The 113,870-nt window shown below is 70.0% G+C and carries 107 protein-coding genes and 1 pseudogene (2 of these 108 only partly in view); 36 read left to right on the top strand and 72 right to left on the bottom strand.

The genetic code is table 11. The features are described from left to right. The 3 genes from QMO76_RS02525 to QMO76_RS02515 form a co-directional block, all read left to right on the top strand. Positions 1-423: the 3' portion of a monooxygenase family protein gene (locus QMO76_RS02525; RefSeq protein ID WP_306359487.1), read on the top strand. 78 nt of this gene lie to the left of the window's left edge; the window shows 423 of its 501 coding nt (coding positions 79-501); the start codon falls outside the window, past its left edge; it ends in the stop codon at positions 421-423. A 187-nt stretch (positions 424-610) separates the two neighbouring features. After that, positions 611-1,330 (top strand): low molecular weight phosphatase family protein, encoded by a 720-nt coding sequence (locus QMO76_RS02520; protein ID WP_306359486.1) that lies wholly within the window; start codon positions 611-613, stop codon positions 1,328-1,330. Positions 1,331-1,491: 161 nt separating this feature from the next. Then, complete coding sequence (locus QMO76_RS02515) at positions 1,492-1,854, top strand: hypothetical protein (protein WP_306359485.1); 363 nt, start codon at positions 1,492-1,494, stop codon at positions 1,852-1,854. Between the two features lie 113 nt (positions 1,855-1,967). On the opposite strand, the gene QMO76_RS02510 is transcribed toward QMO76_RS02515, so the two are convergent. From QMO76_RS02510 to QMO76_RS02460, 11 genes are all read right to left on the bottom strand, one after another. Continuing rightward, entirely contained in the window at positions 1,968-2,879 is a 912-nt protein-coding gene (locus tag QMO76_RS02510; RefSeq protein WP_306359484.1) for an acyl-CoA thioesterase II, read from the bottom strand. Position 2,880: 1 nt separating this feature from the next. Further along, a complete protein-coding gene (gene pyk / locus QMO76_RS02505) occupies positions 2,881-4,305 on the bottom strand; it encodes a pyruvate kinase (RefSeq protein WP_306359483.1) in 1,425 nt (474 codons plus the stop codon). A gap of 120 nt (positions 4,306-4,425) precedes the next feature. Beyond that, a complete protein-coding gene (locus tag QMO76_RS02500; protein ID WP_306359482.1) occupies positions 4,426-5,094 on the bottom strand; it encodes an amino acid ABC transporter permease in 669 nt (222 codons plus the stop codon). A gap of 28 nt (positions 5,095-5,122) precedes the next feature. Continuing rightward, positions 5,123-5,878 carry a transporter substrate-binding domain-containing protein gene (locus QMO76_RS02495; RefSeq protein WP_306359481.1) on the bottom strand — a complete coding sequence of 252 codons (756 nt, stop codon included), beginning with the start codon at positions 5,876-5,878 and terminating at the stop codon, positions 5,123-5,125. A gap of 206 nt (positions 5,879-6,084) precedes the next feature. Continuing rightward, on the bottom strand, positions 6,085-6,573 hold the full coding sequence (locus tag QMO76_RS02490; RefSeq protein ID WP_306358274.1) for an NINE protein: 489 nt from the start codon (positions 6,571-6,573) through the stop codon (positions 6,085-6,087). 38 nt (positions 6,574-6,611) lie between these two features. After that, positions 6,612-7,952: a prolipoprotein diacylglyceryl transferase gene (lgt, locus tag QMO76_RS02485; protein WP_306358275.1), complete on the bottom strand. Its 1,341-nt coding sequence runs from the start codon at positions 7,950-7,952 to the stop codon at positions 6,612-6,614. A 261-nt stretch (positions 7,953-8,213) separates the two neighbouring features. Continuing rightward, complete coding sequence (gene trpA / locus QMO76_RS02480; protein WP_306359480.1) at positions 8,214-9,014, bottom strand: tryptophan synthase subunit alpha; 801 nt, start codon at positions 9,012-9,014, stop codon at positions 8,214-8,216. After that, on the bottom strand, positions 9,011-10,276 hold the full coding sequence (gene trpB / locus QMO76_RS02475; RefSeq protein ID WP_306359479.1) for a tryptophan synthase subunit beta: 1,266 nt from the start codon (positions 10,274-10,276) through the stop codon (positions 9,011-9,013). Before trpB ends, trpA begins: the two co-directional genes overlap by 4 nt. Positions 10,277-10,284: 8 nt before the next feature. Beyond that, complete coding sequence (gene trpC, locus QMO76_RS02470; RefSeq protein WP_029929096.1) at positions 10,285-11,103, bottom strand: indole-3-glycerol phosphate synthase TrpC; 819 nt, start codon at positions 11,101-11,103, stop codon at positions 10,285-10,287. Between the two features lie 149 nt (positions 11,104-11,252). Continuing rightward, positions 11,253-12,548, bottom strand: coding sequence for a TIGR02234 family membrane protein (locus QMO76_RS02465; protein WP_306359478.1), 1,296 nt, complete (start codon positions 12,546-12,548; stop codon positions 11,253-11,255). After that, complete coding sequence (locus QMO76_RS02460; RefSeq protein WP_306359477.1) at positions 12,545-14,095, bottom strand: anthranilate synthase component I; 1,551 nt, start codon at positions 14,093-14,095, stop codon at positions 12,545-12,547. The genes QMO76_RS02465 and QMO76_RS02460 overlap by 4 nt, the downstream gene beginning before the upstream one ends. A 141-nt stretch (positions 14,096-14,236) precedes the next feature. Between QMO76_RS02460 and QMO76_RS02455 the strand changes: the two genes are divergently transcribed. Then, positions 14,237-14,542 (top strand): hypothetical protein, encoded by a 306-nt coding sequence (locus QMO76_RS02455; RefSeq protein WP_306359476.1) that lies wholly within the window; start codon positions 14,237-14,239, stop codon positions 14,540-14,542. Positions 14,543-14,721: 179 nt separating this feature from the next. Next, a complete protein-coding gene (locus QMO76_RS02450; protein WP_306359475.1) occupies positions 14,722-15,183 on the top strand; it encodes a peroxiredoxin in 462 nt (153 codons plus the stop codon). Between the two features lie 618 nt (positions 15,184-15,801). On the opposite strand, the gene QMO76_RS02445 is transcribed toward QMO76_RS02450, so the two are convergent. Beyond that, the gene (locus tag QMO76_RS02445; RefSeq protein WP_306359474.1) at positions 15,802-16,833 is read right to left on the bottom strand and encodes an NAD-dependent epimerase/dehydratase family protein; all 1,032 of its coding nucleotides are present in this window, start codon (positions 16,831-16,833) and stop codon (positions 15,802-15,804) included. 87 nt (positions 16,834-16,920) lie between these two features. Here QMO76_RS02445 and QMO76_RS02440 point away from each other — a divergent pair, with 87 nt between their 5' ends. The 3 genes from QMO76_RS02440 to QMO76_RS02430 all read left to right on the top strand — a co-directional run bounded on the left by QMO76_RS02440 (position 16,921) and on the right by QMO76_RS02430 (position 18,984). After that, positions 16,921-17,547, top strand: coding sequence for a TetR/AcrR family transcriptional regulator (locus QMO76_RS02440; RefSeq protein ID WP_306359473.1), 627 nt, complete (start codon positions 16,921-16,923; stop codon positions 17,545-17,547). Between the two features lie 83 nt (positions 17,548-17,630). Then, positions 17,631-18,233 (top strand): permease, encoded by a 603-nt coding sequence (locus tag QMO76_RS02435; RefSeq protein ID WP_306359472.1) that lies wholly within the window; start codon positions 17,631-17,633, stop codon positions 18,231-18,233. 202 nt (positions 18,234-18,435) lie between these two features. Further along, positions 18,436-18,984: a MarR family winged helix-turn-helix transcriptional regulator gene (locus QMO76_RS02430; RefSeq protein WP_306359471.1), complete on the top strand. Its 549-nt coding sequence runs from the start codon at positions 18,436-18,438 to the stop codon at positions 18,982-18,984. Between the two features lie 163 nt (positions 18,985-19,147). Here the strand turns inward: QMO76_RS02430 and hisI are convergent, their stop codons facing one another. Beyond that, positions 19,148-19,495: a phosphoribosyl-AMP cyclohydrolase gene (hisI, locus tag QMO76_RS02425; RefSeq protein WP_306359470.1), complete on the bottom strand. Its 348-nt coding sequence runs from the start codon at positions 19,493-19,495 to the stop codon at positions 19,148-19,150. A 153-nt stretch (positions 19,496-19,648) separates the two neighbouring features. Between hisI and sph the strand changes: the two genes are divergently transcribed. Then, positions 19,649-20,590, top strand: a complete 942-nt coding sequence (gene sph, locus QMO76_RS02420; RefSeq protein ID WP_306359469.1) for a sphingomyelin phosphodiesterase — start codon at positions 19,649-19,651, stop codon at positions 20,588-20,590. On the opposite strand, the gene hisF is transcribed toward sph, so the two are convergent. The 4 genes from hisF to cynS all read right to left on the bottom strand — a co-directional run bounded on the left by hisF (position 20,591) and on the right by cynS (position 23,426). After that, positions 20,591-21,364 carry an imidazole glycerol phosphate synthase subunit HisF gene (gene hisF / locus QMO76_RS02415; protein ID WP_306359468.1) on the bottom strand — a complete coding sequence of 258 codons (774 nt, stop codon included), beginning with the start codon at positions 21,362-21,364 and terminating at the stop codon, positions 20,591-20,593. Next, on the bottom strand, positions 21,361-22,179 hold the full coding sequence (locus QMO76_RS02410; protein ID WP_306359467.1) for an inositol monophosphatase family protein: 819 nt from the start codon (positions 22,177-22,179) through the stop codon (positions 21,361-21,363). The genes hisF and QMO76_RS02410 overlap by 4 nt, the downstream gene beginning before the upstream one ends. A gap of 3 nt (positions 22,180-22,182) precedes the next feature. After that, on the bottom strand, positions 22,183-22,914 hold the full coding sequence (gene priA, locus QMO76_RS02405; protein ID WP_306359466.1) for a bifunctional 1-(5-phosphoribosyl)-5-((5-phosphoribosylamino)methylideneamino)imidazole-4-carboxamide isomerase/phosphoribosylanthranilate isomerase PriA: 732 nt from the start codon (positions 22,912-22,914) through the stop codon (positions 22,183-22,185). Positions 22,915-22,976: 62 nt separating this feature from the next. Next, positions 22,977-23,426, bottom strand: coding sequence for a cyanase (gene cynS, locus QMO76_RS02400; protein ID WP_306359465.1), 450 nt, complete (start codon positions 23,424-23,426; stop codon positions 22,977-22,979). A 212-nt stretch (positions 23,427-23,638) separates the two neighbouring features. Here cynS and QMO76_RS02395 point away from each other — a divergent pair, with 212 nt between their 5' ends. Next, positions 23,639-24,466, top strand: coding sequence for a formate/nitrite transporter family protein (locus tag QMO76_RS02395; RefSeq protein ID WP_306359464.1), 828 nt, complete (start codon positions 23,639-23,641; stop codon positions 24,464-24,466). A gap of 64 nt (positions 24,467-24,530) precedes the next feature. On the opposite strand, the gene hisH is transcribed toward QMO76_RS02395, so the two are convergent. The 4 genes from hisH to hisD are packed head-to-tail and all read right to left on the bottom strand — an operon-like array spanning position 24,531 to position 28,295. Continuing rightward, on the bottom strand, positions 24,531-25,166 hold the full coding sequence (hisH, locus tag QMO76_RS02390) for an imidazole glycerol phosphate synthase subunit HisH (RefSeq protein ID WP_306359463.1): 636 nt from the start codon (positions 25,164-25,166) through the stop codon (positions 24,531-24,533). Then, the gene (hisB, locus tag QMO76_RS02385) at positions 25,163-25,777 is read right to left on the bottom strand and encodes an imidazoleglycerol-phosphate dehydratase HisB (protein ID WP_306359462.1); all 615 of its coding nucleotides are present in this window, start codon (positions 25,775-25,777) and stop codon (positions 25,163-25,165) included. The genes hisH and hisB overlap by 4 nt, the downstream gene beginning before the upstream one ends. A gap of 29 nt (positions 25,778-25,806) precedes the next feature. Then, on the bottom strand, positions 25,807-26,961 hold the full coding sequence (locus QMO76_RS02380) for a histidinol-phosphate transaminase (RefSeq protein ID WP_306359461.1): 1,155 nt from the start codon (positions 26,959-26,961) through the stop codon (positions 25,807-25,809). Next, complete coding sequence (gene hisD, locus QMO76_RS02375; protein ID WP_306359460.1) at positions 26,958-28,295, bottom strand: histidinol dehydrogenase; 1,338 nt, start codon at positions 28,293-28,295, stop codon at positions 26,958-26,960. The genes QMO76_RS02380 and hisD overlap by 4 nt, the downstream gene beginning before the upstream one ends. Before the next feature lie 424 nt (positions 28,296-28,719). Between hisD and QMO76_RS02370 the strand changes: the two genes are divergently transcribed. Then, positions 28,720-29,139: an FHA domain-containing protein gene (locus tag QMO76_RS02370; RefSeq protein WP_306359459.1), complete on the top strand. Its 420-nt coding sequence runs from the start codon at positions 28,720-28,722 to the stop codon at positions 29,137-29,139. A gap of 6 nt (positions 29,140-29,145) precedes the next feature. Here QMO76_RS02370 and QMO76_RS02365 read toward each other — a convergent pair whose 3' ends face one another. Together QMO76_RS02365 and QMO76_RS02360 are read right to left on the bottom strand one after the other, a co-directional pair. Beyond that, the gene (locus QMO76_RS02365; protein ID WP_306359458.1) at positions 29,146-29,433 is read right to left on the bottom strand and encodes a putative quinol monooxygenase; all 288 of its coding nucleotides are present in this window, start codon (positions 29,431-29,433) and stop codon (positions 29,146-29,148) included. A 20-nt stretch (positions 29,434-29,453) separates the two neighbouring features. Next, the gene (locus QMO76_RS02360) at positions 29,454-30,488 is read right to left on the bottom strand and encodes an aldo/keto reductase (protein ID WP_306359457.1); all 1,035 of its coding nucleotides are present in this window, start codon (positions 30,486-30,488) and stop codon (positions 29,454-29,456) included. Between the two features lie 139 nt (positions 30,489-30,627). Between QMO76_RS02360 and QMO76_RS02355 the strand changes: the two genes are divergently transcribed. Next, positions 30,628-31,473 carry a helix-turn-helix transcriptional regulator gene (locus QMO76_RS02355; protein ID WP_306359456.1) on the top strand — a complete coding sequence of 282 codons (846 nt, stop codon included), beginning with the start codon at positions 30,628-30,630 and terminating at the stop codon, positions 31,471-31,473. Between the two features lie 43 nt (positions 31,474-31,516). Here QMO76_RS02355 and QMO76_RS02350 read toward each other — a convergent pair whose 3' ends face one another. From QMO76_RS02350 to QMO76_RS02340, 3 genes are all read right to left on the bottom strand, one after another. Continuing rightward, complete coding sequence (locus QMO76_RS02350; protein WP_306359455.1) at positions 31,517-31,810, bottom strand: hypothetical protein; 294 nt, start codon at positions 31,808-31,810, stop codon at positions 31,517-31,519. A gap of 184 nt (positions 31,811-31,994) precedes the next feature. Continuing rightward, entirely contained in the window at positions 31,995-33,560 is a 1,566-nt protein-coding gene (locus QMO76_RS02345; RefSeq protein ID WP_306359454.1) for a serine/threonine-protein kinase, read from the bottom strand. Positions 33,561-33,780: 220 nt separating this feature from the next. After that, on the bottom strand, positions 33,781-34,644 hold the full coding sequence (locus QMO76_RS02340; protein WP_306359453.1) for an arylamine N-acetyltransferase: 864 nt from the start codon (positions 34,642-34,644) through the stop codon (positions 33,781-33,783). Between the two features lie 231 nt (positions 34,645-34,875). On the opposite strand from QMO76_RS02340, the pseudogene QMO76_RS02335 reads away from it, so the two are divergent. From QMO76_RS02335 to QMO76_RS02325, 3 genes and pseudogenes are all read left to right on the top strand, one after another. Continuing rightward, positions 34,876-36,850 (top strand): annotated as a pseudogene (locus QMO76_RS02335) (ABC transporter permease). Positions 36,851-37,153: 303 nt separating this feature from the next. Further along, positions 37,154-38,332: a winged helix DNA-binding domain-containing protein gene (locus QMO76_RS02330; RefSeq protein ID WP_306359452.1), complete on the top strand. Its 1,179-nt coding sequence runs from the start codon at positions 37,154-37,156 to the stop codon at positions 38,330-38,332. Between the two features lie 202 nt (positions 38,333-38,534). Then, complete coding sequence (locus QMO76_RS02325; RefSeq protein ID WP_306359451.1) at positions 38,535-39,026, top strand: tellurite resistance TerB family protein; 492 nt, start codon at positions 38,535-38,537, stop codon at positions 39,024-39,026. A gap of 10 nt (positions 39,027-39,036) precedes the next feature. Here the strand turns inward: QMO76_RS02325 and nadC are convergent, their stop codons facing one another. The 3 genes from nadC to nadA all read right to left on the bottom strand — a co-directional run bounded on the left by nadC (position 39,037) and on the right by nadA (position 43,607). Beyond that, positions 39,037-39,897, bottom strand: a complete 861-nt coding sequence (nadC, locus tag QMO76_RS02320) for a carboxylating nicotinate-nucleotide diphosphorylase (RefSeq protein ID WP_306359450.1) — start codon at positions 39,895-39,897, stop codon at positions 39,037-39,039. 328 nt (positions 39,898-40,225) lie between these two features. After that, entirely contained in the window at positions 40,226-42,148 is a 1,923-nt protein-coding gene (locus QMO76_RS02315) for an L-aspartate oxidase (protein WP_306359449.1), read from the bottom strand. Between the two features lie 388 nt (positions 42,149-42,536). After that, positions 42,537-43,607 (bottom strand): quinolinate synthase NadA, encoded by a 1,071-nt coding sequence (gene nadA, locus QMO76_RS02310; protein WP_306359448.1) that lies wholly within the window; start codon positions 43,605-43,607, stop codon positions 42,537-42,539. Positions 43,608-43,685: 78 nt separating this feature from the next. Here nadA and QMO76_RS02305 point away from each other — a divergent pair, with 78 nt between their 5' ends. After that, positions 43,686-44,462, top strand: coding sequence for an NUDIX domain-containing protein (locus QMO76_RS02305; RefSeq protein WP_306359447.1), 777 nt, complete (start codon positions 43,686-43,688; stop codon positions 44,460-44,462). Here the strand turns inward: QMO76_RS02305 and QMO76_RS02300 are convergent. Beyond that, positions 44,425-45,135, bottom strand: a complete 711-nt coding sequence (locus QMO76_RS02300; RefSeq protein WP_306359661.1) for a response regulator transcription factor — start codon at positions 45,133-45,135, stop codon at positions 44,425-44,427. The two genes, QMO76_RS02305 and QMO76_RS02300, sit on opposite strands and share 38 nt — an antisense overlap. Before the next feature lie 148 nt (positions 45,136-45,283). Between QMO76_RS02300 and QMO76_RS02295 the strand changes: the two genes are divergently transcribed. Both QMO76_RS02295 and QMO76_RS02290 read left to right on the top strand, forming a co-directional pair. Further along, on the top strand, positions 45,284-46,258 hold the full coding sequence (locus QMO76_RS02295; RefSeq protein WP_306359446.1) for a GlxA family transcriptional regulator: 975 nt from the start codon (positions 45,284-45,286) through the stop codon (positions 46,256-46,258). A 226-nt stretch (positions 46,259-46,484) separates the two neighbouring features. Then, positions 46,485-47,243 (top strand): hypothetical protein, encoded by a 759-nt coding sequence (locus QMO76_RS02290; RefSeq protein ID WP_306359445.1) that lies wholly within the window; start codon positions 46,485-46,487, stop codon positions 47,241-47,243. Positions 47,244-47,249: 6 nt separating this feature from the next. On the opposite strand, the gene QMO76_RS02285 is transcribed toward QMO76_RS02290, so the two are convergent. From QMO76_RS02285 to bioB, 5 genes are all read right to left on the bottom strand, one after another. Continuing rightward, positions 47,250-47,870 carry a suppressor of fused domain protein gene (locus QMO76_RS02285; RefSeq protein ID WP_306359444.1) on the bottom strand — a complete coding sequence of 207 codons (621 nt, stop codon included), beginning with the start codon at positions 47,868-47,870 and terminating at the stop codon, positions 47,250-47,252. 96 nt (positions 47,871-47,966) lie between these two features. After that, a complete protein-coding gene (locus QMO76_RS02280) occupies positions 47,967-48,161 on the bottom strand; it encodes a hypothetical protein (protein WP_306359443.1) in 195 nt (64 codons plus the stop codon). A 156-nt stretch (positions 48,162-48,317) separates the two neighbouring features. Then, on the bottom strand, positions 48,318-49,031 hold the full coding sequence (locus QMO76_RS02275; protein WP_306359442.1) for a DUF2567 domain-containing protein: 714 nt from the start codon (positions 49,029-49,031) through the stop codon (positions 48,318-48,320). Continuing rightward, positions 49,031-49,264, bottom strand: a complete 234-nt coding sequence (locus tag QMO76_RS02270; protein WP_306359441.1) for a hypothetical protein — start codon at positions 49,262-49,264, stop codon at positions 49,031-49,033. Before QMO76_RS02270 ends, QMO76_RS02275 begins: the two co-directional genes overlap by 1 nt. A 69-nt stretch (positions 49,265-49,333) precedes the next feature. Next, a complete protein-coding gene (bioB, locus tag QMO76_RS02265; RefSeq protein ID WP_306359440.1) occupies positions 49,334-50,347 on the bottom strand; it encodes a biotin synthase BioB in 1,014 nt (337 codons plus the stop codon). Positions 50,348-50,455: 108 nt separating this feature from the next. Between bioB and QMO76_RS02260 the strand changes: the two genes are divergently transcribed. Next, the gene (locus QMO76_RS02260; protein WP_306359439.1) at positions 50,456-51,040 is read left to right on the top strand and encodes a TetR/AcrR family transcriptional regulator C-terminal domain-containing protein; all 585 of its coding nucleotides are present in this window, start codon (positions 50,456-50,458) and stop codon (positions 51,038-51,040) included. A 63-nt stretch (positions 51,041-51,103) separates the two neighbouring features. Here the strand turns inward: QMO76_RS02260 and QMO76_RS02255 are convergent, their stop codons facing one another. The 3 genes from QMO76_RS02255 to QMO76_RS02245 are packed head-to-tail and all read right to left on the bottom strand — an operon-like array spanning position 51,104 to position 54,111. Next, positions 51,104-52,222, bottom strand: coding sequence for an alpha/beta fold hydrolase (locus QMO76_RS02255; protein WP_306359438.1), 1,119 nt, complete (start codon positions 52,220-52,222; stop codon positions 51,104-51,106). Positions 52,223-52,276: 54 nt separating this feature from the next. Next, positions 52,277-52,960 (bottom strand): dethiobiotin synthase, encoded by a 684-nt coding sequence (gene bioD / locus QMO76_RS02250; RefSeq protein ID WP_306359437.1) that lies wholly within the window; start codon positions 52,958-52,960, stop codon positions 52,277-52,279. After that, positions 52,957-54,111 (bottom strand): 8-amino-7-oxononanoate synthase, encoded by a 1,155-nt coding sequence (locus QMO76_RS02245; protein WP_306359436.1) that lies wholly within the window; start codon positions 54,109-54,111, stop codon positions 52,957-52,959. The genes bioD and QMO76_RS02245 overlap by 4 nt, the downstream gene beginning before the upstream one ends. Positions 54,112-54,219: 108 nt before the next feature. Between QMO76_RS02245 and QMO76_RS02240 the strand changes: the two genes are divergently transcribed. After that, complete coding sequence (locus QMO76_RS02240; RefSeq protein WP_306359435.1) at positions 54,220-54,531, top strand: hypothetical protein; 312 nt, start codon at positions 54,220-54,222, stop codon at positions 54,529-54,531. Here QMO76_RS02240 and QMO76_RS02235 read toward each other — a convergent pair whose 3' ends face one another. After that, entirely contained in the window at positions 54,532-55,800 is a 1,269-nt protein-coding gene (locus QMO76_RS02235) for an adenosylmethionine--8-amino-7-oxononanoate transaminase (RefSeq protein ID WP_306359434.1), read from the bottom strand. A 156-nt stretch (positions 55,801-55,956) separates the two neighbouring features. On the opposite strand from QMO76_RS02235, the gene QMO76_RS02230 reads away from it, so the two are divergent. The 4 genes from QMO76_RS02230 (at position 55,957) to treY (ending at position 62,183) form a co-directional block, all read left to right on the top strand. Next, complete coding sequence (locus QMO76_RS02230) at positions 55,957-56,901, top strand: bifunctional helix-turn-helix transcriptional regulator/GNAT family N-acetyltransferase (protein WP_306359433.1); 945 nt, start codon at positions 55,957-55,959, stop codon at positions 56,899-56,901. A 119-nt stretch (positions 56,902-57,020) separates the two neighbouring features. Then, positions 57,021-57,326 (top strand): hypothetical protein, encoded by a 306-nt coding sequence (locus tag QMO76_RS02225; RefSeq protein ID WP_306359432.1) that lies wholly within the window; start codon positions 57,021-57,023, stop codon positions 57,324-57,326. A gap of 322 nt (positions 57,327-57,648) precedes the next feature. Next, complete coding sequence (glgX, locus tag QMO76_RS02220) at positions 57,649-59,769, top strand: glycogen debranching protein GlgX (protein ID WP_306359431.1); 2,121 nt, start codon at positions 57,649-57,651, stop codon at positions 59,767-59,769. 11 nt (positions 59,770-59,780) lie between these two features. Further along, positions 59,781-62,183 carry a malto-oligosyltrehalose synthase gene (gene treY / locus QMO76_RS02215; protein ID WP_306359430.1) on the top strand — a complete coding sequence of 801 codons (2,403 nt, stop codon included), beginning with the start codon at positions 59,781-59,783 and terminating at the stop codon, positions 62,181-62,183. Positions 62,184-62,290: 107 nt separating this feature from the next. Here treY and QMO76_RS02210 read toward each other — a convergent pair whose 3' ends face one another. The 3 genes from QMO76_RS02210 to QMO76_RS02200 all read right to left on the bottom strand — a co-directional run bounded on the left by QMO76_RS02210 (position 62,291) and on the right by QMO76_RS02200 (position 65,650). Next, positions 62,291-63,511: a DUF2235 domain-containing protein gene (locus tag QMO76_RS02210; RefSeq protein WP_306359429.1), complete on the bottom strand. Its 1,221-nt coding sequence runs from the start codon at positions 63,509-63,511 to the stop codon at positions 62,291-62,293. 215 nt (positions 63,512-63,726) lie between these two features. Next, positions 63,727-65,091, bottom strand: a complete 1,365-nt coding sequence (ilvA, locus tag QMO76_RS02205) for a threonine ammonia-lyase IlvA (RefSeq protein ID WP_306359428.1) — start codon at positions 65,089-65,091, stop codon at positions 63,727-63,729. Between the two features lie 124 nt (positions 65,092-65,215). Beyond that, on the bottom strand, positions 65,216-65,650 hold the full coding sequence (locus QMO76_RS02200) for a nitroreductase family deazaflavin-dependent oxidoreductase (protein WP_306359427.1): 435 nt from the start codon (positions 65,648-65,650) through the stop codon (positions 65,216-65,218). 85 nt (positions 65,651-65,735) lie between these two features. On the opposite strand from QMO76_RS02200, the gene QMO76_RS02195 reads away from it, so the two are divergent. Then, positions 65,736-65,951, top strand: a complete 216-nt coding sequence (locus tag QMO76_RS02195; protein WP_306359426.1) for a hypothetical protein — start codon at positions 65,736-65,738, stop codon at positions 65,949-65,951. Positions 65,952-66,045: 94 nt separating this feature from the next. Further along, the gene (locus tag QMO76_RS02190) at positions 66,046-66,693 is read left to right on the top strand and encodes an MspA family porin (RefSeq protein ID WP_306359425.1); all 648 of its coding nucleotides are present in this window, start codon (positions 66,046-66,048) and stop codon (positions 66,691-66,693) included. 21 nt (positions 66,694-66,714) lie between these two features. Here QMO76_RS02190 and dnaE read toward each other — a convergent pair whose 3' ends face one another. Both dnaE and QMO76_RS02180 read right to left on the bottom strand, forming a co-directional pair. Next, positions 66,715-70,257, bottom strand: a complete 3,543-nt coding sequence (gene dnaE / locus QMO76_RS02185; protein ID WP_306359424.1) for a DNA polymerase III subunit alpha — start codon at positions 70,255-70,257, stop codon at positions 66,715-66,717. 274 nt (positions 70,258-70,531) lie between these two features. Further along, positions 70,532-71,785, bottom strand: coding sequence for a serine hydrolase domain-containing protein (locus QMO76_RS02180; protein WP_306359423.1), 1,254 nt, complete (start codon positions 71,783-71,785; stop codon positions 70,532-70,534). 148 nt (positions 71,786-71,933) lie between these two features. Between QMO76_RS02180 and QMO76_RS02175 the strand changes: the two genes are divergently transcribed. Together QMO76_RS02175 and QMO76_RS02170 are read left to right on the top strand one after the other, a co-directional pair. Then, entirely contained in the window at positions 71,934-73,322 is a 1,389-nt protein-coding gene (locus QMO76_RS02175) for a S9 family peptidase (RefSeq protein ID WP_306359422.1), read from the top strand. Positions 73,323-73,381: 59 nt separating this feature from the next. After that, the gene (locus QMO76_RS02170) at positions 73,382-73,999 is read left to right on the top strand and encodes a class I SAM-dependent methyltransferase (RefSeq protein WP_306359421.1); all 618 of its coding nucleotides are present in this window, start codon (positions 73,382-73,384) and stop codon (positions 73,997-73,999) included. A 10-nt stretch (positions 74,000-74,009) separates the two neighbouring features. Here QMO76_RS02170 and QMO76_RS02165 read toward each other — a convergent pair whose 3' ends face one another. The 5 genes from QMO76_RS02165 to rarD form a co-directional block, all read right to left on the bottom strand. Next, complete coding sequence (locus tag QMO76_RS02165) at positions 74,010-74,246, bottom strand: hypothetical protein (RefSeq protein WP_306359420.1); 237 nt, start codon at positions 74,244-74,246, stop codon at positions 74,010-74,012. 281 nt (positions 74,247-74,527) lie between these two features. Further along, complete coding sequence (locus QMO76_RS02160) at positions 74,528-75,205, bottom strand: response regulator (RefSeq protein ID WP_306359419.1); 678 nt, start codon at positions 75,203-75,205, stop codon at positions 74,528-74,530. Continuing rightward, positions 75,187-77,076, bottom strand: a complete 1,890-nt coding sequence (locus QMO76_RS02155; RefSeq protein WP_306359660.1) for a sensor histidine kinase — start codon at positions 77,074-77,076, stop codon at positions 75,187-75,189. Before QMO76_RS02155 ends, QMO76_RS02160 begins: the two co-directional genes overlap by 19 nt. A 199-nt stretch (positions 77,077-77,275) precedes the next feature. Further along, positions 77,276-77,680: a VOC family protein gene (locus QMO76_RS02150; protein ID WP_306359659.1), complete on the bottom strand. Its 405-nt coding sequence runs from the start codon at positions 77,678-77,680 to the stop codon at positions 77,276-77,278. 122 nt (positions 77,681-77,802) lie between these two features. Beyond that, positions 77,803-78,711 (bottom strand): EamA family transporter RarD, encoded by a 909-nt coding sequence (gene rarD, locus QMO76_RS02145; protein WP_306359658.1) that lies wholly within the window; start codon positions 78,709-78,711, stop codon positions 77,803-77,805. 289 nt (positions 78,712-79,000) lie between these two features. On the opposite strand from rarD, the gene QMO76_RS02140 reads away from it, so the two are divergent. Next, positions 79,001-81,481, top strand: a complete 2,481-nt coding sequence (locus tag QMO76_RS02140) for an HAD-IC family P-type ATPase (RefSeq protein ID WP_306359418.1) — start codon at positions 79,001-79,003, stop codon at positions 81,479-81,481. A 120-nt stretch (positions 81,482-81,601) separates the two neighbouring features. Continuing rightward, positions 81,602-82,432 (top strand): PhzF family phenazine biosynthesis protein, encoded by an 831-nt coding sequence (locus QMO76_RS02135; protein WP_306359417.1) that lies wholly within the window; start codon positions 81,602-81,604, stop codon positions 82,430-82,432. Positions 82,433-82,439: 7 nt separating this feature from the next. Here QMO76_RS02135 and QMO76_RS02130 read toward each other — a convergent pair whose 3' ends face one another. From QMO76_RS02130 to lspA, 5 genes are all read right to left on the bottom strand, one after another. Then, the gene (locus QMO76_RS02130; RefSeq protein WP_306359416.1) at positions 82,440-83,351 is read right to left on the bottom strand and encodes an ADP-ribosylglycohydrolase family protein; all 912 of its coding nucleotides are present in this window, start codon (positions 83,349-83,351) and stop codon (positions 82,440-82,442) included. Between the two features lie 82 nt (positions 83,352-83,433). Further along, entirely contained in the window at positions 83,434-83,844 is a 411-nt protein-coding gene (locus QMO76_RS02125) for a hypothetical protein (protein WP_306359415.1), read from the bottom strand. A 207-nt stretch (positions 83,845-84,051) separates the two neighbouring features. Then, positions 84,052-84,744 carry a hypothetical protein gene (locus QMO76_RS02120; RefSeq protein WP_306359414.1) on the bottom strand — a complete coding sequence of 231 codons (693 nt, stop codon included), beginning with the start codon at positions 84,742-84,744 and terminating at the stop codon, positions 84,052-84,054. Positions 84,745-84,759: 15 nt separating this feature from the next. Then, a complete protein-coding gene (locus tag QMO76_RS02115; protein WP_306359413.1) occupies positions 84,760-85,686 on the bottom strand; it encodes an RluA family pseudouridine synthase in 927 nt (308 codons plus the stop codon). Beyond that, entirely contained in the window at positions 85,683-86,381 is a 699-nt protein-coding gene (lspA, locus tag QMO76_RS02110) for a signal peptidase II (RefSeq protein WP_372341884.1), read from the bottom strand. The genes QMO76_RS02115 and lspA overlap by 4 nt, the downstream gene beginning before the upstream one ends. A 704-nt stretch (positions 86,382-87,085) precedes the next feature. Between lspA and QMO76_RS02105 the strand changes: the two genes are divergently transcribed. The 3 genes from QMO76_RS02105 (at position 87,086) to QMO76_RS02095 (ending at position 89,374) form a co-directional block, all read left to right on the top strand. Further along, positions 87,086-87,976 (top strand): hypothetical protein, encoded by an 891-nt coding sequence (locus QMO76_RS02105; protein ID WP_306359412.1) that lies wholly within the window; start codon positions 87,086-87,088, stop codon positions 87,974-87,976. After that, positions 87,973-88,683: a hypothetical protein gene (locus tag QMO76_RS02100; RefSeq protein WP_306359411.1), complete on the top strand. Its 711-nt coding sequence runs from the start codon at positions 87,973-87,975 to the stop codon at positions 88,681-88,683. Before QMO76_RS02105 ends, QMO76_RS02100 begins: the two co-directional genes overlap by 4 nt. 232 nt (positions 88,684-88,915) lie before the next feature. Beyond that, a complete protein-coding gene (locus QMO76_RS02095; RefSeq protein ID WP_306359410.1) occupies positions 88,916-89,374 on the top strand; it encodes a VOC family protein in 459 nt (152 codons plus the stop codon). A gap of 221 nt (positions 89,375-89,595) precedes the next feature. On the opposite strand, the gene QMO76_RS02090 is transcribed toward QMO76_RS02095, so the two are convergent. The 3 genes from QMO76_RS02090 to QMO76_RS02080 all read right to left on the bottom strand — a co-directional run bounded on the left by QMO76_RS02090 (position 89,596) and on the right by QMO76_RS02080 (position 95,041). After that, positions 89,596-92,880: an arabinosyltransferase domain-containing protein gene (locus tag QMO76_RS02090; protein ID WP_372341883.1), complete on the bottom strand. Its 3,285-nt coding sequence runs from the start codon at positions 92,878-92,880 to the stop codon at positions 89,596-89,598. 83 nt (positions 92,881-92,963) lie between these two features. Then, positions 92,964-93,476, bottom strand: coding sequence for a hypothetical protein (locus QMO76_RS02085; RefSeq protein ID WP_306359408.1), 513 nt, complete (start codon positions 93,474-93,476; stop codon positions 92,964-92,966). Between the two features lie 242 nt (positions 93,477-93,718). Further along, entirely contained in the window at positions 93,719-95,041 is a 1,323-nt protein-coding gene (locus tag QMO76_RS02080; RefSeq protein ID WP_372341882.1) for a DNA polymerase IV, read from the bottom strand. 302 nt (positions 95,042-95,343) lie between these two features. On the opposite strand from QMO76_RS02080, the gene QMO76_RS02075 reads away from it, so the two are divergent. Beyond that, on the top strand, positions 95,344-96,219 hold the full coding sequence (locus QMO76_RS02075) for a UTP--glucose-1-phosphate uridylyltransferase (RefSeq protein ID WP_306359407.1): 876 nt from the start codon (positions 95,344-95,346) through the stop codon (positions 96,217-96,219). Between the two features lie 9 nt (positions 96,220-96,228). Here the strand turns inward: QMO76_RS02075 and QMO76_RS02070 are convergent, their stop codons facing one another. Further along, entirely contained in the window at positions 96,229-96,717 is a 489-nt protein-coding gene (locus QMO76_RS02070) for a C40 family peptidase (RefSeq protein ID WP_306359655.1), read from the bottom strand. A 424-nt stretch (positions 96,718-97,141) separates the two neighbouring features. Here QMO76_RS02070 and QMO76_RS02065 point away from each other — a divergent pair, with 424 nt between their 5' ends. Further along, a complete protein-coding gene (locus QMO76_RS02065) occupies positions 97,142-98,080 on the top strand; it encodes an alpha/beta hydrolase family protein (RefSeq protein ID WP_306359406.1) in 939 nt (312 codons plus the stop codon). On the opposite strand, the gene QMO76_RS02060 is transcribed toward QMO76_RS02065, so the two are convergent. Beyond that, positions 98,028-98,606 (bottom strand): TetR/AcrR family transcriptional regulator, encoded by a 579-nt coding sequence (locus QMO76_RS02060; protein WP_306359405.1) that lies wholly within the window; start codon positions 98,604-98,606, stop codon positions 98,028-98,030. The two genes, QMO76_RS02065 and QMO76_RS02060, sit on opposite strands and share 53 nt — an antisense overlap. 74 nt (positions 98,607-98,680) lie before the next feature. Here QMO76_RS02060 and QMO76_RS02055 point away from each other — a divergent pair, with 74 nt between their 5' ends. Beyond that, the gene (locus tag QMO76_RS02055; protein ID WP_306359404.1) at positions 98,681-99,094 is read left to right on the top strand and encodes an organic hydroperoxide resistance protein; all 414 of its coding nucleotides are present in this window, start codon (positions 98,681-98,683) and stop codon (positions 99,092-99,094) included. A gap of 149 nt (positions 99,095-99,243) precedes the next feature. Here the strand turns inward: QMO76_RS02055 and QMO76_RS02050 are convergent, their stop codons facing one another. From QMO76_RS02050 to murC, 13 genes are all read right to left on the bottom strand, one after another. After that, positions 99,244-100,023 carry a hypothetical protein gene (locus QMO76_RS02050; RefSeq protein WP_306359403.1) on the bottom strand — a complete coding sequence of 260 codons (780 nt, stop codon included), beginning with the start codon at positions 100,021-100,023 and terminating at the stop codon, positions 99,244-99,246. Between the two features lie 90 nt (positions 100,024-100,113). Next, a complete protein-coding gene (locus QMO76_RS02045; protein WP_306359402.1) occupies positions 100,114-101,451 on the bottom strand; it encodes an MFS transporter in 1,338 nt (445 codons plus the stop codon). A 471-nt stretch (positions 101,452-101,922) separates the two neighbouring features. Beyond that, complete coding sequence (ileS, locus tag QMO76_RS02040; protein WP_372341871.1) at positions 101,923-105,141, bottom strand: isoleucine--tRNA ligase; 3,219 nt, start codon at positions 105,139-105,141, stop codon at positions 101,923-101,925. Between the two features lie 278 nt (positions 105,142-105,419). Continuing rightward, on the bottom strand, positions 105,420-105,623 hold the full coding sequence (locus tag QMO76_RS02035; RefSeq protein ID WP_306359400.1) for a hypothetical protein: 204 nt from the start codon (positions 105,621-105,623) through the stop codon (positions 105,420-105,422). 111 nt (positions 105,624-105,734) lie between these two features. Further along, positions 105,735-106,553 (bottom strand): DivIVA domain-containing protein, encoded by an 819-nt coding sequence (locus tag QMO76_RS02030; protein ID WP_306359399.1) that lies wholly within the window; start codon positions 106,551-106,553, stop codon positions 105,735-105,737. An 83-nt stretch (positions 106,554-106,636) separates the two neighbouring features. After that, positions 106,637-106,927, bottom strand: a complete 291-nt coding sequence (locus QMO76_RS02025) for a YggT family protein (protein ID WP_306359398.1) — start codon at positions 106,925-106,927, stop codon at positions 106,637-106,639. 123 nt (positions 106,928-107,050) lie between these two features. Next, entirely contained in the window at positions 107,051-107,836 is a 786-nt protein-coding gene (locus QMO76_RS02020; RefSeq protein WP_306359397.1) for a cell division protein SepF, read from the bottom strand. A 187-nt stretch (positions 107,837-108,023) separates the two neighbouring features. Continuing rightward, a complete protein-coding gene (locus QMO76_RS02015; protein WP_306359396.1) occupies positions 108,024-108,773 on the bottom strand; it encodes a YggS family pyridoxal phosphate-dependent enzyme in 750 nt (249 codons plus the stop codon). Positions 108,774-108,796: 23 nt separating this feature from the next. Further along, a complete protein-coding gene (gene pgeF / locus QMO76_RS02010) occupies positions 108,797-109,537 on the bottom strand; it encodes a peptidoglycan editing factor PgeF (protein ID WP_306359395.1) in 741 nt (246 codons plus the stop codon). Between the two features lie 235 nt (positions 109,538-109,772). Further along, on the bottom strand, positions 109,773-110,249 hold the full coding sequence (locus QMO76_RS02005; RefSeq protein WP_306359394.1) for a hypothetical protein: 477 nt from the start codon (positions 110,247-110,249) through the stop codon (positions 109,773-109,775). A 259-nt stretch (positions 110,250-110,508) separates the two neighbouring features. After that, entirely contained in the window at positions 110,509-111,768 is a 1,260-nt protein-coding gene (gene ftsZ / locus QMO76_RS02000; RefSeq protein ID WP_306359393.1) for a cell division protein FtsZ, read from the bottom strand. Between the two features lie 318 nt (positions 111,769-112,086). Then, the gene (locus QMO76_RS01995; RefSeq protein WP_306359392.1) at positions 112,087-112,893 is read right to left on the bottom strand and encodes a cell division protein FtsQ/DivIB; all 807 of its coding nucleotides are present in this window, start codon (positions 112,891-112,893) and stop codon (positions 112,087-112,089) included. A gap of 6 nt (positions 112,894-112,899) precedes the next feature. Continuing rightward, on the bottom strand, positions 112,900-113,870 hold the 3' portion of the coding sequence (gene murC, locus QMO76_RS01990) for a UDP-N-acetylmuramate--L-alanine ligase (protein WP_306359391.1). The gene runs 541 nt beyond the window's last position; the window shows 971 of its 1,512 coding nt (coding positions 542-1,512); its start codon lies off the right edge, out of view — the gene reads right to left on this strand; it ends in the stop codon at positions 112,900-112,902.

The raw sequence follows: 113,870 nt of genomic DNA, 5'->3' as shown, positions 1-113,870 counted from the left end.
ACGCCCCGGGGCATGCTGCGACTGCTCGGGGTGGGCCCGAAGCTGTACAGCTCGCACCGGGACCGGCCGGACGGGCTGCTGCACCACGAGGACATCGTGTGGTCGCTGTTCCCGCCGCACTGGGGTGCGCGCCAGTACTGGCGGGATCTGGAGAGTCTGGAGCGGTGGACGCGCTCGGATCCGCACCGGCAGTGGTGGCAGCGGTTCCTGCGCGATTCCGGCGGAACCGGCTTCTGGCACGAGGCGTATTTCGCGCGCGGGGGCATCGATTCGGTGTACGACGATATGACCCCGGCGACCGGGCTGGCGCGCTTCGCACCCGTCGTGCCCGCGCGCGGGCGCATGTTCTCCACCCGCGGGCGGGTCCAGGCGGCCGAACCCACCCTCGCGCCCGCGGTCGACGAGGACACCTACTATCGGTGACAGCGCGCCACCCGGGTTCGCTCGCCGCCGCCGCACGCTGGTCCTCGATCACCGCACGCGGTCGGAGATGCGCGCGCCAACACTGGGCGACAGACACCGAACGCGCGGATGAATATCCTGGTCGAGCGGTGTGATTCGGTCACGAGAGCATTCCCAGCGATGGGGAGCGCCGAATACGGTTACCGCCATGCACGTCCTGTTCGTCTGCTCCGGGAATGTCTGTCGATCGGTGATCGCGGAGCGACTGACGCTCGCCGTCGCCGCCGAACACGGACTGTCCGATCTGACCGCCGAGAGCGCGGGGGTGCGCGCCCTGGTCGGGTTCCCGGTGGAGCCCCTGGCCGCCGAGACCATCGCCGGACTGGGCGGCCATATCGAGGGCTTCACGGCGCGGCGGCTGAAACCGGAGATGGTGCGTCGCGCCGATCTGATCCTGGCCATGACCGAGCAGATCCGGGAGAAGGTGCGTGAGATCGAACCCTCCGCCGCGCCACATACTTTCACCCTGCTGGAGGCGTACCGGATCGCGAAGGTGAGCGGGGCGCGCACGGTCGCGGCCCTCGATCGGGCCCGCAATGATCTGGCCCTGGTCGGCCGGGAGAACATCGCCGATCCGGTCGGGCTGTCCCCGCGGGCGTATTGCGAAGTGGGCGACCGGATCGCGGAGGCGCTGGTCCCGCTGCTGCTCGCACTGCACGCGCACGAGCATCCGCAGGCCACCATCCACCCTCGGACGGCCGCCGGGGAGGCCGGTGAGGCGCGGCCGGCCCTGCTGCTCCTCCCCGGCGGTCGCGATTCCTCGGCCCGGCACGCGGAGGGCGCACCGCGCGAATCCGGCGCGGCGTCCGGCGAACCGGTGCGATCCGGCACGGAATCGGCCGTGAGGGTTGCCTCTTCGCGGTTCTAGGTGGAGACTCACAACAGAACACCAGCGTGTCAATGGACCTGTCTGCCGCAAACGTCCGGTAAGGGGCTACACTCCCCCGCGGATACTCCACCCGGTTAGACACCAGAACAGGACTGAAGGACATGCCGAAACGCATTTCGGATGTTTCGCTCCATGTTTACGTGACACCGCAGACCCTCGACCGCGTCGTGGGCACCGTCTGCCGCGTAGTGGATGAGCATGTGGCCGATCGCGATCTGTTCGCCTGGCGGTTCACGCTCCCCGTGGAAGCCGACGATCCGACCCACCGCCTGCTCGAAACCCAGTGGCGGTTGGACCATCCCGACGCGGAACCGGGCGAGCGGCGCACCTACGAGATCGCGCTCAATCTCGTCGGCGACGCTCGGCTGCTCACCAAGGCGGCCATCGCCCGCCTGGAGGAGCGGCTGGTGCTGGGGCTGTCGGCGGATGAACCGTTCCCCTACGTGATCCGCGCCCTCCAGCGCGAGAGTTTCGATCTCGAGGAGAACCGCGAACGCCTCTGAGGCGGCGGCGATCCGTGCGGCTCCGGCACCGTCCGGAGGTGCGCTTCGGGCCGTACCCGACCGGGTGCGGCCCGAAAACAGTTCACGGCGCGGGAGACAGCGGTGTACGAAGCTCAGCGGCGGGACGGGAAGTGCCGGATCACGCCCTCCTGCACCGTGCTCGCCAGCAGCTCACCGGCGCGCGAGTAGAAGTGCCCGCGCGCCAGTCCGCGCGATCCGGCCGCCACCGGCGATTCCGTGGCGTACAGCGCCCAGTCGTCGAAACGGAAGGGCCGGTGGAACCAGATGGAGTGGTTCACCGTCGCGGCGATGATGCGGTCCAGTCCCCAGGACAGGCCGTGCGTGGTGATGATCGAGTCGAGCACCGTGGTGTCCGACGAATACGCCAGCGCCGCAACGTGAATCAGCGGATCATCGGGTAGCGCCCCGTCGGTGCGCATCCACACCCGATTGTGGTTGAGCTTCTCCCCCGTGCCCTTGAGGATCCACGCCGGATCGTTCGTGTACCGCATATCGATGGGATGCGGTGCGTTGACGAACATCTCCAGCCGGTCCTCGAGGCCCGCGAAGGTCTCCTCGATCCGCGGCAAGCCCTCCGGATCGGGCACCTCCGGCAGCGGCGCGCCGTGCTCGAGCCCCTTGCCCCAGTCCTGGAAGGCCGCCAGCATGACGAACAGTTCCTGATCGTCCTGGAAGGCGGTCACCGTCCGGTTGGCGAAGGCGCGCCCGTCGCGGTGCCGGTCCACCCGGTACTCGATGGGCTTCTTGGGATCGCCGCCGCGCACGAAATGCGCGTTGACGGCGTGCACCGGGCGTTCGGGTCCGACGGTGCGGCCCGCGGCGATGATCGCCTGCGAGACCAGCTGCCCGCCGAAGGTGCGGCTCCACACCTTCTCCGGATGGTGGCCGATGAAGATGTCCGGCCCGGCCTCGTCGAGGTCGAGCAGCTCCAGCAGCACTTCCAGATCGGCGGCGCGGGACAGCGATCCCGGCTCCGCGATCTCCTCGCCCAGTGACGCACTCACCTCAGTGATCCTCCTCGCCGATGCGGTGAACGTGAATCATATTGGTGGAGCCCACGGTTCCCGGCGGCGAACCCGCCACGATAACCACCAGATCACCCTTCTTGTACCGCCCGATGGACAGCAGCGCGTGATCGACCTGGTGGATCATCTCGTCGGTGTCGGCCACCCGCGGCACGATGAAAGTCTCGGTGCCCCAGGTCAATGCCAGCTGGCTGCGGATCTCCGGCTGCGGCGTGAAGGCCAGCAGCGGCAGCGGGGTGTGCAGGCGGGCCAGACGCCGCACCGTGTCACCGGACTGCGTGAAGGCGACCAGCGCCTTGGCATTGAGCCGCTCGCCGATATCGCGGGCGGCATAGGAGATGACGCCGCGCTTGGTGCGGGGCACATGGGTCAGCGGCGGCACCCGGCTGGAGGTCTCGCCCTCGACGGCGTGCACGATGCGGGCCATGGTGCGCACGGCCTCGATCGGGTACGCGCCGACCGAGGTCTCGCCGGAGAGCATGACCGCGTCCGCGCCGTCCAGCACCGCATTGGCAACATCGGAAGCCTCGGCGCGGGTGGGCCGGGAATTGGAGATCATGGACTCCAGCATCTGGGTCGCCACGATGACCGGCTTGGCGTTCTCGCGCGCCATCTGGATGGCCCGCTTCTGCACCAGCGGCACCTGTTCGAGCGGCAGTTCCACGCCCAGGTCGCCGCGCGCCACCATGATGGCGTCGAAGGCGAGCACGATGGCCTCGAGATTGTCGATGGCCTCCGGCTTCTCCAGCTTGCCGATCACCGGGACGCGGCGGCCGACGCGATCCATCACGTCGTGCACCAGCTCCACATCCGAGGGCGAGCGCACGAACGACAGCGCGATGAAGTCCACGCCCAGCTTGAGGGCGAATTCCAGGTCGTCGATGTCCTTCTGGGACAGCGCCGGGACGGAGACGTCCATCCCCGGCAGCGAGACGCCCTTGTTGTTGGAGACCGGGCCGCCCTCGGTCACCCGGCACACCACGTCGTTGCCCTCGACCCGGTCCACGGTGAGTCCGACCTTGCCGTCGTCGACCAGCAGGCGGTCACCGGACTTGGCGTCCTGGGCGAGTTCGGTGTAGGTGGTCGACACCCGGTCGTGAGTGCCCACCACGTCGTCGACCGTGATGCGGACGACCTCGCCGGTCGCCCAGAAGGTCTTTCCGTCTCCCTCGAACCGGCCGAGGCGGATCTTCGGTCCCTGGAGATCGGCGAGAATACCTACCGCGCGGCCCAGATCGTCGCTGGCCTGACGCACCTTCTTGTAGTTCTCGGCGTGGTCGGAGTGTTCGCCGTGGCTGAAGTTCAGCCGGGCCACATCCATCCCGCTCTCGACGAGTTCGCGAATCCTTTCCTCGGACGACACCGCTGGTCCGAGCGTGCATACAATTTTCGTCCGTCGCATCACACGTCAACCCTAGACCTGCCCACACACTCCTGCTCACCGGGCACACCGCAACAGTGGGCGGCGGCCGGGTGAACAGCGAGCGTGGCGCGCGTCACGCTTGGAGGAATGCCCAGCAACCCCTCAGCGAGCGACGTGACGTGCTAGACGAGTCTCCAGTCCGGACTGCGCGAATCCGAGGATCAGGCAGATGACCCAGTAGTAGACCGCGGCCACGCCGTAGAGGGCGAAGAAGTCGAAGGTCGGGGCCGCCGCCAGCTGCGCGGTGCGCAGCAGTTCGGTCACCAGGATGGTCGATGCCAGCGAGGTGTCCTTCACCAGTGAGATGAGCGTGTTGGACAGCGGCGGCACCGCGATGCGGGCGGCCTGCGGCAGGATGATCATCCGCAGCGCCTGCGGATAGGTCATGCCGACCGCGTACGACGCCTCCCACTGCCCGTGCGCCACCGAGAGGATGGCCGCGCGGATCACCTCGGCCGCGTATCCGCCCACATTGAGGCTGAACGCGATGACCGCGGCCGGGAACGGGTCGATCACGATATCCAGCTGCGGCAGCGCGTAGAACACGATGAACAGCTGCACCAGCAGCGGCGTCCCGCGAATGATCGAGATGTAGAACCGGGCCGGCGCGGACAGCAGCCGGACCGGCGACATCCGCGCCAGCGCCACGAACAGCGCGAGCACCAGCCCGATGACGAAGCTGATGGCGGTCAGCGGCAGCGTCTTGGTGACGGTGGCCTCCAGCATGGGCCAGAGGTTCTGCCGGATGAGGTCCCCGGTGGCGGCATCCATCTGCGATTCGGCGTCTACTTCTCGGCGTCTACTTCGAGACGTCGATGCCGAAGTACTTCTCGGAGATCCGCGCCAGCGTGCCGTCGGCCCGCAGCTCCGCCATGGCCTGGTCCACCTGGTCGATGAGTTCCTGGGAGTCCTTGCGGGCGGCGAACACCTGCTGGGAGACCTCGCCGGTCTTGCCCGCGACCTTCACCTCGTTGGTGCTGTGCTGCTTGGTGTACTCGGCCACGGCCAGGGTGTCGTTGACGGTGGCGTCCACGCGCCGGGTGTTGAGCAGCTGGATGGCCTGCACGAAGCCCTCCACACCCTCGACCTCGCAGCCCGCGTCACCGGCCACCGTCGACCAGTTGGAGGTGGTCGACTGGGCGCAGGTCTTGCCGTTCAGGTCGGTGAGGGTGGTGATGTCGGTGGTGTCCTGGCGGGTGACGATGACGCCCTCGGAAACGGTGTAGGGCTGCGACAGCGCGTACTTCTCGGCGCGGGCCGCGCTCGTGGTCACCTGGTTGGCGACGAGGTCGAAGCGCTGGGATTCCAGGCCCGCGAAGATGGCGTCCCACGGGGTCTGCACGAACTCCACGGAGCGGCCGAGCTTGTCGGCGACGGCGGTGATGACCTCCACGTCGTAGCCGGTGAGCTCGCCGTCCTGTTGATAGCTGAACGGGGAGTAGGTGCCCTCGGTGCCGACCTTCAGCACGTTCGGGTCGTCGTCGTTGCCACCGCAGGCGGTGAGCCCGGCGGCGGCGACGATGGCGAGTACGGCGGCGAACAACTTACGGCGCACGGTGAACCTCTCCTCGAGCGTGGACAGGCCACGCGACAGACAACCGGTACAGGGTACGCCGGGAACCGACCGTCCGGGACCTCAACGATTGCCGCGCGTGCAAACCTGGTGCGATCGACGAGCAGATGATAACGATGGGCGGGCGGCATCGGCGTTCGATGCCGCCCGCCCGGGGCGCGTGTCCGCTGAGATCAGTCGCGCACGAATCAGTCGCGCAGCGGACGACCGTAGGGGTCGGGCACCTTGCCGATGAGAATCAGAATGCCGTCGATCAGACCCCAGATGCTGCCGATACCGCAGGTGAGCACGGTGACCACGATCTGCCAGACGGCGATCTGGTTGTAGCCCAGATAGAAGCGGCCGATGCCGAACCCGCCCAGGAAGATCTGCAGCAGGCCCGCGATGAGCTTCTGCTTGTCCGACAGCGGGGTGCCGTAGATATCGCGGCCGTACGGCGCTTCGGGATCGACGCCCGGGCCGAACTGCGCGGGCGGGTAACCGCCGGGCTGACCGTATCCCGGCTGCGGGTAACCGGGCTGACCGTAACCGGGCTGCGGATACTGCGGCTGCGACTGGCCGTAGGGCTGCTGGTGCTGCTGGGCGTACGGATCGGCGCTTTTACCCAGATCCGGACCGGTGCCCGGCGCACCGTACTGCGGCCCTTGGCCGGGCTGCTGCTGATAGGGATCGGTCACGGTGTTCTCCTCATCGATACTGCGATACCGCGCGGGGGTCAGGGCTTGGTGTCGTCCGAGTCACCGGACTTCGTGGGATCGGGTCGGGCTGTGGTGGGGTCGGTCTCGCCGGGCTGGTCCGTCGTGGGCGCTGCTGGCTCGGGCTCGGTGGGCTCGGTGGGGTCGGGCCGCGTGGGTTCCGACTTCGCGGTCTCGGATGGGTTATCGTCCGCGGACCCGGTTTCGTTGTCGTCGGTCACCGTGGATCCCGAACCGGGCTCCTTGTCCGTGGCCTCCTTGACAGCTGCCTCCCGATCCGCGGGTTCGGTGTCTGCGGCCGCCGTGGTCTCGGTCTCCTCGCCCTGCGTCGGCGTCACACTGTCGGGCTCGGCGGCGTCACCGGCGCTGGCGTCCGCGGCGGTATCACCATCCCCGGCGGTCGCCGCGGCTCCGGCCGCACCGTAGGCGCGCAGCTTCGACAGCTGCCACGGCCACGGGCGGTCCTCCTTGGAGCGCAACTGCTCCACCGTCTCGCGGCCCTTGGTCGCGAGCACGAAATAGGCTATCGCACCGAAGAATACGATCGCGGAGGTGAAGGAATTGATGCGGATGCCCGCGATATGGGTGGCCTCGTCGTCGCGCAGCAGCTCCACCCAGAAGCGGCCGAAGCAGTAGATCGCCACGTAGAGCGCGAACAGGCGGCCGTGGCCGATGCGGAACTTCTTGTCCAGGTAGAGAAGTGCGGCCACGCCGAGCAGATTCCACACCATCTCGTAGAGGAAGGTGGGGTGCACGACCTTCTCCACCACGCCGGTGGAGACGCCGTCCATCATGTCGAGCTGGCCGTTGGAATCGAAGCGCAGGTAGATCTCCAGGCCCCACGGGACCGTGGTCTCCCGGCCGTAGAGCTCCTGGTTGAACCAGTTGCCGAAGCGGCCGATGGCCTGTGCCAGCAGAATGCCGGGTGCGATGGCATCGCCGAAGGCGGGCAAGGAGATTCGATAGACGCGACAGGCGATCCACGCGCCGACGCCGCCGAGCAGCACCGCACCCCAGATCCCGAGGCCGCCCTCCCAGATCGCCCACCAGTCGCCCGTGGCGTTCTCCCCGAAGTACTTCTGCCAATCGGTGGCCACGTGATAGAGCCGCCCGCCGACGAGGCCGAACGGCACCGCGAACATGGCCACATCGAGGACCGTGCCGCCCTCTCCCCCACGCCGCAGCCACCGCTTCTCGCCGAGCCAGATGGCCGCGACGATGCCGATGATGATGCACAGCGCGTAGGCACGCAGCGGGAACGGCCCGATATCCCAGACACCGCGCGGCGGTGAGGGAATATAGGCCAAGACGTCGGCGGCACTGCCGGACAGGACACTGTCAGCCAGGACTCGATAGGTCACGGCCCCAACCGTAGCGGAACCGCCCCGATACGCGCGGAGCCCGGTGGCCGACACGGGCGCGCCGTCCTGACGCCACGCCCGAATACCGTGGCCCGTAGCACACGGCGGTGCGCACGCTCGGAGTCCCGGCGCACGGGACGGCCGGAGTTCCAGCGGACGAGCGCGTATCGCGGTCTACGCCCACCCGATTCGCGACGGACCACCGGCGAACAGCCGGGCCGGGCGCGTATCACGGGCGACACCCGCCCGATTCGCGGCGAACTAGCGGGGGACGGTCGCCGAGCGGACGCCCTCGGCCAGCTCCGCCGTGAGTGTCCGTACCGCGTCCAAACCCTGGGCGGCGGCGCTCACCAGCGCCGAGCCGACGATGACGCCGTCGGCGTAGGAGGCGATTTCGGCGGCCTGGGCTCCATTGCGCACGCCCAGGCCGACACCGATCGGGATATCGGAGTGGGCGCGGATGCGGGCGCACAGGGCGGGGGCCATATCGGAGACGGCGTCACGCGCGCCGGTCACCCCCATGGTGGAGGCGGCGTAGACGAACCCCCGCGACGCTTCCAGGGTTTTGACCAGCCGCTCCTCGGTGGAGGACGGCGCGACCAGGAAGATGCGGTCCAGATTGTGGGTGGCCGAGGCGATGAACCAGTCGTCGGCCTCCTCCGGAATCAGATTGGGCGTGATCAGTCCGAGGCCGCCCGCCGCCGCGAGATCGCGGGAGAAGGCGTCGACGCCGTACTTCAGCACCGGATTCCAGTAGGTCATGACCACGGCCTTGCCGCCCGCCGCGCTGATGGCCTCCACCACCCGGAACACGTCGCGCACCCGCACGCCGCCGCGCAGCGCCTGTTCGGCCGCGGCCTGGATGGTGGGACCGTCCATCACCGGATCGGAGTAGGCGACGCCGACTTCGATGACGTCGCAACCGGATTCGACCATGGCGGTGCACACGTCGATGGACCCCTGGAGATCGGGGTAGCCCGCGGGCAGGTAGCCGATCAGCGCCGCGCGGTTCTCCTCGCGCGCCGCGGCGAAGGTATTGGCGAGATTGGACTGCTGGCTCACTGCTGCCCCTCCGGCTCGTCGAACAGCCCGAACCAGCGGGCGGCGGTGTCCATGTCCTTGTCGCCGCGACCGGACAGATTCACCAGGATGATCGCGCCCTCGCCCAGCTCCTTGCCCAGTCGCAGTGCGCCCGCCACGGCGTGCGCGGATTCGATGGCCGGGATGATGCCCTCGGCGCGCGAGAGCAGCAGCAGCGCGTCCATGGCCTCGGTATCGGTGATCGGCCGGTACTCGGCACGCCCGCTGTCCTTGAGGTAGGCGTGCTCGGGGCCGACCCCCGGATAGTCCAAACCCGCTGAGATGGAATGGGATTCGATGGTCTGGCCGTCCTCGTCCTGGAGCAGGTACGAGTACGCGCCCTGGAAGGCCCCCGGGGTGCCGCCGGTGAAGGTGGCGGCGTGACGGCCGGTGTCGACGCCGTCGCCCGCGGCCTCGTAGCCGATCAGCCGCACGTCGGCGTCGTCGAGGAAGGCGTGGAAGATGCCGATGGCATTGGAGCCGCCGCCCACGCACGCCGTGACCGCGTCGGGCAGGCGGCCGGTCCGGTCCAGCACCTGGGCCCGCGCCTCCATGCCCACGATGCGCTGGAAATCGCGCACCATCAACGGGAACGGGTGCGGACCGGCGGCGGTGCCGAAGCAGTAGTAGGTGCGGTCGGCATTGGTGACCCAGTCGCGCAGCGCCTCGTTGATGGCGTCCTTGAGCGTCTGCGAACCGGAGGTCACCGACACCACCTCCGCGCCGAGCAGCCGCATGCGGGCCACGTTCAGCGCCTGCCTGGCGGTGTCGACCGCGCCCATGTAGATGACGCATTCCAGGCCCAGCAGCGCGCACGCGGTGGCGGTGGCGACGCCGTGCTGCCCCGCCCCGGTCTCGGCGATGACCCGGGTCTTGCCCATGCGCTTGGCCAGCAGCGCCTGGCCGAGCACATTGTTGATTTTGTGAGAACCGGTGTGGTTCAGGTCCTCCCGCTTGAGCAGGATGCGCGCGCCACCGGCGTGCTCGGCCAGTTCGGTGCATTCGAACACCGGTGACGGGCGGCCGGTGTAGTCGCGCTGCAGGCGATCGAGTTCACCGAGGAAGTCCGGGTCGAGCCGGACCTTCTCGTATTCGGCGGTGACCTCCTCGATCACCGCCATCAGCGCCTCGGGGACGTGGCGACCGCCGTAGACGCCGAAGTGGCCGCCCAGGTCGGGTTCGTGCGCGCTCCTGTTGGCGACGCCGTCGCTGGCCTTGGGCAGGGTGTCGTTCGTCGGTGTCATCTCGTCTCTCACCGGCCCCGGCGCACCGGTTTCGGGCAGGACGGATGGGTGCCGGCGGTCACCAGCTCGGCCACGGCGGCGCGGGGATCACCGCTGGTCACCAGGCCCTCGCCGACCAGAACGGCGTCCGCGCCCGCACCGGCGTAGGCCAGCAGGTCGGCGGTGCCGCGGATACCGGACTCGGCCACCCGGATGACCTCGCTGGGCAGGCCGGGGGCGATCCGGGCGAACACGTCCCGATCCACCTCGAGGGTTTTCAGGTTGCGGGCGTTCACGCCGATCACGGTGGCACCGGCGGTGAGGGCGCGGTCGGCCTCCTCCTCGGTGTGCACCTCGACCAAGGCGGTCATACCCAGCGATTCGGTGCGGTCGATGAGCGAGGACAGCACGTCCTGCTCCAAGGCCGCCACGATGAGCAGGATGACATCCGCGCCGTGGGCGCGAGCCTCGTGGATCTGATACGGGCCGACGATGAAGTCCTTGCGCAGGATCGGGATGTCCACCGCGGCGCGCACGGCGTCCAGATCGGCCAGGGAGCCGTGGAAGCGGCGCTGCTCGGTCAGCACGCTGATGATGCGCGCGCCGCCGTCCTCGTAGGCCCGGGCCAGGTCGGCCGGATTGGCGATATCCGCGAGTGCGCCCTTGGAGGGGCTGGCCCGCTTCACTTCGGCGATCACGCCGATCCCGTCCTCGTGCAGCGCTGCCTTCGCGTCGCGGGGCGAGGGTGCCGCCGCGGCAGCCTTCTTGACGGCCTGGAAATCCAGGAGGGCTTCCCGTGCGGCCACATCCGCGCGGACCCCGTCGAGAATCGAGTCGAGTACCGTCATCTGGCTCGAATCCTTTCTGGGGAGACGGACTTGCTGCCTGAGAATCCCCCCAGGCGCTGTCTCACCGATGCAGATAAAGAGTAAATGGCTATCTCCGCGTCGTTGACGGCGGGGGCGGTACGGGGGCTTGGTCCGGTCTCCACCGCTGTTCAGCGCGGCGGGCGACCGGCCGAACCGGTATCCGGATCATTGTGCGCGGCAGAGGTATTGGCGGCCTCGTCGGTGGGGTCGTCACCGGCGTCGAGGGCATCCCAGAGCACCCGGCCCGACAGCTGCTCGTCCGGGGCGGGTTGTGACCCGGATTCGGCGCGCCGCTGCGCCTTCCCACCGGCGCTCGGCGGCTCCGGCCGACCGGCACGCGGCTCTGCCGCCTGACCGGCTCGCCGCTGGGCCTCCTGAGCGGCCCGCCGCTGCGCCACCTCGGCGGCGGCCGCCGAACGGCGGACGCCGGGGTTGTCGTATTTGCCGGACAGGCGGCCGGAGTCCTCCGGCGCGCGCACCAACAGCACCCCGGCCAGGAAGGCGGCGACCGCGCCCACCAGCGCCACGATCGCGGGTGCCGTCGCGGTCTGGGTGCTCACCACATGTTCCCAGTCGCGCAGTTCGGCCAGCCGCCCGGCCCGCTCCGCGAGCTGTCCCTCCCCGCTGAGCAGGGCGTACCCCGGCACCGCTGCCACGGCGGCGAGCAGCGCCACCACCACGCCGACGATCCGGCGCGGCCAGCCCCGGGTGGCGAAGACGGCCGCGATGGTGGCGAGCAGCGCCAGCGCCAGCGGAGTGAGCGCGCCGAACCAGGTGCCGCCGTCGAGGTCGATATCGCGGGGCGCGCCGAGTTCACTGCCGACCTCGATGCTCACCCACGTCATCCGCGACGACACCCACAGCGCCCCGGCCGCGACGGCCAGCAGCAACACCGCCACGACGGGTTTGCGTTGACGCGGCGTATCCGGCTGCGTCCCTTGCGCGTCCGCACCGGACCCGAACTCGATCTCGGCACGAATGGCGGGATCGACGGAGCCGGAGACCCTTTCCGCGACCACCGTCGAATCGGACTGCGCGTCGGCCGGATTCGCGGCGGCGGACAACCCTCCGGACGCGCTGGACAGGCCACCGCGCGAGGAGACGTCGGCGCGGGCGTCCACATCCCCGGATATCGCCGACTCGGAGCGGGCAGGGGTATCGCGCGGCGCATCGCCGCCGGACTCCACGGCATCGCCGGTGACCGCCGTGTCGCCCCGAGCGGAACCGGGCCGGGTCGCCTCCGAGCCGACGGCGGAGATGCCGGTTCCGGCGGCCGGAGTCGTGGGCGCGCCGGTACCCGCGGCCGGAGGCGCGGACGCCGCCGACGTGGCATCCGGAGCGGCTGGCCGATCGCCGGTGCGGGCGGCCTCCCCCGGCGGGGTGTCCGGTTCCCGGCGGCGATCCGGGTCGCCGGTACCGCTCATAGCGTGCCGCCCTGTCCGTCGGGGCGGTAGGCGCGGACCGTCTGGGCGGCGGAGACGGCCTTGAGGACGGCCATGGCCTTGTTGCGGGATTCGACGTCCTCGTAGTCGGGGTCGGAGTCGGCGACCACGCCCGCGCCCGCCTGCACGTACGCGGTGCCGTCCTTGAGCAGGGCGGTGCGGATGCAGATGGCGGTGTCGGCGTCGCCCGCGAAGTCCAGGTAGCCGACCACGCCGCCGTAGATGCCGCGGCGGGTGGGCTCCAGCTCCTCGAGCAGTTCCATGGCGCGGACCTTCGGCGCGCCGGAGAGGGTGCCCGCGGGGAAGCAGGCCCGGACCGCGTCGAGGGCGATGCGGCCGGGGGCCAGGCGACCGGAGACCGTGGAGACCAGGTGCATGACGTGGCTGTAGCGCTCGATGTGGCGGTACTCGGTGACGCGCACGGTGCCGGGTTCGCAGACCCGGCCCAGATCGTTGCGGCCGAGGTCGACGAGCATGAGGTGCTCGGCGTTCTCCTTCTCGTCGGCGAGCAGGCCCTTCTCCAGCAGCAGATCGTCCTCCTCGGTGGCCCCGCGCCAGCGGGTGCCCGCGATCGGGTGCGTGGTGGCGAGGCCGTCCTTCACCGTGACCAGCGATTCGGGACTGGATCCGACAATGGAGAACGCGGTGCCGCCGGACCGGTCCGGGATGTGCATGAGGTACATGTACGGGCTCGGATTGGAGGCGCGCAGCATGCGGTACAGGTCCAGCGGGCTGCCGTCGTAGTCCATTTCGAAGCGCTGCGACAGCACCACCTGGAACGCCTCGCCCGCCTCGATCTCCTTGACCAGGCGGCGCACGCCCGCGCCGAACTCCTCGGAGGTGCGCTGACGGCGGAATTCCGGCTCGGGGCGTTCGAAGACCGAGACGGTGGATTCGGCGGGAGCGGCCAGGGCGGCGGTCATGCGGTCCAGGCGGGCGACCGCGTCGTCGTAGGCCTCGTCCACGCGCTCATCGGTGCCGTTCCAGTTGACCGCGTTGGCGATGAGGGTGATGGCCCCCTCGTGGTGGTCGAATGCCGCGAGGTCGGTGGCCAGCAGCAGTACCAGCTCGGGCAGTTCGAGATCGTCGGCGGCGATGACGGGCAGGCGTTCCATGCGGCGCACGGCGTCGTAGCCGAGGTATCCGACCAGGCCGCCGGTGAGCGGGGGCAGACCGGGCAGTCGTTCGGTGCGCAGGAGTTCCAGCGTCTCCCGCAGCGCCTCCAGGGGCTCACCGCCGGCGGGAGCGTCGGCCGGAACCTGCCCGAGCCAGGTCGCCTGCCCGTTCTCGACGGTCAGCGCGGTGGGGCTGCCCGCGCCGATGAACGACCAGCGCGACCACGATCGCCCGTTCTCGGCCGACTCGAGCAGGAAGGTTCCCGCCCGGTCGGCGGCCAGTTTGCGATAGGCCGAGAGGGGAGTTTCCGAGTCCGCCAACACCTTTCGAATCACCGGAACGACCCGATGATCGGCCGCGAGCAGGCGGAACTGTTCACGGGAGGTGGTGGTGGGAGTGGAGGAACCGCGCATTGCCCCATCATTCCAGGCCGGTCGATCCGCATCGAATCCCGCTCCCCGCACAGCCGGAGCCATACCGGCCGCGAATAACAGTGGCGGTGATCACTACACTCGCCACACGCGGTATCCCTTATCGAGAGGAGTTCAACACCGATGTACCCCTCGCAACCGGTCGCACCGGAGGGTCCCCGGCACGCCAGCCCGCAGGTCGGCCCGGGTGGGCACCCGACCCAGCCGCCCCGGATGATGAATATGAACCCGGCGGGCAAGCCCAGCGCCCTCGCCTCCTTCGTCACCTATGTGAAGGCACTCGAGGCGCTGGACCCGCGCCACTTCCCGGATGAGTACGCCGAGCACGCGGACCGCATCCGCGAGCTCAAGCCGTTCCTCCGGGCCCACGGCATCCTCGATGTCATGGAGATCAAGAACCCGGACGTCGCCGCCCTCATCGGCGTCTGACCCGCACAGGGGCGTCTGATACGCACAGGCGATCCGGCCCGCGCACACAGGTGTGCGCGGGCCGTGCTGTCGCCGCGAGCGGGTGGACGATCCGGCTCGGCGCGGGAGCACGCCGATCGCGCGCCCACCGCGGCCGTCGTCGGATACGGGCGGGCGGACCGTCCCGTAATGTCTGCGCCATGAAGGCAGGCCAGCTCGCCCCGAGTTTCCAGCTTCCCGACCAGACCGGCACCGTGCGCTCGCTCGACGAACTGCTCGCGAACGGACCCGTCGTGCTGTTCTTCTACCCCGCCGCGAATACGCCCGTGTGCACCGCCGAGGCGTGCCACTTCCGCGACCTCGCCGCGGAATTCGCCGCCGCGGGCGCGACGCCGGTCGGCATCAGCACCGACTCGGTGGAGACCCAGGCCGGTTTCGCGGGCAAACAGAACCTCGGCTACCCGCTGCTCTCCGACGACGACGGCGCGGTCGCCGCCGGATTCGGCGTCAAGCGCGGCCTGCTCGGCAAACTCTCCCCCGTCAAGCGCACCACCTTCGTCATCGACCCGGACCGCACCATCGCGACCGTGATCAACAGCGAACTGCGCGCCAACGTCCACGCCGACGACGCCCTGGAATTCCTCCGCAACCGCGCCAAGTAGCGCCGCCCGCACCTCCGGCGGTGCGGTGGTGCGGCGACACGACGTGATCGCCACACGGCCGACAGTGCGGCGACGTCGGCTCACGCGTCATCGCGGCGAGGATGCGACCGGTCGGCCGACCCGCCGTCGGGTGGTCCGGACGGTCGAGACGCGGCCTCGGATGCCTGTGCCGGATGCGCTGCGGCGGGGAGGTCAGCACAGCACCAGGACGCCGCCCGCATAGGCGCAGACCACGAGGGTGGCCGCCGCGAAAGCCGGTTGCCACAGCCGCCTTTCGAGGTAGCGCGGCCGGGCGGTACGGGAAGCACGGCCGGGCGGTGCCGAGCGCGGTGCGGGTGCATGCTGGCGTGATCCGAGACGACGACGGGCGGGCAGCCTCGACCGCAGGGCGCTCCATGCCGGGGGGCGGGTCGAGCGCCGCAGCCGTGCGGCGCTCCGGATGCGGAGGCCGCCCGGCGATTTCAGCCAGGAAGCATGTCCTGTCCGGAGTCCGTCGGCGGCAGGAGGGGCCGCGCCGCCGGGAGCGGGTTGGCCGTCCCGGTTCTGCGACTTCAGTTTTCGGCGGAGTAGGCCGATGACGGTGAGTATCGCGGTGAGGATGAGCATCGCGAGGCGCGGTCAGGCGGCGGGAGCCGGGTGGGGATCGGCGGTGCCGCGCGGGAGGCGGCGGCGGGCGGGTCCGGGATCGGCGACGACGCCGAAGCGGATGAGGCTGTCGGCGGTGTCGAGGAGGGTTTCGGCGAGCGGGCGCATGGTCCAGCCGAGTTCGCGGCTCGCCTTCTCGGCGCTGACGGATTCGTCGCGCCCCAGGTAGGGGACGGCGGTGCGGGCGGTGGCGTCGAAGCGGGCGGCCAGGCGGACCAGCCAGTCCGGCAGGGCGCGGGCGCTGATCCGGTAGCGGCCCGCCAGGATGCGGGCCATCTGCGGGAGCGAGACCACGTCCCCGGCCAGGATGTAGCGGTTGCCCGCGGCCGCCGGGACCTCCATGGCAAGGCGGTGCCCGACCGCCGCGTCCCGCACGTCCACGGTGCAGAAGTTCAGGCGCGGCACCCCGGGCATCTCCCCGGCCAGCACCAGGCGCAGGCCCTCCACCGAGGTGCCGACCCGCTCCGTCTGCACCGGACCCAGGATCATGCCGGGATTCACCACGGCCAGCTCGAATCCCGGTGTGGCGCTGGCGAAGTCCCAGGCCGCGTGTTCGGCGAGCGTCTTGCTCTTCTCGTACGCGTCGCAGACCGCCGGGTCCGACCAGTCGGTCTCCGTGCACAGTCCGCTGTGCCCGACGCGCACCGCCGCGATCGATGACGTGTACACCACCCGCTCGACCCCGGCGTCCCGCGCGGCGCTCAGCACCCGCCGCATGCCGTCGACCGCCGGACGCACCAGTTCGTCCTCGTGTTCGGGCGTGCCCAGCGGGAAGGGCGACGCGGTGTGCAGCACATACCGGCAGCCCGCCACCGCCTCGGCCCACCCGGCGTCGCGGCTCAGATCCGCCTCCACCAACTCCACGCCGCGCAGGTGCGCGGTGGCGGCGGCATTCGCGAGCGAGCGAACGGTGCCGCGCACCGCGTAGCCGTGCTGCTGCAATTCGGCGACGACATGCCCGGCGAGATACCCCGAAACCCCGGTGACGAGAACACGATCCGTCATGGTCACACTCCAATCTAAGCGTTGTTCAGAATCTAATCAATGTATAGATTGACCGGACCCCGGCCGTCAACCCCTTACGCTCATGCCATGTCGACGAAGTCCCGCTACCACCACGGCGCGCTCCGGGAGGAGCTCATGCGCGCATCCCTCGAACTGATCGAATCCGAAGGTCTGGCCGCCGTCAGCCTGCGCCGCGTGGCCCGAGAGGCCGGGGTCAGCCCCGGCGCGCCCTACCACCACTTCGCCGACCGCGCCGCCCTGATGACCGCGCTGTCCACCCAGGGATTCGAACTGCTGCGCGCGGAACTCCGGACCGCCCGCGACCGAGCCGACACCCCGATGAGCCGGCTCGCCGCCCTCGCCGACGCCTACGTGCGCTTCGCCCGCGAGCGGCCCGCCCACTTTCGCCTCATGTTCCGGCCGGAGCTGTCGCGCTCACACAAGCATCCGGAGACCAGCGCGGCCGGTGACGCCGCCTTCGCCGTCCTGGCCGAAACCGTCGCCGAGGCCGCCGCGGCCGGGACGGTGCCCACCGATGAGGCCGATATCCTCGCCATGACCTGGTGGAGCCTGGCCCACGGACTGGCCTCGCTCACCCTCGACGGCAAACTCCCCGATCGGGCCGCGCAACTGGGGATGACGGTGCCGGATCTCAGCGACCGGGTCACCCGGCTCTTCGCCGATCTGGTCGATTCCACCAGATCGCGCCCCTGAGCACCGCCCACCGCCGCGAATCGACCGCGGCCCACCCGAGCGACCTCCTAGCAAACCCAGCGGTACGGGCCTACTCTGTGCCCATGACGACGCCGATCGAACAGCCGACCGACGGTAGGAGTTCCTTCGCCACCTGGCGCAATCGCATCATCGGGGTGCTGGTGCTGGCCCTGGTGCTGTGGCTGGCGTATCTCGTTCTGGCCGCGTTCATCCCGCGCTGGTGGGCCCAGCGAATTGCGGAAATGGTGCATTCCAGCTTTTCCAAGGGCATCTGGTACGGACTCGTCTTCGGCCTGGTCTGCACGGCCGTACCACTGTTCCTCATCCTCTTCTCGACCATGATCTGGCGGAAGCGGGCCGGCCGGTTCATCGCCGGCGCACTGGTGGTCCTCGCCATCGCGGTGGCCGTCCCGAACCTCATGACCCTCACCATCGTGCTGGGCAACAGCACCGCCGCCCACGCCGGTGAGCGGATCCTCGACGTGGACGCCCCCGGTTTCCGCGGCGCCTGCCTGGTGGGCGCCATCGCGGCCGCAATCCTGTTCGCACTCACCGCATTTCTGTTGGCCCGCAGGGGTTTCCGTCGGCATCGTGCCGTCAAACAGCGAGCCGCGCAGGAAAAAGCACAACTCTCGGCGGATACGTCCGCCCCGACACCGGCACCGCCGCAGCCGCGCGAGAACTGAGCGACCCGCCCCGGCGACACGCGCCACCACGTGAGTGATGTCACGTCATTTACCAACGCCCGTGACGTATGAGCGAAATCGTGGCAAACTTTGTTTGCGGGTGACTGCACGTTGAAGCTCCGAGGGTCGCGGAGACGCTTCGACGCTCGAGAGTCACTTGGCTGCTACGAGAGGGCACACGGTGACCAAGTGGTTGAATCCAATGGAACAGCGAGCTTGGCGTACTGTCATCGCGCTGACCACCCGGCTGCCCGCCGCCCTGGATACCCAGTTGCAACGCGAATCCGGGATTACCCATTTCGAGTACTTCGTGATGACCCTGCTCTCCGAGGAGCCGGGCCATCGATTGCAGCTGAGTGAGCTGGCACGGAAGGCAAACGCATCGCTATCGCGGCTCTCGCATGTGGTGTCGAAGCTGGAGCGGCTCGGCTGGGCACAGCGCGCCACCATGGCGGGTCGGCGCGGCGCGCAGGCCGTGCTCACCGACGCCGGATATCAGAAGGTGACCGAGGCCGCGCCCGGCTATCTGGATACGGTGCGCGGCTTGGTGTTCGACGGCTTGGACGAGGAGCGGACCCGGGAGCTGCTGGAACTCGGTGAGATCCTGGTGGCGCAGATGGAGCGCGGAATCAGCCGTGGCATCGGGCGATCCGGTCGCGGCGGGGGCAGCGCCGACGGCCGGGAGTATCTGCTCCCGGACAATCACGTCGCCCCGGCCGCACCCGACAGCGACGGCCTCGGCAATCTCTGAGCCTTCCACACGGCATCCCGTGTGACCCGAAGCATGCTCGGCCGCAGGCGGATTCGCGGGCGGTCACGCGCTCGAGCCGCATCGCTCGAGCGATTGCCGTCAAGCCATCACACCCGGCCACGGCACTCAGCCCGCAGCGCCGAGGCCGTCGCTGTCGGACCACTCAAGCCGTCGCGGTCAGCAGCACGTCGCCGTCCCAGCAGGTGTGGGTGCCGGTGTGGCAGGCCGCGCCCTCCTGGTCGACGATGAGCAGGATGGCGTCGCCGTCGCAGTCCAGTCGCACCTCGTGCACGTACTGGGTGTGTCCGGAGGTCTCCCCCTTCACCCAGTACTGCTCGCGGGAGCGCGAGTAGTAGGTGGCCTTACGGGTGGCGAGGGTGCGGGCGAGCGCCTCGTCGTCCATCCACGCCATCATGAGCACATCGCCGGTGGACTTCTCCTGGACGATGGCGGCCACCAACCCGGCCTCGTTGCGCTTGAGGCGGGCGGCGATGGCGGGTTCGAGACTCATGACTCGGTTATAACAGGGTCGGCCGCCCGGCCCGCATGCGGCCCGCGGCCCCGCACCCGACACCGGATATAACGACTCCATAACATTGCCGTGAAGGACTACGGCTATCTTGGACGACCGCCCAGTATTCAGCGCATGCATTACCGATCAGTAATGGCCGTGCTGAGCGTGGTCGCCACGGCTCTCCTGCCCGCCGTCCCGGCCGCCGCCGAACCCGCCGCGGTCCCCACCATTGCCAGCTACAACGTCTTCATGCTCTCGCGCAACCTCTACCCCAACTGGGGACAGGCCACCCGCGCGGACCTCATCACGTCCCAGGGCGTGGTCGCCGACCAGGATGTGGTCGTCCTCCAGGAGGCGTTCGACAACGACGCCTCCGAACGGCTGCTGAACGGGCTGGCCGCCACCCACCCGCATCAGACCCCGGTGATGGGCCGCTCCCGCGACGGCTGGGACGCCACCGAGGGCTCGTACTCCGCGGCCACCCCCGAGGACGGCGGCGTGGCCATCGTGAGCCGCTGGCCCATCACCCGCAAGATCCAGTACATCTACGCCGACGCCTGCGGCGCCGACTGGTGGTCCAACAAGGGGTTCGTCTACGTGGAACTGGCCGCGCCCGGCGGGCCGCTGCACGTGATCGGCACCCACGCCCAATCCGAGGACGACGGCTGCTCGGCCGGGGAGCCGCGCACCATGCGCTCGCGCCAGCGCACCGAACTGCGGCAGTTCCTCGCCGCGCGGAACATCCCGGCCAGCCAGCCGGTGTACGTGGCGGGCGATCTCAACGTGATCGAGGCCGGTGACGAATATCCGCAGATGCTCAGCGAATTGGGTGCGGTGCGCCCCGAGCACACCGGCCACCCGCACTCGTGGGACTGCCCCGACAACAGCGTCTGCCTGGACCAGTACGGCGCGGAGTACGCCGCCGAACACCTGGACTACGTGCTGCCCATCGCGGGCTACGCGGTGCCCTCGCGGTACGTGAACGAGACCCGGCGGGTGAAGAGCCCGCAGTGGTCGGTCACCTCGTGGGGCAAGACCTACCACTACGTCGACTATTCCGACCACTACCCGGTCTTCGGGCGGGCGGGCTGATCAGCGGACGGTGATGCCCTCGGTGCGCATGGCGTCCTTCACATCCGCGATGGTCAGATCACCGAAGTGGAAGACGCTGGCGGCGAGCACCGCGTCGGCACCGGCCCGCACGGCGGGGGCGAAGTCGTCGACCTTGCCCGCGCCGCCGCTGGCGATGACCGGCACGGTGACCGCCGCGCGCACCGCGCCGATCATGGACAGATCGAATCCGGCCTTGGTGCCGTCGGCGTCCATGGAGTTGAGCAGGATCTCGCCGACGCCGAGTTCGGCCCCGCGCACCGCCCATTCCACGGCGTCGATGCCGGTGCCGCGCTTACCGCCGTGCGTGGTGACCTCCCAGCCGGACGGGGTCCGATCCCGCCCCTCCGGCACCGTGCGCGCGTCCACCGATAGCACGATGCACTGCGAGCCGAATCGCTCCGACATCTCCCGCAGCACTTCGGGTTTGGCGATGGCGGCGGTATTGACCGACACCTTGTCCGCGCCCGCGCGCAGCAACCGGTCCACATCCTCCACGGTGCGCACGCCGCCGCCCACGGTGAGCGGGATGAAGATCTGCTCGGCGGTGCGGGTCACCACGTCGACCATGGTGCCGCGGTCGCCGGTCGAGGCGGTGACGTCGAGGAAGGTGAGCTCGTCCGCACCCTGGGCGTCGTAGGTGGCGGCCAGTTCGACCGGATCGCCGGCGTCGCGCAGATTCTGGAAGTTGACGCCCTTGACCACGCGGCCCGCGTCCACGTCCAGACAGGGAATCACGCGTACTGCCAACGTCATTGCCTCACCTCTCCTCGGACCTGATCGACACATGCGGCGATCATGTCCAGTAGTTCCTCGTGCACACCGGGCGCGGCCGCCAGCACCGAACCCGATTCGATGGTCCAGTCCCGCCCCAGCAGATCGGTGACCACCCCGCCCGCCGCCCGCACCAGCGCCACCCCGGCGGCGTTGTCCCACGGATGGTGGCCGAACACCACGGCCCCGCCCAGAATCCCGGAGGCCGTGTACGCCAGGTCGATTCCGGTGGAGCCGTGCATGCGCATGCGGCCGGACAGGCGGCTGAGCGCACCGAGCAGGTTGAAGCGGAAGCGACCCGGGATGCGACCCTCGCCGTCCAGGTTGAACGCGCCGAAGCCGATCATGGCGTCGGAGAGTCTGCCGGTCGACAGCGGCGGCCGCGGGGTCCCGTTGAGCAGCAGCGGCCCCTCGGCCGCCGCGGCGTAGCGCTGGCCGAGCACCGGCAGCCAGGTCAGGCCCAGCACCGGGACGCCGTCGGTGACCAGCGCCAGCAGCATGCCCGACAGCGGGTGTCCCGCCGAATAGTTGAAGGTGCCGTCGATGGGATCGAGCACCCACGCGGTACCGGAGGTCAGCTGCGGGCCGCCGAATTCCTCACCGTGCACCGGGATGCCGGTGCGCTCGTACAGCTGCCGCGAGATCTGGCGTTCCAGTTCCAGGTCCAGGGCGGTGGCGAAGTCGCCCCGGCCCTTCTGGACGGCGCTGGGCGCGCCGAGCCCCTCCACGAAACGCGGTGCGGCGGCGTCGAGTACCTCGCTCGCGACGGCGAGCAGCGCGGTGCGGTCGGCGACCATCCGCTAGCGGACCGCGTCGAGCGCTTCGGGCAGGGTGAACCGGCCCGCGTACAGCGCCTTGCCGATGATCGCACCCTCCACCCCCTCGGGCACCAGGGTGGCGATGGCGCGCAGGTCGTCCAGGGTGGACACGCCGCCGGAGGCGATCACCGGCGCTTCGGCGGCATTGGCGACCTGGCTCAGCAGGTCCAGGTTGGGGCCGGTGAGGGTGCCGTCGCGGCCCACGTCGGTGACCACGTAGCGGGTGCAGCCGTCGCGTTCCAGCCGCTCGAGCACCTCCCACAGGTCACCGCCGTCGGTGACCCAGCCGCGCCCGCGCAGCCGCCATTCGCCGTCGATGAGTTTCACATCCATGCCGATGGCGATGCGGTCGCCGTACTCGCCGAGCACGCGCGCGCACCACTGCGGGTTCTCCAGCGCGGCGGTGCCGATATTGACCCGGGCGCAGCCGGTGGCCAGCGCCGCCTTCAGCGAGTCGTCGTCGCGGATGCCGCCGGACAGTTCGACCTTCACATCGAGTTCGCCGACCACGTCGGCGATGAGATCGCGGTTGCTGCCGCGCCCGAAGGCGGCGTCCAGGTCCACCAGATGCACCCACTCCGCCCCGGCTTCCTGCCAGGCGTGGGCGGCGTCGCGCGGCGAACCGTAGCTGGTCTCGCTTCCGGCCTCGCCCTGAACGAGGCGGACGGCTTCACCATTGGCGACATCGACGGCGGGTAGCAGCACAAGACTCACGCGATCACCTTAGTGGTTGCCGGTCGGCGGCCCGCCGTCGACCCGGGCCGGGGAGACGCCGGTCACCAGCGATAGTCGAGGAACTTCCCGTCGAAGGTGACCACCACGCGGTCACCGTCCGGATGCGGGCGGCGGCTGATGTCGATATTGAAGTTGATGGCGCTCATGATGCCGTCGCCGAACTCCTCGTGGATGAGCTCCTTGAGCGCCGGGCCGTAGACGTTGACGGCCTCCACGAAGCGGTAGACGGTGGGGTCGGACATGATCTCCGGATCGGCGGTGCGGGCGGGCTGCCGCACCAGCGCCTCGGCGACCGCCTCGTCCAGCCCGAGCAGACCGCACACCGTCGCCGCCTGCGCCGGGGTGAGCGGATGCCGCCCCAGCAGCGCGGCGGTCGTCCACACCAGCGGCGCGTCGATGGCGGCCGCCAGCTCCGCCCACGTGTGCCCGCCGCGGATGCGGGCCGTGGTGACGAGGTCGGCGGCCTCGGTCTTGCTCATGATCGGGGTCATCGAAAACTCCTGTATCGGTAGCGAACTCCGACACTCTGCCACGCCGTGATCGGTCTGCCGCCGATGGAAACACACTGTTCACAGCCGTGGTCGCGCACTCGACACAATCGGTGCGCGGTGAGGTCAGCGAAACATCCGGGCGGTCGCGAGGACATGGGCGGGAAATCCGGGTTGCCGAGAATCGGCATCACCCCACCGATCGAAGGAACACCATGTCGTATCTCAAACCCGCCGAGTTCGTCACGAAGATGGTGGACGCCGGTCAGGACAAGGCGCTGATGTCCACCCGGGACACCGTGATTCGCGCGTTTATGGCGGGGGCGATCCTCGCGCTCGCCGCCGCGTTCGCCGTCACCATCACCGTGCAGACCGGCAATCCGCTGCTGGGCGCGGTGCTGTTCCCCGTCGGCTTCTGCATGCTCTACCTGCTCGGCTTCGACCTGCTCACCGGAGTGTTCACCCTGGTGCCGCTGGCCTGGCTGGACCGGCGGCCGGGCGTGAATCTGCGTGCCATGCTGCGCAATTGGGGGTTGGTGTTCGTCGGCAACTTCGCCGGGGCGTTCACCGTGGCGGTCATGATGGCGATCATCGTGACCATGGGCTTCGCCGTCGATCCCAACGAGGTCGGTCAGAAACTCGGCGACATCGGCGAATCCCGCACCGTCGGCTACGCCGACTACGGCGCTTCCGGCATGCTCACGCTGTTCATCCGCGGTGTGCTGTGCAACTGGATGGTCTCCACGGGTGTGGTGGCCGCCATGATGTCGACGTCGGTGTCCGGCAAGGTGATCGCCATGTGGATGCCCATCATGCTGTTCTTCTACATGGGCTTCGAACACTCGATCGTCAATATGTTCCTGTTCCCCTCCGGCCTGCTGCTGGGCGGCGACTTCTCCATCGGGGACTATCTGCTGTGGAACGAGATCCCCACCGTCGTCGGCAATCTCGTCGGCGGGCTCGCCTTCGTCGGCCTGACGCTCTACGCCACGCACCGGCGCACCGCCGCGCCCAAGCCGGTCGAGGAGCCGGTCACCGTCTGACCCGCCGGGACGTGGCCGACCGCTCCCGCACCGGTGGTGCGGGAGCGGTCGGCGGACGGGTGGCTCAGAGTGAGCTGATCCAGTTGCGCAGCAGCTGCGCGCCCGCGTCGCCGGACTTCTCCGGGTGGAACTGGGTGGCCGACAGCGGGCCGTTCTCCACCGCGGCGAGGAACGGGACGCCGTGTTCTGCCCAGGTCAGCTTGGCCGGGGCGATGGTGCCGTCACCGTCCCACTCCCACTTCTGCGCGGCGTAGGAGTGCACGAAGTAGAAACGGGTGTCGGCGTCCATGCCCGCGAACAGCACGCTGTCCTCGGGAGCCTGGACGGTGTTCCAGCCCATGTGCGGCAGCACCGGGGCGTCCAGGCGCTCCACGGTGCCGGGCCATTCGGCGCAGCCCTCGGTCTCGATGCCGTGCTCGACACCGCGCTCGAACAGGATCTGCATACCCACGCAGATGCCGAGCACCGGGCGGCCGCCCGCCAGCCGCTTGCCGATGATGCGTTCGCCCCGCACTTCTTTCAGACCCGCCATACAGGCCGCGAACGCGCCGACGCCGGGGACCACCAGTCCCTCGGCATGCAAGGCGATATCGGGATCGGCGGTGACGGTGACCTCGGCCCCGGCGCGCACCAGCGCGCGTTCGGCGGAGTGCAGATTGCCCGAGCCGTAGTCGAGCAGAGCCAGTTTCCGCACGCTCACAGCGCCCCCTTCGTGGAGGGGATGCCGCTCACGCGCGGATCGTATTCCACGGCGGCGCGCAACGCCCGCGCCACGGCCTTGAACTCGGCCTCGGTGATGTGGTGCTGGTCGCGGCCGTAGAGCACGCGTACGTGCAGGGCGATGCGGGCATTGAGCGCGATGGATTCGAAGACGTGGCGGTTGATGACCGTCGAATAGGACGCGCCGGGACCCGCGCTCGGAATCACGGTGTGCAGCAGGTGTTCCGGCTCCCCGGTGTGCACGCAGTAGGGGCGGCCCGAGACGTCCACCACCGCGTGGGCGAGGGTTTCGTCCATGGGGATGTAGCAGTCGCCGAAGCGGCGGATGCCCTTCTTGTCGCCGAGCGCCCGGTGCAGCGCCTGCCCGATGACGATGGCGGTGTCCTCCACCGTGTGGTGGGCCTCGATCTCGATATCGCCCTGGGCGTGCACGGTCAGGTCGAAACTGCCGTGCTGGCCGAAAGCGGTGAGCATGTGGTCGTAGAACGGCACGCCGGTGGTGATGTCGGTCTTGCCGGAGCCGTCGAGGTTGAGTTCGACGACGATGCTGGATTCCCGGGTGGTGCGTTCCACCCGTGCGATTCGGTCCATGCTCGCTTCCTGCGGTGAATCGGACACGGTCATCGGGCGATCAGCTCCTCGGAAGCCAACTTCGCGCTGGCGCGCAGGAATTCGTCGTTCTCCGCGGCCAGCCCGACGGTGGCGCGCAGATAGCCGGGAATGCCGACGTCGCGAATGAGCACGCCCTCGTCGAGGTAGCGCTGCCAGGCACGCGGCGCATCGGCGAAGCAGCCGAACAGGATGAAGTTGGCGTCGGAGGGGACCACCTCGAAGCCGAGGGTGCGCAGTTCCGCCGCCACCCGGTCGCGCTGGCGCGCGAGTTCGGCCACGCTGCCGAGGGTTTCGTCGGCGTGCCGCAGCGCCGCGCGCGCCGCGGCCTGGGTCACCACCGACAGGTGGTAGGGCAGCCGCACCAGCAGCAGCGCGTCGATGACGGCGGGTGCGGCGGCCAGGTAGCCCAGCCGCCCGCCCGCGAACGCGAACGCCTTCGACATGGTGCGGGTGACCACGAGTCTCGTCGGATACCGGTCGATCAGGGTGATGGCCGAGGGCACGGCGGAGAACTCCCCGTACGCCTCGTCCACCACCACGATGCCGGGGGCGGCGTCGAGGATCCGCTCCAGGTCCGCCAGCGGAATGCTGTGCCCCGTCGGATTGTTGGGGCTGGTCACGAAGACCACGTCGGGACGGCGCTGAGCGATCACCCCGACCGCGTAGTCGATGTCGAGGGAGAAGTCGCTACCGCGCGCGGCCTCCACCCACTCGGTGTCGATGCCCTCGGAGATGATCGGGTGCATCGAGTACGAGGGCACGAATCCCAGTGCGCTGCGGCCCGGTCCGCCGAAAGCCTGCAACAGCTGTTGCAGGATCTCGTTGGAGCCGTTGGCGGCCCACACATTCGACGCGTCCACCGCGACACCGGTCTGCCGGGTCAGGTAGGCGGCCAGGTCGGCGCGCAGGGCCACCGCGTCGCGGTCCGGATAGCGGTGCAGGTCGACGGCCGCGGCGCGAATGGATTCGGCGACGTCGTCGACCAGCGCCCGGCTCGGCGGATGCGGATTCTCATTGGTGTTGAGCTGCACCGGCACCGTGAGCTGCGGTGCGCCATAAGGCTTCTTGCCGCGCAGATTGTCCCGCAACGGCAGCTCGTCGAGGGTGATGCCCGCGCCGGGAACGGCGTTCGCGGTGGCGGTGCGCTCCGGACGCGCGCTCATGACAGCGCCCCGAACCGCACCTGCACGGCCTGGCCGTGCGCGGGCAGGTCCTCGGCGTTCGCCAGGGCCACCACGTGTCCGGCGACATCCTTCAGGGCCGACTCCGAGTAGTCGACCACGTGGATGCCGCGCAGGAAGGTCTGAACGCTCAACCCCGAGGAGTGCCGGGCACATCCGGCGGTGGGCAGCACGTGATTGGAGCCCGCGCAGTAGTCGCCGAGGCTGACCGGCGACCAGGCGCCCACGAAAACCGCTCCGGCACTGCGCACCCGGGCCGCCACGGCGGCCGCGTCGGCGGTCTGGATCTCCAGGTGCTCGGCCGCGTAGGCGTTCACCACGCGCAGGCCCTGGTCGATATCGTCGACCAGCACGGTGCCGGACTGCTTGCCCGCCAGCGCCTCGGCCACCCGGTCCCGGTGCTTGACCACCGCCAACTGCGTGGTCAGCGCCGCGTCCACGGCGTCGGCCAGTGCCACGCTGTCGGTCACCAGCACACTGGCGGCCAGCACATCGTGTTCGGCCTGGGAGATGAGGTCGGCGGCGACATGCGCCGGATCGGCGGTGGCGTCGGCCAGGATCGCGATCTCGGTGGGCCCGGCCTCCGCGTCGATGCCGACCAGGCCGCGGCACAGCCGCTTGGCGGCGGTCACGTAGATATTGCCCGGACCGGTGATCATGTCGACCGGTTCCAGCCGTGCGCCGTCGGTGTCGGTGCCGCCGTAGGACAGCAGCGCCACGGCCTGCGCCCCGCCGACCGCCCACACCTCCTCGACGCCGAGCAGCCGGGCGGCGGCCAGGATGGTCGGGTGCGGCAGGCCGCCGAAGCGGGCCTGCGGCGGCGAGGCCACCACCAGGGATTCCACCCCGGCGGCCTGCGCGGGCACCACGTTCATGACCACGCTGGACGGGTAGACGGCATTGCCGCCCGGTACGTACAGGCCGACGCGCTCGACGGGTACCCATCGCTCGGTGACGGTGCCGCCGGGCACCACCTCCGTGGTCTTGTCGGTGCGACGCTGGTCGGCGTGCACGACGCGGGTGCGGTCGATGGCGACCTCGAGCGCGGTGCGCACCGCCGGGTCCAGCTCGGACAGAGCCTTGTCGAGTTCGGCGGCGGGTACCCGCACGCTGACGGGAGCCACGCCGTCGAACTTCTGGCTGAACTCCTGCGCCGCCGCGACGCCCCGGTCGCGGATGGCCTCCACGACCGGCCGCACGTGATGCAGCACCGAGTCCACGTCCACTCCCCCGCGCGGCAGTGCCGAGCGGAGTTCAGCAGCGGTGGGCGTACGTCCGCGCAGATCCACGCGGGCGAGCTCGATGCGGCTTGTCATAGCGCTGTGCAGTCCTTGTCTGTGCTGATCGAGTCTGTGCTGATCGAGGTTTGCCGAACGGGGCGTGAACACCCGATTCGTCCACTTGACAGCCTATCCGGCCCACGCCGGCGGGTTCCCGGCGGCCGCGCGGCGCGGGCGACCCGCTGGTCATGGGGGGTGCGGAGGGCGCGAATCCGGGCCGGTACGCCGCCGTCACCGCCGATTCTCGCGGGTCACCGTTGTGTTTCCGCCACTCGGAGGCGGCGTACCGGGCGGGTGTGCCCGATATCATCGACAGTGGCGCGAATTACGCGGCGTGACCGGGATTCGAGCCGAATGATCTGCTCCGAGCGCGCGGTGCCGAGGGTGGACGCGGCCGGATCTCCCGAACGGCACCGGACGCCTGTCACCCGATTCGCCGATGATAGTCCGAGGAGCTGGAGTGAACACAGATCCGGAGACCGATGCCCGGCGCGGCACCATCCGTCACCACCGTCCCCCGATTCCGTCCCGGCGTTCCCCCCGTCCCGCCGCCGACCCTGTCGGCGTGGACGCCGAATCCGTCAACGCGTCGATCGCCGCCCTGCGGCTGTCCGACGAGCGGGTGCTGCTGGTGCCCGCCCGCGGGCTGCGGATCGGCCGGACCCGGGACAACGATCTGGTGCTGGACGACCCCCGGGTCAGCCGCACCCACGCCCGGCTGGTCGTCGGCGGCACCGCGGTGGTGATCCACGACCTTCGCTCGGTGAACGGGGTGTACGTGAACGGCGACCAGATCACCGGCCAGGCCGCGCTCGCACACGGTGACACCCTCGGAATAGGCGTCACCACATTGCGTTTCGAGCGGATACCGCACCGGTAGCCGCGATCACGCCACCGTGAGCCGGTGGATCACCATCGGCTCGGCCAACACCGTGTCGAGCACGTCGCGTACGTGCCGGAAGTGCGGTGTCTCGAAATGCTCGTCCAGCGCGTCGGCCCCGGTCCACTGCTCCACCAGCACCCAGTGCGTGGCGTCGTTGGGATCGACGAAGGGCTGGTAGGCCAGGCAGCCGGGTTCCGCCAGCGAGGGTTCGATCATGCCCTCGAGCGCGGTGCGCAGCCGGTCCTCCCGGCCGGCGTGGGCGTGGAACTCGGCGGTCACGTGCAGGGTCATGGGTGTGCTCTCCTCGCGGGTCAGGGGCGGGCGGGGCCGATGCCCGCGCCGGTGGTGGTGATGGCGGTGGCGATCTCGTCGAGGTCGGCCGCGGTCAGCGCCAGCTCGCGCGCGTTGATCCAGCCGTCGATCTGCGTCGGGGTGCGCGCCCCGACGATGGCTCCGGTGACGCCCGGCCACGCGGTGGCCCAGGCGAGGGCGATCTCGGCCACGCTCACGTCGTAGCGGGCCGCGATGGGGCGCAGCGCGTCCACCAGGGCGAGGTTGGCGGGCAGATCGGTGGTGAAATCCGGGCTGCCGCTGCGCCAGTCGTCGGGGGCGAGCTCGCGGTCGGCGGTGAAGGCGCCGGTCAGCAGGCCGGACTGGAGCGGCGAATAGACGATGACGCCGGTGTCATGGGCTCGCGCCCAAGCGATTTCGGGGGCGGCGGCGCGGTTGACGGCCGAGAACGGCGGCTGGATCGCATCCACGTGGGCGATGGATTCGGCGATGTCCAACTGTGCCGCATCATGATTCGACAGACCGATGGCCCGGACCTTGCCCTCCTTCTTGAGATCCGCCATGACCTGCCAGTACTCCGCCAGCGGCGTGGCGTTGCCGGAGGTCTCGGCCTCGCCCTGGTACACGAAGACCTCACCGGTGTCGGGCCAGTGCACCTGGTAGAGGTCGATGTGGTCGACGCGCAGGCGGCGCAGCGACGCCTCGAGCTCGGCGCGCACGGTGTCGGGACGCATGACGCGGCGCGGCGGGCCGGTGCGGTCGTCGTCGGCTTCCCAGATGAGACCGGTCTTGGTGAAGAGATAGGGGCGCTCGGCCTCCGGCAGATCCGCCAGGGCGCGGCCGACCAGTTCCTCCGCATGGCCGAGCCCGTAGGCCGGTGCGGTATCGAGCCAGTTGATACCGCCGCGCACCGCGTGGGTGATGGCCGCGATGGAGTCGGCGTCGTCGGTGGCTCCCCACGAGTACTGCCAGCCGGCGCCCGAGATGACCCAGGTGCCGAGGCCGAGCGGGGTGATGTCCATGCCGGTGTCGCCGAGTGGGCGGGTGGCGTGCATTCGACTCTCCTGTTCGAGGCCGGACCGGTTCCGGCCGCGATGCCCACACTCGTTCCCCGTGCCGCGCCGAAACAGCGCCGCGCCAGCCTGGGCTCCGGATGACCAGGACGGTCCGGCGCCCGGATCGGATACTGGACGCATGGTCTTGGATCGACGTGCGGAACTCGGCGAATTCCTGCGCTCCCGGCGCGCACGACTGCGGCCGGACCAGGTGGGACTGATCGACCACGGGGTGCGGCGGCGGGTGCCGGGCCTGCGCCGCGAGGAGCTGGCGCTGCTGGCCGGGGTCAGCGTGGACCACTACGTGCGGCTGGAGCAGGGGCGCACCCTGCATTTCTCGGAATCGGTGCTGGACGCGGTCTCGCGGGCGCTGCGGCTGAATCCGGTGGAGCACGACCACCTGTACCGCCTGGCGCGGCCCTGGTCGGGCACGGAGACGCCGGGTGCGCAGCGGGTGCGCCCCGGACTGCTGCGGCTGTTGGAGGCGGCTCCGGATGTGCCCGCCTACATCGTCGGCCGCGGCACCGCGGTGCTGGCGTGGAATCGCGCGGCCGCCGTGCTGCTCACCGACTTCGGCGCGCTCCCGCCGCACGAGCGCAATCTCGCGCGGCTGGTTTTCCTCGACGAGGGCATGCGCGGCCTCTACGAGGACTGGCCCGCCAAGGCCGCCGACGTGGTCGCCTATCTGCGGCTGGACGCGGCCCGCAACCCCGGCGACCCGGCCATCGCCGCCCTGATCGACGATATGTGCCGGGACAGCGCGGATTTCGCCGAACTGTGGCAGCGCCACGACATCAAGGACAAGACCCACGGCCGCTATGTGTACCGCCATCCGATGGTGGGCCGCATCGACCTCGGCTACGAGACCCTGCGCCTGCCGGACGATCCCGATCAGGGACTGGTCGCCCACACCGTGGAGCGGGGCTCCACGAGCGAGGTGGCGCTGCGGCTGCTCATCAGCATCGACGCCCCCGTCTCCACGTGATCGCAGACGCTACCTCAACGAGCGCAGGGTACCAACAGCGTGATCAGCCTGGACGGTTGGCTGCCGCGCAGGCCGACTGTGCGACCCCGAGCGGGCGAGATGCGGGCGCTGCCTGCAGTTTTGCTACGCATTCATCGAAATTGCCTACGACACCGAGATTACAAGCGCTTTGCTCGACAGCGGTGATGCCCTGCCCATTGTTGACCAGGAGCATTCGGCAGTCGGATGCGCTTGCCTCTGCGGAACCGGCGGCGAAAGACGAGAACGCGGCCAACCCCAACACTGCAGTACCCGTCAGCGCCGCACGACGCAAATTGAAGAAACGTATGACCGACATCGAAATCTCCTCCCCTGGAGGAGCTTTCGATTCCCCTCCCTGGGATGAGCTTAGAGTGTCCGCCGACCACGATCAACCGGAATCGAACCGAGGCACTACACCGATGCCTGTGCCCGGCCACCGCGAACGAAGTCGGAAAAGCGCTGTACGATCGCCGGTACGACCAACAGCGCGGATCACCTCACTACTTGGTAGCGCTGTCGATCACGAGCCTGCCGCTCGGGCTCTCGACAACACGGAGCGACAGTGACTTGGACCGACCACCGTAGGTGATCGATGACAGAGTCATCTCGGCTGAGCCGTCAGCTCCGTTGGAACCAGCGATCCCCTGGTAGTCCGCAACCCTGTTCTGCGACCAGAACTCCTGGAAGGCATCGAAGTCGCCGTACACCTGCTGCGCTGCCGGGGTCAACATACTCCACGCTTGGTTGTATGAATCTGACAACAAGGCGTCGTAGAAGTACTTGATCTGCAGCCCTGCCTGTCCGACATTGACGGTGCCAGCGTTCTTCGCCTCGCCCAGCGCGGACGTGTCCTCGGTGGTCTGCGGCGCTCCGGTCACCTTCGAGGTGGTGGGGCCGCCCGCGTCGACGCCCGAACCGCCTTCGCCGCCACCGGAATTGAGCATGGCGGCAATCACGCCGCCCACCACGACCAGGACACTCACCAGGGCGATCCAGACGAACTTGCGACTGCCGGGCTCGTCGGCGTGCGGCTCCATGGCGGTGTGCGTCGCGGGGCCGTGCGAGGTCGGGGGCCGCGGCGGCGGCGTGGACTCCAGCAGGGCCGCGGCGCTCACCGCGCCGGTGGGGATGTCCGCGTTGGCGGACGGGCGGCGGTCGATGGGCCGGGTGGGCTGGCGCGGCGGCGCGGGGCGGCGCGGCGCTTCCGGTCCGCGCTGCTGGGGGCGGCGCGCGGCCAGCACGCGGGTGGCGTCGGCATCCGGGCCGACCTCGGCGAAGTCCGCCATGCGGTCGCGCACCTCGTGCATGCTCGGCCGGTCCTCCGGCTCGAAGCTCAGCAGGCGGCGCAGCAGATCCTCCAGCGGACCGGCGTTGCGTGGCTCGCTCAACTGACCGTTGGCGGCCGCGTACAGCAGTGCGAGCGGATTCGGGTTGGTGCCGTAGGGCGGTTCGCCCTCCAGGGCGTGGAACAGCGTCGCGCCCAGGGCGAAGACATCGGCGGCGGGGGTCGGCTCGGCTCCGCGCGCCACCTCCGGGGCCAGGTAGGCGGCGGTGCCCGAGATGAGACCGGTGGCGGTGAGCGTCACATCGCCCTTGGCCTTGGAGATGCCGAAGTCGGTGATCTTCACCGCCCCGTTGTCGCCGAGCAGGATGTTGCCGGGCTTGACGTCACGGTGCACGATGCCCGCGCGGTGGGCGGCGATGAGCGCCGAGGCCACCTGCTCGCCGATGCGCGCCACCTGCGGCAGCGGCAGCGTGCCCTGCGAGGACAGTACGACGGCGAGGCTCTGCGAGGGCAGATACTCCATGACCAGGCACGGGTCGCCCTCGTGCTCGGTGATGTCGAAGACGACGATGGCGTTGGGGTGCTGGAACCGGGCGGCATTGCGGGCCTCTCGGGCCGCGCGCTGCCGCACCACGTCCTTATCCGCTTGGGACAGGGTCGGCTGGGTGAGGATCTGTTTGATCGCCACCGACCGTTCCAGCCTCTCGTCGACGGCTCGCCAGACGACGCCTGTGCCGCCGCTACCAATCCGTTCGACCAGGCGGTAATGCCCTGCGATCACTTGGCCGGTTTCGATGGCACTACTCCGAAGTTCTCCGCGATGAATGACTGTGTCGGGGCGGTTGCCCGCGTGTTTCCCCGCACGAGTGTAGCGGGCCGCGAGCGTCGCGCCGACGTCAGCGCGAGATATGACTGAGATCTCGCTGAGATCCTCGTCGCATTCGGGTGATTATCGCGTTACCAGCTGGGGAAACGCGAGCGTCGGTGTGCGGTGAGGATCACTATTCCCGACGCGCCACCCACGACCCGCGCACCAGTTCCGCCGCGTCGGCGTCCGCCAGCTCGATATCGAAGACCTCGGTCAGGATCTTCGGCAGCTCGGCGAACTCCAGCTCACGTGAATCGCCACTGCCGTCCGGATACTCCGTGGTCCAGACGGTGCCGTCGAGGACGTGGTGCGCCTCCGGCAGGAAGCGCTGCACGAACGGGCGGGTGGTGAACGGCGAACGCGGCGAGGTCGAGACGAAGTGGTTGCCGACCGCGTAGTCGATGCGGTACTGCGGGCTCACGGCGGCGGTGTGGCGGTCGATCCAGCCGTCGCGGCCGAAGTGGTGCAGCGTCCACTGCTCCACACCGAGTGGCCCCTCGGCGCGATCGAGCCGGTAACGCCAGGCGCCGAGGGCGAATTCGCCCCGGTCGGCGGTGAGCTCCACCGGCGCCAGGGGCCCGAAGCCGAAACCGACGTCGGTCAGCCAGGCCCGATCGTCGATCACCACCCGCAACAGAGCGTGGGTGGCGGGCCGCAGCGCCGCCGCACCCATGGTGACCCGGCCGGACAGTCCGGTGAATGTGAATCCGAGCCGTTCCAGCGCGGCGGCGAACAGGCCGACGTGCTCGTAGCAGTAGCCGCCGCGACGGCGCCGAATCAGCTTGTCCTGCACGGATTCGACGTCAAGGGGGATATCGCGGCCGAGGATGACCTCCAGGTTCTCGAACGGAATGCCGGTGGTGTGCGCGTAGGTGAGCCCGCGCAACGTGTCCAGGGTCGCTGTCCGCTCCCCCGTGTACCCGATCCGCGCCAGATACGCGTCCAGATCCAGGTCGTCGCCGTTCCACCCGTACGAGGGGTCCACCGGGGCGCTCATCTCTCCTCCGTCCTCCGCAGCCATCGATTCGATCAACAGTGTTCGGACCGAAGATGTTCCGCGCCAGTCTGCCGGCACCGCCGGAGGACGGTCACGACGGTGATTTCGTGGGCACGCCGGGTGCGCACCGCCGCCGAACATCGCGTGGACAGTGGTGATCGGGGCACTTAGCCTGGGACCGCGGCGGGGAGGCGGGATCATGGCGGATTCGATGCGGAAGCGGGCGCGGCCGTGAGTGCGCCGTTGGATCGACTACGGCTGTTCACGGTGCGGGAATTCGCGGTGCACTGGGGGCGGACGCTGGCGACCGTCGCGGTGGTGGCGGTGTCGGCGGCCTTCCTGGTGGCGGTGTTCGCCATATCCGGATCGGTGACCGGTTCGATGCAGCGGCTGACGACCGGGCTGGCGGGCAGTGCGGACCTGGAGGTCTCCGGGGTCACCGACGCCGGATTCGCGCAGTCGCTGCGCGACGAGGTGGCGGGCGCACCCGGGGTGGCGGCGGCGGTGCCGCTGCTGCGGGCGAATCTGCCGGTCGACGGCGAGCGGGTGCTGCTGCTCGGCATGGACGGATCGAGCGCGGCCCTGGGCGGCGACCTGAGCGGGGCGGTGGCCGACGACGCGGCCGGGTCGCTGCTCGGCGTGCCGAACGGAGTGCTCGTCGGCCCGGACCTGGGCTATGCGAAAAACGAGGTGTTCCAGCTGGGTTCGCTGCGGGTCACCGTCGCCGCCGTGCTCGCGGGCAGCGAATCGGCGCGCGTCAACGGCGGGCACTACGTGGTCGCGCCGCTGCCGCTGGCGCAGCGGATCGCCGGGCGCACCGGACAGCTCGACTCCATCATGATCGTGGCGGCACCGGATGCGGATGCGGGACGGCTGCGTTCGGCCGTGGACGCGGCGGTGGCCGGGCGGGCGATCGTGGCCGAACCCGCGGCGCGCGCCGCGGACGCGGGCAACGGCGTGCTCATGCTGCGGTTCATGGCCGCCATGGGTGCCGGCATCGCCTTCGTGGTGTCGGCCTTCCTGGTCTACAACACGATGAGTATGGCGCTGGCGCAACGCCGTCCGGTGATCTCCATGCTGCGAGCCATCGGCGGGCGCAAACAGACCATCGTGCGCGACACGCTCGCCGAAGCGGCCGTGGTGGGGCTGGTCGGCGGGGTGGTGGGCGGGCTGCTGGGGATGCTCGCGGGACGGTGGGCCATCGGCATGCTGCCGCCCGCCGTCACCCAGCTGGTGGAGGTGCGGCTGGAGTACATCCTGCCGGGTTACGCGGTGCCGGTGGCCAGCACGGCGGCGGTGCTGACCAGCGTCGGGGCCGCGGCGGTGGCGGCCCGGCAGGTGTACCGGGTGGCTCCGGTGGAGGCGCTGGCGCCGGTCGGGGTGTCGCGGGCCGACGCCGGGTCGCGGCGGACGCGGATCGCGGCCGCCGTGGCGGTGGTGGCGCTGGCGGCGGCGACGCTGCTGGTGATCCGCGCACAGCTGGGCGTGTTCTCCGCCGTCGCACTGGGATTCGCGTTCGGCGCGCAGATCGCGCTGGCCTTCCTGCTCACCGGGCCGATCGTGGCGGCGACCGCGGCGGTGGCGCGGCGCTGCGGTGGTGCCGGGGTGCTGGCGGCGGTGAATATCGAACGAGCACCCCGACGGGTGTGGGCCACCCTGATGACGGTCACCATCGCGGTGGGCATGACGGTGACCATCACCGGGGCCAATGACGACGCCGTGCGCGGGGCGCGCGGCCGCCGGACCGCGGGTCTTCGTCTACTCCGGACGCGAGGCCCTCGACGGCATCAGCGCCTCCATGACCCAGGCCATGGCGCTGGCCCGCGCCATCCTGGTGATCACCGCCCTCATCGCCGCCACCGCCCTGCTCAACACGCTCATGCTGGCCCTGCTGGAACGCCGCCGCGAACTCGGCATCCTGCGCGCCGTCGGCTCCACCCGCCGCTTCGCCCTGCGCATGATCCTCGCCGAGGCCGCCGCCATCGGGACCGTGGGCGCGGCCCTCGGCCTCGTCTTCGGCCTGCTCGAACAGTTCCTCTACGCCGCCATCGCCACCGATCTGCTCGGCATCGAGATCGACGCCCGGCCCGGCCCGCTGCTCCCGGTCTTCGTGGCGGCGGCCCTCGGCCTGAGCCTGCTCGGCTCGATTCCGCCCGCCCTGCGCGCGGCCCGGCTGAATATCGTCGACGCGGTCGCCGCGGACTGACGCCCCAGACCACGACCTCCCGGTAGGCCAGCCAGGTGGGCGTCCACCAGGTGACCGCGCTCGCCGACCCAGTAGTCGAGTAGCTGCTCGTCCACGACGTCGGCCACGGATCGGGGGAACGGGGAGGCCGAAGTATCGGCTGGCGGCCGGATGCAGATCCATGCGTTCTTCCTGAGTCGAAATGCGTTGCGTGGTCGGGCGTTCGGTCCGGCACGCTACGGCACGACACCGACGGGAACGCGATGTCGGGTGACATCCGCGGCCGGATGCGCGGCTGTCGCACCCGGCCGCTACCATTCGCCCATGCGTTCGATCGATACCGCGCAACGGCGCGCTCGACTGGCGGTCCGGCACCTGCTCTCCCCCGCAGCGCGGGTGGACGATGCCGCCGAGATCGCGCGGGCGCTGGTGGTGCTGCACGCCACCGATCCGGCGACGGTGTTCCTGTCGGTCGCCGCGCGCAGCCGGACGGCGGAGCCGCGACATGTGGAGAAGGCCCTGTACGAGGATCGGACGCTGCTGCGCATGCTGGCCATGCGGCGCACGATGTTCGTGGCGCCGATCGAGACGGTGCCGGTATTGCAGGCGTCGTGCGCCGACGTGCTGGCCGACAAGCAGCGAAAGACCTACGGGCGCTTCATCGAACAGGCCGGGGTCGTCGACGGGGAGGTGTCGGCGTGGTGGGCCGAGGTCGAGGCGCAGACGCATCGGGCGCTGCTGACACGGGGGGCAGCGACCGGGGCGCAGTTGAGCAAGGACGTGCCGCGGCTGCGGACGCAGGTCGACACCGCGCCGGGCAAGCCGTATTCGAAGCCGACGAATATCACCACCTGGGTGCTGGTGACCCTGGGTGCGGAGGGACGCATCGTGCGGGGGCGGCCCAACGGGTCGTGGTCCAGCAGCCAGTACACCTGGGCGCCGGTGGAATCCTGGCTGCCGGACGGGATTCCGGCCATGCCCGCCGACGAGGCGCGGGCGGAGTTGGTGCGGCAGTGGCTGCGTCGGTTCGGCCCGGCGCCGGTGAGTGATATCAAATGGTGGACCGGGTGGACCGTCGCCGAGGTGAAGAAGGCGCTGGCGCGACTGGATACCGTCGAGGTCGCGCTGGACGGCGGCACCGGACTGGTGCTCGCCGACGATCTGGACCCGGTCGCCGCACCGGAACCGTGGGCGGCGCTGCTGCCCGCCCTCGATGCGACGCCGATGGGGTGGCAGGCGCGCGACTGGTATCTGGGCGCGCACGGTCCGGCCCTGTTCGACCGCAATGGCAATGTGGGGCCGACCGTGTGGTGGGACGGGCGCATCGTCGGCGGCTGGGCGCAGCGGGCCGACGGCGAGATCGTGTGGCGGCTGCTGGAGGACATCGGTTCCGACGCCGAGCGCCGCATCGAGGCCGAGGCCGCCCGGCTCATCGACTGGTACGGCGAGATCCGGCCCATCCCCCGCTTCCGCACGCCCTTGGAGCGGGAGCTCACGGCCTGACCGGGACCCACGGCGCGCCCGGCGTCGGCCCACCGTGCGCACGCTGTTCCGCCCGGATTTCGTTCGGCCGCTTCGTCTTCCGTTTTATCCTTCAAATTCCGCCGGGTGTCGGGTGGACGGGTGCGCTGTTAGGGTCTGCTGGTACATCTGCATGTCCGGGCGCGGGGGCGCTGGCCCGGTTCTTCTCATCTCGGAGAGTGTCATGGCCTTCCTGAACCGCTTCCTCTACAACGCGCGCACGATCAGCCAGTTGGTCGATCAGGCGCCGAAGTGGCGGGAGCAGTTGCTGGCCAAGCGCACCGAGCTGCGCGGCGGCTCCTTCCGGGACGCCACCATGGGGATCTGCGCGCTGGTGGCGGCCGCGGACGGCAGTATCGATCCGACCGAGCGGATGCGGGTGGCGCAGCTCATCGGCGCCGATCCGGTGCTGCGCCAATTTCCCGTGGACGAGCTGCGAAATCTCTTCGAGGACAACTGCAATCGGATCGCCATGGATCCGGCGTTCGGCCGCGCCTACGTCATGCAGCAGGTCGCCAAGTGCACCGGCAAGCCGGCCGAGGCGCGTGCCGTCGTGCAGTTGGGCATCATGATCGGCAATGCGGACGGCGGCTTCGACCAGCACGAGGCAGCCACCATTCGGGAAGCCTGCCAGGTGCTGCTGCTGGATCCCGAGGAGTTCGGACTCCCCGACTGACGCGGCGGCCCTACATGTCCAGGCCGAGGTCCAGCACGCGCACGGAGTGGGTGAGCGCGCCGACGGCCAGATAGTCCACGCCGGTGCGGGCGTAGTCGGCGGCGGCGTCCAGGGACAGGCCGCCGGAGGACTCCAGCTTGGTGTGCGGTGAACGGGTGTCGCGGCGCTGCACGGCGGCCTGGGTGGCCCACAGCGGGAAGTTGTCCAGCAGGACGAGTTCCACGTCCTCGGCGAGCACGGCGTCGAGCTGCTCCAGGCTGTCCACCTCCACCTCGCAGGCGATGGCGGGGTTCAGGGCGCGCACCGCGTGCAGCGCGGCCACCACCGACCCGGCGGCGACCACGTGGTTGTCCTTGATGAGCGCGGCGTCGCCGAGCCCCATGCGGTGGTTCACGCCGCCGCCGACTCGGACCGCGTACTTCTGTAGTGCCCGCAGGCCCGGCAGCGTCTTGCGGCTGTCGCGGATGCGGCATCCGGTGCCCGCCACGGCGTCCACCCATGCGGCGGTGGCGGTGGCGATTCCGGAGAGGTGGCAGACGATATTGAGCATGGTGCGCTCGGCGGTGAGCAGGCCGCGGGTGGGAGCCACGATGCCCAGCACCGCATCACCCGGCCGCACCCGGGTGCCGTCCGGCACCCGCTCGGTGACCTCGTAATCGCCAGCACCGATCACCTCGTCCAGCACCAGCAACCCGATATCCAGCCCGGCCACGGTGCCGTCCTGGCGCGAGACCACCGCCGCCTTCACCGCGGCGTCCTCGGGCACCGTCGCCACCGTGGTGATATCGGGTCCGTAGCGCAGATCCTCGTCGAGGGCGGTGCGAATGAGCGCGACCACCTCGTCGCGGTCGAGTCCGGAATCGAGAGTCATCGCTGCACTCCTGGATCGATGGAACGAACACCGCGCGGGCGGACGGCGGTGCCGGGGCACGCTGCCGACGCGCATCCGCGTCCGGCGATGCGCCGCACCCCCGGATCCCGCGCAGCGGCACCGCGATCGGCGGGCGCGGTCGGGCTCAGGCGGTGGTCGGCCTCGCGGTACGCGACCGTGCGGGCATCCCCCACGCCTCGGCGAGTAGCGGCGGGAGGCCGACCACACCCTGGAGCGGCGGTGCCGGGGCACGGTGCCGACGCGCGTCCCGGAACGCGGTGCGGGACCGGATGCCGTCGAGCGGGAACGGCCGCGGCCACCGGCGGGCTCACGGTGCGGTCGGCACGGCGGTTCGCGACCATGCGGGGCACTCCTCCCAGCCCTCGGTGAGCAGTTGCGGGCGGCCGTCCTCGCCGAGCCGCACCGCGACACTGCGCCGCTGCTCCACACGCGGCTCCGGATAATCCGAACGAGTGTGGCAGCCGCGGCTTTCCGTGCGTGCCGCCGCCGCGACCAGCAGTACCCGGGCGGTGAGGGTGAGCGCGGCGTCCTCGATATCGGCGATGGTCGTCGGAATGTGCGCGGGCGCACCGGACCGCGGTTCGCCGAGCTCGGCGGCGTGCTGTCCGCGAGCGGCGGTGGGCGGCCCGATCCGGTGCCCGCCGCTGAGCCCGGCGGTATGCGGTGCGCCCTCCGGCCCGGCACTGTCGCCACCGAGAGACGGCCGCGATCGCGCGGCATCGGCCCCGCGCTGGAGTCCGCCGTGCGGGGCCGCGCCGCGTTCCCCGCGCGGATCGGCGTCCGCCCCGTCCAGCGGACCGGGAGGCGGAGTGTGCGGCGCGCCGAGTTCGCCGTCCCGCGCCGGGGCGTCGAACTCGATTCCGCCGGAATCGGTTCCGGCTCCGGCGGCGGCGAGCAGTTCGAGCAGGCGCAGCACGCCCTCGCGCAGGCCGTCGCCGTCGCGGACGACGGACGCGCGGTCGGTCATCAACCGTTGCAGGGCGGTGCGGTCGGCGCGGGGTAGGCGCAGGGGGCCGAGCTCGGTGACGAGGTCGGCTGCGCCGAGGCGTTCGGCGGCCGCCGCGCCCGCGCGTTCACCGACCACCAGTCCCTCGAGCAGACTGTTGGAGGCGAGCCGGTTCGCGCCGTGCAGGCCGGTGCGCGCCACCTCGCCCGCGGCGTACAGGCCGGGGACGGTGGTGCGGCCGTGGGTGTCGGTGACCACGCCGCCGCACTGGTAGTGGGCGGCGGGAGCGACGGGGATGAGCCCGGTGCGCGGGTCGATGGCCGCGGCCAGGCAGGAGGCGGTGATGGTCGGGAACCGCTGGGCGAAACCGTCGATGGCGCGGGCGTCGAGATAGACGTGCTCGGTGCCCAGTTCGCGCATACGGGCCGCGATGGCACGCGACACCACGTCGCGCGGTGCGAGGTCACCGCGCGGGTGTACCCCGGCGGTGATCGAATTGCCTTCGGTGTCCACCAGAATCGCGCCCTCGCCGCGCACGGCCTCGCTGATGAGCGGTCGCCGCCCCAGCCCGCCGCGGGCGTACAGCACGGTCGGATGGAACTGCACGAACTCCAGATCCGCCACCGCCGCGCCCGCACGCAGCGCCAGTGCGACGCCGTCGGCCGTCGCCCCGGCGGGATTGGTGCTGCACGCGTACAGCTGTCCCAGCCCACCGGTGGCCAGCAGCACGGCGGGCGCGTGCACCACGCCGAAGCCCCGGTCCGACAGGGCGAGCACGCCCCGGACTCCGGCCGGGCCGGTGATGATCTCCACGGCGGCCGCGCCGAAGATCACCGGAAGGCCCGCCGCGTTCAGCGCGCGCTGCACCTCGGCCCCGGTGGCATCGCCCCCGGCATGGATGATGCGCCGCGTGCTGTGCCCGCCCTCGCGGGTCCGCGATACCTGCCCGTCCCGCCCGAGATCGAATACCGCACCCAGATCGGTCAGCGCCGCGACGGCATCCCGCCCGCCCTCGACGATCGAGCGCACCGCGTCCGCATCGCACAACCCGGCCCCGGCCAGCACGGTGTCCTCGACATGCGACTCCACCGAATCCCCGTGCGGGGCCACGACGGCGATCCCGCCCTGTGCGTACTGCGTCGCGGTATCGGTCGGCCCGCCCTTGCTCAGGGTGAGCACGCGCAACCCCCGCAGCGACGCGGTGCGCGCGGCGGTGAGCCCCGCCACCCCGCCACCCACGACGACGAGATCGGCCTCGGCCTCCCAGCTGATCGTGATGCTCACCGGCTCTCTCCCTTCCCGGCGGTCGTGCGCGTCCAATGCGCCGTCGTGCCGCGGCGGAACGACCCGGCGCGAACTCGCGCACCCGGCACGCCGACAGTGCACGTCCCCGGCACGCCGCCCACGCGCACCCCAGGCTCCGGCGGCTCGGCGCACGTATTCACTCCCGGCACCGCCATTCGAGCTCCCGACTCGATGACCAGCCGCGCTCCCCGACCGGCGGCCATACGCGTCGCGAGCCCGGCTACCCGTGATACCGGCGCGGTCACCCGCGCGCCCGGTGCGGCAATCGGGCACGCTCCCCGACCGGCGACCATGTACTTCCTCAGCCCGGCGGCCAGCGCCCCCGGCTCGGCGGCCACGCGGGCCGCCGAGAGCTGGGGGCCGGTGTTCACTCGCCGCCGCCCGGATTGCCGATCTCGATCATCCGCTGCACCGAATTGCGGGCCAGGGCGGCGGTTTCGGGGTCGACGTGGACCTCGTCGCGGTTCTCCACCAGGGAGCGGAGCAGGGCGGCGGGGGTGATCATCTTCATGTACTTGCAGGAGGCGCGGTCGTTGACGGCCTGGAAGTCCACGCCGGGGGCGGCCTTGCGCAGCTGGTGCAGCATGCCGACCTCGGTGGCGACCAGCACCTGGTTCGCTGTGCCCGACTCGCCGCCGCGCGAACTCCGAGCCGCCGCGGCCTTGGCGGCGTCGATCATGCCGCCGGTGGACAGGATGTGCACCCGGTCGGCCGGGAACTCACCCGCGCCGGCGAGGTAGAGCGCCGAGGTGGCGCAGCCGCATTCGGGGTGCACGAACAGTTCCGCGTCCGGATGGGCGCGGGCCTGCTCGTTCAGCTCGTCGCCGTTGATCCCGGCGTGCACGTGGCATTCGCCCATCCAGATGTGCATGTTCTCGCGCCCGGTCACCCGCTTGACGTGCGCGCCGAGGAACTGGTCCGGCAGGAACAGCACCTCGCGGTCGGGATCGATGGAGGCGACCACGTCCACGGCGTTGGAGGACGTGCAGCAGATATCGGTGAGTGCCTTCACCGCGGCGGTGGTGTTGACGTAGGAGACCACCAGCGCCCCGGGATGTTCGGCCTTCCACGCACGCAGTTCGTCGGCGGTGATGGAGTCGGCCAGCGAGCAGCCCGCGCGCTGGTCGGGAATGAGCACGGTCTTCTCCGGGCTCAGGATCTTGGCGGTCTCGGCCATGAAGTGCACACCGCAGAACACGATGGTGTCCTCGGGCGCTTCGGCCGCGATACGGGACAGCGCGAGGGAGTCACCCACGTGGTCGGCGACGTCCTGGATCTCGGGCAGCTGGTAGTTGTGCGCGAGGATGGTGGCATTGCGCTCGCGCGCCAGTCGCTTGATCTCCCGCGCCCATTCCGGCGTGGCCTCGACTCCGCCGAAACCCGACGGTCCATCGGTGATGCGCTCGGTCAGCGGCATCATCGCACCCAGTGCAGCCATGGTCTGGCTCCTAACTCTCATGCGTCCGGCAGCTTCGCCGATTCGCATACACCCGGTTTTCGACTTAGAATCGAAAACGTGGCCCATCGTAGCACCATCCACGAAACGCTCACCGCGGTGTTCCAGGTTCGCCGCTTCCCCGATGACATCACCGCAGGTAGTGACGTTTCCGGGCGTTCCGGGGCCGAAGCGCCCCGTCGATCGCTCGATCACCGCTGCCCGCCCGGCCAACGCACCGAGCTGGCGGTGCTGCTGTGGGAGCGCGCCCTCGATCCGGCCAAGGGCACCTGGTCGCTGCCGGGCGGGCGGCTGCGCGACGACGAGGACCTCGATATCTCCGCCGCCCGTCAGCTCGCCGAGAAGGTGGATGTGCGCGAGCTGACCCACCTGGAACAGCTGTCGGTGTTCAGCGATCCGCACCGGGTGCCCGGCGACCGCCGCATCGCCTCGGCCTATCTGGGCCTGGTACCGCTGACCGCCGATCCGAAACTGCCGCCGGACACCCGCTGGCATCCGGTCTCGGCGCTGCCGGACATGTCCTTCGACCACGGTGTGGTGGTGGGGCACGCCCGCACCCGGCTGGCGGCCAAGCTCTCCTACACCAATATCGCCTTCGGCCTGGCCCCGGAGCGCTTCACCATGTCCACGCTGCGCGAAATCTATTGCGCGGCACTCGGATACGACGTGGACACCACGAATCTGCAACGGGTGCTGTCGCGCCGCGGGGTGATCACCCCCACCGGCGCGACCGCCTCACCCGGCCGGACGGGTGGCCGCCCGGCCGCGCTCTACCGCTTCGCCGACACCGAGATCCGGGTCACCGACGAATTCGCGGCACTGCGCCCACCGAGCTGACCGCCACCTCGGGTTCGGTAGCCCAGCGGTAGCCGAAGCCGCGCACGGTGGTGATCAGTCCGGGCCGGTCGAGTTTGGCGCGCAGGGTCGAGATGTGCACGTCCAGACTGCGGGACACGGCGAGAAAGGCGTCGCCCCAGATGCGGTCCATCAGGATCTCCCGGCTCACCGCCTGCCCCGGCCGCTGCACCAGCGCCTCCACCAGCTCGAACTCCTTGTGGGTGAGCAGCACCGGCGCGCCGGCCACGGTGACCTCGCGGGCCACCGGATCGACGCGCACATCACCGGTGTCCACCACCGCGGACCGGGCCGCCGCCTCCGCCGCGGTCCGGCGCATGGCGTGTTCGATGCGCGCCACCAGTTCCCCGATCCGGGGCGGTTTGACCAGGCAGTCGTCGGCCCCACCGCGCAGCCCCCGCACGATGGTCCGTTCGTCGTCGTCCTCGCTGAGCAGCACCACCGGTATCGAACTCACCTCGCGCAGCCGCCGCAGGGTGGTCAGGCCGCAACCGTCGGGCAGCCCCAGATCCAGCAGGACGGCGTCGTAGTCCCGGTGGCCGAGCAGCAGGTCGGCTCCCCGGCGTTTGCGTTCGGCGTCGAAACCCCTCTCGGTCAACATATCCACCAGTGCATCGCCGGCTATGTCGTCGTCCTCGATCAGCAGCAACCGCACCCGTCCCCCCGGACTTCGGTCGGTCACCACGCTCTCCGTCATTGTCCTCATCCGATCTCCTCCCGAATCGGTCACGAGTCCAAGAGATTAGGACAGGCTTACCGGTTCGGGCAGTGGCGAATGCGACGGGTTCAGTAGCATGCGCGACATGAACGTCGCGGTATTCGTGGTCGACGGCGTCGCCGACTTCGGTTTCGCGGCGCTGATCGAGACCTTCAGCATGGCGAACGGATTGCGGGAGCGGTTGCCGCAGCCGCCGCCCCCCTGGCGGGTGCACACCGTCTCCTTCGGCGATCGGGTGCGTTCCGGCAACGGGCACTCCATCACCACCACGCCCCTGGCCGAACTGCCCGAAGAGGTCGACCTCGTCGTGATTCCGGCGGTGAACGTGCTCGACGCGCAAGCGCTGATCGGTCTGGTCTCGGCACCGCACAGCAGGCCGGTGCTCGAGCACATCCGGCGGACCCACCTCGTCGGCGGACGGCTGGCGGCCGCCTGCACCGGCACCTTCTTCCTCGCCGAGGCCGGGGTGCTCGACGGCTCGCCCGCGACGACGAGCTGGTGGCTCGGGCCGAGCTTCCGCCGCCGCTATCCCCGGGTGGTGCTGGACGAGAGCCGACTGCTGTGCCGGGGCGGCCGGATCACCACCGCCGGGGCGTCACTGTCGCATATGGACCTCGCCTTGTCGCTGGTGCACGGCCGTTCTCCGGCATTGGCGGAGCTGACCGCCCGCTATCTGGCGCTGGGCAATCGGGATACCCAGGCCGCCTTCGCCATTCCCGAGGTGGTCGCCCGCGGCGATGCCCTGGTCGCCGCCTTCGAACGCTGGGTGCGCGCGCATCTGTCCGAGCCGCTGCACATCGCCACCGCCGCCCGCGAACTGGGCACCACCCCGCGTACCCTGCAACGCGCCACCCGCGCAGAAATCGGTCTGACTCCTCGCGAATTCGCCAACGACATCCGGCTCGAGCGGGCCGCGCACCTGCTGCGCACCACCACGTTGACCGTCGATTCCATCGCGGCGCATGTCGGCTACTCCAGCCCCGCCACCCTGCGCACCCTGGCCCGCCGACGGCACGGCATGAGCCTGGCGGAACTGCGCGCCGCGCGGGGTCCGTGGTAGCTGCCGACCCGAAGAACTCACGGTGTCGAATTCTCGCAGCCCGGCGGCGAAATGGCGGCCCGGGAATCTCAAACGTATGTAAAAACGCCAGCGGCCGTTACCGGTGCGGTAGACGACGGTGATTGAATCGCGACGGCGTCCGTGTCGACGCGTCGTGTGATCATCGGCCGCGCATCGGTGCGGCGGTCCGCGATTCTTTTCCGCTGAGGTGTACAGGATTTGACAGATGAGTGACCCACGCCAGCCGAACCCCTACCAGCAGCCGGGCGGATGGCCGCCGCATCCGGCGGGCGGACAGCCGCCGCAGCAGTTCGGACCGGGACCCCAGCAGCCGATGCCCGGCGCTCCCCAGCAGTACGGCGCTCCCCAGCAGTACAGTGCCCCTCAGCAATACGGTGCCCCCCAGCAGTACGGCGCTCCCCCACAGCAATTCAGCGCGCCCCGGCACCAGCAGCCCGGCGCACCGCAACAGCCCTATCCGGGCGCGCCGCAGCCGCAGTTCGGACCCGGTCCCGGCGGGCAGCCCCCGCAGCACCCCGGCGGGTACCCGCAGCAGCCGCCGGGCGGCGGCAAGAACGCGGTGCCGCTGATCATCGGCGGGGTCGCCCTGGTGGCCGTGCTCGGCATCGGCGCGGTGTTCCTGCTCTCGGGTTCGGGCGGCGGTATCGTCGGCGGTTCCGACCCGCGCGATGTGGCGGAGGACTTCGTCAACGGCGGCGCGAACGAGGACCTGATCTGCCAATCGGATCTGGCGATGATCGACAGCGTCGACACCGGCGGCATCACCCCCACCAATGTGCCGAAGGTCGACTCCAAGTCCACCCTGCGCTCCGTCGACGTGCCCTCGGGCGCGGACGAGGGCACCTTCGTCGTGGACGTGGAGGTGAGCTTCGGCGGCAGCACCAACACCCAGTCCCTCACCTACGACCTGGTCAAGGAGAACGGCGACTGGAAGGTGTGCGGGATCGGCGACGCGCTGCGGTAGGCGCGCTCAGCGCGCGATCAGCGAGGGCCGGTCGGCGTCGGTGACGTAGAGCGGCAGGTCGACGGCGAGCTGGGCCAACAGTCCGGGCGCGTTGCCGCCCAGCGCCGCCTGGTACTCGTCCAGGGTCAGCCCCACCACCTGGAGGAAGCGAAGGCTGCCGTGTGGGGTGTCGATCTCGCCGAGTTCCGGGTCGACCGTGAAGGCCATGGCACGGATGGCGCTGTCGGGGCGGTCGGCGGCCAGCGGGCCGCCCGCCTTCATGGTGTGCCCCGGCTGGAAGCCGTTCTCGCTCTGGAATACGTAGCGGCCCAGCGTTTGCAGCAGCTGCGCGGGCCACAGCGGCGGCTGCTGCACGGCCGCCGACCGGACGACCCGGATGGTGAATTCGAAACCCCAGCCCGAGGTGTGCGGATCGGCGGATTCCTTCTCGTACAGTTCGGACATGCCGTAGCCGATGTAGTGCCAGTGCGCGATCGGGTCCGTACGGCCGAAAATGCTGATGCCGTCGAGCGGATCCGGGCCGCCGAGTGCCCACGGCTGCTTCGTACCCAGGTGAAACGGCGTGGCCCCGCCGTACAGTCGACGCAGTGCGCCGTCGATGGCGTCCCAGCCCGTTGCGCTCTCCATGCCGAGTGACATTACGGCCGGACGACTGCCGCCACCACGGTCGGACGGCTCAAATCAATGTAAAAACAAGTCCCCGAACGATTCCGGCGACGGCGGTCACCACTGCTGTTCGCGCCCACGGTGTTTGGTCGTGCGACGGTAGCGCCGACCGCTGGGGATCGGCTCGGCCGCGTTGGAGCGGCGCAGGGCCTGACGCTGCCGCCACGCGGTCAGGTCGGGCCGCTCCTGCGGGGCGACCGCGGCCCGCTCCGGTGCGACCGGGTCGTGGACGCGCCGCGCTGCGGTTCTCATGGTGGTCCCCCGATCGGATGCGCTGATGTTCGACCGACCACGGTAGGCGCGGGCGCGGGTGGGTGCCAGTGATTTGGAGAACCGGTCGCCGCGTGGGCGCAGAGTGAATAACCGGCGACGGATAGCGGCGCGAACGACCGGAGCCGCGAACGCGGCTCAGCGATCGGGATTGCCCCGGCCCGCGCCCTCGTACGGCGCGGGGCCGAAGCCCGGCGCGGAACCGCCGTTCGCTCCGGGACCGCCGTAGGGTCCGTAGCTGATGGCCGAGCCGTACGGTCCGGGCGCGAGCAGGCCGCGGCGCGGGTCCTCCCCGCCGAAGGGCTGGAACTGTCCGCTGCCGAGATCGTCGGCCACGCTCAGGGCCGACCAGATGAGCACCACCAGCGTCGCCACCAGAGGTTGGGCGATGAGCGCCTGCCAGGCGGACACGGTGGGTGCGAATGCGACGATCGACCCGACCGCCGGGTTCTCCGGCCGCGGGTGCAGCACCTCGGCGGCGGCCTCGCCGACCAGTCGCATGACGAACGCGCCCAGCAGCGAGCCGACCACCAGTCCGCCCAGCAGTATCGGCCCGCGCACGCGCCGCCACCGCCACACGGCGGCCGCGGTGAGCACCCCGATCACCATGCCGGCGAGGACGAAGACGGCCAGCGCGTCGAACTGGTGCGCGCTCTCCCCGGTCAGCACCGAACCGCGGTCCGGCTCCACCACCACCAGCCGCTCGGCGGGAGCGAGGAAGGCCCATGCCACGCCCGCCACCGCGCTGACCACGGTGACGCCCGCGACGACCAGTGCGGCCGCCCGGCGTTCCCGCCGCAGCACCTCCGCACGCGTCCCGGACGCTCCGGGCGCGGTGAATCCCGTTGCCACTACCGGTGTTCCAGACTCTTCGAGTCCAGCACCCCGTGCCGGGAACACTTGGCCCACCAGCCGTCCGGGCTGACCTGCACGATCATGCGGCGGCCGCACTGCTCGCAGTAGCGCGGCGGTTCCAGGCCGAGCGCGGCCGCGGCCGGAACCGGATCGTCCGCGCCGGATTCGATCAGCTTGCCGGTGAACGGGTTGTACAGCGCCACGCGCGCGGTGACCTCGTCCGTTTCCATGTCCACGACATTACCCATGTGCGCGCCCACTTCCCGGTATGCGGTTGCCCAATCGATATGCGATGCGCACTACAGGGTTTCGTTGAGCGCCTTGATCGGCATGCTCAGCTCGCCCAGCAGATCGAGATCGGCCTCGGCGGGGCGGCCCAGCGTGGTCAGGTAGTTGCCGACGATGACGGCATTGATGCCGCCCAGAATGCCCTGCTTGGCGCCCAGATCGCCGAGGGTGATCTCACGACCGCCCGCGAAGCGCAGGATGGTGCGCGGCAGCGCGAGCCGGAAGGCGGCCACGGCGCGCAGCGCGTCGGCGGCGGGCAGCACCTCCAGATCGCCGAACGGGGTGCCCGGCCGCGGGTTGAGGAAGTTCAGCGGCACCTCGTCGGGCTCCAGCTCGCCGAGCTGCGCGGCGAACTCGGCCCGCTGCTCCAGGGTTTCGCCCATGCCGAGGATGCCGCCGCAGCACACCTCCATCCCGGCCTCGCGCACCATGCGCAGGGTGTCCCAGCGCTCCTCCCAGGTGTGCGTGGTGACCACCTGCGGGAAGTGCGATTTGGCGGTCTCGAGGTTGTGGTTGTAGCGGTGCACGCCCATGGCGGCGAGCTGGTCGACCTGCTCCTGGTTCAGCATGCCGAGCGAGCAGGCGACCTGGATGTCGACCTCGTTGCGAATGGCCTCCACGCCCGCGGCGACCTGCGCCATGAGGCGCTCGTCGGGGCCGCGCACGGCGGCCACGATGCAGAATTCGGTGGCGCCGGTCTTGGCGGTCTGCTTGGCGGCCTCGACCAGGCTGGGGATGTCGAGCCAGGCGGCGCGCACCGGGGACTGGAACAGGCCGGACTGCGAGCAGAAGTGGCAGTCCTCGGGGCAGCCGCCGGTCTTGAGCGAGATGATGCCCTCGACCTCGACCTCCGGACCGCACCACTTCATGCGCACGTCGTGGGCGAGGGCGAGCAGTTCCTCGAGCCGGTCGTCGCCGAGGCGCAGGACCGCGAGGGTCTGCTCCTGGGTCAGGCCGACGCCCTGTTCGAGCACCTGCTCGCGGGCGATCGCCAGAATGTCGGTGTTGACGGCTACCTGGGTCACAGCGCGAAATCCCTTCGTCCGGCCGATGTGGCCGAGCAACTTGAACGGTGTTCAGGGTAGGCTAGCAGTCGCGAACGTGAGCCGAAACACGAAGGGTCGGGATTATCCGTGCAGTTGCACCGCACCGATGTGGTCGACGGGGCCATCGCCATTCTGGACCAGTACGGTCTGGCCGATCTGACCATGCGGCGCTTGGCCGGATCGCTGCATGTGCAGCCCGGGGCGCTGTACTGGCACTTCCCCAACAAGCAGGCGCTGCTGGGTGCGGTGGCCGACCGCATTCTCGCACCCATGGACGAACCCGTGACCGCCGACGAATGGTCCGGGCAGCTCGGTGAACTGGCGCACCGGCTGCGCTCGTGCCTGCTGGCCTACCGGGACGGGGCCGAATTGGTCTCCGCCACCTACGCTTCCCGCCTCACCACCTCGAAAGGCCGCGAGCGCATGGCGAGTACGGCCATTCGCGCCGGAATGACCAGGGAGGAAGCCGATCTCGCGGCGTTCACGCTGCTCTACTACGTGCTCGGGCAGACCGTGGACGAGCAGGCGCGCATGCAGATGGATTCGGTGGGCGCGCTGGCCGACGAGCATTCGCCGCTGTACGACACGCCCGACGCGACGGCACGTTTCGACTTCGGGCTGCAACTGTTCGTGAGCGGGGTGCGGCATCTGCTCGGCACCCGCATCCGCTGAGCCCGGATACCGGGAGAGCACCCGCCGGGCGGACCCCGCACCGCGGTGATCGGGAGCCGGATCTCAGCCCGAGGCGATCGCGGTGCGCTCGATCAGGCGGACGAACGGCACGATCTGCTGGAGTATCACCGCGTTGTACTCGGCCGGGCGCTGGATCGGATTGGCGTGACCGGTGGTGCGCGTGGTGACCACCAGCAGGGTGCCGTCGGGTCCGCCCACCCGGTCGATGAGGGCCTGATGGGTGTAGGCGACGTCGACGATGTAGTCGGCGTGGGGATTTCGGGGCCGGATGTAGACGATGGCCGGGCGGGGTTTGCCGTGGGCGGGCTCGGCCAGCACGCGCAGCGCGCCCACCGCTCCCCCGGCGACGATCGCCTTGAACTGGGACTCGATCAGTCCGGTGCTGGCCACATCGGTGCTGAGGATCTTCTCGCGCAGCGAATCCCGCACCGCCTCACCGAAATCGTCGGGCTCGAAGCCGTAGCGACCGCCCTGATAACGGTCACGGCGGGAATAGGTTTCGGCGATCAGCCGCAGCACCCGGCTCTCCCGCGCGCCCGGGAACCAGCCCAGCCAGCGCATGAGTTCCTCCCCCTGGTCGCGGCTCTCCGGGCGCACGGCGTGCAGGTCCACCGGGGTGCAGTCCAGCAGCACCGCCAGCACCTGCCGGGAACTCTCGAGGTGCAGGTGTTCGGCGACCTCCAGAGCGACGACGCCGCCCATGCTGTGGCCGACCAGCACCACCTTGGGGACGTGCGCGGCCTCGGTGACCCGCACGATGAGGTCGGCGATGACCTCGGTGTCGATACCGGTGTTGTCGTAGCGCACCGCCCATACCGAACCGAGCTGGTTCAGAGTCGGCAGCGCGCGGGCGGTGGCGGTGGCGTCGAGGGAGCCCAGGCCGACCAGATCGAAGACCGCGGTATCGGCCGCCGCCGCGCCGGAGGGTCCGGCGATGGGCAGGACGGCGGGTTCGGTGCGGGCCAGCCGCGCCCGCTCGGGGGCGACGTCGAGCCGCCAGTACTGCGCGAACAGGGCCAGGAACAGCAGCGGTATCAGCGCGAACCGCGCCAGGATCCGCCGCTCTCGCCACCGGGCTCCGAATCGGGTTTCGCGCAGCCGCGCCCGCCGCCGCTCGTCGTCGTACTCGGCGGCGCCGGACGGATGTGGATAGTCCCACATACCGATCCACTGTAGGCAGCGATCGATAGTCGATCACGCCCCCGACGCACGAGCTCAGCCGGGGAGGTAGCGGCCGCGCCAATCGGGGTCGAACCAGCCGGGTGCGGCGGCGGCGAAGCGGTCGGCGGGCCAGCAGCCGACGCCGGAGGGGAGGGTGCCGACCAGGTCGACGCCGGTCACGGCGGGCAGATCGGCGCGATTGCAGTCGGCCGCGAGGTCGGGTTCGTCCGGCCACGCGCCGATGACCAGGCCCGCGCACGGCACGCCCGCCGAAGCCAGTGTGCGCGTGGTCAATTCGCTGTGGTTGAGGGTGCCGAGTCCGGCGGCGGCCACTACCAGCACCGGTGCGCCGAGCTGCTGCGCCAGATCGAGCAGGGTGAATTCACCCATCCGCACCAGCAGTCCGCCCGCCCCCTCCACCAGGGTGAGGTCGGCGTCGGCCAGGGATTCCACGGCGGCGACGGTGTCGGCGAGGGTCAGCAGCGGCCGACCGCAGCGGCGCGCGGCGGTGTCGGGGGCCAGCGGATCGGGATAGCGCGCCAGCTCCAGGGTGCGGGTGACGCCACCGAGGCGCTCGACGACGGCGAGATCACCGGGTTCCCCCGGCGCGACCCCGGTTTGGGCGGGCTTGCACACCGCCACCCGCGCCCCGGCCGCCCGCGCGGTCGCCGCCAGCGCGGCGGTGACAACGGTCTTGCCGACATCGGTGGACGTGCCGGTGACGAAGAGAACGCTCATGCCGGAACCGTCGCCTGCTCGCGGGCCCGCGCCAGCACCGCGCCGAGAACCGTTGCGATGGTGTCGAGTTCGGCGGCGGTGAGGTCGGCGCGGGCGGTCAACCGCAGCCGCGAGGTGCCCTCGGGCACCGAGGGCGGGCGGAAGCAGCCGACGCTCAGACCGCGGTCCCGGCAGGCGACGGCGGCGTCGTAGGCGCGCTGCGCCTCGCCGAGCACCACCGACACCACCGCCGAATCGGGTTGTGCCACACGGGCGATCCGGGCCAGGTCGGCGGCCCGGTCCAGCACCCGCCCGGCCAGGCCGGGATCGCGGCGCAGCACGCCCAGGGCGGCGCGCGCGGCGCCGACGGCGGCGGGCGCGAGTCCGGTGTCGAAGATGAAGGTGCGGGCGGAGTCGATGAGGTGGGCGCGCACCCGCTCGCTGGCGAGGACCGCGCCGCCCTGTGCACCCAGGGCCTTGGACAGGGTCGCCGTGATCACCAGATCCGGTTCGCCCGCCAGCCCGCATTCGTGCACCAGTCCGCGACCGCCCGCACCGCGCACCCCGAGACCGTGCGCCTCGTCCACCACCAGCACCGCGCCCCGGGCGCGGGTGACGCGGTGCAGTTCGCGCAGCGGCGCGAGATCGCCGTCGGCGCTGAAGACCGAATCGGTGAGCACCAGCGCGCGTTCCGCACCGCGCTGGGCCAGCAGCCGGTCCACGGCGTCCACGTCGCGGTGCGGGGCGATCTCCACTCGTGCCCGCGACAGCCGGCAGGCGTCCACCAGCGAGGCGTGGCTGCCCGCGTCCGACACCACCAGTGCCCCGCGCCCGGCCAGCGCGGTGACCACGCCCAGGTTGGCGGCGTAGCCGGAGGCGAACACCAATCCGGCCTGCGCGCCGACGAATTCGGCGAGTTCGGTTTCCAGCAGCTCGTGTTCGGCGGTCGTGCCGGTGACCAGCCGCGAACCCGTGGCACCCGCGCCCCAGCGCCGCACCGCCGCGACGGCGCCCTCGATCACCTCCGGATGCCGGGTGAGCCCGAGGTAGTCGTTGGAGGCCAGGTCGATGGGCTCGCCCTCGGACGCGCGCGGCCGCAGCTCACGGCGCAGTCCGGCGCGCACCCGGTCCGCGGCGCGTTCGTCCAACCATCGCAAGGGATCGACACTCACAGCTCCGCAGCATACTTGAACACCGTTCAGGGTGGGGCCGAGCGGGTCGGATCGGCCCTCCCCGCCGCCCGACGTCGCTATCCTGGGATACCGAGGTAGGAGAGATGCATGCCACGTTGGGCAATAGTGGTCGAACAGACAACCGGCGTCGGAGACAACAAGATCTGGTCCCCCAAGGTGCTCGCAGAGGTCGTGGGCACCCGGGAGCAGGCCGTGGCCAAGTTGTCGGAACTGGTCGGCAAATTCGTTCCCGACCACCCCAAGCTGGTCAGCCGTCGCACCGTGCTGCGCGACGGCGACAACTACATGCTCATCGCCCGCGGGTGGTCCGACGACTTCCACTGCCTGTTCCGGGTGTGGGAGGTGCTGTCGGACAGCGAGGAGCCGGAACGCCTGCGCGAGCGCCGCGCCAACCACTGATCAGGTGGCGGCCGCGGCCACCATGGCGGCGGTGATCCGGCCGATCTCCGCGGTGGTGCTGATGAACGGCGGCATGCAGTAGACCAGGTTGCGGAAGGGGCGCAACCACACTCCGGCGGCCACGGCGGCGTGGGTGGCCTTGCGCATGTCGACGGGGTGGTCGAGTTCGATCACGCCGATCGCGCCGAGCACCCGCACCTCCACGATGCCGGGGAGGTCGCGTGCGGGGGCGAGCCCGGTCCGGAGTTCGGATTCGATGCGCGCCACCTCACCGCGCCAGTCGCGCGACAGCAGCAGTTCGATGGAGGCGACGGCGACCGCGCAGGCGAGCGGATTGCCCATGAAGGTCGGCCCGTGCATGAGCCCACCGTGTGCGGCACTGAGGGTTTCGGCGATATCGGTGGTGCACAGCGCCGCGGCCAGGGTCAGGTAGCCGCCGGTGAGCGCCTTGCCCACGCACAGCACGTCCGGGCGCACTCCCGCCCGGTCGGCGGCGAAAAGCGTTCCGGTGCGGCCGAATCCGGTGGCGATCTCGTCGAAGATCAGCAGGATGCCGTGCTCGTCGCAGAGGCGGCGCAGGTCGGTGAGGTAGCGCGGATCGTGGAAGCGCATCCCGCCCGCGCCCTGCACGACGGGTTCCACGATGACGGCGGCCAGCTCGTCGGCGTGGGTGGCGAGGGCGCGCTCGAGTTCGGCGACGTAGTCGGGTTCGTAGTCGCGCGGCGGGGCCGGGACGAAGTGCTGCGGGGTGAGCACGTCGGTCCACAGCGCGTGCATGCCGCCCTCGGGATCGCAGATGCTCATGGGCGTGAAGGTGTCGCCGTGATAGCCGCCGCGCCAGGTGAGCAGGCGATGCTTGCCGGGGCGGCCGCGGGCACGCCAGTACTGCAGGCACATCTTCACCGCGACCTCGACCGAGACGGAACCGGAATCGCACAGGAACACCTTCTCCAGTCCGGCGGGGGTGTGCTCGACCAGCAGTTGGGTCAACCGCGCGGCGGGTTCGTGGGTGAGGCCGCCGAACATGACGTGGCTCATCCGGCGCGACTGGTCCAGCAGGGCGGCGTCGAGCACCGGATGCCGGTAGCCGTGCACCGCCGCCCACCAGGAGCTCATGCCGTCCACCAGTTCCCGGCCGTCGGCGAGGGTGAGGCGGGTGCCCGCGGCGGACTCGACCACCAGGGGTTCGATGGTGGCCGGGAAGCCGCCGTACGGGTGCCAGACATGGGCGGCGTCGAGGGCGGTGATCTCGTCGGGGGTCAGTGCCACGGGTGCGGTCCTTCGCCAGGTGTCGTTCCCCGCCCCGGCGGCCGCCGGACGCGAGCTTGAACGCCGTTCAAGTTACCACCGCGCCTTCCGGGGCGCGGCCGCCCGGCGTACTCTGCTATCTGAACTCTTTGACTGAGTCAAAGGATTGGAGCCGAGATGGGCACCCCGACCGACACCGCCGTGGACGCCCGGCAGATCGCCGCGGTCCGCGCCTTCAACCGCCGCTACACCCGGGTGATCGGGGTGCTGCGCGAGGGCCTGGTCGATACCCGGTTCTCCCTCACCGAGGCGCGAATCCTGTTCGAACTGGCCGATTCCGGCCCCCTGGAAGTGGTGACGCTGCGCCAGTCCCTCGGCCTGGACCCCGGCTATCTCAGCCGCATCCTGGCCCGGTTCGAGGCCGACGGACTCGTCGAACGCCGCCGCGCCGAGCGGGACCGCCGCATCCAGCGGGTGCGGCTCACCGACCGCGGCCGGGACACCTTCGCCGATCTCGACGATCGCTCCAGCCGCGATGCCGCCGCCCTGCTCGCCGAACATCCGGCGAGCGAGCGCGAACGGCTGATCGCGGCCATGCACACCATCGAGCGCATCCTCGAACCCGCTTCGGACGCATCGCGATTCACACTCCGCGCGCCCGGCCCCGGCGATCACGGCTGGGTCATCCAGCGCAATGCCGCGATCTACGCCGCCGAATACGGCTGGAACGGCGACTACGAGGAACTCGTCGCCCGGATCGTCGCCGACTATCTGAAAACCCATGACCCGCGGCGGGAACGGACCTGGATCGCCGAGGCCGACGGCGAACGGCTCGGCGCGGTGTACTGCATGCGCGACTCCGACACCACCGCCCGCCTGCGCCTGCTGCTGGTGGAACCCGCCGCCCGCGGCCTCGGCGTCGGCACCGCCCTGGTGCACGCCTGCCTCGACTTCGCCCGCGCGGCCGGATACCGCGAGATCGTGCTGTGGACCAATGACGTCCTCACCGCCGCCCGCCGCATCTACGAGCGCGCGGGATTCGAACTGGTGGAGTCGAATCCACACCACAGCTTCGGCGTGGACCTGGTCGGCCAGACCTGGCGGCGCGCACTGACCCCCTGATCCCGGGGCCACACCACGCCCCTCAGTCCGCGCCCCCACGTTCCACGCACGCCCCACCTCAGCCCGCGCGCCACACCACGCCGCCCCCACGTGCCACGCACGCCGCGCCCACAGGAGTGGTGCACGAGTTCTGGAACGAGACCGCCGACACCGAGATCGACCACGAGATCCGCCCACCCCTGCGCCACCGGGCCATGTTCGAGCTCTGGCACGCCCTCGACGCCGCCGGGAAGACCACCGCGGCCAACCGCGTACCCCGCGATCCGCTCGCACTCGCCCTGCTGTGGGACTACCAGGACGGCTACCTGGCGGGCATCCCGCCGCGACTCCAGCGCGCCGTCCTCGGCGGCCTGGCCCGCCTCGCCCGCGCCCTCGGCTACGAACGCCGCTGGCTGCGCGCGTCGACGGCCGCCGCGACACGGTAGCCGGGTGCCACCGAGCGAACACCCGGCGCATGGTGACGACGGAACGCGGTCCGGCTCGTCACCGCGAACGCCCCGGAACACGGGGTGGCCTCACCCCCGGCCAGCGTATTCCACCTGGTCGGCACCCGGGCCGCCACCGTGATGCTCGCGGTGCCCGGTGGGCTGCGCCCACCGTCCGGCCCGCCCGTAGAGCACGGGGCATCCGGCCGAGCGGACCCGCACGCCACCGTGCTCCGATCACGCGGCAAACCACGCCGATCCCCCGCGCGGCAGCGGAGCCCACCGGACCACCGGGCGGCCCCCGGCCGATACTGTCATGGCTATGCCGCCGTCCCCCGCCACCCCGGATCTCACGCCGCTGGGCGTCTGGCCGGGCACCGCGTATCCCCTGGGCGCGACCTACGACGGCGCGGGCACCAATTTCTCGCTGTTCTCCGAGGTGGCCGAGCGGGTCGAGCTGTGCCTCGTCGACGACCGCGACCGCGAGCAGCGGATTCGGCTCGACGAGGTGGACGGGTACGTGTGGCACTGCTACGTGCCCGCCGTCGGCCCCGGCCAGCGCTACGGATTCCGGGTACACGGGCCGTTCGATCCGAAGCGCGGACTGCGCTGCGATCCGAGCAAACTGCTGCTCGATCCCTACGGCAAGGCGTTCGACGGGCAATTCGACAGCCATCCGGCCCCGTACACCCCCGGCCAGGACTCCCTCGGCCACACCATGACCGGCGTGGTGATCAACCCGTGGTTCGACTGGGCCGACGACCGCGCTCCCAAACGCCCCTACCACGAGACGGTCATCTACGAGGCCCACGTCAAGGGCATGACCGTCACCCACCCCGAGGTGCCGCCGGAACTGCGCGGCACCTACGCGGGCATGGCGCATCCGGCCATCGTCGAGCACCTGCGCGGTCTCGGCGTCACCGCCGTGGAACTCATGCCGGTGCACCAGTTCCTCCAGGACCGCGTGCTGCTGGATCGCGGACTGCGGAACTACTGGGGCTACAACAGCTTCGGCTACCTCGCCCCGCATCACGAGTACGCCGCCAATCCGGCCCCGGGCGCGGCCGTCACCGAATTCAAGGCCATGGTGCGCGCCCTGCACGCCGCCGGTATCGAGGTCATTCTGGACGTGGTCTACAACCACACCGCCGAAGGCAACGAATTCGGGCCCACCATCGGCTTCCGCGGTATCGACAATGCCGCCTACTACCGCCTCGTCGACGACGACCCCCGGCACTACATGGACTACACGGGCACCGGCAACAGCCTCAACGTCCGTCACCCGCACACCCTGCAACTGATCATGGATTCCCTGCGCTACTGGGTGCTCGACATGCACGTCGACGGGTTCCGCTTCGATCTGGCCGCCACCCTGGCCCGCGAACTGCACGATGTGGACCGGCTGTCCACCTTCTTCGACCTGGTGCACCAGGACCCGGTGGTCAGCCAGGTCAAACTCATCGCCGAACCCTGGGACGTCGGCGAGGGCGGCTATCAGGTCGGCAACTTCCCGGTGCTGTGGACCGAATGGAACGGCAAATACCGTGACACCGTGCGGGACTACTGGCGCGGACAACCGGCGACGCTGGGCGAGTTCGCCTCCCGGCTGACCGGCTCCTCGGACCTGTACGAGACCACCGGCCGCCGCCCCGGCGCGTCCATCAACTTCGTCACCGCGCACGACGGCTTCACCCTCGCGGATCTGGTGTCCTACAACGAGAAACACAACGAGGCCAACGGCGAGGGCAACCGCGACGGCGAGACCTACAACCGCTCCTGGAACTGCGGGGCGGAGGGGGAGACCGACGATCCCGCCGTCCTCGCGCTGCGCGCGCGGCAGCAGCGCAACCTGCTCGCCACCCTGCTGCTGTCGCAGGGCACGCCGATGCTGCTGCACGGCGACGAGTTCGGTCGCACCCAGCGCGGCAACAACAATGCCTACTGTCAGGATTCCGAGCTGTCCTGGATGGATTGGTCGCTCATGCGCACGAATGCCGATCTGCTCGCTTTCACCCGCCGTGCCGTCGCCCTGCGCACCGCGCATCCGGTGTTCCGGCGACGGCGCTTCTTCGACGGCCGCCCCGCCCCCGAACACGCCCACCCCGGCGATATCGGCTGGTTCACCCCCGAGGGCAGCGAGATGACCGCGGCGGACTGGGACAACGGTTTCGGGCGGTCGCTGACCGTCTTCCTCAACGGCGACGCCATCGCCGAACCCGGGCCGCGTGGGGAACGCATCACCGACGATTCGTTCCTGCTGTGCTTCAACGCCCACGACGAGCCCATGCACTGCACCCTGCCCGATCCGGACCACGGCGCCGAATGGACTGTGGCCCTGGACTGTTCGACCCCGACCGGAGCCCCGACCGACCGCATATACCACGCCCGCACACCCGTGGAAGTCCCCGCACGCTGCCTGCTCGTCCTCCGCCGTACTGCATGATCGATACAGCCATGACCAGCCTTGAACACAGCACCGACGCCATCGCCCGGCGCACCCCCGTGCGCAGCACCTACCGGCTGCAACTGCGCCCCGACGCGCTCACCTTCGCCGATGCCCGCGCCATCGCCGAATACCTGCAACAGCTGGGGATCTCGCACCTGTACCTGTCCCCCGTCCTGACCGCCATGCCCGGCTCCACCCACGGCTACGACGTCACCGACCCCACCACGGTCTCGGCCGCGCTCGGCGGCCCGGCCGGATTCAAGGCGCTGTCGGACGAGGTGCGCGGCCGCGGCATGGGCCTGATCGTGGATCTGGTGCCCAACCATGTCGGCGTGGCCGACCCGCGGCAGAACCCGTGGTGGTGGGATGTGCTGCGCAACGGCAAGCAGTCGCCGTACGCGCACTACTTCGATATCGACTGGAGCACCGGCAACGGCGCGGGCGGGCGGATCGCGCTGCCGGTGCTGGCCGGGGAGACCGATGTGGCGGCGCTGAGCGTGGACCGCAGCGGGCCCGAACCCATGCTGGCGCTACGGGATCTGCGCTTCCCCATCGCGCCCGGCACCGACGGCGAGAACGCGCTGCGCACCCACGACAAACAGCACTACCGGCTGGTCACCTGGAAGTCCGGGCTGTGCGGGTATCGGCGCTACTTCACCGTCGGCGGGCTGGCGGCGGTGCGGCAGGAGGAGACCGCCGTCTTCGACGCCACCCATCGGGAGCTGGCCGCCTGGTGCGAACACGATCTCATCGACGGGGTGCGGATCGACCATCCGGACGGACTGGCCCGGCCCGCCGAATACCTGGCCCGGCTGCGGCGGCTCATCGGACCGCAGCGACTGCTGCTGGTGGAGAAGGTGCTGTCCAATCGTGAACCCCTGGACGCCACCCTGCCCATCGACGGCACCACCGGATACGACGCGCTCGCCGACCTCGGCGGCGTGCTCCTCGACCCGGACGGTGAGCCGGCGCTGACCGAACTGTCCAGGCAGTTCACCGGGCACGGCAGCGACCGCGCCTGGTTCACCGAGCAGGAGCACCGCATCAAACGCGCGGTGGCGGAGACCATGCTGGTGCCGGAGATGCGGCGGCTGGTGGCGGCGATCAAGCGCGACGCCAAGTCCGAGACCTGCGACACCATGGCGCTGACCAACGCCACCATCGAGGTGCTGTCGTTCATGCCGGTGTACCGCACCGACTACGCACCGCTGGCCGGCATGGTGGGCGCGGTGGTGACCGAGGTGGCGCGGCGCAACAGCGAACTCACCACACCGCTGCAGGTGCTGGTGACGGCGCTGGCGGTGGGCGGCGAGGCGACCACGCGGTTCCATCAGGTGGGCGGGGCGATCACCGCGAAAGCGGTGGAGGACACCATGTTCTACCGGGCGGCGCGGCTGGTGTCGCTCCAGGAGATGGGCGCCGATCCGGTGCGCTTCGGCTGCTCGCCCATCGAATTCCATCTCGCCAACGCCGAACGCGCGGCGCGCTGGCCCGCCGGTATGACCACACTGTCCACGCACGACACCAAGCGCGGTGAGGATGTGCGCGCCCGGATCGGGGTGCTGTCGCAGGTGGCCGACACCTGGGCGCGGGCGGTGACCGCCTGGAACGAGATCGCCCCCGGTCCCGACGGCGCGACCACCCTGTTCCTGCTGCAGAACATGTTCGGCGTCTGGCCCGCCGACGGCCGCCCGGCCGCCGCCGTGCCCGGACTGCGCGACCGGCTGCACCTGTTCGCGGAGAAGGCGATGCGCGAGGCCGGTACCCGAACCTCGTGGGAGGAACCGGATATCGAGTTCGAGCAGGCGGTGCACCAGTGGATCGACACCGTGATCGACGGCCCGGTCGGCGTCGAACTCGGCGATCTGGTGGCCGATCTCGCCCCGCACGCATGGTCGGACTCGCTGGCGCAGAAGCTGCTGCAACTCGGCGGCCCCGGCATCCCGGACGTTTACCAGGGCTGTGAGCTGTGGGAGGACTCCCTCGTCGATCCCGACAACCGCCGCCCCGTCGACTTCAACCACCGCAATCTGCTGCTGCAATCACTCACCGGCACACCGGATCTCGACCCCTCCGGCGCGGCCAAGATGTGGATCGTCGCCTACGCCCTGTGGTTGCGCCGCGAACGCCCCGAATGCTTCGTCGGCGGCACCTACACCCCGCTGTTCGCCACCGGCGACCACGCCCAGCGCCTGATCGCCTACGCGCGCGGCCGCCGCGGCGAATCCCCGGAGGTCATCGTCGCCGCCACCCGCCACAGTGTGGCGCTGGCCGAAACCGGCTGGACCGACACGGTTCTCGACCTCCCCCAGGGCGACTGGACCGACCGCCTCACCGGCCACACCTTCTCCGGCCGCGCCCGCCTGGAGAAACTCTTCGCCCGGCTGCCGATCGCGCTGCTGGTGCGGTGAGCGGCACGCGACCGCGCCTCCCGGGGTGCGAGCGCCTGACCGGGGAGCGGCGTCCGCGAACCCTGGTTCCGCCGTCTCGCCGCGGCCGCCGCCGGATGGCTCGGTGGTCACGCCGGGGCGGGCAGTTCCTCCGCTCTGGGCTCGGGGGCGACCGCGCCGTCCGTGACGTACGACGGAATGCGGTCGACGGGCGCGGGCGGTGGGTCGACGGGTTCGACCAGGTGCGCCGGGATCGCATTCTCCGCGTCGCCGTGTTCGAGCAGCCAGCGGCGTAGATTGTCCGGGGTGTAGCCGTCGCGGATGCGGACCGTGGAGGCGAAGTAGACGCTGCGGTCGGTGTGGTGCAGGAGTTTGCGCCAGGAATCCCAGTGGAAGCGGGGCGTGCGCCATTTCCGGAGCAGGCGGACGTAGTTCAGGATGCGGAAACCCGGCCCCAGCGAATCGTGGCGTTTGTCGTGCTCGGCGGGGACGCAGTGGTTCATGAGGGAGCGCAGCCGGGTGTGGTCGAATTCCAGGCCCTCGGCCTCGGCCTCGCGGATCATCCAGTGCAGGGTGGTGTCGGAGAGGCCGCATTCGGGGTAGCCGCCGCCGATATCGCTGTGCACGCCCTCGAACCAGACCTGTTTCACGCGGTCGGTGCGGCGGTATTTCTCGCGCAGCTCGACGGGGATCTCCCACAGGCAGGGTTCGAAGGCGCGGCGGCGTTCGTCGATGGCGAGGGCCTGGCGGGCGCAGTGCACCACACTGGACAGCCGCACATCGTGGAAGCGGTGCCGCCAGGCGGTGATGCCCGGAATGCCCATGGCACCGACGGTGTCGAACACGCCCAGGAAGTTGACCTTCGGCCGTTCCGGATGCGCGTAGCGTTCCCGGAAACGCGCCCACTCGGGCGGATCCGGCTCGTCGATATGCTTCTTGCGCTGTTTGTAGATGCGCTGGGCGTCGCGGTACTTGCCGCAGATCATGGCCTCATCGGTCAGAATGCCGAGCCGCGTGATCATTCCGGCGAGGCTGCGCGCGGTGTACGCGCCGCGGCTGAAGCCGAAGATGAATATCTCGTCGCCCGGCTTCCAGTTCAGCGCCACCTGCCAGTACGCCGACCACAGGTTGGCCTCCAGGCCGAGTCCGAACGCCCCGCCCAGCAGCCTATCCGAGGTGAATCCCCCCGCACCGGGGCCGGAGACGTAGAACACCCGCTGCCCCACGGTTCTCCCGCTCTTGTCGGTACCGGTGATGCGTACCGTCTGCGCGATTTTGACAATATTGGAGACCGTGTCGTCGGACTCGGCCTTCCAGGTGCCGTCACAGCACACTACGAGCCGTTTCATGAAACGCATCCTCCCGCCCAGGACGTTCGATCTCGCGCGTAGTCGACTACTCGATTCATCGCGACGCCCCCGAACCCCCGTTAACCCGTGCCGATCCGCCGGGAATGACGGCTTACATTCTGCGATACGCGCCGAGCGCCGCGCGGCGAATCGGAAAAGAACCGGCCCCGAGCCGTGATCGACTCGGGGCCTTCGTTTTCGGATTCGCGCGGGAATCAGGTGAGATAGCGGTAGGCGGGCGAGCCCGGTTCCAGCCGTTCACCCTGGATGGGCGATGCCTCCATGCGTTTGAGCAGCGGCCCCAGCGCGTCGGGAGCGCCCAGTTCGATGCCGACCAGCGCCGCGCCGGTCTCCCGGTTGTTGCGCTTGACGTATTCGAACAGGGTGATGTCGTCCTCCGGGCCGAGCACCTCGTCCAGGAAACGCCGCAGCGCCCCGGGCTCCTGCGGGAAGTCCACCAGGAAATAGTGTTTCAGCCCCTGGTGCACCAGCGACCGCTCGATCACCTCGCCGTAGCGCGACACGTCGTTGTTCCCGCCCGAGAGCAGGCACACCACCGTGGACCCGGGTTCGACGTCGACGACCGACAGCGCCGAGACCGACAGCGCACCGGCCGGTTCGGCCACGATGCCCTCGTTCTGGTACAGCTCCAGCATGGTGGTGCAGATGGCGCCCTCGTCGACCTGCATCATGCGGAAATGTCCTGCGCCGGGCAGGGATTCGGTGGTGGTGAGCAGCGGCAGCGAGGCGTGCGAACGCACCCGGCCGCCGAACCGCGACACCGCCTGGTACGGCACCGCGCCGATGCGGCGCACCGCCGCCCCGTCCACGAAGGGATCGATTTCGGGCAGGGTGACCGGACCGCCCGCCACCATGGCGGCGGTCATGGAGGCGGCCCCCGCCGGTTCCACACCCAGGATCGCGGTGTGCGGCGACCGCTCCCGCAGATAGGTGCCGACACCAGCGAGGCAGCCGCCGCCGCCCACCGGCACGATCACCAGATCCGGGGCGCTGCCCAGTTGCTCCAGGAATTCGGCGGCGATGGTGCCCTGTCCGGCCGCGGTGCGCGGATCGTCGAAGGGGGGAACCATGGTCGCGCCGGTGCGCTCCACATCGGCGGCCGCGGCGGCCGCGGCGGCGTCGTAGGTGTCGCCGACGGCGATGAGATCGACGTACTCGCCGCCGTGCACGCGAATGCGGTCGCGCTTCTGCCTCGGCGTGGTGGTCGGAACGTAGATACGGCCCGAGATGCCCATGGCCCTGCACGCGAAGGCCACGCCCTGGGCGTGGTTTCCGGCGCTGGCGGTGACCACGCCCGCCCGGCGCTCGGCGGCGGTCAGCTGCACGATGAGGTTGTAGGCGCCGCGCAGTTTGTAGGAGCGCACCGCCGTCAGGTCCTCGCGCTTGAGGTAGACCTCGGCACCCGTCGCCGCCGACAGCCGTGCGATTCGCTGCAACGGCGTCGGCTCGATAATGTCGGAAATTCGCTTCGCGGCAGCATCGATCTCGTCCGCCGTCAATGCGTGCGGCGGCGTGGACACTTTCTCTGCGACTTCGAGCGGATTCGACACCCGACCCATGCTAGCTGGCAGGTCGCGACGAGATTTCGGCGACCGGCCCCAAGCGGCGCGATCCACCCCCGGTCACGACCGGCCGCCCGGGCTCGTCGCTACGGGTCGGGGCGGCCGGTCGAGGGCCGCGAAGTCAGCGTGGGGTCAGCACGAAGACCGGGATCACGCGGTCGGTCTTCTTGGTGTACTCGTTGTAGTCCGGCCACACCTCGGCGGCGCGCTGCCACCACTGTTCCCGCTCGTCACCGAAGACCTCGCGGGCGTCGTAATCCTTCACCACCGCGCCGTCGCGCAGTTCGACGTGCGGATCGGCCTTGATGTTCCAGTACCAGACGGGATGCTTCGGTGCGCCGCCGAGCGAGGCGACGACCGCGTACTCACCGTTGTGCTCCACCCGCATGAGCGGGGTCTTGCGGAGCTTGCCGGACTTCGCGCCCCGGGTGGTCAGCAGGATGATCGGCTTGCCCTGCATGGTATTGGCCTCGGCGCCGTTGGATGCCTCGTACTTCTCGGCCTGTTCACGGGCCCAATCGGATGTGCTGGGTTCGTACTCTCCGGTTAATGGCATGCCGGGGCAAACAGCCGATGGTCTTGTTATGTTCCCGACGAGAAGTTCGCTTGGCCGAACTTTCACCGCCGGGTACCCTGAGCACATGGCAGTGGTTCACCCTACGCGGACGGCGCATCCGCGCGCCGCGACCGTGGATATCGCGGGCACGGCCTGGCCGGTGTACAAACTCGAGGCGCTGGCCGCCGCCCTGGCGACCGGGCTGATCCTCGCCCTGATCACCGGCTCGCTCCAGGCCGCCGTCCTCGCCGCCGCCGCGGTCGCGAGCATCCGCTGGCTGATCGGGCACGGTCGCGGCTGAGCGGCAGCTCGCCGACCATCGCGGCCGCTCACGATTCCACCCGGTCAGCGTGTCCTACCCGGATTGATACCCGTCTGCTACTACAGTGCGTGGGGTGGTCGCACGCTCAGGGATCATCTGTTTCGCTCTGACCGTCAGCGCGGTCCTCGGCGCCCCCGCGGCGGGAGCAGCCGATATCGAAGCCCTGCCCCCACACGAGCGGGTATTCGCCTCACCGATCGGCAGTTTCACGGTGGGGCACAAAGACGAGTCGATCCACCGGATCCCACCCCTGAACCAGGTGGGCACCACCCGCGAGGCCCTGGTCAGCAATACCGTCTACGGCAGTATCGACGGCGGGGCCACGGGCACCCTCGTCGCCGGATACCACGTGGGCTGCGCGGTGAATCTGAACAATGGAACGCTCGGGCTCACTCCGAGCATCTACCCCGATGACGTGCTGCCCGATGTCGGCACCGGTGGCACCAACCCCATCCCCTATCTCAACGGCCAGACCGGCATCCAGACGTATGTGGCCCCGGTGCTCACCGCCACCCTCGCCCCCGGCGAGGTCAAGGAGGTGAAGCTCACCGAGAAGCAGGTCGTCCCGGGCGACACCGCGTGGGCCATCACCCGGGACTTCCACATCATCGTCAACAGCTGCACCGGCCCGGTCAGCATCCGCAGCTACTCGTACATGCGGGTGACCTCGACACTGGTGGACGACTCCGGTGGGGTGTTCGGCGACCCCACCTGGCTCTGACCCGGCCGACCGCCCCGCCGTTCAGCCGGACAGACAGCCCGGACCCAGCAGCGCCTTGAGGTCGCCCATGAGCGCCGAGGAGGGCGAAACCCGCAGATTGTCCGCCACTTTCAGCACCGTGGTGCGATCGCGGGAGCCGACGTGGCGGACGTGCACATCGGCGGTGCCCGGATGGCTGGTCAGCACGCGCTTGAGCTTGCCGATCTTCTCCGGCGTGCACAGGCGCGTCGGAATGGTCACCGACAGCGGCTTCTCCACGCCGATGGCCGACAGATCCGGCACCACCAGGTCGTTGGCGATGAGCGAGACCCGGTCGTCGCGGGCGGAGACGCGCGCCTTCACCAGCACGATGGCGTCCTCGGTGACATCCATGCCGAAGACCGAGTAGGACTGCGGGAAGAACAGCACCTCGATACCGCCGGTGAGGTCCTCCAACTGCGCCGACGCCCAGGGCAGGCCGTTCTTGTTCACCCGGCGGGTGACATTGGCGAAGATGCCGCCGATGGTGACCTGCGCGCCGTCGGAGACCTCGCCCTCGAGAATGGCCGGGATCTGGGTGTCGGACTGCGCCGCGAGCACGTGCTCGACGCCGTTGAGCGGATGTCCGGAGACGTACAGGCCCAGCATCTCCCGTTCCAGGGCGAGCTTGTGCTTGGTCTCCCATTCCTCGTCGGGCACCTTCACATTGAAGACGCTGGACACCGAGTCGTCGCCGTCGTCGAGTCCGCCGAAGAGGTCGAACTGACCCATGGCCTCGGCCTTCTTGGTGGACATGACCGCGTCGATGGCATCGGAGTGCACCACCAGCAGGCCCTTGCGCGGATGCCCGAGGGAGTCGAAAGCGCCCGCCTTGATGAGGGATTCGGTGACCTTCTTGGTGCAGGCGATGGCGTCGATCTTGTTGAGGTAGTCGGAGAAGTCGGTGAACTTCGACTTCTCCTTGCGCGCGGCGATGATCGAGGCCACCACGTTCGCACCGACATTGCGCACCGCGCCCAGACCGAAGCGAATGTCATTGCCCACCGAGGCGAATTCCATCTCGGACTCGTTGACGTCCGGCGGCAGCACCTGGATACCCAGGCGGCGGCAGTCGGCCAGGTAGACGGCGGCCTTGTCCTTGTCGTCACCGACCGAGGTGAGCAGGCCCGCCATGTACTCGGCGGGATAGTTGGCCTTGAGGTAGGCGGTCCAGAAGGACACCAGGCCGTAGCCGGCGGCGTGCGACTTGTTGAACGCGTAACCGGCGAACGGGAGGATCGTGTCCCACAGCGCCTTGATGGCGGGCTTGCTGAAACCGTTCTCCAGCATGCCCTTCTCGAAGCCCTCGAACTCGGCCTCGAGCACCTCGGCCTTCTTCTTGCCCATGGCGCGGCGCAGAATATCGGCTCGGCCGAGCGAGTACCCGGCCACCTTCTGCGCGATCTGCATGATCTGCTCCTGATACACGATCAGGCCGTAGGTATCGCGCAGAATGTCCTTCAGGGGCTCCTCGAGCTCCGGATGGATGGGTTTGACCTCTTGCCGCCCGTTCTTGCGGTCGGCGTAGTCGTTGTGGGCGTTCATGCCCATCGGGCCGGGGCGGTACAGCGCCAGCACCGCCACGATGTCCTCGAAGCCGGTGGGCTGCATGCGCCGCAGCAGATCGCGCATGGCGCCGCCGTCGAGCTGGAAGACGCCGAGGGTGTCGCCGCGGGCGAGGAGTTCGTAGGTGGCCGTGTCCTCCAGGGCGAGGGTGTCGAGGTCGATGTCGATCCCGCGGTTGGCCTTGATGTTCGCCAGGGCGTCACCGATGACGGTGAGGTTGCGCAGACCCAGGAAGTCCATCTTCAACAGGCCGATGGCCTCACAGCTGGGATAGTCCCAGCCGGTGATGATGGCCCCGTCCTGGGGCCGCTTCCACACCGGGATGGCATCGGTGAGCGGTTCGCTGGACATGATGACCGCGCAGGCGTGCACACCGGCATTGCGGATCAGGCCCTCGAGGCCGCGCGCGGTCTCGTAGATCTTGTTGACGTCCGGGTTGGTGTTGATGAGCTCCCGGACCTCGGCGGCCTCCTTGTACCGCTCGTGCTCGGGATCCATGATGCCGGCGAGCGGAATGTCCTTGGCCATGATCGGCGGCGGCAGCGCCTTGGAGATCTGGTCGGCGATGGCGAAGCCCGGCTGGCCGAACTGGACGCGCGCGGAGTCCTTCAGCGCGGCCTTGGTTTTAATGGTGCCGAAGGTGATCACCTGGGCGACCTTGTCGCTGCCCCACTTCTCGGTGGCGTAGCGGACCATCTCACCGCGGCGACGATCGTCGAAGTCGATATCGATATCGGGCATGGACACGCGCTCGGGATTGAGGAAGCGCTCGAACAGCAGCCCGTGCGGGATGGGGTCGATATTGGTGATGCCCATGGCGAAGGCGACCAGTGAGCCCGCCGCCGAACCACGGCCCGGGCCGACGTAGATGCCGACCGAGCGGGCGTATTTGATGAGGTCGCCGACCACCAGGAAGTAGGCCGGGAAGCCCATCTGGATGATGACGTCGAGTTCGAACTTCGCCCGGTCGATGTACTCCTGCGGCACGCCGTTCGGGAAACGCCACTCCAGGCCCTGCATGACCTCCTTGTGCAGCCAGCTGGCCTGGGTCTCACCCTCGGGGACCGGGAAGACCGGCATCCGGTCGCGGTGCGCCCAGACCTCTTCGTAGGACTGCACCCGCTCGCCGATGAGCACCGTATTGTCGCAGGCCCCAGGCACCTCGGCGTCCCAGAGGGCGCGCATCTCGTCGGCCGACTTGAGGTAGTAGCCGGAGCCGTCGAATTTGAAGCGCGTCGGATCCGAGAGCGTCTTGCCGGTCTGGATGCACAGCAGCGCCTCGTGGTTGGCCGAGTCGGATTCGTGCACGTAGTGGCAGTCGTTGGTGGCCAGCGGCGGAATGCCCAGCTTCTCGCCGACCATGAGCAGCCCCTCGCGCACCCGGCGCTCGATGGACAGCCCGTGGTCCATGATCTCGAGGAAGAAGTTCTCCGGGCCGAAGATCTCCTGCCATTTGGCCGCGGCCTCCAGCGCCTCGCGCTCCTGGCCCAGGCGCAGCCGGGTCTGCACCTCACCGGAGGGGCAGCCGGTGGTGGCGATGATGCCCGCGGCGTGTTCGGCGATGATCTCGGCGTCCATCCGCGCCCACTTGCCGAGCTGCCCCTCGATGGAGGCCAACGACGACAGTTTGAACAGGTTGCGCAGGCCGGTCGCGTTCTCGGCGACCATGGTCATATGGGTGTAGGCGCCCGAACCGGAGACGTCGTCGCTCTTCTGCGACGGATCGCCCCACTGCACACGCTTGGTGTTGAAGCGGGACTCGGGCGCGATGTACGCCTCGATGCCGATGATCGGCTTGATGCCCTGTTTGACGGCGGTGTTGTAGAACTCCGACGCGCCGTACATATTGCCGTGGTCGGTCATGCCGACGGCGGACATGCCGAGGCGATGCGCCTCCTTGAACAGTGGCGTGATCTTCGCTGCTCCGTCCAGCATCGAGTACTCGGTGTGGTTATGGAGGTGGACGAATGATCCCGACACGGCAGACATCGTAAGGGGAAGCACCGACAGATAACCAAGTGCCACTCCGACATGCTTCGCGGGCCCAGGTCACCGGAACCGATCAACGGCGCGTCGCGCCCGGCGTGTTGTGTTGGAGGTCACGAAAGTCCGCGCTGCGCATGGATTTCCGAGGGGAATGTGCACCCCCGCGGGTTCGGTCGCGGGGGTGCGGGCTCCGGGACCCGTAGGCGCAGGGGAATCGCGAGTCCCGGAACGGTCGTGGCGGCCGCCGGTACGGGCCGACGCGCCGCGGTCAAGCCGCGCGACGGGTGGTGCTCGGGGTCGCGCGCCGGGCGGCGGCACGCGCCCCGCGCACCGCCAGCGGCAGCACCCAGGCCGAGGCCAGCTGGTCGGCGCTGAGGGTGTTCACGCCGAGCCGGTTGTGCACGAAACCGACCGAGAGGCCCGAACGCGGGTCGGCCCAGCCGAAGGAGCCGCCGAGTCCGATATGCCCGAAGCCCGCGCGCGCACCCGGCATGGGCAGCGAGTGGTAGCCCATCCGCCACAGCATCGGGATGTAGAACAGGGCGTGGTCGAGCTGGTAGCTCTCCACCTTGCACAGCGCCTTGACGGTCCGCGGCGAGAGATAGCGGCGGCCGTTCACCATGCCGCCGTCGGCCAGCGCGCCGTAGAGGGTGGCCAGTCCGGAGGCGGTGCAGACGCCGTTGCCCGCGGCGAGTTCGGTCGCCAGGATCGGCGGATCGTCACCGTCGAGCAGCGCCTCCAGACCCGGGAGGAACAGCGCGCGGGCGGCCGCGCCCGCCGCGCCCGGAATGCCGTAGGCCCGGCCGAGCACCATGGCGGCGTAGGGCGCGCCCACCAGTTCCAGGCGCGAGCCCGCCACGGCGGCGACCCGGGTGGCCGAGCCCGGGGCCGGGCGGCCCAGGTGGATGCCGTCGGTGCCGAGCGGTTCGGCGACCTCGGCGCGGAACAGATCGGCCATGCCGCGACCGGTGACGGCGCGGGCCAGCCCGCCGCACAGCCAGCCGAAGGTGAGCGCGTGATAGGTCGGAACACCCAGCAGGTGGTCGGGTTTCGCCGCGGCCAGCCGCTCCTCCATGAGCCGGTGGTCGAGCACCTCGTCGAGCCCGCGTGCGATGGCGGGCAGCCCGGAGAGTCCGGCGCGGTGGGACAGCAGCTGCCGCACCGTGATCCGGTCCTTGCCGTTCGCCCCGAATTCGGGCCAGTACTCGGCGACCGGGGCGGAGTAGTCGATGAGGCCGCGGTCCGCGAGCCGGTGGATCACCGTGGCCGCGATGCCCTTGGTCGCGGAGAACACGATGCTGCCGGTCTCCGGACCCCACGGGCGACCGATTTCGCCGTCGCCGATCCAGACGTCTACCAGGGGTTCGCCGTGCCGGTGCACGGCCAGTCCACCCCCCGCTCCCGGTCTGCCGCCCATGATCCTCGCGAAAGTGCGTACGAGAGGGGCGAATTCGGCGGCGGCACAACCGCCGACGCCAGCCGGAAGGGATGCGGCACCGGGGAGGGAAGCGACATTGCTCACACCGTCCACGGTACGGACGCCCGGTCGGCGGCGGCAACGACGGAACCCGCCCTGTTATGTCGGACGTCCGAGTGGTTATCGACGGTGTCCGACCGGTTATCGACGCGTAACCGAAGTGGTCACGTTCCGGTCGTGCGTAGGGTGAGGTATGCGCACGCTGCGGTCACTACTGCTGATCCTGTCCGCCGCCGTCGCCTTGGTGGCGGCCGGATGCGGAAACGACGACGCCACACCGACACCGGAACAGGTGAGCGGCGACTGGCACGGCAGTATCGAACTGCCCGGCCGACAACTCGCCATCGGAGTGAACTTCGCCGACGACGGCGACGCCACCGTCGACATCCCGGAACAGGGCGTGGCCGCGGCACCGCTGACCGGGGTGAGCGCCGATCCGGACCTGGTCACCTTCAGCATTCCGGACGTCCCCGGCGATCCGAAGTTCGAGGGGACCCACAACCGCGACAGCGACACCATCGAGGGCGAGTTCAGCCAAGGCGGACAGCAGTTCCCGCTGCATCTGACCCGCGGCGTGGTGGAGGGGCCGGCGCGGCCGCAGGAACCGCAACCGCCGTTCCCGTACGCCACCGAAGAGGTGTCCTATCCGAGCGGGGAGATCACCGTCGCCGGGACGCTGACCCGGCCCGAGGGCACCGGACCGTTCCCGACCGTCGTGCTGGTCACCGGCAGCGGTCCGCAGGACCGCGATGAGACCCTGCTCGGGCACAAGCCGTTCCTGCTGCTCTCCGACACCCTCACCCGCGCCGGATACGCCGTGCTGCGCACCGACGACCGCGGCGTCGGCGGGACCGGCGGCAATCTGGAACACGCCACCTATCGGGAGCTGACCGACGACATCATCGCCGGGATGAACTACCTGCGGGGACGCGACGACATCGACGCCGATCGCATCGGATTGCTCGGCCACAGCGAGGGCGGCTACCTCGCGCCCCTCGCCGCCGCGCGCCCCGACAGCGGGGTGGCGTTCACGATCCTGCTGGCCGGTCCGGCGGTGCCGGGCTCGGAGGTGCTGCTGGAGCAGAACCGACTCATCATGGCCGCCCAGGGGGCGACGCCGGAGGAGATCAGCGAGCAGATCGGCTTCGTGTCGGGGCTGATCGCCGTCATCCGCACCGGAGACCTGGAAGCGGCCCGCCGGTACGTGCTCGACCACAACAACAGCCTTCCCGAGGACGAGCGATCATCGGAGGAGGAGGCGGCGCAGATGGCGAGCCCCTACATGGCGGCGCTGCTGAACTACGATCCCGCCCCGGCGCTGTCGGCGCTGCGGGTGCCGACGCTGGCCGTGTACGGCGGCAAGGACCTCCAGGTACCGCCCGCCCAGAGCGAAGGACCCATGCGGAATCTGCTGGCGGACAATCCGGATGCCACCGTCCACACCTTCGACGGCCTCAACCATCTGCTGCAACCGGCCGACAAGGGCACGCCCGACGAATACGCGTCCATCGAGACCACCATGGACCCGGCGGTATTGGACTATCTGTCGAACTGGCTGACCGAGCGCATGCCGCCGCGCTGAGAATCTGTTCGGCGGATTCGGCACCGGCGGTCGGATCCCGACCTTGAAAGGGTAATGACGTGGGAATGTACGAAGACCGCATCCTCCCCCGCATCATCGACCTCACCTGCGGGATGCGTGCGCTGGACCCGCTGCGCGAGCGGGCCTGCGCCGGTCTGCGCGGGCGGGTGGTCGAGATCGGGTTCGGATCCGGCCGCAATGTGCCGCTGTACCCGGCCGAGGTGACCTCGGTGAGCGCCGTCGAGCCCGCCGATCTGGGGTGGCGGATGGCGGCTCGACGGGTGGCGGCCGCGCCCGTGCCGGTGGAGCGTTCGGGTCTCGACGGGCAGCGGCTGCCCTTCGCCGACAACACCTTCGACTCGGCGCTGTCCACGTGGACGCTGTGCACGATCCCGGATGTGCTGGCCGCACTCGGCGAGGTGCGCCGGGTGCTGGTGCCCGGCGGCACCCTGCACTTCGTCGAGCACGGGCTGGCCCCGGATCCCGGGGTCCAGACCTGGCAGCACCGGCTCAATCCGATCCAGAAGGCGGTGGCGGGCGGGTGCCACCTCGATCGCGATATCGCGGAACTGTTGTCCACGGCCGGATTCGAACTCCGTGAGGTGGACCGCTTCTACCAGGAGGGTGCGCCGCGCCCCTATGGTGCGCTGTCGCTGGGCGTGGCCGTCTCGAACTGAACGTCGTCCGTCACTCCGCGGACAAGCCCGCGGAGAGGGAGGCCAGCGCGCATTCGGGCGGGGTCGGGTGGATGAGGATGCAGGCGAAGCCGACCGGTTCGGCGGTGTGCGGGGCCGCCGGGAGCGTCGGCTCGGCGGGGACCAGGGGGACGGCGGCGGCCGGGGCGACGGCGGCGAAGGGGGCGGTGGCCAGGACGAAGGCCAGTGCGGCGGTGCGTAAGCGGTTGCGCATGAGGACGATTCCCAACTAGTGAAATGTAAGCGTTTCGGAGCAGGGTACCCGCTGTCGCCGATTTCGGAGGGCGATCGCGGCGGGCGAGCGGCATTCCCCTCCTCACCGGCACCCGAGCGGTCTGTCGCGCAAACCGGTGGCACCCGGCTCCGTCGCGCTGACCGGCCACACCCAGCTCTGTCACGCAAACCGGCCACACCCGGCCCCATCACGCAAACCGATCACACCCGACTCCGTCGCGCAGACCGGTTGCACCCCGGTCCCATTGCGCTGGCCGGTCGCACCCCGGATGCGCATTACGCGGTGGCACCTCGGAGGGCGCTGTACTCCTGTTCCGGGCGGCCGGTGCTGCCGTAGCGCAGCTGCATGCGGACCTCGCCGGACGCCACCAGCAGGGCCAGGTACCGCTGCGCGGTGGCGCGCGAGACACCGGTGACGGTGGAGACCTCGGCGGCCGAGAGTGGAGAGGCGGCGGCGCGCACCGCGTCCAGGACCAGTTCCCTGGTTGTCGTGGAGGCCGCCGCGGCGGGGGCGGTCGGCGGCGTCGGACGCAGCGCCTCCAGGGCGGCATCCACCTCCCGGGCGGTCACCTCGGTGGCGGACAGGATACGGCGGTAGCGGGCATAACCGGCCAGCCGGGCGGCCAGGGCGGTGTGGTCGAACGGCTTGACCAGATATCCGAGCGCTCCAGCGCTGAGCGCGGCGCGCACGGTGTCGGCCTCGGTCGCCGCCGTGAGCACCATGGCGTCGAAGCGCATCTCCCGCACCAGGTCGATCCCCGAGCCGTCCGGCAGGTACACATCCACCAGGGCCAGGTCGAAGGCGTGCGCGGCGATGGCCGCCCGCGCCGCGGCGAGCGTTGTCGCGGTCGCGCCCACGGTGAATCCCGGTAGCCCGGTGACGATTCCGGAATGCAGGTTAGCCACCCGGAAGTCATCGTCCACGACGAGCACATTCACATCGTCTCGGCCCACGCCACATCTCCTCTCACCAGCACACCCGGCATCCGGGCAATGAACTCGGCCCCCCGCAGCCGCCCCGCCACACCGCCACCGGCCGCGACAGCACCCGGCCCGACAGCACCCGGCCCGACAGCACCAGCCGCGCGACCACCGGACACAGCATCACCAGCCGCGCGACCACCGGACACGGCGTCGCCGGTGGTGCCGGTGTGGGGCGGGGTGGCGCGGCGGGTGGGGGCGGGCTCTCCGGGGTCGGCGGGGTGGGTCGGGGGTGGGTCGGATTCCTTGTCCGCCACGAGGTTCGCGGGTGGGCCGCCGAGGGAGGCGAGGCGGATGTCGCCGCCGCGGGCGCGGGCTATCTGGCGGGCCAGGGCGAGGCCGATGCCGCGGCCGCCGGGGAGGCCGGAGTCGGGGCGGGTGGAGACACCCTCGGTGAAGATGGCGTCGGCGAGGGCGGGCGGGACGCCGGAGCCGCTGTCGGCGACGGTGATGTAGAGGTTCGAATCCTCTTGAACCAGTTCCACTTCCACCACGGCGGGCGGTTCGCCGGTGCGCGCCGCCTCGATGGCGTTGTCGAGCAGGTTGCCCAGGACGGTGGTGACGTCCACGGGCACGGCGAGACTACCGTCGATCCAGGTATTGGGGCCCAGTCGCAGGGTGACACCGCCTTCGCGGGCGTGCGCGGCCTTGGCCGCGAGGAAGGCTTGCAGGTACGGGTCGTGGACGGCGTCCATGCCGGGCAGCGCCGCGCCGAGCGGCCCGGAACCCAGCAGATCGTCGATGTACTGCGCGGCCGCCGCGGCCCGATCGGTGTGCAGCAGTCCCGAGATCAGGTGCAGCCGGTTGGCGAATTCGTGGCGCTGGGCGCGCAGGACGGCGCTCATGGAGCGGACGGCGTCGAGCTGGCGGGTCAGCGATTCGATATCGGTGCGGTCGCGCGCGCTCAGCACCGCGCCGAGCGAGCGGCCGTCGCGGCGCACCGCCCGCGCGGTCACCACCACGATGCGCTCACCCACCGCGGCCTGCACCGGCACGCCGTCGGCGGCCCGGAAGACCTCGAGCACCCGCGGGGTGAGTCCGAGTTCGTCGACGGTGCAACCGGTTTCGCCGGTGATGCCGAGCAGCCGCCGTGCTTCCTCGTTCACCACGGTGACCCGCCAGGCGGTATCCGCCGCCACCACGCCCTCCCCGATGCCGTGCAGCACCGCATCCTGTTCGCGCACCAGTTCGGCCAGCTCGCGCGGTTCCAGACCGAGGGTGAGTCCGTGCCAGCGGCGGGCCAGCAGCATCGAACCGAGCACCCCCGCCAGCAGCGCGCCGCCCGCCACCAGTCCGGCGCGGCGCAGGTCGCCCAGGAGTTGGTCGCGCACCGCCGTCGTGGAGATGCCGACGCTCACCTGCCCGACGACGTGGGTGCTCCCCGGTCGCAGCACCGGCACTTTCGCGCGTACCGACTCGCCGAGGGTGCCGCGTTCCCGGATCACCACCTCGTCGCCCGCGAGTGCGTCGGAGGGGTCGGTGCTGACCCGCTCCCCCAGGCGTTTCGGATTCGGATGCGCGAGCCGGATCCCGGCCTCGTCGGTGACCACCACGAACAGCGCGCCCGTGCGTTCGCGGGCGTCCCCTGCGATGCGCTGCACCGGCCCGACCGTGAGTTCGGTCTCCATCTCCTCACCCGGCGGCAGAGTTGCCAGTGAGTAGCGGTACACCTCGTCGCGCAGCATCGGCTCCGAGGCGACGGTGCGGGCGATCGCCAGCGCGCGCTGTCCGTATTCCCCGGACAGCCGCTCGTTGCTGACGTATGCGAACATGCCGAACGCGATGCCCAGGGTCAGGGCAACGACCACTACCTGGAGCAACACGATCTGCGTCCGCAGCCGCACCTCACCCACCAGGGGGCGGGTACGGCGGCCGAACACACTCACCGCGCCAGTGTATGCAGACCGGAGGGTTCGTATCGGGTGCCGAGCACAATGCGCACAACCGGCAATTCGCCGGTTGCGCGGAATGTGCGCACAATCCCGGCACGGTCCACACCGGGCAGACGGCCGCACCCGGTGCGGGTACGGCCGTCGACCGTGGTTATCGCCGGTCCGGCCAACCGCCGTACGGCACGGTGATCAACTCCATGAAGTGGCCGTTCAAATCCTGGAAATAGATCCCGCGACCGCCGTCATTGTGATTGATCTCGCCTTCCCGCTCACCGTGCGGATCGGCCCAGTAGGTGAGCCGGTAGCGCCGGATCTTCTCGTAGGCCGCGTCGAATTCGGCCTCCGAGACCAGAAAGGCGTAATGCTGCGGTTGAATCCCGCCCGGAAGATCGGGAGGCGCGTTGGCGAAGTCGAAGGTGACGCCGTGCGCGATGGTGACCGGGACGAACGGTCCCCATTCCGCTCCCACATCCAGACCCATGATGTCCGCCCAGAATTCGGCGGAGACACGATTGTCGTCGCACACGACGACGGTGTGATTGAACTGAACAGTCAGTGGATTTCTCCTGTACTCGTGACGGTCCCGACCCCGGGCCGGTACGAGTCGACCAACGGGAGCACCGCCACGAGTCCCAAGTTAACGCAATGACATCGGCCCGTTCAAGTGTCCGCGCCCGCTCACGCGGCCCGGCGAGAACGCCGCACCGCGTCGCCGGTGAAGATCGCCAGCGCCACCCAGATGAGCGCGAAACCGGCCCAGCGCGACGGCGGCATGTCCTCGTGCACCACGAACACGCCCCAGGCCAGCTGGAGTCCCGGCGTGATGTACTGCAGGATTCCCATGGTGGACAGCGGAACCCGCTGCGCCGCCAGGGCGAACAGCAGCAGCGGCACCAGGGTCACCGGACCGGTGGCCATGAGCAGCGCGGTGTTCGGGACGCTCGATCCGATGGCGGCCTGTCCGGTCACTCCGAGCACGATCACCGCGGTCAGCGCGAACGGCGCGGCGACCAGTCCCTCGGCCGCCAGTCCCGGCAGCGGCTCCAGCCGGATCACCTTCTTGACCAGACCGTAGGTGGCGAAGGAGCAGGCGAGTACGAGCGCGATCCAGGGCGGCCGCCCGTAGTCCACGGTCAGCACCACCACGGCCGCCGCACCGAGCCCGAGCGCCACCCACTGCGCGGGCCGCAGCCGCTCCCGGAAGATCACCACCCCGAACGCGACCGTCACCAGCGGATTGATGAAGTAGCCGAGGGCGCACTCCACCACGTGCCCGGAGAGCACGCCGCCGACGTAGACGCCCCAGTTGAGCGAGATGGCAGCCGACGCGGCCGCGGCCATGCGCCAGGTGCGCGCGCTGATCGTGCGCAGTTCGCGCAGGCGTCCCGCGAGCGCCAGCAGGGTGAGCGAAACCACCAGCGTCCACAGGATCCGCTCGGCCAGCACCTCCACCGGTCCGGCGAAGGCGAGCAGACCGAAGAAGGCCGGGAACAGCCCCCAGCACAGATACGCACCGCCACCGAAGAAGACACCGAGATCCCGACCGCGTGCGGTACGCGCCGCTGGAACGGTCTCGACCGCCGTCACCTCGGGGTTCGCCCCGAGCGCGTCGGCGCCCGAACCCGGTTCCGATACCTGTCCGCTCGCCACTTGCTCAACGTTAGCCTGAGCAACGACCTCGGATCATCCGGATTATAGGAACCGGCGCAACCGCGACCGGGCGGCCCCGGCACGACGACCGCACTCCGCGGCGATCACGCGGCGGCACGACGAACGGAGGTCGTCACGCGCACCGGAAGCCGTCGATTCCCGCGTGCACGCGCTGGTGGACCAACGTGCACCGGCAAATTCTCCCGGGCGTTCTAGGCTTGTCGGCATGTCCATCACCGCGCAGGCTCCCAAGAGCCCTCCCGCGCCGGGTCTCACCTCCGCAGAGGTCGAGCAGCGCCGCCGGGACGGTTTGACCAATGACGTGCCCGAGCGCGCCAGTCGTTCGGTGCGCGATATCGTGCGGGCCAACGTCTTCACCCGCATCAACGCCATCCTGGGCGTGCTGTTCATCCTGGTGATGGCGACCGGCTCGATCATCGACGGCATGTTCGGCCTGCTCATCGTGGCCAACAGCGCGGTCGGCATCATCCAGGAGGTCCGGGCCAAGAAGACCCTGGACAATCTGGCCATCGTCGGTCAGGCCAAACCGGTGGTGCGCCGCGACGGCGCCGCCGCCGAGGTCGCGCCGCAGGAGGTGGTGCTCGACGACATCATCGAACTCGGGCCCGGCGACCAGATCGTGGTGGACGGCGAGGTGGTCGAATCCGAACTGCTCGAGGTCGACGAATCGCTGCTGACCGGTGAGGCCGACCCCATCGACAAGACGGTCGGCGCGCCGGTCATGTCCGGCAGCTTCGTGGTGTCCGGCAGCGGGGCGTACCGGGCCACCAAGGTCGGCAAGGACGCCTACGCCGCCAAGCTCGCCGAGGAGGCCAGCAAGTTCACGCTGGTGAACTCCGAACTGCGCAACGGCATCAACACCATTCTGAAAGTCATCACCTACCTGTTGATCCCGGCGGGTCTGCTGTCCATCTACAACCAGCTGGTCTCCAGCGGGGAGTCGTGGCGGCCCGCGGTCAACGGCATGGTGGCGGCCCTGGTGCCCATGGTGCCCGAGGGCCTGGTGCTGATGACCTCCATCGCCTTCGCGGTGGGCGTGGTGCGGCTGGGGCGGCGCAAATGCCTGGTGCAGGAGCTGCCCGCCATCGAAGGTCTGGCGCGCGTGGACGTGGTGTGCGCGGACAAGACCGGCACGCTCACCGAGAACGGTATGCGCCTGGCCGAGATCCGGCCGGTCGGCGCGAGCCCGAGTGTCGCGGGCGACGGCGCCGCCGCCAACGGTGCCGCCGGCAACGGCGACGACGAGCTGAAGCGGGTGCTGGCGGCCATGGCCGCCGACGATCCGCGGCCCAATGCCAGCGTGCTGGCCATCAAGGAGGCGCTGCCGGACACCCCCGGCTGGCGGCCCACCGGGGTCGCCCCGTTCTCCTCGGCCAAGAAGTGGAGCGGCTTCTCCTACGGCGAGCACGGCAACTGGCTGCTCGGCGCGCCCGATGTGCTGCTCGACCCGGAATCGGAAATCGCCGCCACCGCACAGGAAATCGGCGCACAGGGCCTGCGCGTGCTGCTGCTGGCACGCAGTGACCGGCCGGTGGACGCCGCCGACGCGCCCGGCGAGGTCACCGCGGCGGCGCTGGTGGTGCTCGAGCAGAAGGTGCGCCCCGACGCGCGGGACACCCTGGACTACTTCGCCTCCCAGCAGGTCGACATCAAGGTGATCTCCGGCGACAACGCGGTCTCGGTGGGCGCGGTGGCGTCCTCGCTGGGGCTGACCGGCGGTGAGCACGCCGTGGACGCCCGCAAACTGCCCGAGGACCGCGACCGGCTCGCCGACGTGCTCGAGCAGCAGACCACCTTCGGCCGCGTGCGCCCGGATCAGAAGCGCGCCATGGTGTCCGCGCTGCAATCGCGCGGGCACACCGTCGCCATGACCGGTGACGGCGTGAACGACGTACTGGCGCTGAAGGATTCCGATATCGGCGTGGCCATGGGCGCGGGCAGCCCGGCCACCCGCGCGGTGGCGCAGATCGTATTGCTGGACAACAAGTTCGCCACCCTGCCGTACGTGGTGGGCGAGGGCCGCCGGGTGATCGGCAATATCGAGCGCGTGTCGAATCTGTTCCTCACCAAGACCGTGTACTCGGTGGTGCTGGCCTTCCTCATCGGCATCGCGGGGGTCGGCTCGCAGATCTTCGACTACGAATCCATCGGCTACCCGTTCCTGCCGCGGCATGTGACGATCGCGGCCTGGTTCACCATCGGCATCCCCGCGTTCATCCTCTCGCTCGCGCCGAACAACGAGCGGGCCCGCACCGGATTCGTGGGACGCGTGATGCGCCTGGCAATTCCGTCCGGCGTGGTGATCGGCGTCATGACCTTCATCGCCTATCTGCTGGCCTACGAGGGTCCCGACGCGAGCGAGACCGAGAAGGTGCAGGCGGGCACGACCGCGCTCATCACCCTGCTGATCATCGCGGTCTGGGTGCTGGCCATCGTGGCGCGGCCGTGGGTGTGGTGGAAGGTGCTGCTCATCGGCGGCTCCATCACCGGCTACCTGGTGCTGTTCTCGGTCCCGTTCACACGGGAGTTCTTCAAACTCGACCCGTCCAACGTCACGCTGACCACGACGGCGTTCGTACTCGGCGGGATCGGCATCGTGCTGGTGGAGCTGGCCTGGTGGGTCAGTGCGCGACTGCGCGGCGAGGCGCATCCGCTGCTGCCCGCCGCACCGGGTGAGGAGGTCTGAGAAGGGCTGAGCGGGGGCGGTATTCGCGGCGACCGCCCCACGAACTGGTCGCATGGTCCGGCTCGCCGTGAACGACCTTGTGCCAGGTCGTCATTGAATTCGCGGGGTACTTTGGGCGGCATGGAGGTTCTCCTGCATCAGATCGACGCGTTCGTCGACGCCCCCTTCTCCGGCAATCCGGCCGCGGTCATGCCGCTGCTGTCGTGGCTGCCGGACGACCTGCTGCAGCGGCTCGCCGAGGAGAACAACCTCGCCGAAACCGCCTTCTACACCTCGGCGCTACCGCCCGAGGCCGGGGCCGCGCCCGACAACGCGCCCGCGTTCCACCTGCGCTGGTTCACTCCCGCGGTGGAGGTGGACCTGTGCGGGCACGCCACGCTCGCGACGGCCGCGCAGATCCTGGAGGATATGCATCCCGGCTCCGACCGCGTGCACTTCTACACCCGCAGCGGATGGCTGCGGGTGGACCGCGCCGCCGACGGCGGACTCGTCATGGACCTGCCCGCCGTCGCCTCCCGGGAACTGGATCTGACGGCGGAGATCCCGCGCGCACTGGCCAAGGCCGTCGGGGTGCGGCCCATCCGCGCACTGGACGGCACCGATATCGTGCTCATGGTCACCTCGGAACTCGAGGTGCGTGACGCGAATCCGAACTTCGCGGCCTTCCCCAGCCTGCACCGCGGGGTGATCGTCACCGCCGCCGGGGAATCGGTCGACTTCGTCTCCCGCTTCTTCGCACCCGGGGTCGGTGTGCCCGAGGATCCGGTCACCGGTTCGGCGCACGCCCAGCTCACCCCGATCTGGAGTGCCGAACTGGGCCGCACCGCCCTCACCGCCCGGCAGCTCTCGCCCCGGGGCGGCAGCCTGGGCTGCACACTCACCGGCGACCGGGTGCGGCTCACCGGCCGGTGCCGCCGCTATCTGGACGGGGTTGTGCGCCTGCCGGATTGACGCCGACTCAGCGCGCGACGACGCGTTCGGTCAGGGTCAGCAGATCGGCGGCGGTATACCCCGGATATCCGTGCAGGACGGTGCGCCACCGCTCCGGAATGGCGGAGGCGCCGTGGCGCGCGCCGAGCAGGCCGCCCGCGATGGCGGCGGTGGTGTCGGTGTCGCCACCCGCGCGCACCGCCAATTCCAATGCGCCAGGAAGTGTTTCGTCGTGGGTAATGGCCCACCACGCGGTTTGCAGGGCGTGCACCACCCAGCCGTTCTTGGCGAAGTCCGCCGGGGTGCCGTGTTCGGCCTTGTCCAACAGCGGCCCCCAGAAGTCGGCGTCGACCGCCGACAACGCCTCGCGCACACCGTCGTAGCTGCCGTGCAGCACCGCGTGCCGGACGGCCAGCGTCCAGAGTGTGCACGCGTCCATGGCGTGCGGGTCGTAGTGGGTGAGCGAGGACACCGAACGTGCCGCCAGCGCGCAGTTCTCGGCATCGTCGAGATAGGCCAGCGCCACCGGCGCGGTCCGCATGAGCGACCCGTTACCCGCCTTCAGCCCTTCCAGGGTGTGTGCGCGAGCGCGCATATCGCGGGCATTGCCGTCCCGCCATTCGAGCACCGCCCGCGTCTGATTCCCGATGTCCTTGGGCCGCGCGTCCCACCAGGCCACGAATTCCGCCGCGACGGCGTCGAGTCCGGCCTCCTCGTGCAGATTCCCGGCCGCGGCCGCCGCGCGGGCCACCGCGACCGCCATGGCGGTGTCGTCGGTCCACTCCCCCGGCTCCCACCGGAACGCCCCGCCGCCCTTCATGTGCACGACCACATCCGGCCCCGGATGGGTGAACTCGTATCCGGCCCCCAACGCGTCCCCCGCCGCCGTCCCCAGCAACACCCCCGCCGCCCGATCGGCCTGCCGCGCGGTCAAATCCATACCCCAACCTCCACTGGCGAATCCGAGTGCAACCCCCACTGTGTCACAGCGATCCGTCACCGCCCGGCCCGGTGCCCGGCGCTCAGCGCAGCAGCAGCGCGACCAGCACGACGGTGAGCGGGATCAGCACGGCGGCAGCGATGATCGCCGCGTACACGGCCGCGCCGGGCCGTGTGCACACCCGGAAATCGGCGGCACCGGCGCTGTAGATGGTGTGCGGGGCGGCATAGTAGAACCACACCGGACCGCGCGAGGTGTCGATGTCGAGCGCCGCCCGGCCGACCGACCAGAACGCGTACTGCGACCACAGCTGCGCGCGAAAACAACCGGTGGGCAACATAATCCGATTCTCGCCCGGCCGCAGCCCGAACCGCAGACCGGGCGCGAACTCGACCAGCATCGGCGCGCTGCCGTGACGCAGGCGAATCGGCTCGGACGTCACCACCGTGACCGGCACCCCCGGCGGTGGATACGGGTTGCCCTGAACTCTCATACGCTACCTCCCGCGCAGATGCTAGTCCGCCACCCGCGCGGCTTCCGCGACATGTACCAGGCGGGAGCAGGACACGGGTGGCGACACCGCGCGGGTCCGGTCGGCAGCACAGCGGGACAAGCGGCACCCACGCACGACGGGACAATACGTACCGCAGGCCCACCGCCGCGCGATACCGGTGGCGACGCGGACCGGATGGACCTCCGGTCAGTTCCCGGGGACCGGGCCGTCGTCGGGGCCGGAGACGACGTAATCGCGGTGGCGCGGCAGCAGGGGGACGAGGGCGTAGGTGCCACCGCCCGCGTCGACGGGCAGCGACTCGACCGCGCGGATATCGGTGCGGGCGGCTAGATTTCGCAGTTGGTCGAGGGTGCCGCGGATATTCAAGCCCACCACGCAGGCGCATCCGGCGGCGAGGCGGGCGGCGGCGACGCGTAGGACCGCGGCGGAGCGGGAGTCGGGGCTGGTGTCGGCGTCGGAACGAAGTAGAGCGGCGGCGGAGCGCGCGGACGCGACGGCGGGGGCGTCGCCGGACGGGACCGTGATGGCGGTGACCGGCGTGTACACGCGGGGGATGTCGACGTGCAGCAGCACCTGCGCGACACGCAGACCGCCGGTGTAGGCCGGAATCCGCTCGGCGGGAATGGGCGCGGCGAACGAGACCAGCGCCCAGCGCGGATCGGAATCAGTGCCGCGCAAGGACTCTCGGGCACGATCCAAGTAGTCCGACACCCGCTCACCATGGTCGGGCCCCAAACGGTCGGTGGTCACCACCGACCGCACCGGCGGCTGCGCCCACCCCAGCACCAGCACGAGCACCACGAAAACCGCACCGCCGACCACGATTCCGGCCCGGACGCCAGATCCAGTGCCGCCGTCGCGCGCGGGCCGGGAGGTCATGCCTTCGCTGCCGCGCTAGGCATTGCGCAGCACATCCAGGGCGTGTTCGAGGTCGGCGGGGTACTCGCTGGTGATCTCGATCCAGCGACCGTCGGCCGGATGGTTGAAGCCGAGCTGGCGGGCGTGCAGCCATTGGCGTTCCAGACCCAGGCGTTCGGCCAGGCGCGGATCCGCGCCGTAGGTGAGATCTCCGCAGCAGGGATGCCGGACGGCCGAGAAGTGCACGCGAATCTGATGGGTGCGACCGGTTTCCAGGTGGATGTCGAGCAGGCTGGCGGCCTGGAACGCCTCGACGGTGTCGTAGTGGGTGACACTCGGACGGCCGTCGGCGGTCACCGCGAACTTCCAGTCGTTGCCGCGCGCCCGCCCGATCGGCGCGTCGATGGTGCCGCTGGAGGGATCCGGATGCCCCTGCACCAGCGCGTGATAGCGCTTGTCCACGGTGCGGTACTTGAACGCGCGCTTGAGCTGGGTGTAGGCGTGCTCGGACTGCGCCACCACCATCACCCCGGAGGTGCCGACGTCGAGCCGGTGCACGATGCCCTGGCGTTCGTGCGCCCCGGAGGTGGAGATGCGGTAGCCCATGGCGGCCAGCCCGCCCACCACGGTCGGCCCGGACCAGCCCACCCCGGTGTGCGCGGCCACGCCCACCGGCTTGTCCACCGCCACGATGTCGTCATCGGCGTAGAGGATCTTCATCCCCTCCACCGGGGTGGCCTCCACGGTGAGTTCCCGCTTGGGTTCCGGGAATTCGACCTCCAGCCAGGCCCCCGCCGTCAACCGATCCGACTTCCCGGCCGCCACCCCGTCGAGCTGCACCGAACCGTCCTCGGCCAGTGCCGCCACCGCCGTGCGTGACAGCCCCAGCAGCCGCGACAGCCCGGCGTCGACGCGCATACCGTCGAGCCCGTCGGGCACCGGCATGCTGCGGGTCTCCCTCATACCGTCTTCTCCTCGGCGGTGTTCTCCTCGGCCGACTGCCGGTGCGCACGGGTGCCGTCCGGCTCGAAACCGAACACCGTCAGCACCACCAGCAGGATCGCACCGCATACGATGGCGGAGTCGGCGACATTGAAGACCGGCCACCAGCCCACGGCCAGGTAGTCCACCACATGGCCCTGCAACGGTCCGGGCGCGCGGAAGAGCCGATCGACGAGGTTGCCCAACGCTCCGCCGAGCACCATGCCGAGCCCGATCGCCCACCACAGCGACCGCAGCGTGCGGCCGATACGGATGACGCCGACCACCACGGCGGCCGCCACCAGGGTCAGCAGCCAGGTCATGCTGGTCGCCATGGAGAAGGCCGCGCCCGGATTGCGCACCAGGCTGAATCGCAGCCAGTCACCGATGAGGTAGACGGGCTGGCCGGGCGTCAGGGTCGCCACCGCGATGACCTTCGTCAGCAGATCCAGGCAGAGCAGGACGGCGGCGATGATCAGCAGGGTCCGCAACCGCAGCGGCCGACTCGCGGTATCCGAGCCCGCCGAACCCGCCACGGCCCCCGAACCTGCCGCGGCCTCCGAACCCGCCGCGGTATCCGAGCTCGCCGCGGTATCCGAACCTGCCGCACCCTCCGAACCTGCCGCGGCCTCCGAACCTGCGGCAGCATGCGTGGCCGCGGCAGCATCCGCGTGCATCCCGGCATCCGAACCCGCGGTGGTGTCCGCACCCGAACCCGCCTCGGCGGGCGGCTCGGCCGCACCGGTCTCGGCCGCACCGCGTTCCGGCGCTGCGCCGGAGGCCACGGAATCACCCGCCGACCGCGCGTTCCGCGCATCGGCCGGGGTGTCGGGCGTGTCCTCGCCCACGGCGGGACCGCCGGGCGGGGGTGGGGATTGGTCTGCGCCGGTGTCGCGCGGCCGGTCGATACTCACGCCTGACATCATCCCTTATGCCGATCGCGGCCTCGTCGCTCACCATGTCACGCGGCACGCGGAGCGCGCGCCCGTGGGAACAACCGGGCGAACGCGACCGAGCGGACCAATGCGGACACGCCCGAGGATCGGGAATACCGACAGCGGCGCGCGGACGGCCGCCCACTCGACCCGGGCAAGCGCCCGTCCGGCGCGACCGGGAGCCCGGCCAGCGGGTGTACCGCGCCAGGCGGCCGGAAAACGCCGTCACCGCACGCGCTGACGGGGCCCGCACCCGTGCATCGCCTGAGAACCAGGTGGAGACCCGGCCCCGGCAACCCAGCTGATTATCAGGATCGCGCCGTACCCTGTTCGACGTGACGGTGTTGTCTTCTCCCTCTTGCTCGGCGACCGCCACCGCACGCTGCGCCGGACCCTCCGGCCGACCGCGGTCCGCGATCCGATCCGCTCGCCCCAGCGTGCTGCTGGTGGTGATCGCCGTCGCCTTCTCGGCGTTCGGTGTCGGGTGCAGCAATCGCTCGGAGGCCACCGTCGATGTCGAGGGTGCGGAACCGGCCGGAATCGGCAAGGAGGTCACGGTGCCCATCGCGGCGGTGCTGACCACCGTCGTCGATGCCGGGGAGAGCCCGCGCGGCATGCTGTCGCGCAGCCTCCCGACCGGCATCACCCAGGAGGTGACGTTGCGCACCGACCATCACATCGAGCAGCAGATCAATGATCAGGCGGTGCGCGACTTCTCCCCGCCCGCGGTCACCATTCCGCTCACCGCGCTGACCGATGAGCAGGGCTGCGAACTGGTGCTCGGCAATGTCACCTCCAGCGATCCGATGCTGGCCAAGGCACTGCGGCCCGCCGACGGTTCGCGCGCGGGTCTGGAGATGAGCGAGTACGGGGCCATCACCGCGCTGCGGCTGACACCCAATACGGCCACCTCCGATCCGGCCCGCGCCGCCCTGGAGCAGGCGTTCTACCAGGCGGTGTACCAGTCCATCGCCTTCCCGCAGACCCCGGTGGGCGTCGGCGCGGTGTGGACGGTGCGCCAGCGGGTTTCGGGCAGTGTGCCGCTCGACCAGGTGACCACGGCGACCCTGACCGATCGGGCGGGCGATCTGCTCACCATCGCGCTCGAGGTCACCCAGACGCCGAAGGTGTCGGAGTGGGAACTGCCCAACAATGCCGGAACCCTCGATATCGTCGACTACCTCATGCACGGGTCGGGCGTGATCACCGTGGATCTGACCAAGCCGCTGCCGGTATCGGGCGCGATCACGGTGGGCGGCAATCAGACCTACAAGGATCCGCGCAGCTCGGTGACACTGCGGCAGACGCTGAGCACCGAAGTGCAGTGGGGCGAATGATCGGACGGACGGTGACGGCGGTCCTGGCCGCGGCCGTCGCGGGGCTGGCCGTGTCCGCGTGCGGCTCCGACGATTCCGATCCCGCCCTACCCGCACTGGGACCGACGGTGTCACCACCGTCGATACCGTCCGACGCCCCCGTTCCCGACGCGGCCGCGCTGCGCGCCGATCTGCTCGGCGTCGACCGGCTGCCCGCCGGTTTCGCCGCCCTGCCCGATCCGGAACCGGACGAGAGCGCCGCGTTCGGCGACACCGATCCCCCGCAGTGCGCGAAGGTGCTCGCGCCCATTGCCGACCAGACGCCGGGCGCGGTGTCGCGTGCCGCCGCGTCCTTCGGCGGGCCGAATTTCACCAGCGTCGACATCGATGCCGCCGCCTACGCGAACAACGCTGCGGCACAGGCATTCTCGGACGCACAAGCACTGCTTCGGGAGTGCGTGCGGTACTCCGCCGCCGATTCCGGGGACGCCGACGTGCATTTCCGGGTGGGCGGGCTGGACCAGCCGGCGGCCGGGGACGCCTCCACCGCCTTCCGGGTCGACACCACCAGCGAAGGGCTCACCCTGTACTCCGCGGTCAGCGTGACGCTGGTCGGCACCACCGTGGTGCAGGTGGCGTTGAGCGGCCCCGAGGAGCCCGATCCGCGGCGACTCGGTGAGCTGACCGCCGCCCAGGTGAACGCCATACGGGGAATCGCCGGGCCCTGACCCCACGCACAACCCGGCCACACAACCCGGTCGCACAACCCGGCCACGCAGCCCGGTCGCACAACCCGGCCGCGCAGCCCGGCCGGACAACCCGCCTTGACAGTCCGCGAGCGGGCGACCACCCCGATACGCAGGGCGAACCTCGCGCGGGACCGCGCATACCGCCGCCGGTCTGTCGGTGCCCCGGCCTACAGTCGGGCTGTCACACCCACCATCGATCGGAGGTATTCCGATGTCCGATGTCACACCCATTCCCGAGGGCTACCCGGTGGTCTCCCCCGCACTCGCCATCGACGGCGCGGCCCAGGCCATCGACTTCTACAAGCGGGTGTTCGGCGCGGCCGAACGCTTCCGTATGCCGGGTCCGGAGGGCAAGGTCGCCCACTGCGAACTGATGTTCGGCGATTCGGTCGTCATGATCGGCGATCCGGCCCCGGATATGGGCTTCCTCGATCCGAAGGCGGTAGGCGGCACCCCGGTCAACCTCTACACCTACGTCGAGGACGCCGATGCCGCGCACGCCGCCGCCCTGGCGGCCGGCGCCAAGGAACTCCAGGCCCCCGAAACCCAGTTCTACGGTGACCGCACCGCCATGTTCGAGGACCCCTGGGGTCACCGGTGGACGGTGTCCACCCATGTAGAAGACGTCAGCCCGGAGGAAATGGAGAAGCGCATGGCCGCGCTGGGCTGACCCCCGGCTGCCACCCACCGAACGGCCGACCGCCGCGCCAGCCGCTACCGCCAAGTCAGCCGCCACCGCCAGCAGTCGCCGCCACGCCAGCAGTCGCCGCCGCAACCGCCGCGGCGAGTGTGCCGTCGTGACGCGGCGGACAACGTGACGGCGGCGGACGACCTGACGCGGCGGCGCGGCGGTGGTGCCGTGGTGGCGGCAGAGTGGTGGTCGGTCCGTGGTCATCGCCAGCCCAGCACGTCGATCGGGCCGGGGCTCCACATGCCGGAGCGGTTCTCCGGGGTGACGGTCGGCCGCGCCGGAACCGCCGAGTCGTCGATGCGGGTGAAGCGCTGCAGCTCACCCCAGTCCGTGCGCCAGGAGTGGTTCAGGAAGGTGGACATGGTCTGCGGGCGCAGCAGCAGCGAACTCCAGCCCAGCGGGCCGCCGCTGTCGTGGCTCTGCCAGCGGTTCGTATCCTTGGCTCCGCCACGGTCGGGCAGGATGCGCCACCGCGGGGTCTCGGCGATGCCGTTGTGGTGGTCGTAGGGCCGCTGGCACGGCACCTGCAGGCCCACCGCCCAGTCCAGCAGCACCGGGTCGTCGGACCCGACGACCTCCTGCAGGGTGCGCGTCTGCGGGACGCGCGGCGGCGTCAGCGCCACCCACTGCTTCCAGTTGTCGTCACGATCGGAGGCGACCAGGCGGATCGCGGTGGCCTCGGCCGGGATATCGGTGAACGGGAAGCGCAGATTGCGCCAGGTAGGCGCGGGGCCGATATCGATCGGCGCGACCCGGCCCAGTTCGCGGACCCCGCCCGCCGCATCCGCGACGCCGTAGGCGATCTCAACCGACTGTCCGGGGGTGACGACGCCGGACGCGTCCACCGAGCGGATCCGACCGGCCGCGGTGACCGCGACGATGCCGGTGCGGTCGCTCGCCTCCGGCAACCGGTACCAGCCGGTGGTCAGACTCGCGATCGGCTCGGTCGTGCCGTGGCTGCCCAGCACCGGCGTGGTGGCCGGGTCGAGGCCGAACGGCAGTGCGGCCGAGGTGGTTCCGGACGCGTCGTCCTGTTCGGCGCTGTCCAGCGCGCTGACGATGGCACTGGTGTCGACCTCGTCGTCGGCCCTCAGATCGGCCGCCACCCCGTTCGGAGCGAAGCCGACGGCTTCCGCGCCGAAGGCGCTGAACGCGTCACCGGCCAGCGGTGCCAGCATGCCCGCGTTGGGGTCGGTCTCGACCAGCACCTCCTCGGCGATTCCGCACGGCTTGCCCAGTACCGCATTGACATTCGACTTGGCCAGGGAGAAGCCCGGATACTGCGCCACCGCGCCCTTGGCCAGCGATCCCACCTCGAACAGCACCATGACGGCGGCCACCACCGTGAGCGGCGGCAACGCCACCAGCCGCCACATGGGGCGGGAGATGCGGTGCGCGGCACCGGGTTCGGGCGCACGGACATGGAACCACCCGGCGAGCGCCAGCAGCAGCAGGGCCAGCAGCAGGAACAGCTTGTTGACGCCGACACCGGCCAGCACCACGGACTTGTCGTTCCAGGGGATGCCCCAGTTGGACACGTACCACCAGCCGTTGATGCTGGAGAACGTGATGGCCAGCAGGAAGGCCACGATGGCCGCGAACAGGGCGCGATTGCGCGGCGAGCGCAGCACTCGCGGACCGACGGCGACCGCGGTCACCACGGCCACCGCACCGGCGATCCCGGCGTAGACACCGTTGTGGTGCGTCCACTTGGTGGGCGTGATCATCATGAGCAGGATGACGCCGACGCTGGTGCCGAGCAGACGGCGCACCGGACCGGCGGCCGTGAACGGAATCCGGCCGCCCCGACGCAGCAGCACGAAGACGCACGCCAGCAGTCCCGCCCAGAACATGAACATGCCGAAGCGCCGGGCCACCGATCCGTCGATGGTGGGCATGAACAGGTACTGGTAGCGCAGATATTCGTCGTACCACTGCACATTCGGGCCGACGAGTTCGTGCACATGCCGCATCTCCAGCATGGCGGCCGCGGTCTGGTCGGCGAAAGCCGCCGCCAGCACCACGGTTCCGGCCGCGGCCACCGGCGCGATCAGGCTCAGGTAGGAGCCGAGGCGCGCCCGCAGCGTGGTTATGACACCGGCATCCGGGGCGACGGGTCTGCCCAGCTCCCGCGCCCGCGCGTCGAGCGCCCGCCACATCGGCCTGATTCCGGCCAGCAGCGGGGCGACGCAGATCACGCCCGAGGGCCCGGCCGTGCAGGCGAACGCTCCGATGAGCGCCGCCACCGCGTACGGCAGCAGCCGCCGCGTCGCGATGGCGCGCTCCACCGACACCCAGGTGAGCAGCAGGGACACCGCCACGGCGGCCTCCGGCCGCAGACCGTTGTTGTAAGGCAGCCAGACGGCCAGGAAGCCCAGGCCGCCGGTCCACACCGCCACCCGGTTACGTGAAATACGCGCTCCCAGACGCGGAATCACCTCACGACTGATCACCAGCCAGGAGATGATGCCCGCCAGCAGCGCGGGCAGCCGCACCCACGGGCTGGCCGGTGAGATCAGCGCCAGGTAGCCGAACAGTGAGTGGTAGAGGCCCACCGGATTCTCCGGAACCCCGAAGTAGGCGAAGTAGTTGGCCATGTAGCCGGAGGGAATGGCGGCGCGGCCCATACCGAACAGGTAGCCGTCGTCCGCCGTGGTGGCACCGATGAAGTGCCACAGCACCAGCGCGCCCAGCACCACGCCGTCGACCGGTGCGAAGGTCCACCAGCGCTGCGGCAGGAAGCGCCGCCGTGAGCGCCCGTCCCGCTGATCCAGGCGGTGCAGCGCGAACAGCGCCACGATCGTCCCCACCAGCGCGGTCCAGATCGCCACCCGCTTGAGCACGGTGGGCGTCGAGGAGAAGCGGGTGTCGACCTGCGCGGTGACGGTCGTTCCGGCCGCCACGGCCAGATCGCTGTAGATGCCGACCAGCTGCGGCCGGTGGTCACCGTCCAGGGTGACCGGCGCGACCGTGGAGCCGGTGAGCGCCGCCGTGGTCCGGTCCATCCCGGCGTGCACGACCAGGGCGCAGTCCGCGCCCAGTTCGTCGACGGGCACGCTGACCAGTCGCTGATCCCGCAGCACCGCCTCCAGCCGGGCCGGTGTCGTCGTCCCGTCCTCGGCGGTGCTCGCCGCGCTCACCCACGCCAGGAAGCCGTACCGCCATCGGTCCGGCGCACCGTTCGGCGTGGTCGCCACCAGCGTGCCGCCGTTCGGAACGAGCTGTGCCACAGCCGAACACGGAATCTCGGCATCGAAGTCGACCGGCGCATAGGACACCAGCGGGGCCTCCACGCTGCGCGCGGAGTCGCCCTGCGGCCAGCTGAGCGTCGCGGCGTCGACGGTGACCGGCAGCAACGGCACGGCCACCGCGGACAGCACCGCGACGAGTCCCGCGACGAGAGCGACGGGACGCGCCCATCCGCGCCTCCGATCGGCGGAACCCGACTTCGTACTGTCGGCGGCATCGGAGTCCGCTCGCTCCATCACATCGGTCACGGAGGGCGATGTTAGCGAAAGAAAAGGCCCGATGTCCCTTCGCGGGACCCGGGCCCTTCGCCGTCAGCGCGTCAGACGCAAGCCGGGGAGGTCTGGTTGGCCAGCTGGATCATGTTGCAGATCCATTCCTTCTGGACCTTCCACTTGCCGTCCTCGGCGACGAACGGCACGACCGCCTGCTGCGGCTCGCCGCCCGCCAGCGCCACCTGGGCGTCGGCGGTGATGGTGCCGTTGCCCAGATCGGTCACACCGGTGACGGTGATGGAGGCGTTGTTCTGCTGCACCGCCTCGACCAGGCGGGTCGGCAGCTCCGGATCGGCGTTGATGCCCTGCAGCAGTTCGAGCTTCTCCTCGTTCGGCACATTCGGGTCGAGACCGCGCTGCAGTTCCGCGTTGAGGTCGGCCACGGTCGGCACCGGCGGCAGATCGGACTGCGCCTGCGCCTGCGACGTGGTGGTCGTGGTCGTGGTCGTGGTCTTGGTGCCCTCGTTCTCCTTGTCACCACTGCCACACGCCGACAGTCCGAGTGCGGTCACGACTGCCAGCGTGGCGACCGCGATACGTCCAGTCTTCTGAAGCTTCAACTGCTCGTCCTTTACGTTCGAGTAGGTCCGTTCGTCCATGTGACAGCCGCCCATAACCCGACCGGCGGCGCTGCACGAGGCACCAGGCTAACAGTGCGTTGGCCGGAAATAACTCCTCGAACCCTGTACGGAGCAATTTCAGAATGAACCCACAGAGTTCCGCGAGCCTCCCGCCAGGCGCACAGTGGCTTCGCCGCGCCCGCGCGGAGCCGCTGGCGGGCCGCCCACCTCGGCGGATGCCGTCAGCGCAGGCTGCCGAGCGGGTCGGCGCGGCGCAGGCCGGGATCGTCGGCGGGGAAGGTGCGGGCGGGACCGGGTCCGGTGGAACGGGTCTCGAAGCGCACCGTCACCACGCCGTGGCCCGCGCCCTGCACCCAGCCGTGTCCGAAATCCGGGTGTTCGACATCCACTCCGGGATACCAGGTTTCGGTGGCGTAGGAGCGGGTCGGCGGCGGCACCTCCGGCTCCGGCCCGGCGGCGAGCGCGAGAGTCGGCTCCTCCGACACCGATTCGGTGTCCGCGGTCCGGTCCAATTCCGGGAACAGCGATTCCTGGCGTATCTCCGACAACCCCGCGAAACCCACACCGACCAGGCGAATCGGACCCAGTTCCGCCGGGTCCAGGGCCGAGCGCTTGGCGGCGGCGGTGAGGGTGGCCAGATCCTCGGTGGCGTAGGGCAGCGTGGCGGAGCGCGTCACGATGCTCATATCGGACTTCCTGAGTTTCAACACCACCGTGCGGGCCGCCCGCCCGTCGGCGGTGAGCCGCCGGTACGCGGCGGCGGCCATGGCCTCGATGGCGGGGCGCAACTGGGCGAGATTCACGATGTCGGATTCGTAGGTGGTCTCGGCGCTGATCTGTTTGGCCTCGGCGCGTTCGGCGACGGGCCGGTCGTCGATGCCGCGCGCCAGCCGGTGCAGCGCCGCGCCCACACTGCCACCCAGAATCGAGACGGCCTCGATCTCCGGCAGCGCGGCGAACGCCCCCACCGTCTCGATTCCCAGTGCGCGCAAACGGCCTTCGGAGACCGGACCGATGCCCCAGAGTTTGCGCACCGGCAGCGCGGCCAGCATCTCCCCCTGTTCCTCCGGTGAGATCACCCGCACCCCATCGGGTTTGGCGAGTCCGGAGGCGATCTTGGCAAGCTGCTTGCCGCTGCCCGCGCCGACCGAGGCGACCAGGCCGGTGCGCTCGCGCACCGATTCCCGCAGCCGCTCACAGAATTCGAGCACCCGCTGGGGTGTCGCTCCCGCCAGTTCCGCGGGTTCGCCGAACGCCTCGTCGAAGGACAGCGTCTCCAGCACCGGAATCCGCGCCCGCAGCAGGTCGAACACCTGCCCGCTCAGCTCCGCGTACACCGCCCCGCGCGGCGGCACCACCACCGCGCTCGCCCCGACCAAGCGGCGCGCCATATGCATGGGCATGGCCGAACGCGCCCCGAAGGCCCGCGCCTCGTAGCTCGCCCCGGCCACCACGCCGCGCCCGCCCACGCCCCCGACCAGCACCGGCCGCCCACGCAGCGTGGGCCGGGTGAGCTGCTCCACCGAGGCGAAGAACGCGTCCATATCGATATGCAGCACCCACCGCCGGGTCGCGGCGGCGCGCGGGGGTCGGTCCCGCCGGGGCGATCCGACGGCACCGGCCGAGGGATGGGCGGCCGGAGTGGACACGGCCGGGACGTGACTGGCGGGCCGCTGGGCATCAGATCCGACCGACCGGTGTGGTGCGGCTGATTCGCCCGATCCCGCGCCGGTCCGCTGACCAGGCACAACGTCCCCGTCAGTCGGTTCGGCGGCGGTGTTCACATCGAGAAATCTACGCCCGGCTACCGACAGGTACGACGCCGCGGATGTGTGATGATCGGGGCATGACTATTCGCAAGGCCGTGATCCCCGCCGCGGGTATCGGCTCCCGCCTGCTGCCGCTCACCAAGGCGATCCCGAAGGAGATGCTGCCGGTCGGCGACAAACCGGTGATCGAGCACACGGTCCGCGAGCTGGTCGCCTCGGGAATCACCGATATCACCATCGTGGTGAGCGCCGGGAAGTCGTTGATCCAGGACCACTTCCGGCCCAATCCCGCCCTGGTGGCGCAGCTGCGCGCCGACGGCAAACAGGCATACGCCGATGCCGTGGAGGAGGTCGGCGAGCTCGGCCGCCTCGGCCACATCACCTACCTGGACCAGCACGGCCCCTACGGCAACGGCACCCCCGTGCTCAATGCCGCCCGCACCCTGGGTGACGAACCCATGCTGGTGCTGTGGCCCGACGACGTGTTCGTCGCCGAGGTGCCGCGCGCCCAGCAGCTCATCGACGCCTACGAGAAGACCGACGCGCCGGTGCTGGCCCTCATGCCGATGGATCCCGCCGAATCCCAGCGCTACGGCGTACCGGTCGTGGAGGAGGAGCACAGCGACGGCCTGATGCGCATCTCCGGACTGAAGGAGAAGCCCAAGCCCGCCGACGCGCCCTCCTCGTACGCGGCCATCGGCGGCTACGTGGTCACCCCCGGCATCATCGCGGAACTACGCCGCCAGGTCGACAACTGGTACACCCACCGCACCGGCGAGGTGTACCTGACCGACGCCATCAACACCTTCGCCGCCACCGCCCCGGTCTACGGCCAGGTCATTCGCGGCCGCTGGTACGACACCGGCAATCCGGCCGACTACCTGGTCGCCCAGTTCGCCTCGGCGCTCAACCATCCGGAGTACGGCCCACTGCTGCGCGGCCTCTGCGACTGACGCCCGCGATCAGTAGAACCGGCGCACGGAGAAGATGTCGAAGTCGGACAGCGGGGTCAGTCCGACCGGAACTCCGGGCGAGTGCGCGTTGAGGACCTGCCCCGCCCCCGCGTAGATGCCCACGTGGGAGGCATCGCCGTTGAGCACGATCACATCCCCCGGTTGCAGCGCGCCGACCGGCACGGTCAGCCCGGCCTCGGCCTGCTGCCAGGTGGTGCGCGGCATGTCGATGCCGACGCTGCGGAAGGCCCACTGCACCAGCCCGGAGCAGTCCCAGGCGTCGGGTCCGGTACCGCCCCACCGATAGGGCTTGCCGGTCTGGGTGGTGGCGAGCCCGAGCGCGATCATGGCGCGGGGACTGGCGAGGGGCAGCTGCGCCGAGCCCGACGCGCTGCCGGAGGCCGAGCCGCTGCCGCTGCCCGAGGCGGAGCCGGAGGCGCTCCCGGTATCGGATTGGGCCGCGCCCGCCCACAACACACCGGCGCAGAGCAGGGTCATGGTGGCCGAAACGGCCCGGATCAGGCGGTGGATCGCTTGTCGTCGCACGTGCTCGCCCTTCGGTCGGCACTATCGAACGCTCATTAACCACATATTTGCCGTCTCCTCTGTTGTAACCCAGAACGGCGGCAGGTCGTCGAACCCCGCCGTTATGCGTGTCATGAGACACCGGTCACAAACCGTGGCCGGAATGTGACATTGCGCCCCCATGGAAATCGGGGCATAAGTAGCATTTCGGCGTCCCGCGGGGGTCCGGGAGTCCGATACCGCCAGCTACCACAGGGGCCCTGAGTTGACTCGTCGTATCAGGTCGCGAGCGCTACTGCTCGCGCTGACAGTGGTTTTCGCCTGCGCACTCCCCGGGGCACCGGGACCTGCCGCGGCGGGGCCACCGCCCGACCCGGTAACCAGCACCGGAACCCTCATGGCCACACCGGTTTCCGAGGACGGCTCCACCATCTCCTCGTACCGCGTCCGCGACGCCCGCACCATCACCCTCACCGTCCACTCGGCCGCCATGGACCGCGACGTGGTGGTGGAGGTCCAGCGGCCCGCCGACGCCTCCGAGCCACGGCCGGTGCTGTATCTGCTCAATGGCGCTGGGGGCGGCCAGGATACGGCCACCTGGCGACGCAATACCGACGCGACCGAGTTCTTCGCCGACAAGGACGTCAACGTGGTGCAGATCGTCGGCGGCGGCTTCACCTACTACACCGATTGGCGCGCACCGGATCCCCGGCTCGGCACCAATATGTGGCGCACCTTCCTCACCGAGGAGCTGCCGCCGCTCATCGACGGCGCGCTGGGCACCAACGAGATTCGGGCCATCGCCGGAATGTCCATGTCCGGCACCAGCGTTCTGCAACTGCCCATCGCCGCACCGGGCCTGTACCGCGCGGTGGCGGCCTACAGCGGCTGCGCCCGGATCAGTGACCGAATCGGCCAGCAGTTCGTGAAATTGGTGGTCGCGGCGGGCGGCGGCGATGTGCACAACATGTACGGCCCGCCCGACGACCCGATGTGGGCGGCCAACGATCCCTACGTGCACGCCGAGGGGCTGCGCGGTCTGGAGCTGTACCTGTTCAACGGCACCGGTCTGCCCGGTCCGCGCGACACCCCCGGCGATATCCGCAGTCTCGGCCCCAATGACGGCGGGCTGATCCAGCAGCTCGTGGTCGGCGGCATCATCGAGGCCGCGACCGACTGGTGCACCCGCAGCCTGGTGGACCGGCTGCGGCAGCTGGACATCCCGGTAACCGCCGATTTGCCACCCCGGGGTACACATTCCTGGGGCTATTGGGAGGACGCGCTCAAGCGGTCGTGGCCGGTGCTGGCGCGGGGTCTGCGGCTACCCGAGTCCTGACCTGAGCCAGGGCGGTCGCCACGCCGGCGCGGACCGTCGCGGGATCGCCGAGCCCGCCGCTGAGGGCCACACCGTCGCGCACCAGCAGCAGATAGTGGGCGGCGGTGTCCGGGTCGTCGTGCCCGGCCGCCGCCAACCGCTCGCGCACCAGCCGACGGAACCAGTCCCGGTAGTCGGCCACCACCGCGCGCACGGCGTGCCCGGGATCCGGGAATTCCACCGCGGCGTTGAGGAACGGGCAGCCGCGAAAGCCGGGCGCGCAGCTCAGTTCGCCGAGCCGCTCGAAAATCACGGTGAGAGCGGCCGTTCCGGCATCGGGCACGGCTTCCAGCACGGTGCGCTGCCGCTCGTACTCGCGCGTCAGATAGGCCACGACCAGGTCGTCCTTGGTGCGGAAGTGCCGGTAGAAGGTGGCCTTGGCGATACCGGCCTCGGCGATGATCCGGTCGATGCCCACGGTGTGGACGCCCTCGGCGTAGAACAGCCGGGTGGCGGTCTCCAGGAGTCGGTCGCGGGCGGCACTCATACCCTTGACGATAGCAGACAGGTCTGTCTACTCTGGGCGGTGAAGTGAACAGACAAGTCTGTCTAGGAGGACCAATGGCTCCCATGTACACCGCCGTCGCCACCTCGGTCGGCCGCGAAGGCCGTTCCTACAGCGATGACGGCATCCTCGATCTCACCCTGGCCCGTCCCAAGGCGCTGGGCGGCGACGGCGCGGGCACCAACCCCGAACAGCTCTTCGCCGCGGGCTACTCGGCGTGCTTCGCCAGCGCGCTGCAACTGGTCGCCAAGCGCATGAAGCTGGACGCCGACGAGGCCGCCGTCACCGCGGAGGTCGGACTCAACAGCCGCGAGGGCGGCGGCTTCAGCCTGTCGGTGGTGCTGCGGGTGGAACTGCCCGAACACCTGCACAACGACTCCGGGCGGGAGCTGGTCGAGGCCACCCACCAGGTGTGCCCCTACTCGCACGCCACCCAGGGCAATATCCCGGTGGAACTCGTCGTCGAGTAGAGCCCGCCGCCACATCGCGCGCGACCGGCGGGCTATCCGGAATCCTGCTCCGCTGAATTCTTCTCGACCGAGTCCCGCTCAACCGAGTCCCGCTCAGCCGCCGAGTGCCACTGCGTCCGGTCTTTCTCCCGGCCCAGTCCTTCTCCGGCCTAATCTTTCTCCGAGAGGGGAAAAGTCTGCTGCGGCGAGGTCCAGTCGAACCAGCTGTCCGGTTCCGCCACCCAGGTGCGGCCGGTGGCGGTGTCCTCCACCGCCGCCCGCAGCAGCTGCCAGCGGTCGGAGTCGGCGCTCATCCCGCCGAGCCGGACCTCGAGATCGGTCGGCGGGTCGTGTGCGATGTAGGTGTAGGGGCCGTAGCGGCGACGCGCGCCGCTCTCCAGATCCTCCGTGGGCCCGTTCAGCGGCAGCCACACCAGATGGCAGTCGGTGTGGCCGAGCAGCCGGACCAGGATGCTGCCGGTGGTTCCCGCACCGGGTTCCCGCCCGGTCTCCAGGGTGATCCGGTAGCGGGCGGACGGCTCCCGGTGCAGCCGGAATCCGCGCGACAGCACCGTGTCGACACTGCCGGTCTCCTCGGGCACCACCGCGGCGGCGAAACCCTGTTCGGTCTCGGGTACCGGCGTGCTCTGCCACAGCGCGTGGGCGTCGAGATCCTCCACCTGGAACCAGTCGATGGCCGCCAGCGTCCAGGTCGACTCCTCGGAGTCGACGCGCACCCACAGCTCGGTGAGATCGTCGAGGGCGGTGCCGTAGTCGATGTGGAAGGTCTGCTCACGCCCGATCTGGGTGGGATCGCCGGGCAGATGCACCGCCGCCTCACCCGTGGCGGCCCCGGTATCCCCGAGCCGCACATACACATTGCCATTGCTGCCCGCCTGGTCGGCACCTCCGTACCGGACGGTCACAGCGAACTTCGGTCCACAGGCCATATCGCCACCTCCGATAGCCGGGTAACCACACCGGCACGGCGGAAACCCGGGGCGGTCGCCGCACCGGACGGACGCCGCCCCGGGTACCGATCAGGCCGACGGGGCGGCCGCGACCCGGGCCGGGACCGCGGGCACGGCGTCGGTCTCGGGCACCTCGGTGCCGCGCAGCGACGCGCCCACCGTCTCCCGCAGGAAGACCCAGGCCACCAGGCCGACCAGGCACGCGCCCACCATGTACAGCGCCGGGAAAAGCGTCCAGCCGGTGCCCTCGATCACGGCCTCGTTCACCAGCGGCGCGGTACCGCCGAAGATCGCCGTGGAGACGTTGTAGCCGAGGGCGAATCCCGCATACCGGACATGGGTCGGGAAGATCGCCGGAAAGGTCGCGGTGATCGTCGCCAGCTGCGGCAGGTACAACAGCCCCAGCACCACGAAGCCGATGACGGCCCAGACGATGCCCTGGCCCATGAGCCAGTACATCGGAATGGCGAGCACCGCCAGACTCAGCAGCGATACCAGCCACATCGGCCGCCGACCGACCCGGTCGGAGAGATGGCCGAAGGCGGGCAGCGACACCATCATGATCAACTGGCCGATCAGCATCATGGCCGTGGTGGTCGACTCGTCGACACCGATGGTGTTCTCCAGATAGGTCGGCTGGTAGGTGAGCAGCGTGTAGTTCACGACGTTCAGCGCGATCACCAGGCCACCCAGGGTCAGCAGCTCGCGCCGGTAGTCGCGCAGCAGCACGCGCAGACCGGTGCGCGGATGCTGCTGCTCCTTGACCTCGGTGAAGACCGGGGACTCGTCCAGCTTGGTGCGCAGATACCAGCCGATCAGACCCAGCGGCACGGCCAGCAGGAAGGGAATGCGCCAGCCCCAGTCGTACATGGCGTCCGACCCCAGCGCGAGCTGGCAGGCCAGCACCACGGCCGAACCGCCCACGAAACCGCCGAGGGTGCCGAACTCCAGGAAGCTGCCGAGGAAGCCGCGGCGACGATCCTCGCAGGACTCCGCGAGATAGGTCGCCGCGCCGCCGTACTCGCCGCCGGTGGAGAAGCCCTGCACCACGCGCAGCGAGATGAGCAGGATGGGTGCCAGCACCCCGGCGGTGGCGTGGCTGGGCACCAGGCCGATCAGGCCGGTGGCGGCGGCCATGAGCAGAATCGTGGTGGCCAGCACCGCCTTTCGGCCGATGCGGTCACCGAGCGGACCCCAGACCATGCCGCCCAGCGGGCGCAACATGAAGGAGACCGCGAAGCCGAGCATGGTGCCGAGCACTCCGAGGTCTCCGGGAAAGAACGCGGCCGTGATGTAGGTGGCCGCCGCGGCGTAGACGCCGTAGTCGAACCATTCGGTGGCATTGCCCATGGCGGCCGCGGCCACCGAACGGCGCTGTTGACTGGGTTCCGGATCGGGGCTGGTCATGCCATCTCCTCTCCCCCGCGAATCGGCGTAATCGTTTCCGCGCCGCAGGAAGACGGCGCACACGAAATAACCGGGTACCCGGGACGCGGATCCAGCAAACTCCAGCTATTCTCCAGCAGCGCCCGGGCAACACCGCTACCAGCGCATACAAGAGGATAGTGACGCCGGTCGCACCGCGTTCCGGCGGGCGCGCGGACTCCTGTGCACAACCTGTCGCGGACACCGACCCGGGCCGGAGCAAAGCTCGCGCGACGGCGGAGATCCACGACGCGACGATCACCGCGTCGATCTGGGAAGCGTGCCCGGCCGAACGGCACCGCGAGCATGGCCGACGAGGCGACTCGACCACTCAGCCACATCGCGGTCCGACGAGACAACTCGGAACACTGAGTCGCCTCAGCAGACCCGACGAGCCGACTCGGGGCGGAGCCGTTTCGGCTCCGCCCCGAGTTCGCTAGCGCTCGTGCGCGATCACGCCTTGGTGATCGACACCCGCACGCCACCGACGATCTCGCTGGCATCCGCGCCCGCCGCGTCGAAGCTCAGCGAGGTGGCGAGGATCTCCCCGGCAATGAGATCGCGGTGGGTCCGCGCCCAGTCCTGCCGCTCGGCGGGCACCTCCAGCACCACCGCGATGCGGTCGGAGACGTCCAGGCCCTTGGCCTTGCGGGTCTCCTGCAGATCGCGGATGAGGTCGCGGGCCCAGCCCTCGGCCTCCAGTTCCTCGGTGACCGTCGAATTCAGCACCACCAGACCGGCATTGCCGGGCAGGGCGGCGGTGGAGTCCGGCTCGGCGGCGACCAGGCGCTGGGTGTACTCCTCGGGCAGCAGGGTGATGCCCGCGGCGCTCACCACCCCGTCGGCCGATTCGGTCCACTCGCCCGCCTTGACCGCCTTGATGACGGTCTGCACATCCTTGCCCAGGCGCGGACCGGCGGCGCGGGCGTTGACCACCAGTTCGAAGCGACCGTGCGCGGCCACATCGGTGGTGAGGTCGACCTTCTTGACATTCACCTCGTCGGCGATGAGATCGGCGAACGGGGCGAGCCGCGCCGCGTCCTCGGCGGCCACCGTGACCTCCGAGAGCGGCAGACGCACCCGCAGGTTCTGGGCCTTGCGCAGGCTCAGCACCGTCGAGCACACCGCGCGCACCTCGTCCATGGCCGCCACCAGTTCCGGGTCGGCGGGCAGCTCGGTCTCCCCCGGCCAGTCGGCCAGGTGCACCGAGCGGCCGCCGGTGAGGCCGCGCCAGATCACCTCGGTGAGCAGCGGCAGCAGCGGGGCCGCGAGCCGGGTGGTCACCTCCAGCACGGTGTGCAGGGTGTCGATGGCGTCGCGGTCCTCCTCCCAGAAGCGCGAACGCGACCGGCGCACATACCAGTTCGTGAGCGCGTCGGCGAAGGAGCGCAATTCGTCACAGGCCCCGGCGATGTCGTAGGCCTCGAGCGCCTCGGTCATGACCTCGCGGGTGCGCGCCAGCTTGGCCAGGATGTAGCGGTCCAGCACATGCGTCGAATCGGTGCGCCAGGTACCGGGTTTCGAGGCGTAGAGCTGCAGGAACGTCCAGGCGTTCCAGAGCGGGCGCAGCGCGTGGCCGACCCCCTCGCGGATCCCGCGCTCGGTGACGATGAGGTTGCCGCCGCGCAGGATGGGCGAGGCCATCAGGAACCACCGCATGGCGTCGGAGCCGTCGCGGTCGAACACCTCGTTGACGTTCGGGTAGTTGCCCTTGGACTTGGACATCTTCAGCCCGTCGTCGCCGAGCACGATGCCGTGCGCCGCAACGGTTTTGAACGCCGGGCGGTCGAACAGCGCGGTGGCCAGCACGTGCAGGGTGTAGAACCAGCCGCGGGTCTGGCCGTTGTACTCGACGATGAAGTCGCCCGGGTTGTGGCCGACGGCGGCGGTGCCGCCCGTGGGCTCGGCGGCGGTGCCGTCGAACCAGTCCTTGTTCTCGAACGGGTAGTGCACCTGCGCGAACGGCATGGAGCCGGACTCGAACCAGCAGTCGAGCACCTCGGGAGTGCGCCGCATCATCGACTTCCCGGTCGGGTCATCGGGATTCGGGCGGACCAGGTCGTCGATCATAGGCCGGTGCAGGTCGGCCGGGCGCACGCCGAAGTCGCGCTCCAGCTCGTCGAGCGAGCCGTACACGTCCACCCGCGGATAGGCCGGATCATCGGAGACCCACACCGGGATGGGCGATCCCCAGTACCGGTTGCGGCTGATGTTCCAGTCGCGCGCACCCTCGAGCCACTTGCCGAACTGGCCGTCGCGGATGTGCTCGGGCACCCAGGTGATCTCCTGGTTGAGTTCCACCATCCGGTCGCGGAACTTGGTGACGGCCACGAACCAGGACGGCACCGCCATGTAGATGAGCGGCTGCCCGGACCGCCAGCTGTGCGGGTAGGAGTGCTCGATGGTCTCGTGCCGCAACAGCTTTCCGGCGGCCTTGAGGTCCTTGATGATCACCGGGTTGGCATCGAAGACCATGAGGCCCTCGTACGGCGGCACCATGGAGGTGAACTTGCCGCCCGCGTCGAGGGGCTGCACCAGTTCGATGCCCGCCGCCGAGGCGACGTCCATATCCTCCTCACCGAAGGCGGGCGCGAGATGCACGATGCCGGTGCCGGAGTCGGTGGTCACGTAGTCGGCCGCGAGCACGCGGTGGGCGTTGGGGTGACCGACGAAGAAGTCGAACGGCGGCTGGTAGCGCAGCTCGACCAGGGCCGCGCCGAGGTGCTCGCCGAGCACCTCGAAACCGTCGGCCTCCTCGCCCAGTTCGCGCGCGTAGTGCGAAACCCGTTCGGCGGCAAGCAGGTAGCGCTTGCCGTCCTTGCCCTTGACGTGCGCGTAGGTGACGTCCGGGTGCACCGCGATCGCCAGGTTGGACGGCAGCGTCCAGGGCGTGGTGGTCCAGATCAGGGCGTTCGCGCCGTCCAGCTCGTGCAGCGGATGGTCCGCGGGAACCGACAGCACCATGTCCACGGTGACCGCCGGGTCCTGGCGCATCTTGTAGGCGTCGTCGAGCCGGGTCTCCTGGTTCGACAGCGGCGTCTGCTCGTACCAGCTGTAGGGCAGCACCCGGAAGCCCTGATAGATGAGCCCCTTGTCGTACAGCGCCTTGAAGGCCCACATCACCGACTCCATGAAGTCGAGATCGAGGGTCTTGTAGTCGTTGTCGAAGTCGACCCAGCGCGCCTGACGCGTCACATAGTTACGCCACTCATTGGTGTAGCGAAGTACCGAGGACTTGCACGCGGCATTGAATTCCGCCAAGCCCATGGCATCGATCTGTGATTTGTCCGTGATACCGAGCTGCTTCTCCGCTTCGATTTCCGCGGGCAGGCCGTGAGTATCCCATCCGAATCGGCGCTCGACCTTCTTCCCGCGCATGGTTTGAAAGCGCGGGATCAAATCCTTGACATAGCCGGTGAGCAGATGTCCGTAATGCGGCAACCCATTGGCGAAGGGGGGTCCGTCATAGAAGACGAATTCCGGTGCATCGGAACGGTTCTCGATGCTGGCGCGGAAGGTGTCGTCAGCGGCCCAGTACGCCAGGACGCGCTGCTCCAGATCGGGGAAGGACACCTGGCCGCCGCCGGTGCGGCCCAGGTCGACGCGGGGATACGCGTTGCGGGTGACTGTGGGGTCCACAGCGGGGTTGTCTACAGGGGCCTCGTCCGCCATCGCGGGCTCCGTCTCTCCTCGTGCCATCACCTGTGGGCACGGGGACGACGATGAGCGCCTGGTGCGCTCTCACCGCGGTACCACCCCGCTTGTCCGGCGGCATCCGTCGGGACGGCCGAACCTCTCGTTGCGAGCTGTGACGGGCTCACCCGTTCGGTTCTACTGAGCGGCTCGGGCCGCCGTTCTTCCGAAGGCTCCCCGGTGATTGCCGGATCGACGCCGTACTGCAGTGTCAGTCTAGCGAGCGCGGTCCAGGGATTATTCCGCGGACCCGCGCTCTAGTGTCTGGCGTGCTTGCCGCCTGGCCGGGACTGGGTCTCGTCCTCGTCGGAGCGCATGGACAGCGCACTGATCAGCAGGAGCACCGCGCCGATCACGCAGACCACGATGCAGGCCCACGCCCACACCACGGAACCGGTGGTCAGGGCGGCCACCAGCAGACCGAATCCGACTGCCGCGAGGCCGAGCGTCACCACGAGCACGGGCACCCCCTCGTCTGACCGCAACCTCCGAACCGGTGGTGGCGCTGCGCCGTGCCGACCGGCCCGTTCGGGCCGTGCAGCGCAGCACCGGGGGACGTCGTCGGGGCGGCTTTACTTGCCGCCCTTGAGCAGCGCGCCGTTGCCGGACGCGCCCTCGCCGAACTCGCCACCGTCCACCGGCACCGCGGACCCGCGGTTCTCCAGCTCCTCGAGCTGCGATTCCAGGTAGGACTTGAGCCGCACCCGGTACTCGCGTTCGAAGGTCTTGAGCTGCTCGATCCGGCTCTCCAGCACACTGCGCTGCTGGGTGATGGTGGCCATGATCTCGGTGTGCTTGCGCTCGGCGTCGGCCTGCAGGCCGTCGGCCTTCTCCTTGGCCTGGCGCAACTGGTTGTCGGAGCGGGTCTGGGCGTCCGACAGCATGGCCTCGGCCTTCTGACGGGCGTCGGCGATCATCGACTCGGAGCGGGTGCGCGCATCGCTGACCAGGCGCTCGGAGTTGGCCCTGGCGTTCGCCAGCAGCTGCTCGGCCTCGGTCTTGGCATCGGAGGTGAGCCGGTCGGCCATCTCCTGCGCGAGCGAGAGCACCTTGGCCGCTTGCAGATTCGCGTCCGCGGAGGGCGCGTCCTTGGCGACCGGCGCGGGGACCGGCATGGGCGCGGGGGCCGGGGCCGGGGCGGGCTTGGGCGGCTCCGGGGCGGGGGCCTGCTTCACGGCCGCGACCGGGCCCCGATTCTTCTTGGCGTCAGCGAGTTCCGCGTCGAGCTCGGCGACCCGCTGACGCAGATCGGCGTTCTCTTCGATGAGGCGTGAGAGCTCCTGCTCGACCAGATCGAGGAAGGCGTCGACTTCGTCCTCGTTGTAGCCGCGCTTCCCGATCGGTGGTTTGCTGAACGCGACGTTGTGCACATCGGCTGGGGTCAGCGGCATGGAAGGATCCCTTCACGCTTCGTACGGAGATCTAGCACTAGATCAGACAAGCTTTCTTCTCGGCCCATTCTGTCACATCTCAGCTACGCGGTGCCGCCAGTGGCCGTGAGCGAGTAGAGGAAGAAGACGACGAAAAGCAGGACCATAATCGACAGATCGAGTCGAATTCCCCCAAGATTCACTGGCGGTATCAAACGCCTCAGGAGTTTCACCGGCGGATCCGTGATCGTGAAGATCACCTCGAAGATGACGGCGAGGAAGCCGCTGGGGTGCCAATCACGCGCGAACACGTGGATGAACTCCACGATGACGCGGCTGATCAGCAGCAGCCAGAACAGGAGCAGGACTAGGTTCAACACCGCGATCAGGGCCACGTGTTCACTCTGCCTCAGAATCGGTGTCCCGCAAAACATACGCGCCGCCCGGATCGGCGCCCGCCCCCGCGCACGGCGTGTTCCCGCAGGGTGCGGCGGTGCGGCCGCACCCGGCCGGGGCCGTTATTTCTGGTTGTAGAAACCGGTTTCGGCGATGCGCCGGCGCTCCTCGGCCGATACGTCCACATCGGCAGGTGAGAGCAGGAACACCTTGGTCGCGACCTTGTCGAACGAGCCACGCAGCGCGAAGGCCAGTCCGGCGGCGAAGTCGACCAGGCGACGGGCGTCGGAGTTGCTCATCTCGACCAGGTCCATGATCACCGGGGTGCCGTCGCGGAAACGCTCACCGATGATGGCGGCCTCGGCGTAGGTGCGCGGACGCAGCGTCGTGATCTTGGACAAGGGGCCGCCTTCCTCGAAGAGCCCGGACCGGCGCGGCGGCGCGGTCTCGATGCGGCGTTCCTCCATCCGCAGCTCTTCCATGCGCCGCTCGGCTTCCGTGTCCACCGCCAGCGCACCGCGGGTCGCACCGCGCACCATCGGCGCGCCGCCGCCCAGGCTGCGGGTGCGGCTGGACGGTGCGGTGTCGATGCGGGTGGGGCGGCGCGGCGGCTCGTACCGGTCGTCCGCGTAGTCGTCGGCGTAGTCGTCGCGACGCGCCACGCTGTAGCCCGGCTGGTACGGGGCCTTGTAGGACGGCTCCGGGTAGGCGGGCTCGTCGTCGTAGCGGTCGTCGGCGTACCGGTCGTAGTCGCGGTCGTATTCCCGGGGACGAGGCCGACGCGCACCACGCTCGTCGACGCCGCTCCGGTGCCCCCCGCCCACCCCGCGGTCGTCGACGTAATCGTCCTCGTAATCCTCGAGCGGAACCATGCCGAAGTACGCCTTGAACTTGTGCAGCGTGCTCATGCTTCCACCTCGCTGACGCTCGGCTCCAGCACGAGCACGCTCGTGGCTGCGTCGATGGCTCGCTCGCTACGCTCGCTCATACTGGTCGACCTTCCTTCGGCCCCGGCTGGCCTGGGGTGTTGAAGTCCTGCTCAGTCCTCGTCCTTCACAAGCATATGTTTCAAATGTGACTGATGAGGTTTCTTTGCTAAGGCGAGGTTATCGGTCGTGCGCCCATCAACGCGGTACCGACACGCACGCACGTCGATCCGTGCGCGATGGCGGCCTCCAAATCGTTTGACATCCCCGCCGACAGCTCCCTGGCCTGGGGATGTGCCGCCAGCAGGCGGCCGTGCAGGTCGGCCAGGCGGGCGAATTCGGCGGCCGGATCGGTGTGCAGCGGCGGAATCGCCATCAGGCCCGCGAGCTGCAACGATGCCGATTCCGCGATGCGGTCGGCGAGAGCCGGGAGATCGTCGGGGGCGACGCCGCCGCGGGTGGGGTCGGCGTCCAGGCTGACTTGCAGCAGGACCCGCAGGGGCGTGTCGCGATCGCCCGCCTCGAGGGCGTTGGTGACGGCGGTGTCGAGTGCGGCCGCCAACCTGTCCGAATCGACCGAATAGACGGTATTTGCCCAGCGTGCAACGTGTTTCGCTTTGTTGCGCTGGAGACGTCCGATGAATTCCCAGCGCACGTGCGACAGGTGGCGCAACTGGGCCACTTTATCGCTGGCCTCCTGCTCCCGGGATTCGCCGAATTCGCGGCGGCCGAGTCCATAGAGGATTTCGATATCCGAGGCCGGGAAGAATTTAGTTACGGGGAGTAAGCGTACGGTGTCGGAATCCCGTCCGGCCACCCGGCATGCTGCGTCGATGCGTTCGGTCAGGGCGGAGAGGTTGGCCGAGAGCTCGGCGGTGCGCGCCGTGACGCGCGTCTCGCCGTCGGTTCCGATACCCATTGCGGCGGTGGATGATTCGGAGGTCATACCGCCGCTCCCTCGGATGACATCCAAATCACACCGGCGATTCGGCCGGTCGGCGCGCCGCGGCGGTGCGAGAACAGGGTTTCGTCCTCGATGGTGCAGCGCGGGTCCACCGCGACGGCGCCGACACCGGCCGCCTCCAACTGCCGCCGAATGCCCGCGCGCAGATCCAGCCCCGGGGTGCCCTTGACGGTGGTGGTGGCGCTGCCCGGCAGATGCGCCTCGACGTCGGCGCGCATGGTGGCGGGCACCTCGTACCGGCGACCGCTGGCCGCCGGTCCCAGAAACGCGCCGATGCGCTCGGGTTTCGCGCCGAGTTCGTACATGGCCTCGAGCACCCGCGGCACGATGCCGATCCGCGCGCCGATGCGGCCCGCGTGCACGGCCGCGATCACCCCGGCCTCGTCATCCGACAGCAGCAGCGGCACGCAGTCGGCGGTCAGCACCACCAGCGCCAGATCCGGCTCCGTGGTCACCAGCGCGTCGGTCGCGGGCACCGCGTCGGTGCGCGGCCCGTCCACCACGGTGACGGTGCGCCCGTGGATCTGCTCCATCCAGATCAACCGCTCCGGCGGCAGTCCGAGACTCTCGGCCAGCCGCGATCGATTACGCCGCACCGCCTCCGGATCGTCGCCGACATGATCCCCGAGGTTGAACGAGTCGTACGGGGCCTTCGAGAACCCGCCCGCCCGTGTCGTCGTCACCCGCCGAGTACGCAGTACCGGTGCAGCAGAAGTCATGCCTCCGAGGGTAATGGCCACCACCGGGCAATCCGCGCCACCCGACCGGGTGCGGACCATCACGTGACACACCGCACGGGGCGGGCTCCGGCGCACGACAGCGCGCCTCGCGACCGTGCGCGGACCGGAGCGAACCAGTGCGTGGCCGTGCGGCGGGTGCGAGCGAAGGATGGCACGTGCGCCCGCCGGTCACGGTGTCGGGCGCGGAAGGTCGAAACGCCCGGCCGGGGGCCGGTCAGCCCGCGGAGCCGCTGGCCGAACCCGAGGAGCCGGAGGAGCTGCCCGCCGAGCCGGAGGCGGAGCCGCTGCCGCCGCCGGTCTTGCCGGTGGCGGTGACGCTGAAGTCGCCGCACCAGCCGCCGGGCCCCCGGGTGGCCTGGCAGGCGATGTAGGCGGTGTCGCCGACGGCGGTGAAGGTCTGGGTGACGGTGGTGGGCGCGGTGGTGCTCACATCGCGGCTCACGTAGGCCACGCTGGTGGCCGAGTCCAGGGCGAGGGCGAGCACCCCGCCGCCGTCGGCCGCGCCGACCCGCACCGAGAAGGTGTACTCGGCTCCCTTGACGACCGCGACGTCCTGGCCCACATATCCGCTGTCGCGCACGGTGGCGGTGCCGCCGCCGAGGTCGGCGTTGTAGATGTGGCCCTCCCACCCGCGGGCCCCCTCGGTGAACGCGGGATTGGCGACCAGATTCTGCGCGGTGGTCAACTCCACCCCCGGCGATGCATGGGCAATCCCGGCGGAGGCGACAGCACCTACCACCGCAACCGCGATCGCGCAGCGAGCAGTCCGTCCCACCGTGCTGATCATGAAGCTCCTCCCGCACGCGGCGACTCCCGCGCATCGAATCCGTTACCCGCTGGCAATCCAACGACGGGCCACGCTAGCAGGCCCCGGCACACGGACCGCACCACCCTCCGAACGCGCCGACGCACCGGCCCCGTGCGGGTACCGGTGCGTCGGCGGTGGTGGGTCAGCGGCGCATGAACGAGGGGACGTCCACGTCGTCGTCGGTGTCGTCGTCGGACGGCTGGATGTGGGAGCGGGGGTTGTGCGCCACCGTCGGGTCGATCGAGGAGGGGCGGGGCGACCCGTAGGAGGGCGCCGGGCCCCGGGAGACCGGCTGCTCCGGGGCCGGGGCGGGGTCGGGGCGCGCCGGGTCGGGGGTGCGGGCCGAACCGTAGTCGGTGGTGCGCGCGGTGGACGGGGCGACATCGCCCGCCCGGGCGGACCCGATGGTGGAGGCGGCCGGCCGGGCGATGGTGGATTCGATGCGGCGGGCGGGGCCGGTGCCGTCGAAGCCCGCGGCGATCACCGTGACGCGCACCTCGTCACCGAGGGAGTCGTCGATGACCGTGCCGAAGATGATGTTGGCCTCGATGTGCGCGGCTTCCTGCACCAGCGAGGCGGCCTCGTTGATCTCGAACAGACCCAGGTCCGACCCGCCGGCGATGGACAGCAGCACCCCGTGCGCGCCGTCCATGGACGCCTCCAGCAACGGTGAGTTTATGGCGGCCTCGGCCGCTTTCACCGAGCGCCCCTCACCCCGCGAGGAACCGATGCCCATGAGCGCGCTGCCCGCTCCGGACATGACGCTCTTGACGTCGGCGAAGTCGACATTGATCAGACCGGGGGTGGTGATCAGGTCGGTGATGCCCTGCACACCGTTGAGCAGCACCTCGTCGGCCGAGCGGAAGGCGTCCATGAGCGATACGGCCGCATCGCCCAGCTGCAGCAGCCGGTCGTTGGGGATGACGATGAGGGTGTCGCAGGATTCGCGCAGCGACTGGATGCCCGCCTCGGCCTGGTTGGAGCGGCGCTTGCCCTCGAAGGAGAACGGCCGCGTCACCACACCGATGGTGAGCGCGCCCAGCTTGCGGGCGATGCTCGCCACCACCGGCGCGCCGCCGGTGCCGGTGCCGCCGCCCTCACCGGCGGTCACGAAGACCATGTCGGCCCCCTTGAGGACCTCCTCGATCTCGTCCTTGTGGTCCTCGGCGGCCTTGCGGCCCACCTCGGGATCGGCACCGGCGCCGAGGCCGCGGGTCAGTTCCCGGCCGACATCGAGTTTGACGTCGGCGTCCGACATCAACAGCGCTTGCGCGTCGGTGTTGACCGCGATGAACTCGACTCCCTTGAGTCCCTGTTCGATCATTCGATTGACGGCGTTCACGCCGCCGCCGCCGATACCGACGACCTTGATCACTGCAAGGTAGTTGTGCGGGGGCGTCATGGACTCTCGCCTTCCTTCGATCCAACAAGCTTGGTGTCTTCGGATGCTCGCCGTAAGCCAGTACCGAAAGGTCTCGGTCTGATAAAGCCTCAACCATAGCTTTAGCGTTATGTCAAGTATCCGACTGTTGCGGAACGCTATTCGCAGCTACCGCGTTACGGGCGCAGGCGCGCCGAAACGAGATTCAGAATCTTGCGTGATCCCACTCGTCCGACCCGCCTCGCATCGTATCGTGGACGGTTGCTCTCCGGTGCCGGGATGGCAGCCGGAAGCGCTCCGGGTGACCACCGAAAATTTCGGCGTCCCAAAGGGTATCGCTCACTTTACCGTGACGAGATTCGGACTCGAAATGTCGAACACCTCGCCGTCGCGCGTCAGCAGCGGAATCACCACCGCCGCCTTGCGCTCGGAATCGTCGGATCCACCCCACAGCACGCGCCGTCCGTCGCGTAGCTCGAGCCGAATGTCCGAAACCGATCTCGCCACAATCTCTCCCACCTCGAGCCGCAGTGATACCGGTACCGCATTGATCACGGTGACCGCCGCACGGGTGGCGGGATCGTTGCCGCCGGGAGTTTCGGTGACCAATTTCGGTACTCCGATCGGGGCCGGTTCGATGGCGAATTCCACGCTGTCGGAATCGATCAAGTGCGCGCCGTCGGGCGCCTCGAAGTAGAGCACCGGTGTGCGTTCGACCACCGTCACGCGCACCGAGGACGGGAACACCCGCTGCACCCGCACCGAGTGCACCTTGGGCAGCCGCGCCACCCGCTGCGCCAGCTCGGTGGTGTCGATGCGGAGCATGGACCGGCCCTCCGGCATGTCGAGCGCGTCGAGAACCTGGGTCTCGGTCACCACCGACAGGCCGTCGACGCGCACCGTGCGCACCGCCAGCAGCGGTGAGAGATAGGCGACCAGGCCGAGCGCCAGCGCGACGACGACCCCGACCGCCACGCCGATGCGCACCCGTCGCGACTCGCGGGCCCGGATCCACCAGGGATCGCGGCGACCGCGCCGCAGGCGGGCCCACCGGGCCGCCGCGTCGTCGTGCCGATCGCGGCCGTCCCGGTCGACGGAATCATCGACCGGTTCGGCCGTCTCGGTGTCCACTCCCCCGCGGCGCAAGCCGGATCACCGCCCGTGCGCGGGCCGGGCGCGCAGCCCGTCGAGGATCTGGCCGCCCAGCATGGTGACATCGCCCGCACCCATCGTGATCACCACATCGCCGGGGCGCGCGAGTCCGGCCACCTGGCGGCCCACCCGCGACATATCCGGCTGGTAGTGCACGGGTTTGGTGACGGCCTGCGCCACCAGCGCCCCGTTCACGCCGGGCAGCGGCTCCTCGCGCGCGCCGTACACGTCGAGCACCACCACTTCGTCGGCGAGATCGAGAGCGGCCCCGAATTCGGTCGCGAAGGTGGCGGTGCGGCTGTACAGATGCGGCTGGAAGACCACGATCACCCGGCCGGGCCGCGACCGGGCCCCGTCGGCGGCCTCCTGCGCCACCAGTTCCGCCGCCGCGCCGAGCACGGCGCGCACCTCGGTGGGATGGTGGGCGTAGTCGTCGAAGACGCGCACGCCGTTCTCCCGCCCGGTGAGCTGGAAGCGCCGGTGCACGCCGCCGAAACCCTCCAGCCCCTGGATGATCTCACCGACGTCGGCCCCGGCGGCGCGGGCGGCCAGCAGCGCGCCGAGCGCGTTGAGCGCCATATGGCGGCCGGGCACCGAGAGCCGGAGCGTACGCGGCGCGGGTTCGTCGGCGAGCTGGAACTGCGCCACGCCGCCGACGTCGCGCGGTTCCCAGGAGTGCAGCCGCGCGGCGACGGGCACCTCGGTCGCCACTCCGGCGGAGCCGTAACCGAGCACCTGGATACCGCGATCATCATCGGCGAGCCGCGCCACGGTGCGTTCGGCCAGGCTCAGCGAGCCCGGATCGTCCAGGCAGACCACGAGTTTCCCGCCGGGGACCAGGCGGTCCACGAAGTCGTCGAAGACCTGCACATAGGCTTCGTCGGAGCCGAAGTAGTCCAGGTGGTCGGATTCGATATTGGTGACCACCGCGACATCCGGCGCGTACTGCAGCAGCGAGGCGTCGCTCTCGT

The sequence above is a fragment of the Nocardia sp. CC227C genome, assembly GCF_030767025.1.
Lineage (GTDB): Bacteria > Actinomycetota > Actinomycetes > Mycobacteriales > Mycobacteriaceae > Nocardia.
This window is presented reverse-complemented; position numbering and strand designations above follow the sequence as displayed.

What these genes read in the sequence shown, in the direction of transcription:
- trpB (WP_306359479.1), bottom strand. Translation starts at nt 10,276, where the DNA reads ATGACACCGACGAACGACACCCTGCCCAAGGCCAGCGACGGCGTCGCC.
- QMO76_RS02460 (WP_306359477.1), bottom strand. Translation starts at nt 14,095, where the DNA reads ATGCGCGGTTCCTCCACTCCCACCACCACCTCCCGTGAACAGTTCCGC.
- QMO76_RS02295 (WP_306359446.1), top strand. Translation starts at nt 45,284, where the DNA reads ATGAACGTCGCGGTATTCGTGGTCGACGGCGTCGCCGACTTCGGTTTC.
- hisD (WP_306359460.1), bottom strand. Translation starts at nt 28,295, where the DNA reads ATGACAAGCCGCATCGAGCTCGCCCGCGTGGATCTGCGCGGACGTACG.
- QMO76_RS02255 (WP_306359438.1), bottom strand. Translation starts at nt 52,222, where the DNA reads ATGTGGGACTATCCACATCCGTCCGGCGCCGCCGAGTACGACGACGAG.
- QMO76_RS02200 (WP_306359427.1), bottom strand. Translation starts at nt 65,650, where the DNA reads ATGCCATTAACCGGAGAGTACGAACCCAGCACATCCGATTGGGCCCGT.
- QMO76_RS02380 (WP_306359461.1), bottom strand. Translation starts at nt 26,961, where the DNA reads ATGAGCGCGCGTCCGGAGCGCACCGCCACCGCGAACGCCGTTCCCGGC.
- QMO76_RS02090 (WP_372341883.1), bottom strand. Translation starts at nt 92,880, where the DNA reads ATGGAGCGAGCGGACTCCGATGCCGCCGACAGTACGAAGTCGGGTTCC.
- QMO76_RS02340 (WP_306359453.1), bottom strand. Translation starts at nt 34,644, where the DNA reads ATGAGCGCCCCGGTGGACCCCTCGTACGGGTGGAACGGCGACGACCTG.
- QMO76_RS02410 (WP_306359467.1), bottom strand. Translation starts at nt 22,179, where the DNA reads ATGGTCGCCGACCGCACCGCGCTGCTCGCCGTCGCGAGCGAGGTACTC.
- QMO76_RS02100 (WP_306359411.1), top strand. Translation starts at nt 87,973, where the DNA reads ATGATCGGACGGACGGTGACGGCGGTCCTGGCCGCGGCCGTCGCGGGG.
- QMO76_RS02290 (WP_306359445.1), top strand. Translation starts at nt 46,485, where the DNA reads ATGAGTGACCCACGCCAGCCGAACCCCTACCAGCAGCCGGGCGGATGG.
- QMO76_RS02115 (WP_306359413.1), bottom strand. Translation starts at nt 85,686, where the DNA reads ATGAGGGAGACCCGCAGCATGCCGGTGCCCGACGGGCTCGACGGTATG.
- QMO76_RS02500 (WP_306359482.1), bottom strand. Translation starts at nt 5,094, where the DNA reads ATGGATGCCGCCACCGGGGACCTCATCCGGCAGAACCTCTGGCCCATG.
- hisI (WP_306359470.1), bottom strand. Translation starts at nt 19,495, where the DNA reads ATGAGTCTCGAACCCGCCATCGCCGCCCGCCTCAAGCGCAACGAGGCC.
- QMO76_RS02020 (WP_306359397.1), bottom strand. Translation starts at nt 107,836, where the DNA reads ATGAGCACGCTGCACAAGTTCAAGGCGTACTTCGGCATGGTTCCGCTC.
- QMO76_RS02450 (WP_306359475.1), top strand. Translation starts at nt 14,722, where the DNA reads ATGAAGGCAGGCCAGCTCGCCCCGAGTTTCCAGCTTCCCGACCAGACC.
- QMO76_RS02230 (WP_306359433.1), top strand. Translation starts at nt 55,957, where the DNA reads ATGGGCACCCCGACCGACACCGCCGTGGACGCCCGGCAGATCGCCGCG.
- QMO76_RS02075 (WP_306359407.1), top strand. Translation starts at nt 95,344, where the DNA reads ATGACTATTCGCAAGGCCGTGATCCCCGCCGCGGGTATCGGCTCCCGC.
- QMO76_RS02135 (WP_306359417.1), top strand. Translation starts at nt 81,602, where the DNA reads ATGGAGGTTCTCCTGCATCAGATCGACGCGTTCGTCGACGCCCCCTTC.
- sph (WP_306359469.1), top strand. Translation starts at nt 19,649, where the DNA reads ATGGCCGTGCTGAGCGTGGTCGCCACGGCTCTCCTGCCCGCCGTCCCG.
- QMO76_RS02210 (WP_306359429.1), bottom strand. Translation starts at nt 63,511, where the DNA reads ATGAAACGGCTCGTAGTGTGCTGTGACGGCACCTGGAAGGCCGAGTCC.
- QMO76_RS02350 (WP_306359455.1), bottom strand. Translation starts at nt 31,810, where the DNA reads ATGTCGGTCATACGTTTCTTCAATTTGCGTCGTGCGGCGCTGACGGGT.
- QMO76_RS02175 (WP_306359422.1), top strand. Translation starts at nt 71,934, where the DNA reads ATGCGCACGCTGCGGTCACTACTGCTGATCCTGTCCGCCGCCGTCGCC.
- QMO76_RS02060 (WP_306359405.1), bottom strand. Translation starts at nt 98,606, where the DNA reads ATGAGTGCCGCCCGCGACCGACTCCTGGAGACCGCCACCCGGCTGTTC.
- QMO76_RS02130 (WP_306359416.1), bottom strand. Translation starts at nt 83,351, where the DNA reads ATGGATTTGACCGCGCGGCAGGCCGATCGGGCGGCGGGGGTGTTGCTG.
- lspA (WP_372341884.1), bottom strand. Translation starts at nt 86,381, where the DNA reads ATGCACGCGGATGCTGCCGCGGCCACGCATGCTGCCGCAGGTTCGGAG.
- QMO76_RS02330 (WP_306359452.1), top strand. Translation starts at nt 37,154, where the DNA reads ATGCGTTCGATCGATACCGCGCAACGGCGCGCTCGACTGGCGGTCCGG.
- QMO76_RS02050 (WP_306359403.1), bottom strand. Translation starts at nt 100,023, where the DNA reads ATGGCCTGTGGACCGAAGTTCGCTGTGACCGTCCGGTACGGAGGTGCC.
- QMO76_RS02140 (WP_306359418.1), top strand. Translation starts at nt 79,001, where the DNA reads ATGTCCATCACCGCGCAGGCTCCCAAGAGCCCTCCCGCGCCGGGTCTC.
- bioD (WP_306359437.1), bottom strand. Translation starts at nt 52,960, where the DNA reads ATGAGCGTTCTCTTCGTCACCGGCACGTCCACCGATGTCGGCAAGACC.
- QMO76_RS02280 (WP_306359443.1), bottom strand. Translation starts at nt 48,161, where the DNA reads ATGAGAACCGCAGCGCGGCGCGTCCACGACCCGGTCGCACCGGAGCGG.
- QMO76_RS02240 (WP_306359435.1), top strand. Translation starts at nt 54,220, where the DNA reads ATGCCACGTTGGGCAATAGTGGTCGAACAGACAACCGGCGTCGGAGAC.
- trpC (WP_029929096.1), bottom strand. Translation starts at nt 11,103, where the DNA reads ATGACGGTACTCGACTCGATTCTCGACGGGGTCCGCGCGGATGTGGCC.
- treY (WP_306359430.1), top strand. Translation starts at nt 59,781, where the DNA reads ATGACCAGCCTTGAACACAGCACCGACGCCATCGCCCGGCGCACCCCC.
- QMO76_RS02195 (WP_306359426.1), top strand. Translation starts at nt 65,736, where the DNA reads ATGGCAGTGGTTCACCCTACGCGGACGGCGCATCCGCGCGCCGCGACC.
- nadA (WP_306359448.1), bottom strand. Translation starts at nt 43,607, where the DNA reads ATGGCTGCACTGGGTGCGATGATGCCGCTGACCGAGCGCATCACCGAT.
- QMO76_RS02120 (WP_306359414.1), bottom strand. Translation starts at nt 84,744, where the DNA reads ATGACCTCCCGGCCCGCGCGCGACGGCGGCACTGGATCTGGCGTCCGG.
- QMO76_RS02125 (WP_306359415.1), bottom strand. Translation starts at nt 83,844, where the DNA reads ATGAGAGTTCAGGGCAACCCGTATCCACCGCCGGGGGTGCCGGTCACG.
- ftsZ (WP_306359393.1), bottom strand. Translation starts at nt 111,768, where the DNA reads ATGACGCCCCCGCACAACTACCTTGCAGTGATCAAGGTCGTCGGTATC.
- hisF (WP_306359468.1), bottom strand. Translation starts at nt 21,364, where the DNA reads ATGACGTTGGCAGTACGCGTGATTCCCTGTCTGGACGTGGACGCGGGC.
- QMO76_RS02015 (WP_306359396.1), bottom strand. Translation starts at nt 108,773, where the DNA reads ATGGGTATCGGAACCGACGGCGAGACGCGCGTCACGGCGCGCACCGCC.
- QMO76_RS02465 (WP_306359478.1), bottom strand. Translation starts at nt 12,548, where the DNA reads ATGAGCGGTACCGGCGACCCGGATCGCCGCCGGGAACCGGACACCCCG.
- QMO76_RS02325 (WP_306359451.1), top strand. Translation starts at nt 38,535, where the DNA reads ATGGCCTTCCTGAACCGCTTCCTCTACAACGCGCGCACGATCAGCCAG.
- QMO76_RS02360 (WP_306359457.1), bottom strand. Translation starts at nt 30,488, where the DNA reads ATGCACGCCACCCGCCCACTCGGCGACACCGGCATGGACATCACCCCG.
- QMO76_RS02080 (WP_372341882.1), bottom strand. Translation starts at nt 95,041, where the DNA reads ATGGACGCGTTCTTCGCCTCGGTGGAGCAGCTCACCCGGCCCACGCTG.
- QMO76_RS02440 (WP_306359473.1), top strand. Translation starts at nt 16,921, where the DNA reads ATGTCGACGAAGTCCCGCTACCACCACGGCGCGCTCCGGGAGGAGCTC.
- QMO76_RS02520 (WP_306359486.1), top strand. Translation starts at nt 611, where the DNA reads ATGCACGTCCTGTTCGTCTGCTCCGGGAATGTCTGTCGATCGGTGATC.
- ilvA (WP_306359428.1), bottom strand. Translation starts at nt 65,091, where the DNA reads ATGGGTCGGGTGTCGAATCCGCTCGAAGTCGCAGAGAAAGTGTCCACG.
- QMO76_RS02445 (WP_306359474.1), bottom strand. Translation starts at nt 16,833, where the DNA reads ATGACGGATCGTGTTCTCGTCACCGGGGTTTCGGGGTATCTCGCCGGG.
- QMO76_RS02430 (WP_306359471.1), top strand. Translation starts at nt 18,436, where the DNA reads ATGGAACAGCGAGCTTGGCGTACTGTCATCGCGCTGACCACCCGGCTG.
- cynS (WP_306359465.1), bottom strand. Translation starts at nt 23,426, where the DNA reads ATGACCCCGATCATGAGCAAGACCGAGGCCGCCGACCTCGTCACCACG.
- QMO76_RS02455 (WP_306359476.1), top strand. Translation starts at nt 14,237, where the DNA reads ATGTACCCCTCGCAACCGGTCGCACCGGAGGGTCCCCGGCACGCCAGC.
- QMO76_RS02095 (WP_306359410.1), top strand. Translation starts at nt 88,916, where the DNA reads ATGTCCGATGTCACACCCATTCCCGAGGGCTACCCGGTGGTCTCCCCC.
- ileS (WP_372341871.1), bottom strand. Translation starts at nt 105,141, where the DNA reads ATGGCGGACGAGGCCCCTGTAGACAACCCCGCTGTGGACCCCACAGTC.
- nadC (WP_306359450.1), bottom strand. Translation starts at nt 39,897, where the DNA reads ATGACTCTCGATTCCGGACTCGACCGCGACGAGGTGGTCGCGCTCATT.
- QMO76_RS02070 (WP_306359655.1), bottom strand. Translation starts at nt 96,717, where the DNA reads ATGACCCTGCTCTGCGCCGGTGTGTTGTGGGCGGGCGCGGCCCAATCC.
- QMO76_RS02395 (WP_306359464.1), top strand. Translation starts at nt 23,639, where the DNA reads ATGTCGTATCTCAAACCCGCCGAGTTCGTCACGAAGATGGTGGACGCC.
- pgeF (WP_306359395.1), bottom strand. Translation starts at nt 109,537, where the DNA reads ATGACTTCTGCTGCACCGGTACTGCGTACTCGGCGGGTGACGACGACA.
- QMO76_RS02355 (WP_306359456.1), top strand. Translation starts at nt 30,628, where the DNA reads ATGGTCTTGGATCGACGTGCGGAACTCGGCGAATTCCTGCGCTCCCGG.
- QMO76_RS02045 (WP_306359402.1), bottom strand. Translation starts at nt 101,451, where the DNA reads ATGACCAGCCCCGATCCGGAACCCAGTCAACAGCGCCGTTCGGTGGCC.
- QMO76_RS02435 (WP_306359472.1), top strand. Translation starts at nt 17,631, where the DNA reads ATGACGACGCCGATCGAACAGCCGACCGACGGTAGGAGTTCCTTCGCC.
- QMO76_RS02285 (WP_306359444.1), bottom strand. Translation starts at nt 47,870, where the DNA reads ATGGAGAGCGCAACGGGCTGGGACGCCATCGACGGCGCACTGCGTCGA.
- QMO76_RS02030 (WP_306359399.1), bottom strand. Translation starts at nt 106,553, where the DNA reads ATGCCGCTGACCCCAGCCGATGTGCACAACGTCGCGTTCAGCAAACCA.
- glgX (WP_306359431.1), top strand. Translation starts at nt 57,649, where the DNA reads ATGCCGCCGTCCCCCGCCACCCCGGATCTCACGCCGCTGGGCGTCTGG.
- QMO76_RS02065 (WP_306359406.1), top strand. Translation starts at nt 97,142, where the DNA reads ATGGCCACACCGGTTTCCGAGGACGGCTCCACCATCTCCTCGTACCGC.
- QMO76_RS02365 (WP_306359458.1), bottom strand. Translation starts at nt 29,433, where the DNA reads ATGACCCTGCACGTGACCGCCGAGTTCCACGCCCACGCCGGCCGGGAG.
- QMO76_RS02055 (WP_306359404.1), top strand. Translation starts at nt 98,681, where the DNA reads ATGGCTCCCATGTACACCGCCGTCGCCACCTCGGTCGGCCGCGAAGGC.
- hisB (WP_306359462.1), bottom strand. Translation starts at nt 25,777, where the DNA reads ATGGACCGAATCGCACGGGTGGAACGCACCACCCGGGAATCCAGCATC.
- QMO76_RS02270 (WP_306359441.1), bottom strand. Translation starts at nt 49,264, where the DNA reads ATGGAAACGGACGAGGTCACCGCGCGCGTGGCGCTGTACAACCCGTTC.